The following is a 112368-nucleotide window of genomic DNA, read 5'->3' on the forward strand; positions in this document are numbered from 1 at the left end:
GTGGCGCGGCGCGACCGCGCGAGACGGCGAAGCCGGCCCGGCGCAGCCGCTCGAACAGCGCGAGGCAATGGGTGCGTTGCGCCGCGTCCACCGTGTCGTCCATGAAGTCGTCGAGCAGCACGATGCGCGGCGGGCCGATGTCCTCGTCCGGCCGTGCGCGAGCGGTGAGCACCGCGTCGACGCGCGCAATGTCCTCCACGCCGCGCGCGATCACGCCGAGGGTGTCGAGCAGCGGCGACAGGCCATGCAGGCTCGCCATCGGATAGCGGCCACGGCTCGCGCGGAATCCGCACAGGCCGGTGAAGGCGGCCGGCACGCGCACCGAGCCCGAGGTGTCGGTGCCCATGCCGATGGCGCACAGTCCCAGCGCGACCGAGGCCGCCGCGCCGCTCGAGGAGCCGCCGCACACGCGCGGTTCGGCTTCGCTGCCGAAAGGGTTGGCCGGCGTGCCGAAATGCGGGTTCAGGCCCAGGCCCGAGAAGGCGAACTCGCTGAGGTTGGTCTTGCCCACGCACACCGCGCCGGCCGCGCGCAGGCGGGCCACGGCCGCCGCGTCGGCCGCGCGCGGCGCCGACGGCAGCACGCGCGAACCGGCGGTGGTCGGCAGGCCCTCGAGGTCGAACAGGTCCTTCCACGACACGGGCATGCCATCGAGCGGGCCGAGGGCCTTGCCGCACGCCAGGCGCGCGTCGGCCGCGGCCGCCTCGGCGCGGGCGCGTTCGGCGGTCGTCGCGATGAAGACCGACTGCGCGCAGGGCAGCGCCGCGTGCGCGAGGCAGCCGTCGAGCACCTCCGACGGCTTGCGCGCGCCGCTTCGGAAATCCGCCGCAAGGCCCGCGACCGTCAGGCGCCGCATGCGATCCGTTCGCGCACGCGCCGGTCGATCTCGGCGAAGGTGCAGAAGCGCACGCCGGGCTTGCTCAGGAAGTAGTCGATCAGCCGCTCGTGCATGAGCACCGCCTGCGCGCGGCCCGACACGTCGGGATGGATGGTCATCGGGAACACCGCGAAGTCGTACTCGCGCCAGACGTAGTCGAACTGGTCGCGCCACTGCACCTCGAGGTTGCGCGCGCCCACGTAGCCCTGCGCATTGGCGAAGGACTTGATGTAGAGCAGTGCTTCCATGTCGTCGAGCTCCCAGTTGGCGGGGATCTCGAGCAGCGAAGTCTCGGTGCCGCGCTCCACCGGCTTCATCCAGCTCGCGGCGGGCTGGCCGTAGTCGATCGGCGTCCAGCGGTCGCCGCGGCGCAGGAAGTAGGCCTCGAAATCGCGGTGCATCAGGCTGTGGTCGTAGGCGATCCCGCGTTCGAGCAGAAGCTCGAGCGTGTCGGCGCTGAACTCCCACCACGGCGCGTTGTGGCCCACCGGTGCGCGGCCGGTGAGGTCGGTGATCAGCGCGATGCAGCGGTCGAGCACGTCGGCCTGCTGCTGGCGGCTCATCGCGGTGGGGTTCTCGTGGGTGTAGCCGTGCAGGCCGACCTCGTGGCCGGCCTCGACCACGGCGCGCGCCTGCGCGGGAAAGCTCTCGATCGAGTGCCCGGGCATGAACCAGGTGGTGGCGATGCCGCGGCTCGCGAACAGCTTCAGCAGGCGCGGCACGCCGACCTCGCCCGCGAAGAAGCCGCGCGACACATCGCTGGGCGAATCCTGGCCGCCGTAGGAACCGAGCCAGCCGGCCACCGCATCGAAGTCCACGCTGTAGGCGCAGAGGATCTCCTTGGTCGTCGAATTGCTCATGCGGCGGCCCCCGTCACGCAGAACTGCAGAGCCTTCGGCACGCAGTCGGCGCCGTTGACCGGCACCATGTCCTGCGGGCAGGCCGACAGCACGACGATGCAGTCGAGGCAGGCCTCGAACACCGTGCGGTCGCCGGGCCTGGACACCGGCGGCGCCCAGCCGATGGTGCCATCGGCGGCCACGGGGTTGTTCATCCATACGTTGAAGGGCGCCGGCACTTCGGTGGTGCGAAGGCCGATGGCGCGCAGTGCCAGGCGCAGGTTGTCGCTGCAGTTGTCGTGGTAGCCGTGCACGCCCAGCGCGCGGTAGCGCGGCAGGTCGCAGGCCGCGATCAGCGTGTCGTGCACGCCGGGCGAACTGTCCTCCACCAGCCGCAGGATCGCGCGGCGGCGGTTGGTGAGGAGTTCGTCGCCCACGCGCGGCGTGGTGCGGCCGAGGCCGGCGCGCAGGTGCTCCATCGACAGCGCCTCGTGCAGGCCGTCGCGGCAGAAGGCCCAGAGGTCGCAGACCTGGGTGCCGTGCGTGTTGACCAGCGCCAGCTGCTGGCCGCGCCGCAGCGCGACCGCGCGGCCCTGTCGCGCGGGCAGGGTGTAGAGCTGTCCGGGCTCGGGCGTGCCGTCGGGCGAGATCGGCGTGTGCAGCGTGTCGTTCTCGCCGTCGGCGTGGCCGTTGTCGGTGTAGTGGGGATTGATCCAGTCCATGCGCTTCGTCTCCGTGGTGCGTGGCGGCGAGTGTTCGCGCGGACCCCGATCGCGACAAACGGGAATTTCTCAGCCGGGGATGAGCCCCGCTCACCCATGGCCCGTGCGCAGGTGCCACGACGAACAAATCTCAGCCCGACGCCGAGAACTCATCAGTTGTCGCCGCGGCCCGCGGCCCCGAAGCTTCGACCCCGGCCGCATCCATCGCGGCCTTCGACGAACCGAACCCCCGGAGACAAGTCCATGAAGAATCCTCCTTTCGCCGTGTCCGACGCACCGGCTTCGCCCGACGACGCGAGCGCCGTGCAAACCGCGCGGCGTCGGCTGATCCGCGGCGCGGCCGCGGCCGGTGCCGCACTGGCATTGCCCGGCCTCGCGCAGCGTGCCTTCGCGCAGGCCAAGCCGACCGAACTCACCATGCTCGCGTGGTACGGCCATGCCGAGAAGGACGTGGTGGCCGAGTTCGAGGCGCAGCACAACGTGAAGATCCGCCCCAAGTACTACGTGGGCGGCGACAACATGCTCGCGCTGATCTCGCAGTCGCCGCCCGGCACCTACGACCTGATCCAGGCCGACGCCGAGTACGTGCAGCAGCTGGTGCGCGCGGGCCATGTCGAGCGGCTGCAGCCGGCCGACTATCCGTTCGACGACTTCTTTCCCGAGTTCCATCGCTTCCCCGGCCACTGGGACGGCGACAAGCTCTACGCGGTGATGATCCGCTTCGGCTTCCTCGGCGTGGCCTACAACACCACGACCGTGAGCGAGAAGGAGGCGCGCAGCTACAAGGTCTATGCCGACCCCAAGTACAAGGGCCGGGTCGGCCATTTCGACTGGCACCTGCCGAGCATCGGCCAGGCCAGCCTGCTCGACGGCCAGCGCAAGCCCTTCGACATCGATGCCGCCGCCTGGGGCCGCGTGCAGCAGCAGATGATGGGCATGCGCCGCAATGTCGGCGGCTTCTTCGACTACGGCGGCACTTTCGCCTCGCTGCGCAACGGCCAGATGGTGCTGATGGCCGGCATCGGCGACTGGATCACCGGCGTGCTCGAGAAGAACGGCGCCACCGTGCGCACCGTGCTGCCCGACGAAGGCGGGCTGCAGTGGACCGAGTCGTTCTCGATCGGCAAGGGCTCGAGGAAGGCCGAGCTGGCCCGCGCCTTCATCCAGTACATGGCCTCGCCGCCCGGGCAGGTGCGCTCGGCCACCATGCAGGCCTATCCCGCGCTGGTGCCCAACCGCAAGGGCTGGGAACTGCTCGCGCAGCAGCAGCCGCAGGAGGCGAAGCGCTCGCGCATGGAGCCCGGCAAGCGCAACGCGATGGACGACATCCGCGAAGGCCGCATCACCAACCGCGCGCTGCCGGTACGCCAGTCGCTCGAGGACTGGAGCGATTTCTGGTCGCGCTACAAGAACGCCTGAGCCGGGGAGCACGCCATGAACACCCTCACTTCCACGGCGGGCCCGCCGTTGCCGGCGACGACCCCGGTCGCCACCGACCGGGCGAAGGCCGCCCGGCACGAGCGCGCGCGCCGGCGCCGCTTCGCGCTGCTGCATGCGCTGCCGCTGCCCGCGTGGCAGCTGGCCTTCTTCCTCGGCCCGCTGCTGTTCCTGCTGGTGCTGAGCTTCTGGACGGTGCGCGACTTCCGCATCGAGCCTGCCTTCGCGTGGATCAACTGGGAGCGCATGCTGGGCCAGCCGCACGTGTGGCAGACCTATGTGCGCACCTTCGGCTACGCGCTGCTCGCCACCGTGCTGGCGTCGCTGATCGCGTTCCCGGCCTCGTTCGCGATCGCCTTCCAGCTTTCGGAACGCCGGCGGCGGCTGTGCATGTTCCTGCTGGTGATCCCGTTCTTCACCAGCTACCTGGTGCGCGTCTATGCCTGGCAGATCTTCCTGAGCGACGAGGGCGTGATCAACGCGCTGCTCGGCGCGCTGGGGCTCGGTCCGGCGCGCATGCTCAACACCGCGCTGGGCACGCAGATCGGCTACCTCACGCTCACGCTGCCGCTGGTGGTGCTGATCCAGACCATGAGCCTGCTGCTGGTCGACCGCAGCCAGATCGAGGCCGCGCGCAATCTCGGCTGCGCGCCATTGCGCAGCGTGTTCCAGGTCGTGATCCCGGCCGCGCGCGTGGGCCTGGTGGTGGCGGCGCTGTTCTGCTTCATCTTCGCCTTCGGCGATTTCGTCTCGCCGCTGTACCTCGGTGGCGGCACCGCGCCCACCATGAGCCTGCTGATCATCGACACCACCAAGGCCGGCCAGCAGTGGCCGCGCGCCGCGGTGCTGGCCGTGCTGATGATCGCCACGCTGATGGCGGTGGCGCTGGCGATGACCTCGTACGCCTACAGGGGGCGCAAATGAGCGCCGCGCGCTGTGTGCGGCCGCTGCTCGCGGCCTACGTGGTGGCGGTGCTCGCGTTCCTGTTCGCGCCCATCGGCGCCAGCTTCGTGTTCTCGTTCAACTCCGACCGCTTCCCGACCCTGCCGCTGGGATCGTTCACGCTCGAGTGGTATGAGGCCGTGTTCGGCGACGAGCTGGTGCGCGAGGCGCTGGTCAACAGCATCGTCGTGAGCCTGGCCTCGGCGACGCTGGCCACGCTGATCGGCTTCGCCGCGGCCTATACCGACTACCGCTACCGCTTCTTCGGCCAGCGGCTGTACCTGGCACTCGGGCTGCTGCCGCCGACCGTTCCCGCGATCATCCTCGGGCTCGCGATGCTGGCCTACCTCTCGCGCATCGGACTGGCCGGCGGCCGCTTCTCGATCGTGATCGCGCATGTCGTGATCTGCACGCCGTTCGCGGTGGCGCTGATCCGGCTGCGGCTGTCGCAGATCGATGCCTCGCTCGAGGCCGCGGCCTGGAACCTCGGCGCCGGCCCGGGCCGCGCGCTGTGGCACGTGGTGCTGCGCTTCGCCGCGCCGGCCATGCTCGGTGCCTGGCTGCTCACCATGGCCGTGTCCTTCGACGAGTTCGCCATCGCCTGGTTCGTGGGCGGGCTCGAGGAGACGCTGCCGGTGCGCGTGCTCGGCTTCCTCCAGGGTCAGGTGAGCCCGCGCATCAACGCCATCGGCACCCTGGTCTTCATCGTCAGCATCAGCCTCGTGGGCATCGCCCAGGTGCTGCTGAACCAGCGCATATCGCAGCGCATTCCATCGCGTCCACGCAAAGAGGGCACCACGCCATGACTTCCTCCCCCGTCCCCGAATCCGGCCGTGCACCGCTGGTGCAACTGAGCGGCGTTTCCAAGTCCTATGGCGGCGTGATGGCCGTGAGCGGCGTCGACCTCGAGATCGCGCGCGGCGAGTTCGTCGCGATCATGGGCCCGAGCGGCTGCGGCAAGACCACCACGCTGCGCATGCTCGCGGGCCTCGAGAACCCGAGCAGCGGCTCGATCCGGCTCAACGGCGAGGAGGTGCGCGACCTCGCGCCCTGGCAGCGCGACACGCCGATGGTGTGGCAGAGCCTCGCGCTGTTCCCGTTCCTCAGCGTGATCGAGAACGTGGAGTTCGGCCTGCGCATGCGCAAGGTGGGCCGCGCCGAGCGCCGCCGGCGCGCCACCGACTGGCTCGCGCGCCTGGGCCTGGCCGACTTCGCGCAGCGCCGCGTCGACGAACTCTCAGGCGGCCAGCGCCAGCGCCAGCGCGTCGCGCTCGCGCGCTCGCTGGTGACCGAGCCGCCGCTGCTGCTGCTCGACGAGCCGCTGAGCGCGCTCGACCATCACCTGTCGCTGAAGATGCAGGGCGAGCTGACCCGGCTGCAGCGCGAGCTGGGCATCGCCTTCGTCTACGTCACGCACAGCCATTCGGAGGCCTTCGCCATGGCCGACCGCGTGGTGATCATGGCCAACGGCGAGGTGGCGCAGTGCGGCGCGCCGATGGAGGTGTTCCACCGGCCGGCCTCGCGCTTCGTGGCCGAGTTCCTCGGCGGCAACAACATCTTCCAGGCCGACGTCGTCGCGCGCGACGGCTCGCGGCTCGAGCTGCGCACGCCCGAGGGCCGCTTCACCGCGGAGGCGGGCGCGCAGGGCGGCGCGGCGCTCGCGGCCGGCGCGGCGATCGACCTGGTGGTGCGCGCCGACCGCATCTCGCTGACCGCGCAACCGGGCTGGGCCACCAACGAGGTTGCCTGCACCCTGGTGGGCGAGGAGTTCATCGGCTCGACGGTCAACGGCCACCTCGAGACCTCGGGCGGCAAGCAGATCGTGGTGCAGCTCAACGCCAAGGACCTGGAGGAGATCGAGCTCGACGTGGGGCGCCAGTTCTACGCCTCGTGGCATCCCGAGGACTGCCACCTGGTGCAGCGGCCGCACGCGGCCCACTGAGCGAGGGCGCGCCTGCGGGACGCACCGGATGCGCCGCGGGCTCGCCGCCGATACGATGGGCCCGCATCGGCGCCGCCCCGGCCTCGGTTTTCTTCTCATCCAGTCCCAACGGCACCATGGCCACCCGCGGCAAGCTCCCACCGCTCAATGCGCTGCGCGCCTTCGAGGCGGCCGCGCGCCACCTGAGCTTCAAGGCCGCGGCCGAGGAGCTGTGCGTGACCTCGACCGCCATCAGCCACCAGATTCGGCACCTCGAGAGCCTGGTCGGCATGCGGCTGTTCGACCGCACGCCGCGCGCCATCAGCCTCACCGAGCCCGGCCGGCGCCTGTTCCCGGTGCTGCGCGACGGCTTCGACCGGCTCGCGCAGGCGGTCGGCGAACTCAGCGAGGTCAGCCATTCGATCTCGGTCAGCGTCACGCCCGCCTTCGCCTCGAAGATCCTGATCCCGTCGCTGGCCGGGCTGCACGACGCGCATCCCGAGATCCAGCTGACCGTGGATGCCACCGAGCGTCTGGCCGACGTCGCGCGCGGCGAGGTCGACCTGGCCGTGCGTTACGGACCGCCGGCCGATGCCGCGAGCCCCGCGCTCGCGCCCGGCCTGCGCGCCGTGCCGCTGTACACCGACCGCTACTTCGCCTGTGCCTCGCCGGCCTGGGTGGCCGGCCGCGCGCTGCCGATCGCGGCGGCGCAGCTGTCGAACGAGCGCCTGCTGAGCTATGCGTGGAAGAACCCCGCGCTGCGCGGCCCGACCTGGCCGCGCTGGATGCAGCATGCGGCCGTGGCCGGTTTCGACGAGGGCCGATGCGTGCTGTTCAGCGAGGAGAGCCATGCCCTGCAGGCCGCGATCGACGGCGCGGGCGTGGCGCTGGTCAGCAACCTGCTGGTGAGCCGGGACGAGGCCGCGGGCCGGCTGCTGCGGGTCTGCGCCGAATCGCTCGATGGGTTGCAGTACCAGTGCGTTTCGCGCGCCGACAACCCGAAGATCGAGACGCTGCGGCGGGTGGAGGGGTGGCTGGCGGGGTTGATGCCGGTTGCCGAGTGAAGCGCGCGGGCTCCATCAGGCGCGCGCCAGTGCCGATGGCAGGTTGAGCACGGCGAAGCCCAGCAGGCCCCAGCAGCCGAGCAGCAGCTGCGTGAGCAACAGCCCTTCCTGCCGGATCCAGGCCCCGAACCACAGCCCCGCGACGCACATCGCCGCCCAGCACAGCACGAAGGCGCCGAGCCCGAGGTTGAGGCAGGCGAGGGCGGAGGCCGAAGCGAAGCGCAGCGGCTCGCAGGCGATCAGCAGCGTGCCCGCCAGCAATGCCAGCGCGCTCGCCGCCTGCAGTGCGATCACGCCGAGCAGCGCGAGCCGGTGCACGGCCGACGATGCGATCGCGCGCCGCCGCAGCGGCAGCGTGTCGAACGGCGGCTCGCGCAGCAGCACCATGCCCATCGTGAGACCGATGGCGCCGGCCGAGGCCTGGAAGGCCTGCAGGTTGTTGAGGACCGCGACGCTCATCCACGCCGCCAGGCCGGCCGCGACCGCGAACTGGAACATCCACACCGAGATTTCTGGATCCACATGCACTCCTTGAAAGGGATGGCGAGAATGTAGAAGCCGCACCGTCGCGAAGGCGGCGCGCCCGCGCCAACACGATGTTGCTGGCCGCGCAACAGCCCACCCAGGTCACTCCATGCGTCCCCCTCTGGAAGAACTCGAAGCCTTCCTGCTCGTTGCCGAAACGGGAAGCTTCACCAAGGCCGCGCAGCGGCTCGGACTGTCGAAGTCGGTGCTGAGCCGCCGCGTCGGCGCGCTCGAGCGGCGGCTCGGCGTGCAGCTGGTGCATCGCACCACGCATGCCGTGACGCTCACGGAGCTGGGCACGGGCTTCCAGGAGCGCGCGCGCAAGGCGCTCGAGGACCTCGACGATGCGGTCGATGCGAGTTCGCGCGGCGCGGCCGCCGTGCGCGGGCTGGTGCGCATCACCGCGCCCACCAACCTCGGCGTGCTGCACGTGTTGCCGGCCATCGCCGAGCTGATGGCGCAGCACGAGGGGCTGGAGATCGACATCGAGCTCAGCGACCGCTATGCCGACATCGTCGGCGGCGGCTTCGACCTGGCGCTGCGCATCGGCGAGCTCAAGGACTCGACCCTGGTCTCGCGCCGGCTCGGCACCATCCACCGCGCGGTGGTGTGCAGCCCCGACTACCTCGCGCGGCGTGGACGTCCGTCGATGCCTTCCGACCTCGAGGCGCACGAGTGCCTGGCCTACGCCAACATGGGCGCGGCCGATCAATGGCGCTTCCTGGTCGACGGCGAATGGAAGGCCGTGCGCGCGGGCGGCCGGCTGCGCACCAACGATGGCGGCGCGTTGCGCGCGGCGGCGCTCGCGGGCCGCGGCCTGGTCGGGCTGCCGGCCTTCATCACGCAAGGCGATGTGCAGGCGGGCCGGCTCGTGCGCGTGCTCGAGGAATTCCGCATGCCCGAGGCCGGACTGTTCGCGCTGTTCCATTCGAGCGCGCGGCTGCCGGGCCGCGCCCGCGCGGTCGTCGAGCACCTCGGGGCTCATTTCCAGCGCATGGGTTTCTGATTGCCGTTGTGCCGCGAGCAACACGGTTGTGTGCCGTGCCGGGCTACCCGCGTCGCGGTCCTGTCGCTAACTTCGCGGCCTTCACTCCACTCACGAAGGCTGCTGCGATGCCCGCGAAGATCCTGGTTCTCTACTACTCCTCCTACGGCCACGTCGAGGCGATGGCCGACGCCGTGGCCGAGGGCGCGCGCGCGGCCGGCGCCGAGGTGCACGTCAAGCGCGTTCCCGAACTCGTGCCGGACGAGGTCGCGCGGGCCGCGGGCTACCGTCGCGACCCCGCCGTGCCCATCGCGACGGTGGACGAGCTGCCCGGCTACGACGCCATCCTCTTCGGCACGCCCACGCGCTACGGCGCGATGGCCGCGCAGATGAAGAACTTCATCGACCAGACCGGCGGCCTGTGGTCCGAGAACCGGCTGGTGGGCAAGGCCGCCGGCGTGTTCGTCTCGACCGGCTCGCAGCACGGCGGCCAGGAGTCGACGATCCTCGGCTTCCACACGGTGCTGCTGCACCTGGGCATGGTGGTCGTCGGGCTGCCGTACAGCTTCGCGGGACTGAACCGCATGGACGAGGTCGCGGGCGGTTCGCCCTATGGCGCGTCGACGCTCTCGGGCAGCGACGACGCGCGGCGGCCATCGGCGCTGGAACTCGACGGCGCGCGCTTCCAGGGGCGGCACGTGGCCACCATCGCCGGCAAGCTCGCCGCCTGAACGGCGCCGCGATGGTCGATGAAACGCATGCGCTGCCGCTGCATGGCGAGCTCGACGGGCTGCGGCTCTACGTCTCGCATGCGTGTCCCTTCGCGCACCGCGTGCTGATCGGGCTCGCGCTGACGGAGGCGGTCCATCGGCTGCCGGTCCGCGTGGTCGAGCCCGTGATGGGACCGCAAGGCTGGGTGCTCGATCCGCCGGACGATTGCACCGGCGCCGCCACCCTGCGCGAGGTCTGCGGCCGCGCACAGCCCGGCTTCGAAGGGCGCGCCACCGTGCCGATGCTCTACGACGCGCGGGCGAATCGCATCCTCAGCCGCGATTCGATGCGGATCCTGCGCTGGATCGACTGGCGCTTCGGCCGCGGCGCGGGCACGAGCCTCTTCGCCCCAACGCTGGAGCCCGAACTCGGCGCGCTGAGCCGCTTCATCGCCGAGGCGATCAACCATGGCGTCTACGACGCCGGCTTCGCGACCACCCAGCACGCGCACGACCGCGCCGTCGAGCGGTTGTTCTCGGCGCTCGCGTTGCTGGAGAAACGGCTGCCGCCGGGCCCATCGTGGCTGTTCGGCGACCGGCTCACGGTAGTGGACATCCAGCTCTTCACCACGCTGGTCCGCTTCGACCGGGTCTACCACACGCTCTTCAAGTGCAACTGGCGCCATGGCTTCGAGCATCCGAGGCTCTGGGCGCTCGCGCGGCGCCTGCATGGCCGGCCCGGCGTGGCGGACACCGTGCGGCTGGAGGACATCGCGCAGCACTACTACCGCAGCCTGCCGGCGCTCAATCCGTCGGGGATCGTGCCGCGTGGGCCGGAGGTGCTGTGGACGATGGATGGGCCGCCTTGAAGACGAGCCTGCGGTCCCGCATCAGCCCTGCCAGAGCCGAGCACGGCAGCTATCGACCGTTGCCTTCATCTGCCGCACCGTCGCTCGCCGGATTGGATGATCCGCCGTGCGTTGCGTGAAGGTCGCGGCTTGCGCCAGCATCCGGTCGATGGTTGCCTCGGCGGCGGCCACCGGCACGCCACCTTCCGACGCCAGGCGCATCAGATGACCCCGTTCCACGGCACGGGCTTCACCGCAGATGTCCATGTGGTGCTGTCCCATCGGGCCTTCGCTGAAACTCAGATCGAAGGCCGGCGCCAGTCGCCAGCGGCGATCGCGTTCGAGTCGCCATGCGAAATTCTTCGGATGGTCGTCGCGGTTGTGGAACAGCACGTTGAAGACGGCCCGCGCGTAGGCCTTCTCGACCTCGCGCTCGTCGCGGGTCAGGAAGCGCGTGGCGCGCAGGAAGGCGGTGTAGTCCGTGCTGCCCGGGATGCGGAAGTCCACGTGCAGCAGGCTCGCGAGGCTTTGCACCGGTGCGCGCAATCCCTGTTCGCGATCGAAGCGCGCCACGCCGAAGGCCGCCAGCGTGGGCGACAGGTCGAACCATGCACTGGTCGGCATGTCGAGACCGCAGTCGCGAGCAAGCCGTGCGTACATCTGCTCGATGGCACAGGCCTCCTTGTGCTCGCCCTGGGCAGGAAACTTCACCAACCAGGGCACCCCCGGGGCATCGCCGCGCGTGCTCACCTGGCCGGACGCCGCGTCGTACTGCACGAGGGCCTTGGGTCGCGCCCCTTGCGGCGAACCGCCGGCCAGCGCCAGTTCGCGCAAGGCGGCTCCCGCGTCCCCGGCCAGGGCGCGTTCGCTTTCCTTCGCCAGGGCCAGCAGATTCCAGTCCGGCTCTTCGGCATCGGGATGCATGGCTGGCACGAAGCGCAGGGCGCCCATGGCGCGATCGCCGATGAAGGCCAGGCGATCCAGCGGTCCGGGATGGCGCAGGCCCTGCTGGCGGAACAGCCGGTCCATCAGCAGCAAGCCCCAGCCGTCGGGCAGGCTGTCGGCGATCAGACCGGGCAGGCGGTGCAGATGCGCAGGAAAGCCGCCATGGGCCGTGGCCCGCAACGCAAGGTGCAGCGGCGAGAGCTCCAGCCCTTGCCCGAGGGCTTCGGGCGCGTACTCGAACAGCAGCGTGTGGCCGTCGTCGGCCAGCCGGCCCAGCGGCCAGTCCTCGCCCCAGCCGCAGTAGCGGACGGCCAGTTGCTTCATGAACTGCTGCCTCGTCGACGCGTTGCCCGCTGCCGTTGGCTCACGGCCTCTGCCTGCTCCATCTGGGCGATGGATTGGCGCTTGAGCACGAACAGGTCGTCCAGCTCATTCACCAGCCCGAGCGCCTGCACCGCGCGGACCAGGGTCTCCAGCGAGGACTGCCCGCTGCTCTCCAGCTTGCGCAACGCGCCCAGGGACAGACCGGCCATCTGCGCCAGCTCGCGTTGAGGCACCTGCTGAGCCAGCCGCTGCGCGCGCACGCGTTGTCCCAGGGTCTGCAGAACCTCGGTGGTGGGTGCCAAAGCAAATGCCATATTTATGGACTTTATCTAAGATTTTGTGCTGTAAATGCCATTTTAATGGTTGTTAGGTTCGCGATGAAACGACCATGCCGGCGAGGGTCCGGCATGCGGCTTTTGCCTACGCGAATGACGGGCGCTTGCCTTAGACCGTCGCGGTCTGGGTGGGAGAGGCTGGTACCCAACACATCAGCAAAGTGGAGCTTTCAATGACGATCCAGCCGAATACCCCCCAGTCCCTGTCCGAACCGAACGCAGAGGAGTTGACGCCGCTGGAGATTTCCCGGGCCGTTCTCGAAGGCGAGGAAAACCCCAACACCGCACGCGCCATCACCCCGCTGGAGCGCGCCGCCTCGGGCACGCCCGCGAAACCCGAACGCCAGCGCTCGGCCCTCGGCCGCGCGTTGCACAGCCCGGCCGTGGCCTGGGGTGGTGCGGCGCTCACGGGCCTGGGCCTGATCGCGGCGCTGGTTTATGCGCGCCGCTCGCCGCCTTCGCGCTGGCAGGCGCTGCAGGCTTTGCCTTCGAAGGTGCTGCCGTTCAAGGCGCGTGCCATGAAGGCCCTGCCGTCGAAGTCGCAGTCCTTGAAGGCGCTTCGCTCGTTCAAGATCTGACGGCAGCACCGCGCTGCTGCATCCGGCACAGGGCCGGCGCTCAGTGCGGGTATCGCGCCCGATAGTCCCGCGGCGCCATGCCATGGCGCCGCCGGAATGCGGCCGTGAAGCGGCCATGGCATTCCCATCCGGCCTCGGCCGCCACCGCCTGCACGCCGAGCTGCGTGTCGCGCAGCAGCCGCGCCGCGAGCGCGAGCCGCTCGTCGACCAGCAGGCCATGCACTGACAGCCCCGAAGCCGCGCGCACCTGCGCCTGGAGCCGCGCCGTGCGCAGGCCGACGCGCTGCGCGAGCTCGTCGACCGACCAGGCGCGTGCCGGCGCCTCGCCGACCAGCGCGCGCAGCCGGCGCACCGTGGCCTCGGCGTCATCGGCGCCTTCCTCGGCGCCCGAGCGCGCGGGGCGCAGCAACTGGTGCAGGTCGAGCAGTACGCAGGTCAGCAGCTCGGTCGCGCGTGCATGGAACAGCGGCACGAAGGCCGGCTGGTCGGCGGGCTCGTCGCGGATGCGCGCGAGGCAGTCGCGCACGCGCGGCGTGAGCGCGGCGTTGCACAGCACGCGGCCGTCGTCGCGCTCCACGAGTTCGGCCATCTGCCGCGCCGGCAGTTGCACGCCCAGCGCCTGCAGCCAGCGCGGCAGCAGCGCGCGCCGCAGCCGGAACTGCACGAAGTTGTTACGGCAGGCGCCGGGAATGTGGATCAGGTAGCCGCCGTCGCGGTTGGGCGTGCGCAGCAGCGCGCGGTCGACACGGAAATCGAGCGCACGGCCCTGCGCGCTGCCGATCTGGCCCGTGACGTGGCCGGCCAGGAAGAAGGTGACCAGCAGCTCGTCGCCGGGCGGCAGTTGCACGTGCAGGTCGTCGTTGAGGCGGAAGTCGAAGTACAGCGCGCTCGCGCCTTCCCAGGGCGTGGTGCGCAGCCGCAGGATGCGGCCGCCGTCGCGCGGCCAGCGCACCTCGCGGCTCGCGCCGTCGTGCAGGCCCGCGAGCGCCAGCGGCCGCTCGACCGGCAGCCGGATCAGGGCCGCGTTGAAGTCGTCCTCGGGCAGCGCGCCCGGGGGCATGGCCGGAAGCAGCGACGGGATCGGCACAGTCTGCGAGCGGATCGGCATAGAAAACCCTGCCCTGCGGCGTTAGCGTTGCAACACTTTGATCGAGCGCGGAGTTTAGGTATGAATGTGCGACGTGTCTGCCGGTTTCTGGGGCTTGCGGCGGCCTCCCTGGCGCTGGTGCTGCCGGCGTTGTCCGCGGCCCAGGCCGCCTGGCCCGCGCGGCCGATCCGGCTGGTGGTGCCCTTCGTGGCGGGCGGCGGCGCCGACGTGACGGCGCGGCTCATTGCAGCGAAGTTGCAGGAGCGGCTCGGCCAGCAGATCGTGGTCGACAACAAGCCCGGCGGCAACACGCTGATCGGCGCGCAGGAGCTGATGAAGGCGCAGCCCGACGGCTACACCTTGCTGTGGTCGATCGACCAGACCTTCGTGCTGAACCCCTCGCTCTACAACCGCCTGCCCTACGACCCGCGCAAGGACTTCGCGCCGGTGGCGCTCGCGATCACCTCGCCCAACGCGGTGATCGTGCGCGCCGGCGTGCCGGGCGCGGTGGCCGACGTGCACGAGCTCGTGAAGCGCGCCCGGGCCGAGCCCGGCAAGGTCAACATCGGCGCGGCGGCGATCCTGTCGCAGATGGCGCTCGAGGAGTTCAGCCGCAGCGCCGGCATCCAGAGCACGCGCGTGCCCTACAAGGGCAGCGCCGAGGTCGCCCAGGCCACGGTCGCGGGCGACATCGACGCCGCCTTCGACGGCATCGCGCCCTATGTGCAGTTCGCGAAGGCGGGCCGCGCGAAGATCCTGGCCTTCGCGTCGGCGCGGCGCTTCTCGGGCCAGCCCGAGGTGCCCACGCTCGAGGAGCTGGGCTACAAGGGCGTGGACTTCTCGGTCTGGTTCGGCATCGTCGGGCCCAGGGGCCTGCCGCCCGAGATCGTGGCGCGCGTGAGCGAAGGCGTGGACTGGGCGCTGCACCAGCCCGACGTGGTCGAGAAGCTGCTGGTGTTCGGCTTCGAACCGGCCGCCCAGACCGGGCCGCAGGCGCTCGCGACGCGCATCGACGCCGACCTGGCGCGCTATGCGCCGGTGATCCGCCGGCTCGGCTTCAAGCTCGACTGAGGGCCCTCTCATCATGAAAGTCGCGGGCCTGATCGGAGGCGTCGCGTGGCCCTCCACGCTCGGCTATTACAAGCTGCTCAACGAAGGCGTGCGGCGCGAACTCGGCGGCCTGCACTCGGCGCGCTGCGTGATCGTGAGCCTGGACTTCGCCTGCATCCATGCGGCCATGGCCGCGGGCCGGCCGGCCGACGCGCGCGCGCAGATGGAAACGGCCGCGCGACAGGCGCGCGCCGCGGGCGCCGAGTTGATCGCCATTCTTGCGAACACCGGTCATTTCGCGGCCGACGAGGTGCAGGCCGCGGCCGGCGTGCCGCTGGTGCACGTGGCGCGCGAGACCGGCGATGCCGTCGCCGCCGAGCAGCCGGGCCTGCGCCGGCTCGGCGTGCTGGCCACCAGCTTCGCGCTCGACGCGCCCTTCTTCGGCCGCCTGCTCGGCGAGGACGCGGGCTTCGAACTGGTGCTGCCCGACGCAGCCCAGCGCCGCACCCTCGATGCAGCGATCTTCGGGCCGCTGGCACGCGGCGAGGCCGGCCGCGACGAGGGCTTGATGGTCTCGACCTTGTGCAACGCGCTGGTGGCACGTGGCGCCGAGGGCGTGGTACTGGGCTGCTCCGAACTGAGCCACGCCAGGCCCTGGCTGCGCTGCCGCGCACCGATCTTCGATGCGACCGAGATCCATGCGCGCGCCATCGTGCGCGAGATGCTGCGCGCCTGATTTTTTTCCTTCCCTCCGTTCATCCCATCGCCAGAAAGAGAGACACCGCATGCAGACCGCCGAGTTCCCGCTGCCCTTCGTCAATGCACCCTACAGCCGCGCGATGTTCGACGACGACTGGATCTTCGTCTCGGGCACCATCGGCATGGACTACGACACCCAGCAGCTTGCCGAGAGCGCCGAGGACCAGACCCGGCTGATGATGCGCAACATCGAGCGCTACCTCGCGGCCTGCGGCGGACGGCTCGACCAGATCGTCAACTACACCTTGATCGTCGCGGGCGCCGAGCACCTGGGCGCGGTGGTGCGTACGTTGTCCGAAGTGCTGCCGAGCAAGCCCACCGGCACCGCGATGCTGGCCGGCATTGCAGTGCCCAAGGCCTGGGTCGAGATGCAGGTGATCGCGCGCAAGAGCCACGGTGCCGGCGGAGGGGCGCGATGAAGGCGCCGCTGCTGCGCGCGCTGGCGTGCGCAGCCGTGGTCGCGGGTGCGATTGCTGCGTGCGGCGGCGACGGAGGCGGCGGTGGTTTTCTGCCCGGCCCCGTCGGCGGCAATCCGCCCGCAACGCCGGACACCTACAGCGCGGAAGTTCGCTGGACGCAGTACGGCCTGCTGCATGTGAAGGCCGCCGACTACGCGGGCCTCGGCTATGGCTACGGCTATGCGGTGGCGCGCGACCACCTGTGCCTGCTGGCCGACCGCGTTGTCACCTTGCGTGGCGAGCGTTCCGAACGCTTCGGGCCCGACGGGGCATCGCTGGTGGCCTTCCTGCAGACCTCGAACCTGAACAGTGATCTGTTCTATCGCATGCAACTGTCCGACGAGGAGGTCGAGGCCGCATGGCGCGATCTCTCGGCCGATGCGCGTGGCCTGGCCGAGGGCTATGCGGCCGGCTTCAACCGCCGGCTGCGCGACATCGGCGTCGAAGCCGCCGCCACCGCCTGCCAGGGCGCGGCGCCACCGCGGATGCGCGCCAGCGACGTGGTGCGCGCCACGATGCAGGTCAACTCGCTGTGGAAGGCACTGGCCGTCGCGCCCTATGCCGCGGCCTCGACCTGGGGCCAGCTGGGCGCGCCGGCCGTCGCCAAGGCAGTCGAAGACCGTCCGCCCGCGCAGCGCATGGCGAGCAATGCCTGGGCCTACGGCTCCGAGGCCACGGGCACGGGCGCATCGATCATGGTCGCGAACCCGCACACGCTGTGGCAGGGCCACTGGCTGCTGATGCACCAGATGCACCTGAGCATCCCCGGCGAGATCGACGTGATGGGCGCCGATTTCCTCGGCCTGCCGCTGCCGCTCTCGGGCTTCACGCAGCACCTGGCGTGGAGCATCGAGGCGCCGTCGACCGTGACCTATCCGCTGCTGATCGCGCTCGACGTGCGCGCCGGCGACAAGCCCTCGTACACGGTCGACGGCCAGCGCCGCGACCTTGGCACGAAGCGCGTGGCGCTGCGCGTGCGCCAGGCCGATGGCAGCGTGGCCACGCAGCAGCACGAGCTGCCCGTGTCGCACCTCGGGCCGCTGTACCGGCTGCCGGCCGATGGCGACCGCGCCGCGGGCTGGTATGCGATCACCGATCCCAGCGTCGCGAACGCGCGCGCGCTCGACCAGATGCTCGCGGTCGCGAAGGCGCGCGACATCGCCGGCTTCGAGCAGGCGGTGGCCAGCAACCGCGGCATCACCGCGCACCTGATCGCGGGCGACAGCCAGGGCCGCGCGATGTACATCGAGTCGGGGCCGCTGCTGGACATCGCTGATGCCGCATTGCGCGACTGCGCCACCGTGCCGCCGCTCGACGTCATGACGGTGCCGGTCGCGCTCGATGGCCGCCGCGGCGCCTGCGCCGTGCGCGACGCGCAGGGCCGGCCGAAGCTCGCACCCGCCAGCCGCGTTCCGGCGCTCGCCACGCGCGGCATCGTGCAGAACGCGAACGACAGCTACAGCCTGTCGCTGGTGGGGCAGCAGCTCGACGGCTATTCGCTGCTGCTCGGCAGCCCGAAGGCACCGCCCGGCCTGCGCACGCTGATGTCGCAGCGCCAGATTCAGGACGGTATGCGTGATGGCCGCATCGACAGCGCCGAGGCGCTCGGCATGGTGTTCGACAACCGCAACTACCTGGCGGAAACCACGCTCGATGCGGTGCTCGCGGCCTGCGCGGGCGCGAAGGGCGATGCCCAGGTACAGGCGGCCTGCGCCATCCTCTCGGCCTGGGACCGGCGGCACGACGTGGACAGCCGCGGCACGCTGCTGTTCCATGAACTGGGCCCGCGGCTTGCATCGGTGCCCGGCCTCTACGCCGAGCCCTACGACAGTGCGCGCCCCTACCGCGTGCGCCCGGTCTCCACCGCGCCGGCCGTGAGCGCGGCCATCGTCGCCGCGGTGCGCGACACGGCGCAGGCGCTCGCGGCGCTGGGCCTGCGTGGGGACGAGCGCTGGGGCGACATGCTCGCGCGCACCACGCCGCAAGGCCGCGTGCCGCTGCACGGCGGTTCGGGCGAGCAGGGCGTGCTCAACGCGCTCGACGGCGCGCCGCTCGGTCGCGAGGGCTTCGGCGACATCATCGCGGGCACCTCGTACGTGCACCTCGTGACCTGGGACCAGGGCCGGCTGGTGGCCAGGCTGATGATGGCGGCCGGCCAGTCCACCGACCCGGCTTCGCCGCACCACGACGACCAGTTGCCGCTGTTCTCGCGCAAGCAGCTCGTGACGCCGCCGTTCACCGAGGCGGAGATCGCGGCCGATCCGAAGCTCGAGCGGCTGGTGTTGCGCGAGTGAGGCGTCGTTAGACTGGCGGGCCGTCGTCTCTTCGTTCCGATCGCCCAGCCCATGGCAGCCTCCCGCCCCGAGAACATCTTCGATCTGCTGCAGGTGGCGCAAGCCGGCCTCAAGGAAGCACGCGCCGACGACGGCGCGCTGCTGCTGATGCATTTCGCGTTCCGCGGCCTGGTCGCGAAGGCCGACCTGTTCCTGGCCGGCCATGGCCTGTCGCGCGTCCATCACCGCATGCTCTATGCGATCGCGCGCACCGACGGCATCGCGGTCGGCCAGCTGATCGCGCTGCTGGGCGTGTCGAAGCAGGCGATGCACCGGCCGCTCAAGCATCTGCAGGAACAGGGGCTGGTGCTGGCCGAGCGCAGCCCGCACGAGCATCGCAGCAAGCTGCTGCGGCTCACGCGCGAGGGTGCGCGCATCGAGCGGCAGGCCTCCGCGCACGAGGCGGCGGCGATGGAGCGCGCGCTGAAGTCGGTGGGCGAGAGCGAGCGCCAGGCCTGGCGCACGGTCATGCTCGAGCTGGCGCGGCAGATCTAGGCCGCCGAGATGCCCGCGCTCTCGAAGTAGGCGTCGCGTTGCTGGCGGAAACGCGCCGCCTCGTCGAGCAGCCAGGCCAGCACGGTCGGCGTGGCGGGATGGGAAGGGCTGCCGATGAAGCGGTACGTCGCGTTGGAAAGCACCCGCTGGCGGAATGCGAGCACCAGCCGTCCCGACGTGAGGTAGTGCAGCACGAGCGCCAGCCGCCCCATGGCGATGCCTTGGCCTCCCAGTGCCGCCTGCACCGCCAACAGCGACAGGTTGAACTGCGTCCCCTGCCGCAGCGCCGAGGGCGCCAGGTCCACGCCCACGGCGCCGAGCCACTGCGCCCACTCCTCCGTCGGCTCGCCGCCTTCCCCCGGGTCCGCGGCATGCAGCAGCTGCGAGCCCTTGAGCTTGCTCGCCTTGCGCAACTCGGGATGGGCCTGCATGAAGCTCGGCGCGGCGACCGGCACCAGCCATTCGTCGAGCAGGTCGACCGCTTTCGCATCCTCGCTGCCCGCGGCACCCAGCCGCACTGCCGCGGCGATGCCTTCGCGCGACATGCGCGAGGGATCGACGCGGTCGGACTCTCCGACCACCCGGAACGCCATGTCCGGATTGGCGCGGTAGAGGCTGCCCAGCCGCAGCGTGAGCCACAGCATGGCGAGCGACGGCGAGCAACTGATGTTGACCGGCTCGCCCACATGCGCGAGCTGCAGCCGGTGCACGGTGCTCGCCAGGTTGCGGAACGACTCGCGCGTTGCCGCGTAGAGCTGTTCCCCCTGCGGCGTCAGCGCCAGTCCCGCGGGCGTGCGCAGCAGCAGCACGTGTCCGAGCCGGTCCTCCAGTCGCTTGACCTGCTGGCTCACTGCGCCCTGCGAGACGTGCAGCTCCGCGGCCGCCTTGGTGAAGCTGCCACAGCGCGCGGCCGCGTCGAAGCAGCGCAGCCACGCCAGCAGCGAGGGGGACAGTGAGGGCGTGGTGCTCGGGCTCATTAGTTTCATTGAGGCAGGAGCACTATAAATCCATTGATGGTTGCTGGTTCGACGCGAAGAATCGCCTCAACAAAACTGATGTGGAGTCGATATGCGCGTACTGGTGGCCGGGTTCAAGCACGAGACGAACACCTTTGCCTCGAACCGCGCCGATTGGGCCGCCTTCGAGCGCGGCGAGAGCTTTCCGAAACCCACGCACGGCGACGCGATGCTGGCGATGATCTCGAAGGTGGACGTCTCCGCCAGCGGTTTCGCCAGCGTCGCGAAGCGCCATGGCTGGACGCTGGTTCCGAGCCTGTGGGCTGGGGCCGTTCCCTCGTCATACATCACCGACGATGCCTTCGAGCGCATCTGCGACACCATCCTGCGTGACGTGAAGACGCTTGCATACGACGCCATCTACCTCGAGCTGCACGGCGCCGCCATGAGCGAGTCGTTCGACGATGCCGAGGGCGAACTGCTCGCGCGCATCCGAAAGGCCGTCGGCAGGAACGTGCCGCTCGTGGCGAGCCTGGACCTGCATGCCAACGTCACCCGCGCGATGCTCGCGCATGCCGATGCGCTGGTGGCGTTCCGCACCTATCCGCACATCGACTACGTGAAGACGGGCGAGCGCACGGCGGACCTGCTCGCTCGATTGACGCGCCATGGCGGGCGCGAGCCTTCGCATTGCGAACGCCTTCCCTTCCTCATCTCGGTGAGCATGCAGAGCACATCGGCCGAACCTGCCCGAGGCTGCTATGAACTGCTCGAGGACATCGATCGACGGCTGGGCACGGTCTCCAGCTTCTGCATGGCTTTCCCGGCCTCGGACTTCGAGGAATGCGGGCCGACCGTCTGGTCCCATGGCGAGCGTGCGCGCGAGGCCGTGGCCCTGCTCCATGCGCATGTCGGCGAGCCCGGACAGTGGCGGTTGAAGGCGCTGGACGCCAACGAGGCCGTGAACGCCGCCTTGCAGCGCGCCGACCGGAGCTCGCGCACCGTAGTGGTCGCGGACCTGCAGGACAACCCCGGCGTCGGCGGCACCGCGTCCACTACCGGCATGCTGCATGCGCTGCTCGATGCCGGCGCGGGTCGCCGCTTTCCGGACCGGGTGGCGCTGGGCGTGCTCTACGACCCCGCGGCGGCAGCCTTGGCGCACCGTGCCGGCATCGGCCAGACGATCGACTGCGCCGTCGGAGAGTCGCTGGCCACGCCCATAGGCCAGAGCGAGCCGCCGTTGCAGGGCAGGTTCAGGGTCCGTTCGCTCTCCGATGGCATGGTCACCTTCAAGGGGCCGAAGATGACCGGGTTCCAGGCCGTGCTCGGTCCCACCGCCTGCCTGGAGATCGAGGGCGTGCTCATCGTGGTCTCCAGCGGACGTATCGGCACACAGGACCGCGAGCTCTTTCGCATGGTCGACATCGCGCCGGAGGCGATGAAGATCGTCGTCGTCAAGAGTTCGCACCACTTCCGCGCTGACTTCGAGCCGCTGACCGAGCAGCCCGAAACCGATGTCGTGATCGCGCACGCGAAGGGAATGTTCCCCTCCGATCCCGGGGCATTGACGTGGAAGAAGCTGTCCCCTGCCACGCGCACGCGGCCCTGAGGGAGCGTGGCCATGTTTCGCCTCGGCCTGCACCACCTCGAGACGCTGTTCTGGATCGATCGGCTCGGCTCCTTCGCGGCCGCGGCGGAACGCCTGAACACCACCCAGTCGGGCATCTCGAGCCGCGTGCGCGAGCTGGAAGCGCGGCTGAAGACGCGCGTCTTCCAGAAGGAAGGCCGTCGCATGCTGCTGACGCTGCGAGGCCGGGACCTGGTGCGGCGCTGCGAGCCCTTGCTGCAACAGGTGAATGGCGTGCTGCTGTCGGTGACCGACGAGGCCTACGCGACCGGCACCGTGCGACTCGGTCTCGACGAGATCGCCGCGGCGCCGCGCGTGTTCGGCTTCGTGCACGACGTCGGCTCGGACATGCCGCATCTGAACTGGGACCTGATCGTCGATGCCGGCACGGCGCTGCGACAGAAGATCGCCGATGGCGTGCTCGACATGGGCATCGTCAGCGGCCCCCTCGATGCGCAGGAACTGGTCGCCCAGCCGATCGGCCGGACCGGGCTGGCCTGGATGGCGAGCGCCACCTACTTCGCCGCAAGGCACGACCGGGTGTCGCTGCACGATGGCCCGATCTGGGCCTTGCCGCGTCCCTCGCACCACCATCTGTTGACGACGGGCATGCTGCGCGAGGCCGGCCTGCCTCCCTCGGGCATCAATGCCTGCAACCACATGCAGGCGATGATCGACATCGTTCGGGCGGGCGCCGGCATCGGCATGCTGCCCGAGCATCTGGTGGGTGAGGACCTGGCACATGGCGTGCTGCGGCGCCTGGACATCGAGGCCGCGCCTCACGCGCTGGAGCTCCACGCCGTGCGCCGCCGCGACGAGGCCGATCCCATCGTGCTGCGCGTGTTCGAACGCGCGTCTCGAAGGCTGCGCTCCGCCTCGCCGGAGGCTGTTGCGGTGGCAGCGAACGCGAGTCCGCGCGTGCACGTCCTCAGTCGACCTTGACGCCCACGCGCTGGATCACCTGCTCGTTGCGGACCACCTCGGCCTTCATGAATTCGACCATCTGCGCAGGCGTCATGCGCCGCAGCTGAATCCCCTGCATCTGCAGCGCCTTCTTCATCTCGGGCTGTGCCAGCGCGGCTTCGATCTCCCGGCGCCGCGCCGCCGCGCTGTCCGCCGGAATGCCTGCGGGGCTGACGATCGCGAGCCAGGCATCGACATCGAACTTGGGGAACCCGCTTTCCGCGAGCGTCGGCACCTGCGGCGCGATCTCCGTGCGCGTGGGCGTGTTCACCGCGATGGCCTTGAGCTTGCCCGCGGCGATGTGCGGCGCCGCGCCCTGCGCGGAGACGAACGCGATGTCCAGGATGCCGGCGAGCAGGTCGTTCGTGATCTGTGCCGAGCCCTTGTAGAAGATGCGGTTGGTCGCGATGCCCGCCTGTTCCTTGAAGACCTCGCTGGCGATCTGGTACACGCTGCCGGTCACCAGCCCCTCCGCCAGGGTTGTGGAGCGGGATTTCGCGAGCTTCACCAACTCCGCCGCCGTCGATGCCCCGACGTTGTTCGAGGCGACCAGCATCATCGGCAGGCTGCCGATCATCGCGATCGGCTCGAAGTCGGCGATCGCATCGAAAGGAGCGTTCTTGAAGATGCCGGGAATGATCGTGTGGTTGGAGCTGACCACCCCGAGCACCAGCCCGTCCTTCGGCGCGCGCGCAAGCTGCTGCGTGCCGACCAGCGAGCCCGCGCCGGCGATGTTCTCGACGACGACGCCACGGCCGCTCTGGCGCCCCAATGACACCGACAGCGCGCGTGCCAGCGCATCGGCCGCGGAGCCGGGGGGCGTGGGCACGATCAGCTTGAGGGGCGCGGAGGCGTCGGCGGCGAAGCCGTTGCCGGCAGCGCCGGCGAGCAGTGAAGTCAGACCGACCAGGAAACGGCGGCGGTGGGAGACGGACGGCATGGCACTGGGTTCCTTGACACGCGATGGCTGTTCGAAGCGATGGGATCTCTCCCATCGGCCAGGTCCAGCTTACAGCGGACCTCGCGCGGCGAACGCGCGAGTCTTCGATGCGATTGCATCGTGAATTCCGATGGATCGCGGTGCGCGTCGTGCCGCCTGTCCGTCGCGGTCAGCCCTTCACCATCAGCGTGGCCGAAGCCATCGCATGCAGCTTGCCGTCCGCGCCGCGCAGCTCCGCATTGCAGATGCCCAGCGAGCGCGTGCGCTCGACCAGCGTGGCGCTCGCCAGGTACTCGGTGTGCGGCGCCAGAGGTCGCAGGTACTTCACGCTGAGGTCGACGGTGGAGTAGGCCGTGCCCGCGTCGAGCGCCGAATACAGCGCGAGCGCCGCGGCGCCGTCGAGGCAGGTGGCCGCGAAGCCGCCGTGCACCATGCCCGCGGGATTGAGATGCCGCTCGTCGGGCGTGACGCGCATGCTGACCTTGCCGGCCTCGATCGCCGAGAGCTGCATCGGCATGGTGTGGGCGATGCCCGAGCGCTCGACGCGCCCGTCCATCATGGCTTGCAGGACGTCGAGGCCCGTGGCGGGCGAGGAGGAGGGCGATGGCTGGGAATTTGTCATGTCAACATTATTGACCTAAAGTCGCGGTTTCACGAACAAGCCCGGAGACGTTGCATTGCAATCCACGGTCTGGACAGTTCTTCTGCTGCTCAATGCCGCCTGGTTCGCGCTGGGCGCGCGCTTCTTCTGCCTCGACTCGATGCGTGCCGCGCGGCTGCTCGTGGCGAAGACGGAGCGTGCATCGTCGCTGCTGCCCGCGATCGCCGGCGCCGTGCGTTTTCTCGGCGCGATGAACCTGGCCTGGCTGGCGTTCTGCCTGATGCTGCTGGCGGGGCACCGGCTGTTCGAGACGCCGGCGCAATCGGCATCGATGGCCGCGGTGCTGGCGCTGGTGCATGCGGGGCAGTTCGCGGTCAATGCCCACATGGTGGGCCAGCATCGTCGCGGCAGGTCCGGCAGCTGGGTGGTGCTGCGCGGGCCGATGCGGCTCATCTTCTTCGTCGATCTGGCGTTCGCGCTGGCGGATGCGGTGTTCGTGGTCTGGGTGCTTGGCTGAGCGGACTGCGTGTGCGTCGGTTGTCGGGCATCGGCGCCATGCCGGGCATGGAGCGGCTGTGCATGTGGATTCGCCTCGTCTGTCCCGCGAGGTGCTGCCAATCCCTCACGCTTTTCGGATTTTTCTCTCTCATCGTGGCTTGAACATCGAACTTCGCCCGCCGATTCTTGCGGTGCGCCCGGGAATCGGGTTTTGTGGGAGGAACCATCATGGGAAGAATCAAGCGCATCGGGTCCACCCTGGACACGTCAGGACCATCCGCGCTGCTGGGCGACATCCGGACTCTGATCGAGATGGCGCGGCAACGCACCGTCTCGGCGGTGAACAGCGAGCTGACGACGCTTTATTGGCGCATCGGCCAGCGGATCCATACGCAGGTCCTGGAGGGGCGGCGAGCCGACTACGGCGAGGAGGTGCTGCCCAATCTGGCGGCGCAACTGGTGCGGGACTACGGCGGCAGTTTCTCGGTCAAGAACCTGCGCCGCATGGTGCAGTTTGCCGTCACGTTCCCGGACGAGCAGATTGTCGTATCGCTGATACGACAATTGAGCTGGACGCACTTCATCGCCCTGATCCCGCTGAAAGACCCGTTCCAGCGCGACTACTACGCGCAGATGGCCAGCGCCGAGTGCTGGAGCGTGCGGACGCTGCGCGAGCGCATCGACTCGATGCTGTACGAGCGGACGGCGCTGTCCAGGCAGCCGGAAGCGTTGATCGCACAGGACTTGGCGGCGCTGCAGGGCGCGGAGCGCATGTCGCCGGCGCTGGTCATGCGCGATCCTTACATCCTCGACTTCCTGGGGTTGCGCGACACCTGGCAGGAGAGCGATCTCGAGGCGGCCATCATTCGGGAAATGGAGTCCTTCCTGCTGGAATTGGGTGCGGGCTTCACCTTCGTCGCCCGGCAAAAGCGCATCCAGATCGATGGCGACGATTTCCATCTCGATCTGCTGTTCTACAACCGCAAGCTGCGGCGCCTGGTGGCGGTGGAGCTGAAAGTCGGCGAGTTCAAGGCGGCATACAAGGGGCAGATGGAGTTGTATCTGCGCTGGCTCGACAGATACGAGAGGGAGCCCGAGGAGGCTTCGCCACTGGGGATCATCCTCTGTACCGGCAAGAAATCCGAACAGATCGAACTGCTGGAGCTGAACAAGTCCGGTATCCATGTTGCCGAGTACCTCACCACCCTGCCTCCGCGCGCGGTGCTGATGGAGCGGCTGCACCAGGCGGCCCGGCGGGCGCAGTTGCAGATCGAACAACGCAAAGCGGATGGGGCTTCGGCCTGAGAGCGAGGAATGCGCTAGCCCCCCGCCCGACCCCAGCTTCACCCGCGCAAACCGATACACCGAACGTATCGCCTGACACAGACACGGTATTTCACGCCCGCCCTCCATCTCCCTAGCATCGTCCCAACGACGAAAAGGGGATTCCATGGAGACCAGCCCGGCGCCTGCGCGCCCCCGCGCTTCCTTGCGCACCGATGAACGAACGGCCCCGGAGGCCGGCCGATGAGCGGCCCGCTCGAGGGGGTGCGCATAGTCGACATGACGTCGGTGCTGATGGGACCGTACGCGACCCAGATCCTCGGCGACCTCGGCGCGGACGTGATCAAGATCGAGCCGCCCGGCGGCGACACGGTGCGCGGCATCGGCCCCGCGCGCCATGCGGGCATGGGCGGCATCTTCCTGCATGCCAACCGCAGCAAGCGCAGCGTGGTGCTCGACCTCAAGCAGCCCGCCGGGCGCGAGGCGCTGCTGCGGCTCGCGGCCGAGGCGGACGTGCTGATCTACAACGTGCGGCCGCAGGCCATGGCGCGGCTCGGGCTCGGCCATGCCGAGGTCGCGGCGGTCAACCCGCGCATCCTGTACGTCGGTGTCTACGGCTACGGGCAGGACGGGCCCTATGCGGCCAAGCCGGCCTACGACGACCTGATCCAGGGTGCGGTGGCGATCCCCACGCTGGGCGTGCGCGCGGGCGCGCCGGTGCCGCGCTACGTGCCGAGCGCGATGGTCGACCGCATCGTCGGCATGAGCGCCGCCAACGCGGTGTCGGCCGGGCTGTTCCATCGCGAGCGCACGGGCCGCGGGCAGGCCATCGACGTGCCGATGTTCGAGACCATGGCGCAGTTCGTGCTCGGCGACCACATGGGCGGCCAAACCTTCGAGCCGCCGCTGGGCCCGGCCGGCTATGCGCGCCTGCTCAACGAGCAGCGCCGGCCCTACGCCACGCGCGACGGCCACCTGTGCGTGCTGATCTACAACGACAAGCAGTGGAAGACCTTCTTCGGCCTGATCGGCCGCGCGCAGGCGATGGAGGACGACCCGCGCTTCAGCTCGATCGGCGCGCGCACCGAGCACATCGGCGAGCTCTACCAGCTCGTGGGCGAGGCGATGCGCACGCGCACCTCGGCCGAATGGACGGCGCTGCTCGAGGCCGCCGACATCCCGGTGATGCCGATGCACACGCTGGAATCGCTGCTGGACGACCCGCACCTGGCGGCCGTGGGTTTCTTCGAGACGGTGGAGCACCCGAGCGAGGGGCGCATGCGCTCGATGGCGATCCCGACGCGCTGGTCGGGCTCGCCGCCTTCGGTGTCGCGCCATGCGCCGCGGCTCGGCGAGCACAGCGCCGAGGTGCTGGCCGAGGCCGGCTACAGCGCGGCGCAGATCGCGGCGATGGCGGCGCAGGGCGCGACCCTGCTGCCGGCCGAAACCTGCACCGAGGCGGGCTGAGCCATGGCGCTGGAACTCTCCCCCGGGCATCGCGAGATCCGCGAGGCGATCCTCAAGACCTGCGCGCGCTTCGATGCCGACTACTGGCTCGAGAAGGACCGCGTGGGCGGCTTCCCCGTCGAGCTGCACCGCGCGCTCGCGCAGGAGGGCTGGCTGGGCATCTGCATTCCGCAGGCCTACGGCGGCTCGGGCCTGGGCATCGCGGAGGCCGCGGTGATGATGCAGGCGATCGCGGAGTCGGGCGCGGGCATGAGCGGCGCCTCGGCCGTGCACATGAACATCTTCGGACTGAACCCGGTGGTCGCCTTCGGCACCGAGGCGCAGAAGCAGCGCATGCTGCCGCCGCTGATCGCGGGCGAGGAGCGCGCCTGCTTCGCGGTGACCGAGCCCGACACCGGCCTCAACACCACGCAACTGAAGACGCGCGCGCAGCGCGAGGGCGACCACTACCGCGTGCACGGCACCAAGACCTTCATCTCCACCGCGAGCAGCGTCGAGAAGATGCTGCTGCTGGCGCGCACCACGCCGCTCGAGCAGGTCAAGAGCCGCAGCGAGGGCCTGAGCCTGTTCTACACCACCATCGACCGCGCCTGCGTCGAGACCCGCGAGATCGACAAGATGGGCCGCAAGGCGGTGGACACCAACCAGGTCTTCATCGACGGATTGCGGGTGCCGGTGGAGGACCGCATCGGCGAGGAGGGCCGTGGCTTCCACTACATCCTGCACGGCATGAATGCCGAGCGCATCCTGGTCGGCGCCGAAGCGGTGGGGCTGGGCCGCGCGGCGCTGGCGCGCGCCACGCAGTACGCGCGCGAGCGCATCGTGTTCGACCGCCCCATCGGCCAGAACCAGGCGATCCAGCATCCGCTGGCCGAGTGCTGGATGGCGCTGGAGGCGGCCAACCTCATGGTGTTCCATGCGGCCGAGCGCTTCGACCGCGGCGAGCCCTGCGGCGCCGAGGCCAACGCCGCCAAGTACCTGGCGGCCGAGGCCGGCTACAAGGCCTGCGAGACCGCGGTGATGACGCACGGCGGCTATGGCTACGCGAAGGAATACCACGTCGAACGCTACCTGCGCGAATCGCTGATCCCGCGCATCGCGCCGATCAGCCCGCAGCTGATCCTGTGCTTCATCGCCGAGAAGGTGCTCGGCCTGCCCAAATCGTACTGATCCTCGTACTGATCCGAACGGAGTGCTTCCTTGATCCAGCTGAACACCGGCTTTCATTTCGACGACCTGCCCGTCGGCACGCGCTTTCGCTCGCGCGCGCGCACCGTGACCGAGGCCGACCTCGTGAACTTCATCAACCTGAGCTGGCTCCACGAGGAACTGTTCACCGACACCAGCGACCGCACGCACATGGCGATCCCGGGCCGGGTGGTGCCGGGCGCGCTGGTCTATGCCTTCGCCGAGGGCCTGATCACGCCGTCGATGCAGGGCACGGGGCTCGCGTTCCTGCATGCCGAGCTCGACATCGCGGCGCCGACCTTCGTGGGCGACACCATTCATGTCGAATGCGAGGTGATCGAGCAGCGGGCCACCTCCAAGCCCGGCCGCGGCCTCGTGCGCACGCGCAACGTCGTGCACAACCAGCACGGCAAGGCCGTGCTGAGCTACACGCCGCTGCGCATGATGCGCATGCGCGACGGCGGGAAGGACTGAGATGCAGGACTTCCTCCAGATCGAACGCGAGGGCGCGATCGCCATCGTGACCATGAACCGGCCGCAGACCCGCAACGCGCTGTCCGACCCCGATGCCATCGAGGCCCTGCTCGCGCTGTGCGAGGCCGTGAACCGCGACCTGTCGGTGCGCGTGCTGGTGCTGACCGGCGCGGGCCCGGCCTTCTCGTCGGGCGGCAACCTGAAGACCCTGCGCGACAGCGTGGGCAGCGGCCTCGGCGAGCCGGCGCACAGCCGCTACGCCTACCGCGACGGCATCCAGCGCCTGCCGCTGGCGCTGTGCAATCTCGAGGTGCCGACCATCGCCGCCGTCAACGGCCCGGCCCATGGCGCGGGCAACGACCTGGCCTGCATGTGCGACATCCGCATCGCCTCGCGCCGTGCCGTGTTCGCCGAGAGCTTCGTCAAGCTCGGCCTGATCCCGGGCGATGGCGGCGCCTGGCTGCTGCCGCGCGCCATTGGCATGTCGCGCGCCTGCGAGATGGCCTTCACCGGCGAGGCCATCGATGCCGCGCAGGCGCTGCAATGGGGGCTGGTGTCCGAGGTGGTCGAGCCCGAGGCGCTGCTGCCCACGGCGCTCGGGCTCGCGCGCCGCATCGCCGCCAACCCGCCGCATGCCTTGCGCATGACCAAGCGGCTGCTGCGCGAGGCACAGCAGTCGCGGCTCGACACCGTGCTCGAGATGTCGGCCGGCTTCCAGGCCCTGGCCCATCACACGGCGGCGCACGAGTCCGCGCTCGACGCCTTCGTCGCCGCGGCCGAGGCCCGTTCCGCCGCGCGCGCATCCGCATCCATCGAACCGGGGAAATGACCATGCCTTTGCAACGACGCCACCTGCTGCACGCCGCCGGCGCGCTCGCCATCTCGCCGCTGATGCAGGCCGCGCGCGCGGCCGGCGAGCCCAACGCCTGGCCGCAGAAGCCGATCCGGCTCGTGCTGCCCTATGCGGCCGGCGGGCCCACCGACGTGGTGGCGCGCGCCATCGGCTTTCGGCTGGCGCAATTGCTCGGGCAGCCGGTGGTGGTCGACAACCGCACCGGCGCCAGCGGCAACATCGCGACCGAGTTCGTCGCGCGCTCGGCACCCGACGGCTATACCGTGCTCTATCACTCCTCGGGCCTGGCGATCAGTCCGGCGCTGCACCGGCGCCTGCCCTACGACACCTTGCGCGATCTCGTGCCGGTGGCGCTGCCGGCGCTGATCCCGACCGTGCTGATGGCCAGCCCGAAGCTGCCGGTCGGCAACGTCGAGGAGTTCGTGCGCTACATGCGCGCCAACCCGGGGCGGCTCAGCTATGGCTCGGGCGGGCAGGGCAATGTCACGCACCTGGGCGTGGCGCTGTTCCTGCAGGCGCTGCAGCTCGACGCGGTGCACGTGCCCTACAAGGGCACGGCGCCGGCCATGGCCGACCTGATGAGCGGGCAGACGCAGTTCCTGCTCGATGCGGTGAACTCGTCGCTGCCCTTCATCCGCGACGGCCGGGTGCGCGCGCTGGCGGTGGCCGGCAAGTCGCGCGTGGCGGTGCTGCCGGGCGTGCCCGCGCTCGGCGAATCGCTGATCCCGGGCTTCGATGCGCCGACCTGGCACGGCCTGCTGGTGCCGACGGGCACGCCGCCGGCCGTCGTGCAGGCGCTCAACGAGGCGGTCAACCGCGCGGTGGCCGATCCGGCGCTGCGCGGCCAGTTCGAACCGCAGGGCGTGCTGCTGCAGGCCTCCACGCCGGCCCAGTTCGGCAGCTATCTGCGCGCGGAACTGCAGCGCTGGGCCGGGGCCGTGCAGGCCGCGCGCATCGAGCCCGAGTGAACATGGGCACCATGCCCTGATACCCGCGACAACAACGACAAGGACACCGAGACATGACCATCCCCCGCTTCCTCCCGCGCTGGCTGCTGGCGCTGCTGCTCGGCTGCGCCGCCACCCTGGCCGCGGCCGACTATCCCGACAAGCCCGTGAAGCTGATCGTCTCGCTGCCGCCGGGCAGCGGCGCCGACACCACCGCGCGCTTTCTCGCCCGGCACCTGAGCGAGAAATTCGGCCAGCCCTTCCTGGTCGACAACCGCCCCGGTGCCGACAGCTTCATCGCCGCGCGCGCGGTGGCGGCCTCGCCGCCCGACGGCTACACCCTGTTCGTGGCCAGCAACTCGCCGATGGTGACCAACGTGGCCGTGTTCCGGCAACTGCCCTACGACGCGGTGAAGGACTTCCAGCCGCTCGCGCGCATCGCACGCTTCCCGATGGTGCTGGTGGTCCCGGCCAACTCGCCCTTCAAGACCCTGCAGGACCTGGTGGCCGCGGCGCGCCAGGCGCCGGGCAAGCTCAACTTCGGCAGCGGCACCGCCACCTACCGGGTCGCGCTCGAACTGCTGCACGAACGCAACCAGATCAAGGCCACGGCCGTGCCCTACAAGGGCACCTCGGCCGCCATGACCGACCTGGCCGGCGGCAACATCGACTACACGATGGCCGAGGTCAGCGCCGTGATGCCGCTGGTGCGCGGCGGCCGGGTGCGCGCGCTCGCGGTCGCGGCCGGCGAACGCATCAAGGAGCTGCCCGAGGTGCCGACCGTGAGCGAGAGCGGCACCGCCGGCTACGAGTCCTATGCCTGGACCGGGGTGTTCTTCCCGGCCAACGTGCCGCCGCCGGTGCTCGCGCGCATGTCGCAGGCGATCAAGGAACTGATGGAGGGCGACGACGCCAAGGCCTTCATCGCGGCGCAGGGCGGCACCGTGTTCTACGGCGCGCCGCAACCCTTCGCCGAGTTCCAGCGCGCCGAGATCGAGCGCGCCCGGCGCGTCGTGCGCAGCGCCAACATCGGCTACGAAGATTGAGCCATCGGCTGGACGGCAGCATGAGCGACCGCAATGAAATTGCGCGCGGCCGGCGTGAGCGCGTCGGCCAGCGTCGCCATCGCGATGCCCACGGTGTACTTCGAGGGCATGTCGGTCAGCGGCAGCAGTCGCACGCCGTTGCTGGCGTAGCGCTGCACCACGGCCGGCACCAGCGCCACGCCGAGCCCGCTTTCCACCAGGCCGAGGATGGTCTGGACCTGCACCGCCTCCTGCGCGATGCGCGGTCGCACGCCGGCATCCTGGAACACCTGCATCGTCAGCACGTGCATGGCGGGCACGAGGGTGCGCGAGTAGGCGATGAAGGGCTCGGCCGCGAGGTCGGCGATGGCGACCTTGCCGCGCTGCGCGAGCGCCGAGTCGGCGCTCACCGCGAGCACCAGGTGATCGAGCTGCAGCACCGTGAGCAGCGCGGTGGTGGGCGACAGCACCGGGTGGCGCACCAGCGCGATGTCGAGCGAATGGTCCTCGATGCGGCGCAGCAGTTCGGTGGTGGTCGACTCCTCGATCACCAGGTCGACGCGCGGGTACTGGCGATGGAAGCCGCGAACGATCTGCGGCATCAGCGAGTAGGTGGCCGAGCCGACGAAGCCGATGCGCAGCAGCCCCTGCTCGCCGGCCATGCCTTCGCGCGCGGCGCGGCGGATCTCGTCGGCATAGAACAGCGCGCGCTTGGCGTTCTGCAGCACGGCCTCGCCCGCGGGCGTGACTTGCAGCCCGGTCGACAGGCGCTCGAACAGCAGCACGCCGAGCTCTTCCTCGAGCTTCTTGATCGATGTCGACAGCGGCGGTTGCGCCATGTGCAGCCGTTCGGCCGCGCGATGGAAGTTGAGCGTTTCGGACAGGACGAGGACCTGCCGCAGCTGGCGAAGCTCCATGGATGTGAATGTCTCGGTGATGGCGGCAGCCTGCCGATTATGTCGACCGCGCGCGCTCCGCGCAGCGGGGCAAAACCCCATGCCATCTCGAGGAGGGCGTCCCGATGAACCCGTTGCAATCCTTCGCGCTCGCCGCGATCCCCGCGCAGGACGAGGCGCTGCGCGCACCGGTGCGCGACTTCCTGCGCTCGGCGCTGCAGGGCGTGCCCGACGCGGTGCGCGCGCGCTCGTGGATGGGCTTCGATGCCGACTTCAGCCGCGCCCTCGGCGCACGCGGCTGGATCGGCCTTACGCTGCCGACGGCCTATGGCGGCGGCGGGCGCAGCAGCTTCGCGCGCTTCGTGCTGCTCGAGGAACTGCTCGCGGCCGGCGCACCGGTCTCGGCCCACTGGATCGCCGACCGCCAGACCGCGCCGCTGATCCTGCGCTACGGCACGCCCGCGCAGCGCGCCTTCTTCATTCCGCGCATCGTGCGCGGCGAGCTATTCATCAGCATCGGCATGAGCGAGCCCGACACCGGCTCCGACCTCGCGGGCGTGCGTTCGCGCGCAGTGCCCACGGCCGGCGGCGGCTGGCGCCTGAACGGACGCAAGATCTGGACGACCAATGCGCACCGCGCCCACTACCTGTGCGCGCTGGTGCGAACCTCGGGCGCGCCCGAGGACCGGCACCGGGGCCTGTCGCAGCTGCTGGTCGACCTCTCGCTGCCGGGCATCACGGTACGGCCGATCCGCGACCTCAGTGGCGATGGCCATTTCTGCGAGGTGCTGTTCGAGGACGTCGAGCTGCCCGCCGATGCGCTGGTCGGCGAGGAAGGCGCGGGCTGGCAGCAGGTGACGGCCGAGCTGGCCTTCGAACGCAGCGGACCCGAGCGCATCCATTCGAGCCTGGTGCTGGCCGAGGCCTGGCTGGCGGAACTGCGGCGCGCGCCGCGGGTGCCGGACGGCGCGCTGGCCGTGGCCGGGCGCATCGCCGGGCGCATGGCGGTGCTGCGCGCGATGTCGCTGAGCGTGGCGCGGCAGCTGGGGCAGGGCCTCGACCCGGCCTTCGAGGCCGCGCTCGTGAAAGACCTGGGCACCGAGTTCGAGCAGGCCCTGCCGGGCTGGATCGAGGAGGCCTTCGATGCGCCCGGGCATCCCGCGCCCTCCGAGGGGCTGCGGCAGACCCTGGCCTACGTGACGCAACTGGCGCCGAGCTTCTCGCTGCGCGGCGGCACGCGCCAGATCATGCGCGGCATCATCGCGCGCGGCCTGGGCGTTCGGTAGGAGGAGAACGAGATGAACGACGACATGCTGCTCGACGACTTCGAGCGTCCGCTGGCCGACCTGTGCACCGACGACACGCTGCGCGCCATCGAGGCGGGGGCTTCCGCCGAGGCGCTGTGGCGAGCCATCGACGGCCTCGGCTTTACCGACGCACTGCTGCCCGAGGCGCGAGGCGGCGCGGGCCTGTCGCTGCGCGAGCTGTTCGCGCCGGCCTTCGCCGCGGGCCGCGCGGGGCTCGCGCTGCCGTTCGCCGAGACCGCCGTGGCGCGCGCCCTGCTGGTCGCGGCCGGCCAGCGCGAAGCGGGCGGCGACGGGCCGATCGCCATCGCACCGGCGGCGGCGCACGAAGGCGATGCCATCGTCTGCCGCGACGTGCCCGGCGGCGCACTGGCGCAATGGGTGCTGGTCGGCTCGCAAGGCCACTGGCTGCTGCTGCCGCGCGAATGCGCCGTGGCGCAGCCCGGTGCCTGGCGTCCGCGGGTTTCGGCCACCCTGCACTGGGACACGCCCGCGCTCGCCGTGGCGCGCTTCGAGAGGGGCGATGCCGATGCCACGGCGCTGTGCAATGCGCTGCATGCCGCGGGCATGGCGGGCGCGATGGCGCGCGTGCTGGAACTCACCACGGCCTATGCGCAGGACCGCCGGCAGTTCGGCCGCCCGATCGCGCAGTTCCAGGCCATCCAGCAGGAGCTCGCGGTGCTGGCCGAGCAGGCGCATTCGGCCACGCTGGCCGCGCGCCTGGGCTGCAGCGCCGAGGGCTGGCAGCCCGATGCGTTGCTGGCCGCCGTCGCCAAGCTGCGCGCCTGCGAGGCCGCGCGCGGTGTCGCGGCCATCTCCCACGCCGTGTTCGGCGCCATCGGCATCACCGAGGAGCATGTGCTGGGCCTCTACACGCGGCGCCTGCATGAATGGCGCCAGGCACCGGGCACCGAGGCGCAGTGCGCGCGCCTGCTCGGCGAAGCCGTGCTGGCACGGCCCGAGGGGCTGCTCGATGCCGTCCGGCTGAGGCTGGCGTCGGCGGTGCACGACTGAATCATCCAACGATCCGAAAGCGCGAATGACCGAACCGACTTCTCCCCCGACCCGCCAGGGTCCGCTCGCCGGCGTGAAGGTGATCGAACTCGCGGGCATCGGCCCGGGCCCGATGGGCGCGATGCTGCTGGCCGACATGGGCGCCGAGGTGCTGCGCATCGACCGGCAGACGCCGGCCGACCTCGGCGTCAAGCGGCCGCTGCAATACAACCTGCTGATGCGCAACCGCCGCTCGATCGCGCTCGACCTCAAGGACCCCGAGGCGGTGGCGCTGGTGCTCGAGCTGATCGAAGGCGCCGATGCGCTGATCGAGGGCTTCCGCCCCGGCGTCACCGAACGGCTGGGCCTCGGGCCCGAGACCTGCCTGGCGCGCAACCCGCGCCTGGTCTACGGCCGCATCACGGGCTGGGGCCAGGACGGGCCGCTGGCGCAGGCCGCGGGGCACGACCTCAACTACATCGCGCTGACCGGCGTGCTGCATGCCATCGGCCGCAAGGACCAGCCGGCGTCGATCCCGTTGGCGGTGGTCGGTGACTTCGGCGGCGGCGCGCTCTATCTGGCGATGGGCGTGCTGGCCGGCATCATCGAGGCGCGCGGCTCGGGCCGCGGCCAGGTGGTCGATGCCGCGGTGGTCGACGGCGTGTCCCACATGGCCACGGCCTTCTTCGGCATGCGCGCGGCCGGCCAGTGGCGCGACGAGCGCGGCAGCAACGTGCTCGATTCCGGCGCGCCCTTCTACGAGGTCTACGAATGCGCCGACGGCCTCTGGATCTCGATCGGCCCGATCGAGGCGCGCTTCCATGCCGAGCTGCTGCAGCGGCTGGGCATCGCGCCCGAGGCCGTCGGCACGCAGCTCGATCCGCGCGACTGGCCGCGCGCGCGCGCCGTCTTCGCCGCGGCCTTCCGCACGCGCACGCGCCAGGCCTGGTGCGAGCTGCTCGAGGGCAGCGACGTCTGCTTCGCGCCGGTGCTGTCCTTCGGCGAGGCGCCCGCGCATCCGCACCTGCAGGCGCGCGGCAGCTTCGTCGAGATCGAGGGCATGACGCAACCGGCACCGGCGCCGCGCTTCAGCCGCACGCCCTCGGGCCGGCCCACCGCGCCACAGGCACCGAGCGACGACGGCCTCGAAGGCTGGCTCGCGCCGGCGCGCATCGAGGACTGGCGCCGCGCGGGCGTGATGGGCGCCGCGCCCGCTCAGCCCCAGTCGTAGAGCGGCGGCTGGCGGTTCGCGAAGCGCGCCGCGGCCTCCGCATGGAAGGCCGTGGTCAGCGCCACCGCCTGCTGGTGGGCCTCGATCTCGCCCATGGTCTGGTAGTCGACATCGAAGCTGCGGTTGAGCGAGCTCTTGATCATGCCGAGCGCCTCGCGCGGACCCCGTGCCAGCCGCGCGGCCAGCGCATGCGCGGCCGGCAGCAGGTCTTCCGGCGCATGCACCGCGTGCACCATGCCCATGGCCCGGGCCTCCTCGGCGCCGAAGCGGCGCGCCGTCATCGCGAGCTCCTTCGCACGAGTCAGGCCGAGCAGCCGCGGCAGCATGTAGAAGGCGCCGAAGTCGGGCACCGCGCCGATGCGCGCGAAGGCGCAGCAGAAATCGGCGCGCGTGGAGGCGAGCACGAAGTCGGCCATCAGCGACAGCGACAGGCCCGCGCCGTAGGCGGCGCCGTCGACCGCCGCGATCACCGGCACGTCGAGCGAGCGCAGCCGGTCGAGCCAGCCGCGGTGCACCGCCAGCAGGCGCTGGCGCGTGGCGGCCGCCACGCCGGGTTCGCTGGCGCGCGACAGCATGGCCTTCACGTCGCCGCCGGCGCAGAAGCTGCCGCCCGAGCCGGTGAGGATCAGCACGCGTACTTCGGGCGTGCGCTCGACCAGCTCGAGCACCTCGATGTAGTCGGCGCGCAGTTCGAGCGACATCACGTTGCGCACCGCGGGCCGCTGGTGCGAGAGCTCGGCGATGCCGTCGCGCACGCGCAGGCACGATTCGCGCAGCGTGCGCTCCAGGGGCGCCGCGCCCTCGGGGGTGTCAGCGGATCTCATCGCCGACCAGCTTCGCGAGTTCGCGGTAGCGCACCGCCTCGTCGGCGATCAGCTGCGTGAATTCCTTGCGGCCGGTGCCCACCACCTCGCCGCCGCTCTGCTGCGCGAGCTGCGCGCGCACGGCCGGGTCGGCCATCACCTTGCGCATCATCTCCTCGAGCTTGCGCGCCACCGGCGCCGGCGTCTTGGCATGGATCGCGAAGCCGATGAAGGTGTAGAGCGTATAGCCCGGATAGCCGGCCTCCTGCACCGTGGCCACCTCGGGCAGCAGCGGATGGCGCGTGGCGCCCGCCACGGCCAGCGCGCGTACCTTGCCCGCGTTCACCAGCGGCGCGGCGCCCGCGATGTCCATCAGCGCGAGGTCGACCGCGCCGCCGACCACGTCGGTCACCGCCTGCGAGGCGCCCTTGTAGGGCACGTGGTTGAACGCGATGCCGGCGCGCTGGCCGAGGTCGAGCGCGCCCAGGCGGTAGGTGTTGCCATAGGTGCCGAGGCTGACGCCGCCCTTGTCGCGCCGCGCGGCGGCGACCACGTCGGCCAGGCTCTTGTAGCGCGAGTCGGGCGAGGTGATGAGCACGGCCACGTGGCGCGTCATGTTGAGCACCGGCAGCAGGTCCTCGGGGCGGTAGGGCAGGTTCTTCACGAACAGAGGATTGATCACGGTGGCGCTCGGGCTCACCAGCACCACCGTGTAGCCGTCGGCCGGCGCGCTCAGCGCGGCCTGCGTGCCGAGCGTGAGGTCGGCGCCGGGCTTGTTCTCCACCACCGCGGGCTGGCCCGCGACTTCGCGGAAGTGCTCGGCGAAGGTGCGGGTCATGGTGTCGCCGCTGCTGCCGGGCCCGATGGGCACGATGAAGCGGATCGGCCGCGACGGATAGTCGGCGGCCTGCGCGCGGGCCGGCGGCGTCGCCGTCAGCAGCGAGGCGCAGGCGAAGGCGGCCGCGATCCACGCGATCCTGGCGTTGGGCATGGTCTTGTCTCCTGTGGTTCCTGTCGCGTTCCACGATAGCGACAGGACCCCGCGCAAGCCATGCGGAAAGGGGCAATCAGCTATGCGCGATCCGGGCACCGGGCCGCGCCGGACGTACTCAGGCCGGCTGCGTCTCGCGCGCCTGCAGCAGCCGCAGCACGCGCTCGTGGTGGTCGCGCAGCACCGACACCACGCAGCGCTCGACCGCGAGGCTCGCGCGGTTGATGCGGTGCTTGGCGCCGGTGGCGCAGAAGGTGTGCAGCGTCAGCGCGGGGCTCACGATGCGTGCACTGGCGAGGTCGCGCTCGTCCTTCGACAGGTAGTCGACCACGCGGTGCACCTGGATGATGGCGTAGCGCCCGCTGTGGCGCACCACGTCGCGGATCATCGCGCCCGAGTTGATCTCGAGGTCGGCGCGCAGGTCGAGATCCATGCCCTTGGCCATCTCGCGCACCACGGCCTCGACCGGGTTCGGCGTGGGCGGTATGACGAGCGGAATGCCGCTGAGCGCCGACAGCGGCAGCGTGGGCTGGCGCATCAGCGGCGAGTCGCGGCGGCCCAGCAGCACCAGATCGGACGAGAACAGCAGCTGGGCCTGCGCGGGCGGCTCGGCATGGCAGCTGTTGAACACGCCCACGTCGAGCTTGCCGGCGGCCAGCCGGTCCATCACGTCGCGGCTGTAGCTCTCGTGGATCACCAGCCGGATCTTCGGGAACTGCTCGGTGATGTGGTTCACCAGCGTCGACACCGGCCCTTCGGCGGCCCAGCGCGGCAGCGCGATCTCGACCGTGCCCGAGGGCTGTTCGTTGGTAGAGGAGGCGAGCTCGAGGAAGCCGGTGGCGCCGTCGAGCAGGCCGTGCGCCACGGGCAGCAGCGAGGAGCCGAGCTCGGTCAGCAGCACGCCGCGGCCGGTGCGGTTGAAGAGCCGGCCGCCCACCAGCTCCTCGAGCTCGAGCACGCGCCGGCTCAGCATGGACTGCGAGCACCCGCGCAGCAGGGCGGCTTGCGAGAAGCTGCCCGACTCGGCCGTGGCGACGAAGGCCGAGACGTTTTCGATCTTCAGATCGTCGGCCGCGCGAACCAGCAACTTCACTTTCTGTCTCCTCCCGGCAGCAGGACTTGCGGCCTGCAATTTTCACATAGCAGGCATGCGCGGTGCAGGGCTGCGAGGCCGCTTCGCGGGTTCTAGAGTCCGGGTATTTACCCTAGAGCGGCGGTTCGCGTCGCATGCGCGATGACGACTTCCGACCCCTCCATCTCCTCGCCCGCGCGGCGTCTGCTCCACACGCGTGAAGTGCTCTGCCAGGGCTACGAGCGCGACGACGGCCTGTGGGACATCGAGGCGCGCATGAGCGACGTCAAGACCCACCCGATGCACCACGACGACGGCCGCGTGCGCCTGCCCGCGGGCCGCTTCATGCATCGCATGGGCCTGTGCCTCACGGTGGACGAGGGCCTGCGCATCGTCGCGGCGCGTGCCTGGACCGAGCATGCGCCCAATGCCGAGTGCATGGACATCGGGGCGTCCTACGAGGCGCTGGTCGGCCTGTCGATCGGGCCCGGCTTCACCTCGCGCGTGAAGGAGCGCTTCGGCGGCGCGGCCGGCTGCACGCACCTGACCGAGCTGCTCGGTCCCGTGGCCACCACTGCGTTCCAGACGCTGTTCCCGGTGTTCGAGCAGCGGCGCCGCGCGCGCTTGCTGAGCGACCCCGAAGGCGCGGCGCGCACGCGGCCGCCGCTGCTCGACAGCTGCTTCGCGCTGCGCGCCGAGGGCGAGGTCGCGCGCGGGCGCTGGCCGGCCTTCGCCAAACCTGCATAGCTGCCATCCGCATCGCGTGGGTACGCCGCGCGGCCTCGCTGCCTACATTGAACGCATCCCGTTCGTTGTTGAACCGGATCGAACATTCACAGGAGACGAAATGGCAGGAGTTCTGGAAGGAAAGGTCGTGCTCGTGACCGGCGCGGGCCGGGGCGTGGGACGCGAGATCGCGCTGCTGGCGGCGCGGCAGGGCGCGAGCGTGGTGGTCAACGACCTCGGCGGCGCATCCGACGGCGAAGGCGAGGGCACGATCGATCCCGCCTCGGAGGTGGTGAACCTGATCCGCGCCGAGGGCGGCAAGGCGGTGGCCAACGGCGACAGCGTGTCGAATGCCGACGCCGCGGCGCGCATGGTGCAGGCCGCGATCGACAACTTCGGCCGGCTCGACGGCGTGGTCAACAACGCGGGCATCCTGCGCGACCGCATGTTCCACAAGATGAGCACGCTCGACTGGCAGCAGGTGATCGACGTGCACCTGCAGGGCACCTACCACGTGAGCCGCGCGGCCGCGATGCTGTTCCGCGAGCAGCAGTCGGGCGCCTACGTGCACATGACCTCGGCCGCGGGGCTGGTCGGCAACATCGGCCAGGCCAACTACTCGGCCGCCAAGCTCGGCATCGTCGGCATCTCGCGCTCGATCGCGCTCGAGATGGCGCGCTGCCACGTGCGCTCCAACTGTGTCTCGCCCTGGGCCTGGAGCCGCCTGATCGGCACCCTGCCCGCGGAGACCGAGGAGCAGAAGCGCCGGCTCGAGCGCTTCAAGCAGATGACGGCCGACAAGATCGCGCCGATGGTCGTGTACCTGCTGTCGGACCTCGCCGCGGCGGTGAGCGGCCAGATCTTCGGCGTGCGCAAGAACGAGATCATGCTGTTCAGCCAGCCGCGGCCGCTGCGCACCGTGCACCGCTCGGAGGGCTGGACCGTCGAGAGCATCGCCGAGCACGCCATGCCCGCGATGCAATCCAGCCTGGTGCCGATGGAAAGCGCGCGCGAGGCCTTCGCATGGACGCCGGTGTGAGTCGCGCGATGGCCTTCGATCCCGACAAGCTGCTGCAGCGCCGCTTCGCGCCGGTGGCGCAGAGCTATACCGCCAAGGACTCGATCCTCTACGCGCTGGGCCTGGGCTTCGGCCGCGACCCGCTCGATGCGCGCGAGCTGCCCTTCGTCTACGAGGAACGGCAGCAGGCCGTGCCGACCCAGGCCGCCGTGCTCGGCTATCCGGGCTTCTGGATGAAGGAGCCCGACACCGGCATCGACTGGCGCAAGGTGCTGCATGCCAGCCAGTCGGTGCAGCTGCACCGGCCGCTCGCGCCGGCCGCCACCGTGATCGGGCGCACGCGCGTCAAGGCGATCCTCGACAAGGGGCCCGAGGTGGGCGCGCTGTTCTTCGTCGAGCGCACGCTCGAGGACGGCGACGGCGAATTGCTGGCCACGGTGGAGCAGGCGGTGATGGCGCGCGGCAACGGCGGCTTCGGCGGCGCGAGTGGCCCGTCGCCCGCGGCACCCAAGGTGCCCGACACGCCGCCCGACCACGTGTGTGACCTGCCGACCTCGCCCTCGCAGGCGCTGCTGTACCGGCTCTCGGGCGACCTGAATCCGCTGCATGCCGACCCCGAGGTGGCGCGCGTCGGCGGCTTCGAGCGGCCGATCCTGCATGGCCTGTGCACCTACGGCATCGCCTGCCATGCGCTGCTGCGCACGCTGTGCGGCTACGTGCCGCAGCGGCTGCGGCGCATCGACACGCGCTTCACCTCGCCGGTGTATCCGGGCGAGACGATTCGCGTCGAGATCTGGGGCTCGCAGGGCGAGGTGCGCTTTCGCGCGACCGCGCTCGAGCGCCAGGTCATGGTGCTGAACAACGGCCTGGCCGTGATCGACGCTGCCGCGGGAGGCCCGCGATGAACGGCATCGTGGCCTTCGGTGCCTACGTTCCGCGACTGCGTCTGCAGCGCGAGGCCGTGGTGCGCGCCAACGCCTGGTTCGACGGATCGCTGGCGGCGCACCGCGCGGGCGAACGCGCCATGTGCAACTTCGACGAGGACGCGGTCACGATGGCGGTGGAGGCCGCGCGCGACTGCCTCGGCGCGCTCGATGCGGCGAAGGTCGACGACCTGCAGCTGGCCTCGACCTCGCTGCCCTATGCGAGCCGCCTGAACGCGAGCATCGTCGCGCAGGCGCTGAACCTCGGCGAGGAGGTCGGCGCGATCGACGTCACCGGTTCGCAGCGCGGCGCCACCTCGGCGCTGATGCAGGCCCTGCGCGGCGGCGCGGGCCGCCGCACCCTGGTGGTCGCGAGCGACCGGCGCAAGGCCAAGGTGGCCAGCGCGCAGGAACTGCTCTACGGCGATGCGGCCGCGGCGGTGCTGGTCGGCGACGGCGAGGTCATCGCGCAGCCGCTGGCCCTGGTGAGCCGTACGGTCGACATGGCCGACCACTACCGCGGTGCCGGCGCCGCCACCGACACCTACTGGGAGGAGCGCTGGATCCGCGAGGAGGGCCATCTGCGGCAGGTGCCGCCGGCCATCGCGGATGCGCTCGCGCAGGCTGGGCTGACGGCGGCGCAGGTCGACCGGCTGTGCATCGCCCTGCCCCACAAGGGCGTGCCGCAGCGCCTGGCCAAGCTCGCGGGCATCGCCTCCGAACGCCTGCACGACACACTCGCCGCGAGCGTCGGCAATGCCGGCGCGGCCCATCCGCTGCTGATGCTCGCGCATGCGTTGGGCGAGGCGGCACCGGGCCAGGTGCTGGTGCTGGTGGCCTTCGGGCAGGGCGTGGACGTGCTGGTGCTGCGCACCACCGAGGCGCTGCGCGCGCGGCCGCCGCGCACCGGCGCGCAGGGCTGGCTGGCGCGCGGCAGCGCCGAGCACAACTACATGAAGTTCCTGGTCTTCAACGACCTGCTGCCGCTGGAGCGCGGCATGCGCGCGGACAACGACAAGCTCACGCCGCTGAGCGTGGAGTACCGCCACCGCAAGACGGTGCACGGCTTCGTCGGCGGCCGCTGCGGTGCCTGCGGCACCGCGCAGTGGCCGCGCACCGACATCTGCGTCAACCCGGCCTGCGGCGCCACCGGCACGCAGCAGGACCTGCCGTTCGCCGACACGCCGGCGCGCGTCATGACCTACACCGCCGACCGGCTGGCCTATTCGCCGAGCCCGCCGGCCTGCTACGGCATGGTGCAGTTCGAGGGCGGGGGCCGGCTGATGATGGATTTCACCGACGTAGACGAGCAGCAGCTCGCCGTCGGCCTGCCGATGCGCATGAGCTTCCGCATCAAGGCCGTCGACACCGCCCGCGGCTACGTCCGCTATTTCTGGAAGGCGGCCGTCGCAGGTCCGCAGGAGAACACGCATGGCAACGGGAATTCGTGACAAGGTCGTCATCCTCGGCATGGGCTGCTCGCGCTTCGGCGAGCGCTGGGACTGCAGCGCCGAGAACCTCGCGGTGGAGGCCTTCACCGAATGCCTGGCCGACGCGGGCATCGGCAAGGAGCAGCTGCAGGCCGCCTGGCTCGGCATGGGCATCGAGACCCAGCACCTGGGCAGCGGCGGCGTGCCGCTGGGCGTGACCTTGCGGCTGCCGAACATCCCGGTGTCGCGCGTGGAGAACTTCTGCGCCTCGGGCTCGGAGGCATTGCGCGGCGCGGCCTATGCGGTGGCGTCGGGCGCCTGCGACTTCGCGCTGGCCTTCGGCATCGAGAAGCTCAAGGACACCGGCTACGGCGGCCTGCCGCAGCGCCCGCGCGGCCCGTTCAACGACATGGTGTGGCCCAACATCAGCGCGCCGGGCTCGTTCGCGCAGCTGGCCAGCGCCTACCGCGCCAAGCACCGCATCGACGCGAAGGACCTCAAGCGCGCGATCGCCCACGTGTCGGTGAAGAGCCATGCCAACGCGGGCCGCAATCCCAAGGCCCACCTGCGCAACCCGATCACCATGGACGACGTCATCCACTCGCCGATGATCGCCGAGCCGCTGGGCCTGTACGACTGCTGCGGCGTGTCCGACGGCGCGGCCTGCGCCATCCTGACCACGCCCGACATCGCGCGCGGCCTGGGCAAGAAGGACCTGGTGGCGCTGAAGGCGCTGCAGCTCGCGGTCTCCAGCGGCAGCGAGGCCTCGTTCGACGACTGGGACGGCAGCTACTTCCAGACCACGCGCGTGGCCTCGGCGCGCGCCTACGAGGAGGCCGGCATCCGCCGCCCGCGCGAGCAGATCGACCTGCTCGAGGTGCACGACTGCTTCTCCATCACCGAGCTGGTGACCATGGAGGACATGCACATCTCGCCCGAGGGCCGCGCCTCGCACGACGTGCTCGACGGCTTCTACGACGCCGACGGCACCATGCCCTGCCAGATCGACGGCGGCCTCAAGTGCTTCGGCCATCCGATCGGCGCGACGGGCCTGCGCATGGCCTACGAGATGTACCTGCAGATGCAGGGCCGCGCCGGCGCCCGCCAGCGCAGCGACGACCCGTCCCTCGGCGTGATCCACAACCTGGGCGGCTTCCCCTGGCAGAACGTGTGCAGCGTGTCGGTGCTGGGCAAGTACGGCGCCTGAAGCGGCGCCGGACAAAAACACAAAGGAGACATACCGTGCTGATGGACGAATACCGATCGCCCTGGCGAACGCCCGAGGTCGAGCAGTTCCAGGAAACCGCGCGCCGCTTCTGGACGGCCGAACTGATCCCCCACGTGGAACGCTGGGAGGCCCAGGGCCACATCGACCGCGGCGTGTGGAGGCGGCTGGGCGAGATGGGCTTCCTGCTGGCCGACCTGCCCTCCGGCTACGGCGGCGGCGATGGCGACTACGCGCACCTGGCCGCGCTGGTGGAGACCAGCGCCGCGTGCGGCTTCGGGCCGGGCTTCGGCCCGCACTACATCGTGGGCCACTACCTGCACCACTACGGCAGCGAGGCGCAGAAGCGGCGCTGGCTGCCGGGCATGGCCAGCGGCGACATCGTGGCCTCGATCGGCATGTCCGAGCCCGGCGCGGGCTCCGACCTGCAGGGCATCCGCACGCGGGCGCGGCGCGATGGCGAGCACTACGTCATCGACGGCTCGAAGACCTTCAACACCAACGGCCACCATGCCGACCTGGTGATGCTGGCGGTGAAGACCGACGCGGCGCTGGGCGCGAAGGGCGTGTCGCTGCTGATGGTCGAGACGCGCGATCTCGCGGGCTTTCGCCGCGGTGCGCCGCTCGACAAGATCGGCCTGAAGGCGCAGGACACGGTGGAGCTGTTCTTCGACCAGGTGCGGGTGCCGGTGTCGAGCCTGCTGGGCACGGGCGAGGGGCAGGGCTTCGCGCAGATGATGTCGCAGCTGCCCTACGAGCGCATGCTGATCGGCATCCGGGCCGTCTGCAACATGGAGCGCGCGCTCGAGCTCACGCTGGCGCACGTGCACCAGCGCCAGGCCTTCGGGCAGCCGCTGTTCAAGCTGCAGAACACGCGCTTCGAGCTGGCCGAGATGAAGACCGAGGCCACGCTGGCGCGGCTGTTCGTCGACCAGTGCATCGGCTGGCAGCAGGAGGGGCGGCTCGATGCGGCCACCGCCGCGATGGCCAAGTGGTGGGGCACGCAGAAGGAGTGCGAGACCATCGACCGCTGCCTGCAGCTGTTCGGCGGCTACGGCTTCATGCGCGAGTACCCGATCGGGCGCATGTTCGTCGACTCGCGCGGCCAGAAGATCTACGGCGGCGCCAACGAGGTGATGAAGGAGATCATCGCCCGCCAGCTGGTGCCCCGATGAGCGCCGAGAACCACACCGGGAGCGGCCCGCTCGCGGGCCTGCGGGTGCTCGACATCGCGACCGTGCTGGCCGGCCCCTTCGCCGCCACCCTGCTGGCGGACTACGGCGCCGACGTGCTCAAGCTCGAGCTGCCCGGCAAGGGCGACGGCATGCGCGCCTTCCCGCCCTTCAAGGACGGCAAGAGCATCTGGTGGAAGGCGGCGCAGCGCGGCAAGCGCTTCGGCACGCTCGACCTGCGCCGGCCCCAGGGGCTCGCGCTCTTCAAGCAGCTGCTGCCGCAGTTCGACGTGCTGATCGAGAACTTCCGACCCGGCACGCTCGACCGCTGGGGCCTGGGCAAGGAGGTGCTGTGGGCGCTGAAGCCCAACCTCGTGATCCTGCGCGTCACCGGCTTCGGCCAGACCGGGCCCTATTCGGAGCGGCCCGGCTTCGCGCGCATCTTCGAGGCCATGGGCGGGCTGACCACGGTCACCGGCCACGCGGACGGCGAGCCGATGCACGCGGGCGTGCCGCTCGGCGACTCGATCGGCGGGCTGTTCGGCGCCATCGGCATCCTGACCGCGCTGTGGCCGCGCGCGCGCGATCCCTCGCTGCCGGGCGAGGAGATCGACCTCTCGCTGACCGAGTGCATCACTCGGCTGCTGGACTTCATGCCCGGCGTCTACGAGCAGCTCGGCACCGTGCCCACGCGCAGCGGTAACCGCAGCCCGTATTCGGCGCCCTCGGCCGTCTATCGCACGCGCGACGACCGCTGGGTGTCGATGGCGGGATCGATCAACTCGATGTTCGCGAACAACTGCTGCGCCATCGGCCGGCCCGAGCTCATCGACGACCCGCGCTTCGCCGACAACGCGAGCCGCGTGGTGCACGAGCAGGAGCTCAACCGCATCTTCATCGACTGGTGCGCGGCGCGCGATCTGGAGGAGGTCCTGGCCGCCTTCGCGCAGGCCGGCGGCACGCTGGCGCCGATCTACGGCATCGACCAGGTGGTGAGCGATCCGCAGGTGCGCGCGCGGCGCTCGATCGTGCCGGTGCCCGACCGCGACTTCGGCAGCCTCCAGATGCCGGCGGTGGTGCCGCGCTTCGCCGGCAGCCCGAGCGTGCCGCGCCACGCGGGCGCGGCGCTCGGGCAGGACAACGCGCAGGTGTACCGCGAGCTGCTCGGCCTGCCCGACGACACGCTCGCGCAGTTGCGCGCCGACGGCGTGATCTGACCCCCTCACGAGGACGAACGGAGACAGGACATGAAATCACTCGCGCGCCTGCGGGCGCTGCTCGGAGGGTTGCTGGCCGCGCTGTGCGCCGGCACCGCGGCCTGGGCCGCCCCCTACCCGGAACACCCCGTGCGCCTCGTCGTGCCGTACCCGGCGGGCGGCGCCACCGACGGCGCGATCCGGGTGCTGGCCGAGCGGCTCGGTGCCGCCTGGGGCCAGCCCGTCATCGTGGACAACCGGGCCGGCGCCTCGGGCCGGCTGGGCCTCGCGCTGGTGGCCAAGAGCCCGCACAGCTACAACTTCGTGGCCGCCACCAACTCGACCATCAGCGACGAGCTGACGCGCGGCGGCGATGGTTCCTTCCTGCTGGCGCGCGACCTGGTGCCCGTGGTCACCATCTTCACGACGCCGGTCGCGCTGCTGGTGCACACCGGCACGGGCGTCGACAGCATGGCGCAGTACATCGCGCTGGCGCAGCGGCGCCCGGGCGCCGTGAGCTTCGGCTCCAGCGGCGAGGGCACCAGCACCCACTTCTACGGCGAGCTGCTCAAGCGCGAGAGCCGCATCGACATCACGCACATTCCGTTCGCGGGAGAGGGGCCCAACCTCACGGAGCTGCTCGGCGGGCACATCCAGAGCGCCTTCCTCAGCGCCTCGGGCGCGAAGAAGGCGCAGCAGACCGGCAAGACCAGGATCCTCGCGATCTCCACGCCCGGCGGCTCGATGCTGCTGCCCGGCGTTCCCAGCTTCACGCAGCTGGGCATCGCGGGGCTCGACCGCGATTCGTGGGTCGGCCTGTTCGCGCCGCTGGGCACGTCGCAGGCGGTGCGCGACGAGGTGGCGCGCGAGGTCCGCAAGGCCTTCGCCGTGCCCGAGGTGCGCGAGCGCTACGTGCAGCTCGGCCTGATCGCCGAGGGCGGAACGCCGCAGGAGCTCGAGCAGCGCGTGCAGGCCGACCGGGCCTACTGGACGCGCGTGGTGCAGGAGACGGGCATCAAGCTCAAGTAGCGCCGCGCCCGCCTGGCCTACCAGCGGTAGGTCGCCGTCGCCAGCACCTTGCGCGGCTCCCCGTAGTAGCAGCTGCCCGAGCTGCAGTTCGCCACGTAGTTGCGGTTGCCCAGGTTGCGAAGGTTCAGCGCGAGGCTCCAGCGCTCGAAGTCGTAGCCCAGCAACGCGTCGAACACGGTGTACGAGGGCACGGGCACCGGCGTGCTCTGCTGGTAGCCGCGGTTCGAGCCCATGAAGCGCGCGCCCAGGCCGAGCTTCACGCCGTTGGCGAAGCGGTAGTCGGCCCACACCGAGAGCTGGTTGCGCGATACGGCCTGCATCTGCTTGCCGATCTCGCTGGGCGTGCTGCTGGCCGTGACCTCGGCCTTGGGCGTGTAGGTGTAGGCGGCCGTCACGTTCATGCGCGGCATGGGTTCGAACGAGGCCTCGAGCTCGAGGCCGCGCACCAGGATCTCGCCGGTCTGGCGCGGCGTGTAGTCGGCGTCGTAGGTGATGTAGTTCTGGCGCCGCAGGTCGAACACGGCGGCGCTGTACTTGTCCTTGCGGCCCACCGGCTGGTAGCGCACGCCCACCTCGTACTGGCGGCCGGTCTCGGGCTTCAGGGGCTGGTTGGTCTGCGGGTCGACCGTGACCGTGGGCGAGAACGACTCCGAGTAGCTGAAGTAGGGCGCCCAGCCGCTCGGATGCAGGTAGACCAGGCCCGCGCGGCTGGTGAACTTGTGGTCGTCGATGCGCGTGGTCGAGCCGTCGATGTGGCTGAAGGACACGGCGCGCGCGCTGTCGTAGCGGCCGCCCAGCGTGGCGACCCAGTCGCCCCACTTGATCTGGTCCTGCAGGTAGAAGCCGGTCTGCGACAGCGTGGTGCGCGCATCGAACCACGGGTCGGCGGTGGTGGTGAGGCCGGTGCTCACCGGCAGGTAGCCGTCGATGTCGCTCACGGTGCCGCTGTTGGAGGTGCGCTGGTCGTTGCGCGAGCGCTGGTAGTCGAGGCCGACCAGCAGCGTGTGCTGCCAGTCGCCCCAGCGCAGCTTCGCCTGCAGCTGGTTGTCGATCGAGGCGATGCGCGCGGCCTCCTTGCTCGCGAACGGGAAGCGGCTCAGCACGCGGTAGTTGGCGGGGCTGGCCGGGTTGTCGGCATCCACGGTCACGAAGCTGGGCTGGTTGTAGACCTGCCCGTAGTCGACCTTGATCGAGCCGTAGCGCGCGTTCTGGCGAAAGCTCAGCGTGTCGTTCAGGCGATGCTCGAACAGGTAGCCGACCATCCATTGGTCCTGGTTGAAGCGGTCGAAGTTCGGGTCGCCGACGTAGGTCTTGCGCGAGAACTGGCCGTTGGGGTTGGGCAGCAGGGTGCCGACCTCGGGGAAGCTGCCGTAGGAGCTGCCGTCGCGGATGCGCAGGTAGTGCGACAGCAGGGTCAGCGAGGTGTCGCCCGAAGGCTTCCAGGTCAGCGAGGGCGCGATGAAGCTGCGGTCGTTCGGCAGGCCGCTGGCCGGCAGGCTGGCATCGCGCAGCAGGCCCGTGAGGCGGTAGAGCAGCTTGCCCTCGGCATCGAGCGGGCCCGAGAAATCGCCCGCGATCTGGCGCCGCGCGTTGTCGCCGAACTGCAGCTGCAGTTCGCGCAGCGGCTGCGCGGTGGGGCGCTTGCTGACCACGTTGATCATGCCGCCCGGACCGTTCTGGCCGTAGAGCACCGAGCTCGGGCCGCGCAGCACCTCCACGCGCTCGGTACCGTAGCTCTCGGTCTGCCAGATGGCCCAGCCGTTGTTGTTGCGCAGCTGCAGGCCGTCGAGGTAGTAGCCGGGCGCCTGCGCGTCGAAGCCGCGCAGGATGGTCCAGTCGAAGCGCGAGTCGGCGCCCCAGGGCGAAACGTTGATGCCCGGCGTGTAGGCCAGCGACTCCTTGAGCCGGGTGGCGCCCGTGGCCTCGATGAAGTCGGCGGTGACCACCGAGATCGATTGCGGCGTCTCGATGATCGGCGTGTCGGTCTTGCTGCCGGCGGTGGCGCGCCGCGCGATGTAGCCGGGAACATGGCCGGTGGCGGTCTCCTCGGTGCCGGCCGTGACCACGATCGGCGGCAGCGCGCCGGTGTCGCCGGCCGAGGCGCGCACCACGGTGAAGGCCGCGTCGCCGTTGCGCACGTAGCCCAGGCCGCTGCCCGCGAGCACGCGCTCGAGCGCCTGCTGCAGCGTGACGGCGCCGCGCACCGCGGGTGCGGTGCGGCCCTCGAGCAGCGAGCTCTCGCCGCCGATGGCGATGCCGTACTGGCGCGACAGCACGCCCAGGCTCTGGGCCAGCGGCTGGGCCGGCAGCGCGAGCTGCAACGTGGTCGACGGGGCCGCCGGCGCGCCTTGCGCACGCGCGGGGCCGCCCATTGCGAGCAGCGCCGAGGCGATGGCGCAGGCGAGGGCCGCGGCCTGGAGGGAATCGATGCGGGGGCGCCGCGGGGTCTGCTGGTTCATGTCCGAAGGTCCTGGAGCTGGTTTGCTACAGAAGACCAGCGAGACGCCGCGTACCCCCCAAAAATAATCAAAACTTTTTTCAGGGCCGCCGCGCCGTGCCGGCGGCATGGCCGACGATTCGCGTGCCGCCGTCGGCCAGGCGCTGCGTGCGCACCGGCAGCATCACCGGCAGCGCGCCCACGAAGGCCTGCGGATCGCGCAGCCGGTAGCTGCCGGTCACGCGCAGCTCGCGCAGCGCGGGGTCGTCGGCCAGCTGCAGCGGCTGGCGCAGGTAGTCGTTCCAGCGCGCCACGGCCTCGGGCAGGCGCGTGTTGCGGAACACCAGCCAGCCCTGTTGCCAGTCGGCCACCTCGCCGACGTCGACGCTGCTGCGCGGGCCCAGCCCGCGCGCATCGGCCTCGATGGCCTCGCCGGCCTGCAGCACGGTGCTGGGGGCGGCCGCCTCGTCCTGCCCTGCGGCCCAGACCGCGACCCGGCCCTCGGCCACAGCGAGGCGCATGCGGCCCTCGCGCACCGACACCGTGAACACCGTGCCGAGCACGCGCACGCGGCCCCAGTCGGTCGTCACGGTGAAGGGGCGCTCGGCATCGCGCGCGACCGCAAAGCGCGCCTCGCCGCGCGCCAGGTGCACCGTGCGGCGGTCGCGGTAGAGCAGAACATGCAGCGCCGTGTTGGCTGCCAGGTCGAGCGTGCTGCCGTCGGGCAGCGCATGGGCCAGGGTCTGCGCCTGGCCGGTGCTCGGCATCGCCTCGTAGACCGGCTGCTGCCAGTACCAGCGTCCGCCGGCACCGGTCAGCGCGGCCAGGCCGGTCACGCCCAGCAGGCCGATCGTGCGGCGCCGCGCGCGCCGTTCCTGCGCGGCGCTCGGCGGCATCGGCAACTGGCCGCGCAGCGCGCCGTCGTCGACCGCGTTCCAGATCCGGTGCGCGGTCGCCGCGGCATCGGCGTTGGCGGGCGACAGCGCGCGCCAGCGGCCCAGCTCGGCCTGCGCGGCGTCGGCGGCCTCGGGGCTGCCGCGGTGGATGCGGCCGATCAGCGTCAGCGCATGCTCGACCAGCGCGCGCGGCGCGCGCCGTTCGTCGGCGCCGAGCAGGGGTTGTGCGCGCGCGGCCATGGTCAGTCGGTTCCCCCGCCGTAGCCCGCGCAGTCGAGCAGGGCGCGCGTCATGTGGTGCTCGACCGCCTTCTCGCTGATCTCCATGTGGGCCGCGGTCTGCGCATAGCTGAGGCCGTGGATGCGCACGAGCAGGAAGGCATGGCGGCGCTTGCGCGGCATGGCCTCGAGCAGCGCGACCAGCCGCTGCAGTTGCTGCCGGGCCGCCACGTGGCGTTCCACCGAGGGCGCGCTGTCGGGCGCGACCAGCGCCAGCGTGTCGAGCATGCGCAGCTCGGCGGCGCGCCGCGTGGCCTGGGTGGCGAGCAGGTTGCGGCCGGTCTGGTAGAGCAGCGCGCGCGGTTCGAGCACCAGGCCGCCCGCGTCCTGGTGGCCGAGCACGCGCGCATAGGCTTCCTGCACGAGGTCGGCGGCGGTGTCGCCATCGCCGGCCTTGCGGGTGAAATAGCGCAGCAATTCTCTGTGGTAGCGCTCGAGCACGGTACACCTCAGCCGGTGTGGAAACAGGGAACTCCCGTCTTGGCTGAGATGTGGCGGCGGCTGATCCGTGGCGCGGGAGAGGGAGCGGAAATTATAGGGAGCGGCCGTGTCAGCCCGCCTTGCGCTGCATCTTGCGCGCCGTCTCCACCACCACCGCGCGCAGCGACTGCACCATCGGCTGCCCCTCCAGTTCCTTCAGCGTGAAGAAGCTCACCGGCGGCAGGTTCCAGCTCAGGCGATAGGGAAGCGCGGCCCAGTGGCCGGCCTGTTCCATCTCGGCCACCACGTCGCGCGCGAGGATGGCGATGGCGTTGGGCTCGGTGCGCAGCACGGTTTCCATGCTGCGGATGGCGGTGGTCTCGAGCATCGGCACCGGCGGCTGCACGCCGGCGCCGACGAAGATCGCGTTGTAGGTGCGGCGCATCGGCGTGTTCGGCGGCGGCAGGATCCAGTCGAGCTGCGCGAGCCGGGCCCAGTCGAGCGGCCCGCGCGAGAGCCGCTTCGCGCTCTTGGCCGACACCACCAGGCAGGGCTCCTGTTGGTGGATCGCCTCCTGCACCAGGCCGGTGGCGTCGCCGTCGTACGAGCGGCCGATCGCGCAGTCGAGCTCGCGCGCGAGCAGGCCGGCCACCAGTTCGTCGGTGGTGCCCTCGCGCGTCATCACCGCCATGCGCGGCGTGCGGTCGAGCAGATGCGCGAGCGCGGCCGACAGCAATTGCTGCGGCACCTGCTGCGTGAGCCCCAGGCGCAGGCGGCCGCCGCGGCCCGCCTCGAGCGAGGTCAGCACGCGCGTGGTGGCCTCGAGCTCGGCGAGCCAGCGCCGCGCGTAATGCAGCACCGCCTCGCCGGCCGCGGTGGGCACCAGGCCGCGGCTGCTGCGCTCGAACAGGCGGTTGCCGAAGATGTCCTCGGTCTCGCGCAGCGCCTTGGTGATCGCGGGCTGGCTCAGCCGCATCTCGGCCGCCACGCGGCCCAGCGTGCGGTGCCGGTCGATGGCCTGCAGCAGCGAGAGCTGGCGCAGCTTGAGGCGCGAGAGCAGCGCGTGCTGCAGGTCGGCGGCGGGGTCGCGGGCGGTCGGAGAGGCCATAACCGTCAGGTTATCGCCCGATCAGAATTTAGTCCACTTTGGTGAATCGCGAGGCCTAGACTTTTCTCCATGCCCACAGCCACCGCCACGACGCTCATGGCCACCTTGGCCGATCTCCTCGACGCGCTCGACGCAGCGCGCGACGCCGACGAGGCGCTGCGGCGGATCGATCGCTGCCGGCGCGAGCTCGTGCCCGGCAGCATCTTCAGCATCCAGCAGAACGTGACGACCAAAGACGATCCGGCCGGCGAGATCCGGCTGCGCCGCTTCTATTCGTCGGAGGCGCACCGCTACCCGGTCAATGGCGCCAAGCGCAAGACGCACACGAGCTGGACCGACCGCCTGTTCCGCCAGGGCCGCGTGTTCGTGGGCGAGGGCGCCCAGGTGCTGGCGCGCCACTTCGACGACTTCGAGCAGATGCGGCCCGCGGGCCTGTGCAGCGTGGTCAACGTGCCGCTGCTGCGGGGCGCGCTGTGTTTCGCCACCTTCAACGTGTTCGGCATCCGCGAGCGCTGGCAGCCCGAGGAGGTGCTCGGCATCCGCATGCTGGCGCTGGCCGCCGCGCGCTGGGTGCCGGTCGCGCCCGGCCTCGCCTACCGCTTCGCCGCCGACGCGGTGCCGATCGACTTCCCCGCTCTCTCTCCTGAAGTGAAGGCCTGACCATGCAATCCAAGAACCTCGTCGTGATCGTTGGTGGCGGGCCCGTGGGCCTCTCGATGGCGATCCTGCTGCAGCGCTTCGGCGTCGACTTCGTGCTGCTCGAGCGCAGCCCGACCACCACCGACCATCCGAAGGCGCGCGGCACCTACACGCGCACGATGGAGATCTTTCGCCAGTGGGGCATCGACGGCCTGATGAAGCGCCATGCGCTGCCCGACGGCGCCGACTTCTTCGCCTTCTGCGAATCGATGACCGGCCACGAATGGGGTCGCACCAACCCTGAGCCGAACCTGGGCCATTCGCCGTGCTGGAAGATCATCCAGTCGCAGGACACGGTGGAGCAGGAGCTGCTGGCCCATGCCAAGAAGAGCGAGGTCGGCCGCTTCCTGTTCGGCCACGAGTTCCTGCACTACGCCGAGAGCGCCGACGGCATCGCCGTGACCGGCCGCCGGCTCGACACCGGCGAGACGCTGACCTGGCAGGCGCAATACCTGATCGCGGCCGACGGCGCCGCGAGCTCGGTGCGGCGCCAGGCCGACATCGAGATGCGCGGGCCGGCCACGCTGGCCGTGATGGCCAACGAGTTCTGGCAGGCCGACCTCTCGCAGGTGCGCGATTCGGCCACCTGCGCCGGCTGGCGCGTCTACGCCAAGGAGTCGCCGTACCCGATCACCACCGTGCTCAACACCAACGGAAAGGACCGCTGGCTCAACCTGCTGCCGGTGGGCCGCGAGACCGACGAGCGCACCGGCGCGCGCAGCGACGCCGAGGTGGTGCAGCTCGCTCGCACCGTCTCGGGCGTGCCCAACCTCGAGGTGAAGGTCATCAACCGCTCGGTGTGGCGCATGAGCCGCCAGGTGGCCGCGAACTTCCGGCGCGGCCGCGTGCTGCTGGTCGGCGATTCGGCGCACCGCTTTCCGCCCAATGGCGGCTACGGCATGAACTCCGGTATCCAGGACGCGCACAACCTGGCCTGGAAGCTGGCCTTCGTGCTCAGCGGGCGTGCCAGCGCACGGCTGCTCGACAGCTACGAGAGCGAGCGCCGGCCGATCGCCGAATCGAACGCCGACTTCAGCCTGCACAACGCGATGCGCTTCAACCACTGCGACGAGGCGCTGCGCTCGGGCAACCGCGAGCGCATCGAGTTCTGGATCCGCGACAGCGACAACCACATCCACAGCATCGGCCAGTCGCTGGGCTTCTGCTACGAGGACGGCGCCGTGATCCCCGACGGCACCGGCCGCCACGTGATGCGCGCGCGCTGGTACGAGCCGGCCGACAAGCCCGGCATGCGCTTTCCGCATCTGTGGCTGGACCTCGCGCGGCGCCACACCACGCTCGACTGGTTCGACCGCGAGTTCGTGCTCGTGGCCGGCCCGCGCGCCGATGCCTGGATGGAGGCGGCGCGGCAGGTGTCGGGCCGCAACGGCCGCGTGGTGCAAGCGCGCCAGCTCGAGGACGCGCACGAGAAGGACGGCCTGCTGCTGGGCCAGCACGGCGCGGTGCTGGTGCGGCCCGACGGCCACGTCGCCTTCCGCATGCCGTGGACGCCGACGGACCCGGCCGCCGAGCTGTCGGCCGTGCTGTCGAAGCTGCTGGACTGACGCCATGCCCGTCACCGCGCTGCACCACTTCACGATCCGCTGCACGCCAGCGGAGCTGCCGCCGCTGCTGGACTTCTACACGCGCGTGTTGCGCCTGGAAGCCGGCGCGCGGCCCGAGATTCCCGCGCCCGGCGCCTGGCTCTATGCCGAGGGCCAGCCCATCGTGCACCTGTTCGCCCACCTCGCGACGGCCGATGCGCCGCCGCACCCGCCCACGGGCCACGTCGACCACATCTCGTTCCGCGCCCACGGGCTGCGCGAGATGCGCGTCCACCTGCGCGCGCTCGACGTGCCCTTCGCCGAGGCGCCGATCCCGGGCTGGGACATCCACCAGCTCTTTCTGCACGACCCGCGCGGACTGAAGATCGAGATGACCTTCTGGCTGGACCGCGAGGAAGAACCGTGGGAGGAAGCGGCATGACCGAGTTCGTGCAGGCCGGCGAGGTCCGCATCGCCTTCGACCGCGCGGGCCAGGGCCCGGCGCTGCTGCTGATGCATGGCGCGGAAGCCTCGCGCCAGACGTTCGCCGCGCTGGTGCCGCATCTGGCGAAGCAGTTCACCGTGATCGCCTACGACCAGCGCGACTGCGGCGACACGGAAGCGCCCGAGCGCGCGGCCACGTTGGCGGACCTCGCAAACGACGCGCAGCAGCTCGTGAAGGCGCTGGGCCTCAAGCGCGCGCATGTGTTCGGCTCCTCTTTCGGCGGCCGCGTTGCGCAGGCGCTCGCGCTGCTGCATCCGCGCGCGGTCGACCGGCTCGTGCTCGGCAGCACCTGGCCGCTACCGCGCCCCTATGAAGAGCTGTGCCCCGATGCGCACCGCCTGGCCGAGCTGCGCCGCGGCCTGCCGGGCACGGCAGAGGAACTCGCGACCTGGTTCTTTCCCGAGGCCTTTCTCGCGCAGCGCCCCGAGCTGCGGTGCGTGTTCGCCGCCGCGCGGCCCGAGACCGCGCGCTCGGCGCGGCGCATGGCGACCGTCGCCACCACCTTGCCGCAGGGCGTGGCCGACATCGTCGCGCCGACCCTGGTGCTCGCCGGCGAGCTCGACCGCGTGGTGCCTCCGACCGTGACGCTCGCGATGGCCGGCCGCATCCGCGGCGCCGATGCCGTGCTGCTGCCCGCCATCGGCCACGTGACCGCGATGCAGGCGCCCGAGGTGCTCGCGCGCCACATGGTCCGTTTTCTGAACCCCGAAGGAGTCCACGCATGAATGCCGTCCTGGAACCCGAGATTGCCTCCGCCGCACCCGTCGTACCCGCCGGCAAGGAGGACTACATCCGCGTCGAGGGCCTGTCGAAGACCTTCGGCGGCGGCAGCGAGGGCGTGCTCGCACTGAAGCAGATCGACTTCGGCATCCGCCAGGGCTCCTTCGTCACCATCGTCGGCCCGAGCGGCTGCGGCAAGAGCACGCTGCTGCGCATCCTGGCCGGCCTGCTCGACTACGAGGTCGGCACCGTGCTGCTCGACGGCCAGCCGATCCGCGGCACGCGGCGCGACGTGGGCGTGGTGTTCCAGAGCTCGATCCTGCTGCCCTGGCGCAGCATCCTCGAGAACGTGATGCTGCCGGCCGAGGTGCTGGGCCTCGACAAGGCGAAGGCGCGCGAGCGCGCGATGCAGCTGCTCGCGATGGTGCGGCTCGAGGGCTTCGAGCACAAGCTGCCGCGCCAGCTCAGCGGCGGCATGCAGCAGCGTGCCTCGATCGCGCGGGCGCTACTGCACGACCCCAAGATCCTGCTGATGGACGAGCCCTTCGGCGCGCTCGACGCGATGACGCGCGAGCGCATGAACCTCGAGCTGCAGCGCATCTGGATGGAGAGCGGCAAGACCGTGGTGCTGATCACGCACTCCATTCCCGAGGCCGTGTTCCTCGGCGACCGCGTGTTCGTGATGTCGCCGCGCCCCGGCATGCTCGAGCGCGTGCTGCCCATCGACCTGCCGCGCCCGCGCGGCATGGAGGCGATGTCGCATCCGGCCTTCGCGGCCGCGGCCGCCTCGATCCGCGAGCGCTTCTCGCATGCCGCTTCCTTCGATTGAGAGAAAGGCCGACGCCATGACCACCGCCCTGTTGAGTTCCGAGGCCGCACCGCTAAAGGCGAAGCCACCGCGCCCGCGCCGCACCAACCCGCTGGCCTCGCCGCGCGTGCAGTCGATCCTGCTGCTGATCACGCTGCTCGGTTCGTGGGAAGGCGCCGTGCGGCTGTTCAAGGTGCCCAGGCACCTGGTGCCGCCGGTCAGCGACATCGCGATCGCGCTGTGGCGCGGCCTCGCCACCGGGCCGTTTGCGAAGGACGGCTTCTGGTACCACGGCGGCATCACGCTGGCCGAGATCCTGCTGGGCTTCTTCGTCGGCGGCGGCATCGGTCTCGCGATCGGCATCGTGGTCTCGCAGATGCCGCGGCTCGAGCGCCTGCTCGAGCCCTACGTGGCCGCGCTGCAGAGCGTGCCCAAGGTGGCGGTGGCGCCGATCATCGTGGTCTGGCTGGGCTTCGGCATCAGCTCCAAGGTGATGATCATCTGCCTCTTGACCTTCTTCCCGGTGCTGGTGACCAGCATCGCTGGCTTCAAGGCCGTGGACCCGGACCGCATCGACCTGCTGCGTTCGCTGTCGGCCACGCCGTGGCAGATCTTCCGCAAGGCCAAGTTCCCGAGCGCGCTGCCCTACATCTTCGCGGGCCTCAACATGGCCGCGGCCTTCAGCGTGGTCGGCGCCGTGGTGGGCGAGTTCGTCGGTGCCCAGGCCGGGCTCGGCGTGCTGATCCTGCAGATGGAAGCCCAGGCCGACAGCGGCGGCAGCTTCGCCGTCTGCGTGGTGCTCTCTGTGATCGGCATCGCGCTGACCAGTGCACTGCGCCGCGTGCAGCAGCGCGTGCTGCACTGGATGCCGGCCGATGCCTCGCAGCGCACGGTCAACGTCTGATCCCTTCCTTCCCCTTTTTTCTCTTTCCATCTAGCAACGTCCGGCGCGACGCCGGTGAGGAGCGAACCATGTGGACACGACGCGATTTCAGCCAGGGCCTCGGCGCCCTGGGATTGACGGGCAGCCTGCCGGCCCTGGCGCAGAAGCTGCGCGTGATGAAGGTGGCGAACACCGCCGGCGTCAACGACCCGCAGCAGTGCTTCGTGACCGCGGGCCAGCATCCGCGCCTGAACTTCTACAAGCCCGAGGGCGTGGACGTCGAGTACGTCAACATGTCGAGCATGACGCAGGCGCTGCAGAGCCTGCGCGCCGGCCACGTCGACTACGGGCCGGCCGTGCCCGGCATCCTGCTGCCCGCGATGGCCAAGGACCCGGGGCTCGACCTCGTGAGCGTCTACAAGTGGCTGCCGCGCAATGCCAATGTCGTCGTCGTCAAGCCCGGCAGCCCGATCCGCTCGGTGGCCGATCTCGCGGGCAAGCGCATCGGCGTGCGCAGCCAGGGCGACACCGGCATCGTCGTCACCCGCACCATGCTGGCCGAACTGGGCCTGAAGGACGACCGATGCGAATACATCGCCATCGGCGACGGCGCGCCGGCCGGCGCGGCGATCGACAACGACCGCGTCGACGCGATGGTGGCCTTCGACACCGCGGCCGCGCGCGTCGAACTCGTCGGCACCAAGCTGCGCTATGTGCCGCTCACACCGAAGTTCGCGCAGTTCGGCTCGGGCTGGCTGTGCGTGCCGCGCGAGCTGCTGAAGAAGGAGCGCAAGGCCCTGGTGGGCCTGTTCCGCGGCATGGCCAAGTCCACCCTGTTCGCACACCACAACCTCGAGGCCGGCATCGACCTGCACTGGGCCGTGTATCCCGAGAGCCGGCCCAAGGGCCGCAGCGAGGACGAGGCACGCAAGGAGCTGGCCTTCATCCTCAAGGACCGCCGCAACAGCTGGATGCGCCGGCCCGACGATCCCGATCAGCGCATCGGCGCCTCGTCGCTGGCCGAGTGGAAGTCCAACATCGAGATGGCCGTGGACGGCAGCAGGAACCCGAAGCTGGCCGACGAACTCGGCGATCCGAACCGGCTGTTCACCAACGAGCTGATCGACGAGGTCAACGCCTTCGACAGGCAGGCGGTGGTGGAGATGGCGAAGTCGTTCAGGTTGTAGCCGACCCGGCTCAAGCCACGTAGCCGAGGTCGCGGATGTCGGCGCGCACCGACTCGCGGTCGGAGCCGTACAGCGGCAGGCTGGCCAGCAGCTCGAGGCGCCGCCGCAGCGAATAGAGGATCTGCAGCGCCTTGTGCGCCGCTTCTTCGGGATCGTCGATGACGGCCGTGTCGGGATAGGCCCACAGCGCGGTGTGCGGCTGGCCGGGCCAGGCCGGCTGCAGGCGATCGATGTCGGCATCGAGCGCGATCACGAACTCGGCCTCGAAGCCGCGCGCGGGCACGAACTCGTTCCAGCCGCGCGGCTTGATGTCGGGTAAGGGAATACCCGCGGTGCGCAGCGCGGACACGGCCGCGGGATCCACCGCCGTGCCGACGCGCAGCGGCAGGCCGCAGGAGCGGGCGTGAAAGCGTTTCTCGGCGATGTGGGTGAGACAGGCCTGCGCCATGATGCTGCGCAGCGTGTTTCGTCGGGAGACGAAGAGCACGTTGATTTTTCTGTGCATGACTGCGGAATGTAGCGCGGGCTTGGCGGGCGTGCTGCGGCGAGCTCGGTCGACGGACCGCGCGACAGATCGGTGGGCTTGTGTTGCAACACGAGCGCCGTAGTGGCCGAGGCATCGACCCAGCGATGCAGCTGCGCGGGTGGACGGATCCCGCGCACCGGCCTCGCCATGCCCACTAACCCCGCAGCGCCAGATTGTTCAGTTTGTCCAGGCGCTCCGGCAAGGTGCCCTCGTTCGCCGACTGCAGCAGGATGCGCGTCCACGCCACCCAGGCTTCCCATTGCACGCGCTTGTCCCAGGCATTGCCCCACTGGCTGAAGAGTTGCAGCGCGCTTTCGGCGGCCGCGCGCGCCTCATCGCGCCTGCCGGCCGACAGATACAGCTGGGCCAGCACCATCTGCGGTTCGCCCACCCATGGGTTGTGGCGCACCGCCTGCTCCAGCACGGCGATGGCGGCGTCGGCTTGCACCAGCGGCTGGTCCTGCTGGATCACTGACCAGTACAGCGATGTGGCCGCGGCTTCGTCGGCGGCGGTCAACGCTCGCGTGCAACCGGCGAACATTGGCGGCAGCGGCAACAGGGCGCTCAGCGCGGGATGTCGCAGTGCCTCGCCCAGCCGGGAGATCCGATGAACCATGCGCGCGCTCGGCCGCATGGGGCCGGGCCACAGCGATGCCATCCAGTGCACGGACTGCGGCCGGTGCGCCACCTGCGGAAAGCCCGAGAAGATGTCGTCCTGCCAGCTGAACCATTGCTCCATGAAGTCGGCCATGCTGACGACGAGGAAGGCCGCCACTTCGTACGCGCCGAGGCGCACGGTGCCTTGCGCCTGGCCGATGCGCTCGACCGAGACGCTGCCGTCCGCCTCGACCTCGCCGGCCAGCAAGCGCTGGGTGAACTGCGCGCGGTTGACGGTGCAGAACAGGTAGACCAGCTGCTCGGCCGTGTCACCGACCAGATCGCGCAGCCGACCGCGCTCGTGGCCGGCGTCGAACTTGACCAGGTCCACGAACGCATTGCCGTATACGCTGTGCAGGAGCCCCAGCAGGCGCACGTCGCGCGGCTGCTGCCATTGCGCGAGCGAACGTGCAACGCCCACCAGGTGATGGCGGAAGGTGCCGGCCTTGTGCCAGTCATGCCCGACACCACGCGCCAGCACCACGGGAAGCACGGGCGCCAGATCGGCGTCCTTCGCGAGCCAGTCCTCGTCGAGCAGGGATCGGGCGCGCCCGAACAGCGACGGTTCTAGCGCGTGCAATGGAAGAGGTGTCGTCATGCTGAATTTCTCGGGAGACTTTCCGAGGCGCAAGCGGATTCCGGGGCGCCCGAGTCACTGAGGTTCAATCTTCCGTCTCCGAAGCCGTGATCGCGCTGACCGATCCCGCCCGGGTGCGGAGATCGAATTTTTGAATCTTGCCCGTGGACGTCTTGGGCAGTTCGCCGAAGATCACGGTGCGCGGCACCTTGAAAGCTGCCAGATGCCTGCGGCAGTGCTCCACGATGTCGGAGGGCGTCGTCCGAGCACCGGCCTTGAGCTCGACGAAGGCGCATGGCGTCTCCCCCCACTTCCTGTCGGGCATCGCAACGACTGCTGCCGCCAACACGTCGGCATGCTGATAGAGAACGTCTTCCACCTCGATGGACGAGATGTTTTCTCCCCCGGAAATGATGACGTCCTTGCTCCTGTCCTTGATCCGGATGTATCCATCGGGATACTGAACGGCGAGGTCTCCGGTGTGGAACCAACCGCCGGCAAATGCTTCCTGCGTGGCCGCTGCGTTCTTGAGGTAGCCTTTCATTGCGATGTTGCCGCGAAACATGACTTCACCGATGGTGTGGCCATCCGTCGGAACGGGGCTCATGGTGAGAGGGTCGATGACCGTTGCAGCCTGCTGCAAGTGATAGCGGACGCCTTGTCTACCGTTCAGCCGAGCGCGTTCGGCAATGTCCGTCTCGTCCCAGCTTTCGTGCTTCGCGCATACGGTCGCGGGACCGTACACCTCGGTCAACCCGTAGACATGAGTCAGATCGAAACCGAGGCGCTCCATGCCCTCGATCATCGAAGCCGGGGGCGACGCACCAGCCACCATGGCCTTGACGCCGCGCGGCAGATCGTTCTTGAGTTCCTGGGGGGCGTTCATCAACAGGTTGTGAACCACCGGAGCGCCGCAGTAGTGAGTGACGCCGTGGCGCGCGATGGACTCGACGATGGCTCGGGCATCGACTCGGCGCATGCAAACGTTCACGCCCGCGCGCGCTGCCAGCGTCCAGGGAAAGCACCATCCGTTGCAATGGAACATGGGCAGCGTCCACAGATAGACCGGGTGCTTGGGCATGTCCCATTCGAGAATGTTGGAGATCGCGTTCACGGCGGCGCCACGGTGGTGATACACCACGCCTTTGGGATTGCCCGTGGTTCCGCTCGTGTAGTTGAGCGCGATGGCGTCCCATTCGTCTTCCGGCGGCTGCCAGGCGTAAGAGGGGTCGCCTTCGGACAACAAGTCTTCGTAGCTCAGATCGCCGATGCGTTGTCCGGCGCCAGCGAAAAGCGAATCCTCCGCGTCGATCACGAGCAGCGGTTCCCGGCTCTTGCGAAGTCGGACAGCGTCGTCGATCACCGCGGCGAATTCCGGATCGACGATGACGACCTTCGCTTCGCCGTGATCGAGCATGAAGGCAATGGTCGCCGCGTCGAGTCGTGTGTTCAGCGTGTTGAGCACGGCACCGGCCATCGGCACGAAGAAGTGCGCCTCGACCATCGCGGGCGTGTTCGGCAGCATGACCGCCACCGTGTCGTTGCGCCCGATCCCCCGTGCTCGCAGTGCGCTGGCAAGGCGCCTGCATCGTTCGTAGGTCTGGGCCCATGTTTGCCGCATCGCGCCGTGGACGACGGCTGGATGGTGCGGATATACCTGCGCCGAACGTTCGAGAAATGCGATCGGGGTCAGTGGCGTGTGATTGGCGGGGGTTCGCGGGAGGTCGGTGTCGAAGATGGATTTCATGGGCTGCTCTCACGCGCTTGCAAGTTCGAGTGCCGGCAACACTTCGCCACGACATTCGCCGAAGCCGATGCGTGCGGCGCCTGGTTTTTCGCACCAGCCCTTGATCGTGACGCTGTCGCCATCTTCGAGGAAATGCCGCGTTTCTCCGGTCCCGGGAAGCAACACCGGCCGCGTGCCACCCCTGCTCAGTTCGACCAGCGCGCCAGCTTCGTCTGGCGCGGGACCGGAGATCGTGCCGGTGCCCATGAGGTCGCCGCTGCGCAGGTTGCAGCCGCCAATGGTGTGCTGAACGAGCATTTGCGCGATGGTCCAATACTGGTGGCGAAAGCTCGTGGCCGTGATGCGGTCGCCAGCAAGATGCTGTGCGCGATGCAGCCGCGACTGCACCGACACCTCGAGATGCACGTCGAAGCTTCCGCTGGCGCGCTCTGTGGCATCGTCGAGATAGGGCAAAGGCTGCGGCTCGGTTGCAGGGCGATCAAAGGCGACGCGATACGGCTCCAGCGCCTCCATGGAAACGATCCAGGGCGAAATGCTGGTGCAGAAGTTCTTGCCCAGGAATGGTCCGAGCGGATCCATTTCCCAGAACTGGTGGTCGCGCGCCGACCAGTCGTTCAGCAAGCACATGCCGAAGATGCGATCGCGCGCTTGCGAGAGCGACAAGGGCTCGCCGAGCGTGGTTTCCTGTCCGACGAAGAAACCCATTTCAAGCTCGAAATCGAGTCGTCGACAGGGACCGAACGCAGGAGCGCGGTTGTCGGTCGGTCTCGATTGGCCGTTGGGCCGGCGGAATCCCGTGCCGCTGAGCACCACGCTCGATGCTCGGCCGTGATAGGCAATCGGCAGCCACTGAAAATTGGGAGTCAGCGGATTCTCGGGGCGCATCACGCGACCCACATTGATCGCGTGGTGCAGGGAAGTGTAGAAGTCCGTGTAGTTGCGCACCTCTACCGGCATCTTCATGGTGGCGTCGCTCATCGGCAGCATGCATGCGCGCACTTTTTGCTGCGTCGTTGCATCCATTTCCGACGACAGCAGCTTGAACAGAGCATGCCTCAACGGTTGCCAACGCTCGCGACCCATTGCCATGAAGGCGTTGAGTGTCGAGTCTGCGGCGACGCAGCAGGCTGCCCTTGCCGGCTCCATCAGCAGACCGCTGACGGCCAAGTGAGCGAGGTCCAGAACCTGGTCACCGATGGCAATCCCGCCGCGGGGGGCTTTGTCGCTCCCTTCGCGCACGAAGATGCCGAACGGCAGATTCTGCAGTGTGAAGTCACAGCCGGGCGCCTGTGCCGAGTCGACCCAGCTTCGAGCGGCCGGGTCATGGGTGAAGTTAAGCATGTGGAAGCGATCGGTTGTCGGGCTGCAAGGCATCGTCGAAGATGGCGACGGCTCGCGTCCATCCGGCAGAAGCGCCGCGTATCTTGTGTGGAAAGCAGCTGATGAAGAATCCGTTCGCGGGCAGCACCTCGAGGTTGTGCAGTTTTTCGAGATGGCAATAGCCGATGTCTCGTCCCGCTTTGTGACCTTCCCAGATCAGCGATGCATCGCGCGTGGCCTCGTATCTCTTTGCCGTGTGCACGAAGGGTGCGTCCCAGCTCCAGGCGTCCGTGCCGGTCAGCCGCACGCCGCGCTCCAGCAAGTACATCGTTGCTTCATAGCCCATGCCACAGCCGGACGAGACGTAGTCCGGCTGGCCATACCTGCTGCCGGCGCGCGTGTTGACCACCACGATCTCCAGTGGCTGGAGCGTGTGATCGATGCGCCCGAGTTCTTCTTCGACTTCCCTCGCGGTGACGACGTGGCCATCGGGAAGGTGCCGAAAGTCCAGCTTGACGCCGGGCTGGAAGCACCACGCGAGCGGAACTTCGTCGATGGTGGTCGAGCGCTGTGCGTTGCCCAGCGCCTTGTTCATCGTGCTGTGGAAGTGATACGGCGCATCGAGATGCGTGCCGTTGTGCGTCGACAGCCGCACGGTTTCCGCCGCCCAGCCTTCGCCATCCGGCAGATCGCCTTTGCGAAGCCCGGGGAAGAAGGCGGCAATCTGCTCCGGAGAGTCCTCGTGCGTCACGTAGTCGATGTGCGGCGCGAACGCGGGAGGGTCGCTCAGGACGTCGTTTTCCAGATAGATGGACAGGTCAACAAAGCTGCGCGGCATGTCAATCGATGGTGATTTTTCGGGCCTTGACCAGGTCGCCCCAGGTCCGCTTCTCCTGGCTCAGCAGGGTCGACATGGCATCGATGCTTGCACTCATGGGCTCGCTGCCCGTCTCGGCGATCTGCTTTTGCACATCGGGTGTCTGGGTGATGCGCGTGAGCGCCGCATTGAGTTTCTGGACCACATCGCTAGGCACCCCTGTCGGCGCCCAAATGCCATGCCAGCCGACAACGGCAACGGCCGGGTATGTTTCGGAGATCGTCGGTACATGGGGAAGCTGAGCGTGGCGATGACTGCCGCTGTAGGCAATCGCGCGCACCTTCCCCGCGTTGATCATGGGAATGGCCGAAGCAGCGGGCTCGACGCACAGCGGAATCTGTCCCGACACGACGTCTATCAGTGGAGGGCCTTTGTACGGCACGTGCAGCATCTGCACCTTGGCGCTCTGGTTGAACAGCTCCATGATCAGGTGGAGGAAGCTTCCGACGCCGTTGGTGCCGTAGGCCAGCTTGTCGGGGTGCGCGGTGGCGTAGTCGACAAGCTCCTTCACCGTCTTGAAGGGCATGTCGTTGTTGGCGACCAGGAAGGCGCCCTGCGACAGCAGCGGCGAAACGGGTCGCAGCTCTTTCTCGGGGTCGAACTTCAGCTTGGAGTAGAGCCAGGGATTGACCGTGAAAGAGCTCGACACGGTGTACAGCAGCGTGTAGCCGTCCGCGGGAGCCTTGGCCACGTAATCCGATGCGATGTTTCCCGCCACGCCCGGCCGGTTCTCGATGATCACCGGGACGTTCAATGCCCTGGACAGCCTCTCCGCGTAGATCCGGTTGTAGGTATCGGGCGCGGTGCCGGGCGGCCCCATGTTCACGAACCGGATGGTGCGCGATGGCCACGCCTGCTGCGCAGACGCAGCCTGCCAGGGTCGAAGGGTTGCAACCGCGCATGCGGCGGCTGCGCGGGCGATGATCGCGCGGCGTTTGATGGCCATGGGGATTCCTTTACGGCTTGGCCGGCACGACAGGTAGCAGCAGGAACGATGGATGCGCGCCACCGGTGTGGATCGTGATCTCTCCTCCGAAGCGCTCCGGCGTCCGGTCTTCAGGGTGGTCGTGCAGCAGAACGGAAGAGCCTCGCAATGGCTTGCCGTAGATTTCGGGCCAGGGTCCCGGGAGGTCATGCTGGAAGTCGGTGCTGCCAACCGTCAGGACCAATCGCCAGCCCTTGGGGAACACGAAGGACATCGGCCAGATTTCGACCTGCAGTTCATAGATCACCCCGGGTTCGAGAAACTGGAGTTCGTCGTGGACGAGCACGGGCTGCCACGGTCGCGACTTCACGGGATCGAGCTTGCGGTGGGAGGCACGCAACCAGCCTTGCGCCATCGGCGCGTTGAACTCGGAAGCCGCGACGATCAGATGCTCCTTGCCGGCCGTGTCGTAGGCGCGGACCGTCAAGAACAGATCGGCGTCCTTTGCCGTCGTCGATACATGGAGCGTGGCCGCGATCGGACCCGTCACTTCCGTCTCTTGCTCGAAGGGAGCGGTGCTGAAACTTGCCTTGCCGTCCAAGCCGTCGAATCGCGCTTGCGCATCCACGCCGGAGGGCTCGCTCGTCAGGCGGAATTTGCTGGCGTCCAGATAGCTTCGTGTCCACAGCGTACGGGCCAATGGCCACTCCTGCTCCGCCCTTTCGACGAAGCCATCGACGTGCCGCACCAGCATGCTGATCGGCGCCTTCTTGTCCCAGCCGTTGTCCTCGCCCTTCAGGAAATGATCGAAGAACTGCTTCTGAAGGGCGACGCCGTAGTCCGTGTAGAACTCGGTCCAATGCTCACGGCCGTGGAACTCCATCCACTTCTGCCTGGATCCCGCACCCAGCCAGCCCTGGATGTTGCCGCGCAGGTGGACACCGTGGCCGCCCCAGTTGCCGCAAGAGAGCACCGGCACCTCGATCGCCGCCAGGTCCGGCGTGCGTTCCTTGTAGTAGCTGTCGTCCAGGAGTTCCGCCGACAGCAATTTGCCCGGGATGTCCCTGCGGTTGGCGCGCAATGCTTCGTCGCTCAGTTCGTCGGGCCCGGCGATCGAGACCCCGGTGTTCGGATTGACGCGTGCGCGCGAGCCCAGGCCGTTCTGGACGTTGGCGATCTGATTCGGATACCAGTTCATCAGGAAGGTGTTCAGTATTCCCCCGTGCCGGCACGCGTCGCGGTAGATGTCCGTGTAGCCCTCGAACGGGCAGATGGCGGCCAGATGCCGGGGGCGCCTGGCGGCCACTTGCCACTGGGTGCTGGCGTAGTACGAGACACCCGCCAAGCCGACCTTCCCGTTGCTCCAGGGTTGCGTGCCGGCCCATTCGATGCAATCGCTGAAGTCATCGATCTCGCGGGGCGACCAGCAGTCGATGAACCCGGGCGAACGACCGGCTCCACGCGAATCGACGCGGATGCAGACATAGCCGAAGGGCACCCACCGTTCGGGGTCGACAGTCTCCCAGTTGGCATAGCGGCCTGTGCTTCCACGCAAGACCTCGGGATAGTCGGATGTCAGGCCCTTCCACTGCATCGGAAAGCCTTCGCCGAAGTGCAGGCCCTTGGCATAGGGACCGCATGACATCAACACCGGGAAGGGGCCTTCGCCGTCCGGACGAAAGATGTCGGCACGGACGACCGACCCATCGCTGGTGGCGATCTCGATATCCCAATCGATCTGCATTCGGGCACTCCAATCAGTTGTATGAAACAAGCGTTTAATTTAACAAGACCTCGCGCCGCGGGTACTGGTACAAACCCAAATCCGATGTTTCAAACAGCGGTTTAAAATACCGCGAATGAAGTCTCGATCGACACCAGCAGCAGGACAAGGTGCGAGCGATGTGCGCGAGCGCATCCTTGTCACCGCGGAACTTCTTTTCGCACGGCAGGGGGTCGACAAGACCTCGACGCGCGACATCACGACGGAGGCGGGCGTGAATGTCGCTTCGGTCAACTACTACTTCCGGTCCAAGGAGGCCCTGGCCGAAGAAATCTTCATGCGCCTTGCTCAACGAGTCACGGTGCTCAGGCTTGCCGACCTCTCGAGGGTCATGGACGCTTCGCGTGAGAACAGGACCGCGCTGCGGCTGGAAGATCTTGTCGACTGCTTCATCAGGCCCTATTTCGAGCCTGGGGTCCACGGCGCCTTGCTGGCACGATTCATCCTCCAGCACAGGTTGGATCCGAGCGAGATGACTCACCGGGTTTTCGAGCAGTATCTGAACCCCTTCGCCATGGAGTTCATCGAAGCGCTCTGCCTGACGGACAAACGGATCAGCAGGGTTGACTGGCTGTGGCGCTACACCTTGCTGACTGGCACCGTGATGCTTGCCATGACGGATGTCGGCCCGAAGAACCGCATGTCCGCCTTGTCGGATGGGCAAGCGGATGCCTCGCGCACCGAAGATCTAAAGCATCAGTTGGCGGACTATCTTTGCCGTGCGCTGAGAAGCGGCTAGGCAGCAGCAGGCGATTCGGCACGTGCCGAGCGCGCCGACACGATCGCATGCTCATCGGCCCGCAAGACCGAGCCCGGCGTCGCCGACTCGGCACGGCGCGCGCGCCGGCATCGACCGCTTCCTCGTGCCCGCCACCTGCGTCGGCGTGCGGCCGGGCGAGCTCCATGCGCCGCATGGGCTGGAACTGCTGTACGAGGGCGTGCTCACGATGAATCCGCTGACGCCGCACCGCGAACTGTTCGAGCGCAAGGCGGCCTCGTACCGCGCGCGCTGGCCGTGGTTGCGCATCGAAGCCTGAGCGATGCGCTAACATCCGGCCCGCGGTTGCAAGCCGCGCCCGGGCCCGCGGGAAGGGTTGAACCCACTTGCCTTCGCACGCTGAGCAACCAGCCGTCCTTTGTGCAGCCGAATTTGCGGGTCTTCGGCGTCGATGCACGGAGGTTCCTGTGAAGCGCATCCCCCCTCGGCCCGACCTGGGCCATCTCAAGAAGCAAGCCAAGACGCTGCTGTCGTCCTACCGCCAGGGCGACGCGGCGGCCATCGCCCGGTTTCGCGCGCACCTGCCGGCCGCGGCCGCCAAGAGCGACGCGGCCATCGCCGCCATGGCCTTTCGATTGCACGACGCGCAGTCGTGCATCGCGCGCGAATACGGCTTCGTCTCCTGGACCGACCTGCAGGGCTTCGTGCTCGCGCGCCAGGCGGCCGTGGCCGATCCCGCGAAGGCGTTGCGGCATTGGCTCGGCCTGGTCTATGCAGGCGACGTGGCCGGCGGCACGAATCGCGCGCGGCCCGCGGTGGCCGAGCGATTGCTCGCCGAAACGCCGCAACTGCTGGGCGACGATCCCTGGCTGGCCTGCGCCATCGGCGACGAGCCCACGCTGCGCGCCGCGATCGCGCGCGATCCCGCGTGGGTGCATCGCGCGGGCGGACCGCTGAAGCTGCCGCCGCTGGTGGCCGTCACGCACTCGGCCTTCCTGCAGTTGCCGGCCTACCGCGAGCGCATGCGCGCATGCGTGCGCCTGTTGCTCGAGGCCGGCGCGCAGGCCAACCAGTCCATCGGCAACCGCTGGCCGCCTGCGTCGCTGGCCACACCGAACGAGGACGAGCGGCTGACCGCGCTGTACGGCGCGGCCGGCCAGCAGCGTGACCCCGAGACCACGCGGCTGCTGCTCGATGCCGGCGCCGATCCCGACGACAACGAGTCGCTGTACCACTCGCTCGAGAACCGCGCCTGCACCGCGCTGCTGCTGGCCGCGGGTGCGCGCGTGACGGGCACCAACGCGCTCTACCGCGTGCTCGACCTCGACGATGTCGAAGCGCTGAAGCTGCTGCTCGCCCATGGCGGCGATGCCAACGAGGGCGCCGGCAGCGCACCGACCAACGAGTGGGGCACGCCGCTGTTGTGGGCGATTCGCCGCCGCCGTTCGCCGGCCCACATCGAAGCCCTGCTGGCCGCGGGGGCCGATGCGTCGGTGCGCACGCGCGAAGGCATCGATGCGCGCACGCTGGCGCTGCGCTTCGGGCTGGTCGAGGTCGCGCGCCTGCTGGCAGGTGCCGGCGTCGACGCGCAAGGCTCGCCGCAGGAGGCCTTCATCGCGGCCTGCGCGCGCGCCGACGAGCCGGCGGCCCGCGCGCTGCAGGCCGCGCATCCCGGCCTGATCGACACGCTCTCCGCATCGCAGCTGCGCCTGCTGTCCGAACTCGCGGCGCAGGAAGGCTGCGGCGACGCGGTGCGCACCATGGTGCACTGCGGCTGGCCGATCGCCGCGCGTGGCGGCGACTGGGATGCCTCGGCCCTCAACCAGGCCGTGTTCCGCGGCGACGCCGCGATCGCGCGCTTCCTGCTCGAGCACGGCGCGAGTTGGACCGAGAAGCATGGCTATGGCGACAACGCGATCGGCTCGTTGTCGTGGGCTTCGTACAACGAGCCTGTCGAAGGCGGCGACTGGCTCGGCTGCGCCGAGGCACTGGTCGCGCACGGCATGCCGACCGCGCAGCCCGATCCGGCGAGTGCCGATACCGTGCTGATCGATGGGCAGCGCAAGGCGTTCTCGGAGGAGGTGACGGAGTTTCTGCTGGCTGCGTCGTTGCCCGGAACGCCGCCAGAAGGCTGAGCCGCGCGCGCGACCTTCGTGGCCACGGCGGCGCGCTGAACGCCGCCCGTGGCCTCAACTTTCCAATACCTCCCGCACCTTCACCGCCAGCGCCTCCAGCGTATAGGGCTTCCCGATCAGTTCCACCCCCGCATCGAGCACCCCGTTGTGCACCACCGCATTGCGCGTGTAGCCCGTGGTGAACAGGATCTTCACCGCGGGCCAGCGGCGCCGCACTTCCTCGGCGAGCTTGGCGCCGTTGACCTCGGGCATGACGACGTCGGTGAACAGCAGCGCGATCTCGGGATGGGCCTCGAGCTGGCGCAGGGCGGCGGCGGCGCCGTCGGCCTCGAGCACGCGGTAGCCAAGCTCGGTCAGCGCGTCGACGCTGAACTGACGCACGGCCGGCTCGTCCTCCACCACCAGCACCACCTCCTGCATCTCGCCGAGCGGCACCTCGTCGGCGCGCTCGGCATCGGGATCTTCCGCACCGGTGCCGGCGAAGCGCGGCAGGTAGACCTTGACGGTGGTGCCGTGGCCGACCTCCGAATAGATCTTCACGTGGCCGCCGGTCTGCTTGACGAAGCCGTAGACCTGGCTCAGGCCCAGGCCGGTGCCCTTGCCGACGCCCTTGGTGGTGAAGAAGGGGTCGAAGGCCTTGGCGATGACCTCCTCGCTCATGCCCATGCCGGTGTCGGTCACGGCGATCATCACGTACTGCCCCGAGGGCACGCCCAGGTGGGTGCTGGCGTAGTGGCCGTCGAGGTGGGCGTTCTGGGTCTCGATGGTGAGGCGGCCGCCCTCGGGCATGGCGTCGCGCGCGTTCACCGCGAGGTTGAGGATGACGTTCTCGAGCTGGTTCGGGTCGGCGTGCGCGCGCCACAGGCCGCCGGCCAGCACGGTCTCGAGTTGCACCTCGGCGCCGAGCGCGCGGCGCAGCAGGTCCGACATGCCGGCCACCAGCTTGTTGGCGTCGATGGCCTCGGGCCGCAGCGGCTGCTGGCGCGAGAAGGCGAGCAGCCGCTGGGTCAGCACGGCGGCGCGGCGCGCGCCGTCCATGGCCGATTCGGTGTAGCGCTGGGCGCGCGGGTCGCTGTCGCCCATGCGGCGCTTGAGCAGCTCGAGCGAGCCCATGACCACCGCCAGCATGTTGTTGAAGTCGTGCGCGATGCCGCCGGTGAGCTGGCCCACGGCCTCCATCTTCTGCGATTGGTGCAGCCGCTCGTGCGCGAGTTCGAGCTCGGCGGTGCGCGCCTTCACGCGCTCCTCGAGCTGGGTGTTGGCATGCTGCACGGCATCGAACAGCCGCGCGTTGTCGATCGCGATCGCGGCCTGCGCGGCCAGGCCGACCATCACGCGTTCCGAGCGCTCGCTGAACATGCCGGTCTGCACATGGCCGAAGAACAGCCCGCCGATGACCTCGCCCGAGCGCGAGACCACGGGCACGGCGAGGTAGCTGCGCACCGGCAGATGCCCCTTGGGCATGCCCTTGTTGGGCGGGTTCTGCGCATAGCGCGGGTCCTGCAGGATGTCGTCCGAGCGGATCACGCCCTCGCCGCGGAAGGTGGGCGCGAACACGGGCGTGGCGCGCGGCATGCCGAAGTTCTCGAAGGCGGCGCGGTCGGCGCCCGAGAGCGAATAGAGCATGTAGCGCTCGCCGGCATCGTCGAGCACGTTGTAGAAGAAGGCGCCGAAGCTCGCGCCCGTGAGTTCCACGCCGGCATCGACCACGTGCTGCACCAGCTTCTGCAGGTCGAGCTCGGCGGCGATCTGCGCGCCGGTGCCGTTGATGATCTCCAGCGTCTGCGTCTCCATCGCGAGCCGGTCGCGGCTGTCGCGCAGCCGCGCCTCGACGCGCGCGCGCTCGGCCGCGTCCCAGGTGCGCTCGGCGGTCAGCTCGGCCAGTTCGATCTCGTGCGACGTCCACGGCCTGGGCGCGGCTTCGTGCAGATAGAACACGGCCCGCAGCGCGCCCGCGCGCAGCAGCGGCACTACGACCAGCGCGCGCGTGCCGATGCTCTCCCAGGTGTCGGCATATGCGCCGCCCGCGCGCGCATCGGCGCGGAAGTCCGCGATGACGAGCGTGCGGCCGGCCTTGAGCTCGGCCACCACCTCGGGGCCGAAGCCGTCGAGCACGCGCGACTCGCCCGCGAGGCTGGGCAGGTCGCCGGCACTCCAGTCGCGCGCCACGGTCACGTGCTTCTGCGTGGCGTCGACCACGCCATAGCCCGCGCGCCCCACTGCGAGATGGCGGCCCAGCAGTTCGGCGGCGGCGCGGGTCACGGCCACCGGGTCGGCCAGGTCGCGCACCGTGTCGCTGAGCTTGAGCAGGAAGCGCTCGCGCTCCTCCACGGCCTTTCGCTCCGAGATGTCGCGGTAGAAGATCGCGAGCCCGTCGGCCGAGGGATAGGCGCGCATCTCGATCCAGGCGCTGCGCCCGCTGGGCCAGGTGTAGAAGTGCTCGATCTCGACGCGCCGGCGCTCGCTCATCGCCTGGCGGTAGAGCCGGCCGAAGGCGCTGTCGATCGTGCCCGGCCAGGCCTCCCACAGGGTGCGGCCGAGGATCTCCTCGCGCGAGCGCGTCTCCAGCCGCATGCCCTCGGCGTTGATGGCCAGCACGCGGTACTCGGCATCGACCAGCACGAAGCCCTCGGCCATGCCCTCGAGCACGCCGTTGGCGCGCGCCTCGCTCTCGCGCAGCGCGGCCTCGGCATGCACGCGCTCGGTGGTCTCGATGACGATCGCCAGCACGCCGGCCGGGCGGCCGCTCTCGTCGAGCACCGGGGAGTAGTCGAGGTTCATCCACACCGGCTCGGGTTTGCCGTGGCGGTGCAGCACCAGCTCCTGGTCCTTGAAGGCCAGGGTGCCGCCGGCCAGGCCGACCTTCATCACGTGGTCGTTGAAGTCGGCCACCTCGGGCCAGCCCTGGCGCACCTCGGAGCCCAGCAACTGCGGATGGCGTCCGCCCGCGAACACCGAGTAGGCGTCGTTGTAGATCATGAAGCCAAGCTCGCCCCACAGCATCACGATCGGCACCGGCGAGCGCAGCAGCAGGCTGGTCGCGGTCCGCAGGCTCTGCGGCCAGGTGGCGATCGGGCCGAGCGAGGTGCGCTCCCAAGGGAAGTCGCGCACCAGGCGGCCCAGTTCGCCGCCGCCTTCCAGGAAGGCCAGGTGCGTGCGTTCTCCTTCGTCGTCCGTTCGCTGCGTGTTGCCGGAACCGTCCATCATTGCCTGTGCCTTTCGTGGGCGAGCCGCAGCCTCGCCGTCGCCATCGCCTCGCCGGGCGGAAATGCCGGCAAATATAGAGGGGCGCGGTGCCAGCGGGAAGTCAGAGGGGTTCAGCGCGTGCCGAGGGGCAGCCGCTGACAGGGCGGAAGGACCGGGGCTGTCCGCCCGGGCCTCGTTCAACGCCGCGACTTGCGCAGCCGATGGATCAGGAAGGCCTCGAGCAGTTCGGTCGCCTTGCGCCCCGGCAGCGGCGCGGTGGCGAGCCAGGCCTCGGACTCGGGCAAGGCGGGCAGGCCTTCCTTGGCCCCGAGGATGCGCAGCCGCTTGGAGATCGTGGCCTCGCGGAACACGCCCACCGCGATGCCGGCACGCACCGCCGCTTCGAGCCCGGTGACGGTGGTGCTGGTGTAGGCGATGCGCCAGGCGATGCCGGCACGGTCGAGCGCATGGGTGGCCCAGTCGCGCAGCATCGCGCCCTCGGGATTGAGCGCCAGCGGCAGCGGCCGCTGCAGATGCGTCGACGAGCCCGGCGCGGCGGCCCAGACGATGCGCGACTTCGACAGCGGCAGCCCCTCGCCCGAACCGACCGGGCCGATGCCGATGACCAGGTCGTAGCGCGCGCCCAGCTCCGCATGCATCAGCGACGACACGCCGTGCTGCAGCTCCACGTGAATGCGCGGGTGCAGCCGGCAGAACTCGGCGATCAGCGCCGGCAGCACGCGCGTGGCGTAGTGCTCGATCGAGCCCAGGCGCACGCTGCCCGAGACCTCCTGCGCATCGACGTCGCGAAACAGCTGGTCGTTGAGCCGCAGCATCTGGCGCGCCAGCGGCAGCAGCTGCAGCCCCTCGGCCGTGGGCACCAGCTTGCGGCTGCCGCGCTCCACCAGCTGCACGCCGAGCTGCTCCTCGAGCCGGCGCATCTGCATGCTGACCGCCGACTGCGTGCGCGACAGCGCCTTGGCCGCGGTGGTGAAGCTGCCGATGCGCACCAGCGTGTCGAACACGCGCAGCAGGTCGATGTCGGCCGTGTGGCTGCGCGGGGCGGGGGTGTTCGGGGTGGGCATGGGGCCTCGATTCAATCACGGAACGTGATGGAAGCGATCATCAAACATCAAGTTCCGAGCTGGATCGCGGGTCAAGAATGAAGCCTCACGGGACCCACGAGCCCGAACAGGAGACCGCATCCATGCATCACCCCTCGTTCTTCTCGCCGCCGCGGCGGCGCCTGCTGCAGGGCGCGCTCGCCGCCTCGGTCGTGTCCGCCTGGGTGCGGCCGGCGCGGGCCGCGGCGCCCTGGCCGCAGAAGCCCGTGCGCCTGGTCGTCGGCTTTCCGCCGGGCTCCTCGCCCGACGCGCTGGCGCGCACCGTCGCCGATCCGCTGGCGCAGGCGCTGGGCCAGGCGGTGATCGTCGAGAACAAGGTCGGCGCCGCCGGCACCATCGGCGTGACCGCGGTGGCCCGGGCCACCGATGGCCACACCATCGGCCTGACCGGCAACGGCCCGCTGACCACCGCCAAGCTGCTCAACCCCGCCGTGCCTTACGACGTGGCGCGCGACCTGCGGCCGATCTCGCTGGTGGGCAGCAGCCCCTTCGTGCTGGCCGGCAGCACCGACATGCCCGCCACCGACCTGCGCGGCCTGCTGGCCCATGCCCGCTCGCGCGGCGACCGGCTCAGCTACGGCTCGGTCGGGCCGGGTTCGGGCTCGCACCTGGCGATGGAGCTGCTCAAGACGCTGAGCGGCATCCAGGCGGTGCACGTGCCGTTTCCGGGCTTCCCGCAGGTGGCGACCGCGCTGATGGGCCAGCAGATCGACCTGTCGTTCATGATCCCGTCGATCGCCGTGCCGCAGGCGCGCAACGGGCGGCTGCGGCTCTATGGCGTCAGCACCGCGGCGCCGTTCCCGGCCTTCGCGGACCTGCCGTCGCTGCAGTCGGCGCTGGCGGCCGGCCAGTCCTTCGACGTGGCTTCGTGGAACGCGATCTTCGGCCCCGCGAGCCTGCCGGCGCCGGTGGCGCAGCGGCTGTCGGAAGAGATCGCGCGCATCCTCAAGGCGCCCGAGGTGCGGCAGCGGCTGTTCGACCAGGGCTGGCAGGCGCTGGGCACCGCGCCCGAGGCGCTGACGCGCACCATCGCCCAGGACACGGCGATGTGGGGCGGCGTGATCCAGCGCACCGGCGTGCGCGGCGAATGAGGGGCCGCGCATGAAACGCCGACACCTCCTCTCGGGCGCGGCCGGCATCGCCGGTGCCAGCATTGCATCCGCCGCCATCGCGCAGCCGACGCGCACCGCACAACCCTCGACCTTCGTGCTCGTGCACGGCGCCTGGCATGGCGGCTGGTGCTGGTCGCGCGTGGCGGCACGTCTGCGCGAACGTGGCGACGCGGTGTACACGCCCACGCTCACCGGCCTCGGTGAGCGGCGCCACCTGATCTCGCCGCAGGTCAACCTCGACACGCATGTGGAAGACGTCGTCAACCTGCTGCAGTTCGAGGAGCTCGAGCGCGTGGTGCTGGTGGGCCACAGCTACGCGGGCATCGTGATCTCGGGCGTGGCCGACCGCGTGCCGCAGCGGCTGCGCCAGCTCGTCTACCTCGATGCCTTGCTGCTCGAGCCCGGCAAGAGCCTGTTCTCGGACTTCCCGCCGGCCGTGGTCGAGCAACGCCTGAAGGCCATCCGCGAGACGGGCGGCGGCGTGGGCGCGGCCGCCGCGCTGCCGCCCGCGGCCTTCGGCGTGAAGGACCCGGCCGACGCGGCCTGGGTCGCGCGCCACCTCACGCCGCAGCCCGTGGGCACCTACCTGCAGCCGCTGCTGCTGAAGGCGCCGCTGGGCAACGGCCTGTCCAAGACCTACATCGAGTGCACGGGCGACCCGATCGCCACGCTCGAACCCACCAAGGCGCGCGTGCGCGCCGATGCCGGCTGGCGGCTGCGCACGCTGGCCACCGGGCACGACGCCATGGTCACCGCGCCCGCCGCGCTGACCGAACTGCTGACCGATCTCGCGGCCTCAGCCGCTTCTACCTCCTGAATGAAAGCCTCGCGATGGGAACCCTGACCCCCGAAGAACGCCATTTTTTCCGCTCCGACGTGCACGCACGCCAGGGCGAGCGCCGCACCCGCCAGCCGCATGGCCACATCACCGAGCCGGCGCGCCAGGTGCCGGTGCACGAGCGCTGCGACGTGCTGGTGCTCGGCGGCGGTCCGTCGGGCGTGGCGGCGGCCGTGGCGGCGGCGCGCAGCGGTGCGCGCACGGTGCTGCTCGAGCGCTACAACCACCTGGGCGGTCTGTCGACCGGCGGCCTCGTGATCTGGATCGACCGCATGAGCGACTGGTCGGGCCGGCACGTGATCCAGGGCCTGGCGGCCGAGTTCATGGACCGCCTGGGCCGCGACGCGGTCGCGGGCCCGCCGCGCGAGGACTGGGGTTCGCGCGACGCCGCCAAGGCCGAGCACTGGTCGCTGCGCACCGCGGCCTTCCACGGCGTGGTAACCCATTCGCCGACCATCGATCCCGAGATGCTCAAGGGCGTGTATCACCAGATGGTGCGCGAGGCCGGCGTCGACCTGATCCTGCACGGCTGGATGGTCGCGCCGATCGCCGAGGCCGGGCGCGTGACCGGCGCCGTGTTCGAGAGCAAGCAGGGCCGGCGCGCCATCCTCGCGCGCGTGGTGGTCGACACCACGGGCGAGGGCGACCTCTACGCCGCCGCGGGCGCGGCCTTCTCGTCCGACATCGACGCGCACGACATCCATCACTGCATCAACACCTCGTGGCTGTTCGCGGGCGTCGACATGCGGCGCTGGCTCGACTTCCGCGCGCACCAGCCGCAGGCCTATTCGGCGCTGCTGGCGCGGGGGCGCGAGACGCTGGGCAGCTTCGAGAAGCCCATCGTCTCCTGGCGCGACGACGTCGCCACCTTCCTCGGTCCGCGCAAGTCGGGCTTCAGCGCGCTCGACGTCGACGAGATGACGCAGGTCGAATGGGAGTCGCGCCGCAGCATGGCCGAGCACCTGGCCTTCTACCGCGCGCATGCGCCGGGCTTCGAGCAGGCCTGGCCGATGCTGATGGCGCCGCAGATCGGCACCCGGCATGGCCGGCGGCTCGCGGGCGTCAAGAGCGTGCGGCGCGCGGACTGGGACGCGGGCGCGGTCGAGGCCGACGAGATCGGCATCAGCCCCAGTCCTTCGCCGAAGTTTCCGAACATCTCGGTGCCCTATGGCGCGCTGGTGCCCGAGCGGCTCGACGGCGTGCTCGCCGCGGGCAAGCACATCTCGTGCGACACCAACTCGCACGGCTTCATGCGCGAGATCCCGCAATGCTGGCTCACGGGCCAGGCGGCCGGCACCGCGGCCGCACTCGCCGCCGATGCGGGCGTTCTGCCGCGTGAGGTCGATGTGGGCCGGCTGCAGGCGCTGTTGATGGCGCAGGGTGTGCCGCTGCGCCAGACCGCGCCGGTGGCAACGGAAGCGCAGGCGACCGCATGAGCTTCCGGCTCGCACTGGCCCATCTCGGCATGCTCGATGCGACGCCGCCGCGGCTGGTCGAGGCCGCGCATGCGGCGGGCTTCGCGGGTGTCGGCATCCGCTTGCTGCCCGCGCGCCTCGGCGAGGCGCCGTTCCCGATGGCCGTGGGCGGCACGATGCTGCGCGAAACGCTGGCGCGGCTGGGCGACCTGGGCATGGCGGTGCACGACATCGAGATCGCGCGCATCAAGCCGGACTTCGATGCCACGGCACTGGCCGGCGTGCTCGAGTCGGCGCAGGCATTGGGCGCGCGCTGCCTCATGGTCAATGTCGACGATGCCGACCTCGCGCGCGCCGCCGACGGCATTGCCGCGCTGGCCGAACGCGCGCGGCCGCATGGGCTGTCGCTCGGCGTCGAGTTCATGGTCTACACCGCCGCGCGCAGCCTGGCCGATGCGCAGCGGTTGGTGGCCGCGGTGCCGGGGTCCGATGCGCGCATCGTGGTCGACGCCTTGCATTTCTGCCGCGCCGGCTGCGAGCCTGCGCAGATGCATGCCGAGCGCATCGACCACGGCTTCATGCAGATCAACGACGCGCCCCCGCAGCGCCACCCGGGCCTCTCGCCTGCCGAGGAAGGCCGGGCCCACCGGCTGTTTCCGGGCGAGGGCGCGCTGCCGCTGGCCGCGCTGCTCGCCTCCCTGGCCGGCGATGCGCTGCTGTCGGTCGAGGCACCCAGCGCCATCCGCATGGCCACGATGGATCCACAGGCGCGCGCCGCGGCCGCCCATCGCGCCACCACTTCCTTCCTGCAACGAAACGGCTACGCCCATGCCTGACACCCCCCTCGACTGGAACGGCCTCAAGCTCGACGGCGGCACCGCCGTGCTCGGCATCATCGGCGACCCGATCGCGCAGGTGAAGGCGCCGTTGCCGCTGACGCAGCGCCTGCAGCGGCGCGGCCTCAACGCCGTGCTGGTGCCACTGCATGTGCACGCCGACGACGTGGCGCCGCTGCTGCAGAGCCTGCATGCGGTGCGCAACCTCGCGGGCATCGTCGTCACCGTGCCGCACAAGCAGCAGGTGGCGTCATTGCCGATCGAACTGATGCGCGCGGCGCGTGAAGCCCGCGCCGTGAACGTGCTGCGCCGCCATGGCCAGGGCTGGCAGGGCGAGCTGCTCGATGGCGCCGGCTTTCTCGCGGGCCTGGTGCGCAATGACTTCGAGGTGCGGGGCCGCAGCGTCGGTCTCGCGGGCGCCGGTGGCGCGGGCAATGCGATCGCCTTCGCGCTGGCCGCCGCGGGGGCCGCCTCCATCGACATCCGCGATGCCGACGACGCGAAGCGCGCCGATCTCGTCGCGCGGTTGCGTGCATCGGGCTGCAACGCCGGCGCATGGGATGGCGAGAGCCCGCGCGACCTGCTCGTCAACGCCACGCCCGCCGGCATGCGCGCGGACGACCCGCTGCCGATCGCGCCCTCCGCGATCCGCGCGGGCCAGACGGTGGCCGACGTGATCATGGAGCCGCCCACCACCGCGCTGCTCGCGCTCGCCGAATCCATGGGCGCGCGCATCGTGCATGGCCGCCACATGATGGACGAGCAGCTCGAGGCCATGGCCGACTTCTTCGCCGAGGTGCTGCGATGAGCACGCCTTTCTTTCCTGGTTTCGAGGCGCGCAGCATCGAACTCGGCGATGCGCGGATCCACGTCGAAGTCGGCGGCAGCGGACCGCCCTTGTTGCTTCTGCATGGCTACCCGCAGACGCATGTGGCCTGGCACCGCGTCGCACCCGTGCTCGCACGGCATTTCACGGTGGTCGCGCCGGACCTGCGCGGCTATGGCGACAGCACCGGGCCCGCCGGCGATCCGTTGCACCTCAACCACTGCAAGCGCACGCTGGCCGCCGACAAGCTCGCGCTGATGCGCGCGCTGGGCTTCGAGCGTTTCGCCGTCATGGCCCACGACCGCGGCGCGCGCGTGGGCTACCGCCTGGCGCTCGACACGCCCGAGGCCGTGCGCTGCTTCGTCTCGCTCACCGTGATTCCCACCGAGGAGATGTGGAAGCGCGCGGGCATGGCCTTCGGGCTCAAGGCCTTCCACTGGTACCTGTTCGCGCAGCCCTTCGACCTGCCCGAGCGCATGCTGCGCGCCGACCCCGCCTACTACCTCGACTGGACCCTGCGCAACATGGTGCAGAAGGTCGATGCCGTCACGCCCGAGGCGCTGGCCGAGTACCACCGCGCCTTCGCGAAGGAATCGGTGCGCCACGCGATGCTCGAGGACTACCGCGCCGCCTCCTCGATCGACCTGCAACACGACCGCGAGGACCTCGCGGCCGGCCGTCGCCTGGCCTGCCCGGTGCAGGTGCTGTGGAGCGCGTCGAACGCCGCGCGGCCCGACCTCGCCGAAGTCTGGAAGACCTGGGCCGATACCGTGGAGGGCGGCACCGTCGACTGCGGCCACCTGATGGCCGAGGAGGCGCCCGACGAGGTGCTGGCACAGGTGCTGCCGTTCCTGCGGCGCCACGCCTGAATGCCGCACCCGGATTCACGAAGGAGAAGAAGACCATGAGAGACAAGACCTTGCGTTCGCGCCTGCTGGCGCCCCTGTGCATCGCGCTGGCGCTGTTGCAATCCACCGTGGCGCACGCGCAGTCCCAGCCACCCGTGCGCCTGAGCGGCCTGCAGGATGCGGCGCTCGCGCGCCAGCAGGAGTTCTTTCCATCGACCGCGTTCGAGACCGTGCATGCGGGCGGCTGCGGCGTGATGGAGGGCATCGCCACCGCATCGGACGGCAGCGTCTATTTCACCGAGATCACGCGCTCGGTCGGCTGCAGCGATGCCAGGGGCGTGCAGGGCGGCCGCATCTGGGTGATTCCACCGGGCGGGCGGCCGCGCGTGTTCCGCGAGCCCAGCAACATGGCGGCGGGCCTGGCCATCGATGCGCAGGACCGCCTGGTGGTGGCCGAGGGCGCCGACTTCGGCGGCCGTCGCGTGTCGGTGACCGACCTGCGCAGCGGCGACTACCGCGTGGTCGCCTACTTCCACGACAACCGGCAGCTCAATGCGCCCAACGACGTGGCCATCGACCGCGCGGGCCGCATCTATTTCTCCGACCTGCGGCTGTTCGGCCCCGAGACCATCGAGCAGCGCATCCATGCCGTCTACCGGCTCGACCCGCCGGCCGCGGGCAGCAGCGCCAAGGGCCTGTGGCCCATCGTCCGCATCCTCGGCGACAACGCCAAGGTCAACGGCGTCGAACTCTCGCCCGACGGGCGCACGCTCTACGCGGGCCTGTGCGACCCCGGCACCAACGCGCTCGGCGAGCAAGGCCCGGCCCCGCTCGACCGCACGGGTTCGGGCGGCCTGCTGGCCTATGCGCTCGATGCCGCGGGCCAGCCCGGTGCGCCGCGCGTGCTGCTCGACCTCGAGAAGGCCGGCTGCGTCGACGGCATGGCCACCGACGCCGAGGGCAACGTCTACCTCGCGCTGCCGTCCTCGCCCGGCGGGCCGGGCCTCTACGTGCTCACGCCCGCGGGCCAACTCGTGGCGCGGCTGGTGCTGCCGAATCGCGAGAGCCCGGTGAACGTGGGCTTCGGACGCGGCGCCGAGGCGAACATGCTGTACGTGGCGACGGTGGGCGTGGGCAAGGTCTACCGGCTGCGCGTGGGCAAGAGCGGGTCGGCACCCGCGCCCTGAGACCGCGAAGCCCTCGTCAGGACTGCGCCTGGCCGCGCGGCCGCATGCCGGTGGCGCGCTTGAACGAGCGCGAGAGCGCAAGCCCGTTCGAGTAGCCCACCTGCTGCGCCACCTGGTCGAGCGTGAGCCGCTGTTCCTTCAGCAGCCGCGCGGCGATGCGCATGCGCGTGCGGAAGAGATAGCGCAGCGGCGGCAGGCCGAACTGCTGGCTGAAGCGCGAAGCGAAGGCGCTGCGGCTCAGGTGGCACAGCGCCGCCAGCGCATCGACGGTCCAGTTGCGCGCCGGATGTTCGTGCATCGCGAGCACGGCCGACGAGAGCTGGCGATCGCGGCGTCCGGGCGGGGCCTCGAGTGCCACCGCATGGGCCGGGTCGGCGAAGTGGCGCGACAGCAGCATGCGCAGGATGGCGTTGATCGAAGGCCCCATCGCCATCGCATTGCCCGTGTCGAGGTCGGAGATCCAGCGCACCCAGTCGACCACGCGCGCATCCCCGGCGCCTTCGCCGGCCTTGCAGTGCACCAGCTCGGGCAACAGCGCCATCAGCGGGTGTTCCATCAGGGCACTGGTCTCGAAGAAGCTGCCCGCAACGAGCGCGTCGTGCTCGGAGCCGACCGCATAGACGCCGTGGCGGTTGCGAAAGCCCGCGCGAACCAGGTCCTCGATGCCGCGCGGCACGACCTGTTCGTCGCGAAACACCAGATGCGCGCCGCCGCGCGGCAGGAACAGGATGTCGCCCTTGTTCGCGAGATGAACCCCGTCGGCCGTCCGCACGCGCCAGCCGTCGTCGCAGAACACGTACAGCGGCGCATGCGAGCGACTGCGGACCTCGACCGCGTCGCTTCTCGCGCAGCGGTACTGGAAGCTCAGCATCGGCTCGAACCACAGGCGTGCGATGAGCCGTTCGGTGTCGGGCGCGGTCTCGTGCGGGTTCGCGTGGCGGTGCCCGCGCTTGAAGGTCTTCGACATGCCAGGGAGAAATCGGAAAACAGCGCATGCTAGTGATCGCACGCCGCTTTGACACTCCGCCGGAGGTCCTAAGGCGCCCCTTGCCGCGTTGGCCATTGGCGATAGGCCTTAGGGTGCGAGGATCAGCACCAGCGTCTGGCTCGGCGCGATGCGCGCGCCCATGGCGTTGGTGCTGTTCTGCATGGTGGTGCTGGTGAGGCGGGTGGCGGGCATGCCGTGGTAGAGAACGGTGGTGGACCCGGTCGTATGGCGGCTCGGCCCCATCACCGTGCCCGAGGCCACGCCGAGCAACACGCCCGCGTTGTCGCCGTTGGTCATGGGGATGGTGGTGGCCATGTTGTGGACCGGGCCGCCCATGATCAGCACGGTCGGGCAGTTCGGTATGGCCATCGGTCCCATCGCGATGTTGGGGTAGGGCACCGGGATCGGCGACGGCGCGGCCGGCGTCATGCAGACGTCGGGAAAGGCCATGTCGGTGCCCATGAGCTGGCAGTTCGAGAACATCGCGGCCTCACCCGAAGTGGATCTGGCCGCCGCGCGCCTTGACCAGCTTCTCGCCGTCGATCAGCGTGTGTTCCGAGCTGATGCGCAGCAAGGTGTCGGCCTCCTGCTCGAGGTGTTCCGCATGGACGCGGTCCAGTCCCTCGGTGCGCCGCAGGTAGCTGCGGCTGAAATGGCTGACCCGGTCGAACACGCTGTGGAGCATGGCGCCGACGAACCGCACCTGTCGGCTCATGAGGCTCACGCGCTCGCCGACGAAAAGCGTCTCGTCGGCCGTGAACTCGACGCTGCGCGAGCGGACCGCGAAGCGCGGGCTGTCGATGCGCACATCCGCGCCCGCGATCGCGAGTCCGCCGCCGACTTCGAGCCGCGCCGGCCCGTCGCAATGCCAGGTCTGCGGCGTGCCCTCCGCGCGGTCGAGCACCGCGGTGATCCACCATTCGCCGATCGCCACGCGCATGCAGGCGACGCTGTCGCCGACCTCGGGCCGCAGCAGGCAGCTGGCGGCGCGGCGCGCCCGATGGCTCGCACCGGCATCGGCCACGGTCCAGCCGTCGGGCAGCGCGGCGGTGACGATCGCCACGAAGGCCTCGGCGCGGGTGGAAGGGGCGAGGCGCTCGAGCGCCGGGAGGTTCGACATGGTGTCCGTGCTTTCGTCTTCTTCTTGGCGGTGGGGAGGGTGCATTCAGGCCGCGACCGGCCGCCAGGCATCGGCCCGCGCGCGGTCTTCGTCGATCTCGATGGCGCGCGCCCGGTCGGGCAGTTGCGCATCGTCGGTGCGGGCGCCATGCAGCATCGCGCGCACGAGCGTCGCGCCGCGTGCATCCACGCCGCAGAGGTCGGCGCCGCTGAAGTCGGCATGGCTCAGGTCGGCATCGCGCAGCGACGCGCGCTGCAGTTGCGCGTCGGCGAAATGGCACTGGTGCAGGTTGGCGGCATCGAAGCGCGCGCCCGGCAGCGTGGCACCGGTGAACAGGGCCTGCGACAGATGGGCCCCGGCGAAAAGGACGCCGCTGCCGGAAGCGCCGCAGAAGATCGCCTGGGGCGCGCGGGCGCGCGTGAAGTCGGCGTCGTCGAGTTGCGCGCGCATGAAGTTGCACTGCGCGAGCGCGACCTCGCGGAAGTCGGCACCCGAGAGGCGTGCCTCGTTGAACTGGCAGGCCTCGAGCGCGAGGCCGCGGAACGACTTGCGCTCCAGGCCCGTCTTGTGGAAGGTGACCCGCCGCAGCGTCGCGCGCTCCCAGGTCAGCCGCGACGCGTCGCATTCGATCATCGCCGCATGCTCCCAGTGCGTGTCGTCGGCGTTCACGTCGACCAGGCTGCAGCTGCTGAAGCTGCTCGACTGCAGTCCCGCGCCCGCCATGCCCGCATGGTCGAGCGTGCAGCGCGTGAAGGTGGCCATCGCGAGCGCGGCACCCGAGAGCTGGGCATGCGTCGCGCGGCATTCGGAGAACACGGCGCCCTGCAGGTTGGCGTCGCGAAAGTCCGCATGGTCGATCTCGCACTGGTTGAAGACCGTGCGGCGCAGGTTGGCGCCGCCGAACAGCACGCCGCGCAGGTCGCAGCGATCGAACACGCATTCGCGTGCATCGGCGCCACGCAGGTCCGCCTCGTTCAGCTGGCTGCGCGAGAAGACGCCGCCCGCCACGCGGGCGCCCGCATAGGCGCCCTTGCGGAAGTCCTTGCCCTCCAGGGTCTCGCCGAACAGGATCGCGATGCCCAGCAGCGTGGCGTTCATGCGGGCTGCTCCAGGGCCTGTGCGCGTGCGTGCGCCTGGCGCGCGGCCGCCGCCTGCTGCTCGGGCGTCAGTCGCGGATAGGTTCGTGCGCGCGTCAACAAGGCCCCGTCGAAGCGGGCGTCGGCGTCGAGCTGAATGCGCGACAGGTCGGCCCCGAACAGGTTGGCGTTGCGCAGGTCGCAGCCGCGCAGGTCGGCATGCTGCAGGATCGCCTCGCGCAGGTTCGCGCCCGAGAGCCTGGCACCGGCCCAGCGCGAACGCGAGAGCATCGCGCCGCGCGCGCTGAGGAGTTCGGCATCGCAGTGCTCGAAGCAGGCGCCCGCGAGGTGGGCGCCGTCGAGCACGGCGCTCGTGAGCCGGGCCGCGCCCAGATCGCAGTCCGCCAGATTGGCGCCGTCGAGCCGGGCGTCCGACAGGTCCGCGCCGCGCAGCACGCAGGACTGCACGAAGGTGGCTCCGGACAGGTTCGCACCCGCGAGGCGGGCGTCGTCGAGGCGGCATCCGACGAAGGTGCTGCCCGTGAAGACCGCATCGCGCGCGCTCAGGCCCTCGAGGCGGCATTCGAGAAACTGGCAGCCGGTCAGCCGCGCGCCATCGAGCACCAGGCCCCGCAGGTCGAGCTTGTGGAACAGCAGGCCGGCACCGCGCGCGCCGCTCCAGTCGGCCGGTCCCCAGCTGGTGTCCATCGATTGCAGGTTGTCGATGACGGCCTCGCGCAACTGCGTGGCGGCAAGCGCCGTGCCGCCGAGCTGCGCGCCCGTGAGGTCGGCGCGGTCGAACACCGCGTTCGCGAGCCGCGCGCCGCCGAGGTTGCTGCCCTGGAGCTGCGCCTCGATGGCCACCGCACCTTCGAGGCAGGCGTGCGAGAGGACGCACAGGCGCAGCACCGCGCCCGTCAGGTTGGCGTTCGTGAGGTTCGCGCTCTCGAGCCAGGAACCCGTCATGTCGACGCCGCGCAGGTCGAGGTTCGACAGGTCGACGCCGGTCAGGTCGAAGCCCAGCCAGCGCCGGAAGCCGTGCGCCAGCATCCATTGCAGCTCGCGCCGGCGTTCGGCCGCCTGCTCCGCCGGCAGCGGATCCATTGGCGGCTGGTGATGCGCCGATTGCAGGTAGTTCGAACGCGCAACGGCTTCCGCCTGCTGCAGCCGGGGCACGAAGGCATTGCGGTCGAAGGCCTTGCCGGCGCCGGCATGGGCCGATTCGAGGCGCGCGAGTTCGTCACGCGCGCTGAACCGCGGCGGCCCGCGGTGCTGCGCCTGCTTCAGGTCGACCCGGTGTTTCTGCGCGAATTCCCTGGCGTTCTCGAGCAACGTGACCGTGTCCTCCAGGGCGGCCCACTCCTGGGCCTCCATGTCCTTGATCGTGCGTTCGATGAAGGCGGGCATCTCCTCGGGTTTGGGCGGCTGCTGGCGCGGCGGCAGCCGAAGTCCCAGCGCATCGGGATCCTTGCCCTGGGTGCGCACCTGGTCCCGTGCCATCTCGACGTCGATCGCGGCGCGGCGGTACTGCGCGTCCTCCTGAAGCCCGTCGGGGCGCAGCGCGGCCTGCGCGGCTTCGGTGGCAGGGTCGGCGGTGTCGATGCCCGGCGGCAGCAGCGCGCTGTCGTCGAGCGCATGGAGCGCGGCATGCCTGCCGGTGGCGCGCTTGTTCAGCGTGTCGAGGTAGTGCTGCGGATCGCGCGGCTCGTCGATGCGCTCGACCGCGCCGAGCAGGCGCGTGATGTCGCAGGCATCGTCGCGCGTGGTCTGCGCCAGCCCGTGAAAGACCAGCACCAGCCGCTCGGCATGCGGAAAGCACCAGACGGTGGTGAGCTGCATCGGGATCTCGTCGAGCGTCGCGGGCTCGCCGCTTCCCTGGTCCGGCGCGCGGCCCGCGAACACACGCACGCGCAGGCCCGGCAGGCGGCCCGCGACGTACGGCCGGTCGGGATGCATGTGATCGAAGGCGAAGTCCTCGTCGCCCTTCAGCGGCGCATCGAACCATTGATCCTGGCTAGCGAGATTGAAGAAGCGCCAATCGGTATCGGGCGCGAACCCGGGCGCATGCCGCGTGAGCCAGTCCTCGTCGTAGGTGCCGCGCCAGGCCGCGCGCTGCGGATGCGTCAGATCGAGCGGACCGAAAGCCGCCGGCGCGATGGCCTGGTCGATCTCGAGCAGGCGATCGTGCGGCAGTTCGAGGTGGGGCAGGGCGCGAATGCCTTCGAGCACCACGCGGCCCTTGCCCTGCGGATTCGCCGGGTGATCGGGGCCGCCGTAGGCATGGGCCCAGTCGAGCGGGATCTTGGAGAACGGCAACGGTGCCGTGGGGTCGCGCCCTTCCCATCGACGCTCGCCGAAGACCAGCACGGTCTTCTCCCGCTGGCCGATGCGTGCGCGCACCGCGACGGCGCGCGTGTCCACCGCGGGTGCGTAGGCATGGCCATGGACCAGGAATTCGGGATGCAGCTTGGCGATGCCTTCGTCGATGACGGGCGACGCCATCTCCTTGGCCAGGAAGTCCCACATCGATTGCTCGGCCCAGAGCGTACCGCGCTCGGCCTGGGCGAAGGGGACATGGAGGTAGCCGGAGACGCTGAGGCCGAAGCGGTGGCGGAACTCCATGGGGCGGAAGGACAGGCCCAGGGATTGGGGCTTGATGATGTGCATAAGACTTTCGGCGATCGAGTCCGAGTGCGCTTCGTTAGAGCGGCTTGTCCTTGTCCGGCTCCGTGGTGCCATCCTTGCTTCCCGCATCGGGCTTCGGTTCGTCGAGAAACTTGGGGCGCTTGGGACCATAGGCGCCGCCAAAATCCTTTTCCGGGTTGAAGACGAACATGCGGGAATTCGCGCGCGTGTCGTACTGCGAGTAATCGAGGTCGCCAGGTTTCGGTATCCGTCCAGGCGTCTGGGGATCCACGGAATAGTCGTAGTAGTCTTTGGTGAACTCGTCGCCCTTGGTCGATCTCGTATTGGTCGGCGCGTCCTTGGCCATCGAGCCAGAACCATCGTCGATCAGGCGACGCAGACGCGCAGCCAATCCGTGGTGACCGGCGTTGGCTGCGGCGTGCGCCGCTTCCCTCAACTCCTTCTCTGCGCCGCTGCCCTGTTCTCCCCATTCGACAAGCCCTGCCAGTCCAGAGAGAAAGCCGACACTGACGGACCCCGCAATCGCATTCCACGTGGCAGATTCGCTCAATACGATGGGAGCCGCTGCAGGGCCGCCACCGGGAGGCGCAAAGATCTTCATCGGCGTCGTCTCGATGCTGGACACGCTGCTCACGCTCAGTTCATACCCGGCCGTCATCTCGACGTCGAACCCGAATGCGGTACGCAACGATCCCCCAATTGCCGAATCCATGGAGAGTGCGATGGAGGTACTGCGAGCGAGTCCCAGGGTAACGTCGCTCGATAGTCCGAAGTAGGCGCCGTTGTTGTTGCCGTAGGCGGTGGTGTTGTTCTCGATGGAGATCTGGTTGATGTCGCCGACGGCGATGATGGATGCGTCGGTGTTGCTCGTCAGCGTGAACTTGTTGGCAATGATCGAGTAAGGACCGTCTGGAGACTCCAGAACCATCGAATTCGCACCTGTCACTTTGAAATCGATGTGCTCCGCCTCGAAGGTCATGTTGGTGGCCTTGTAGCCGAGGTCTCCCTCGACGATGAAGGTCTGGTTGCCCTTCACCAGGCGCCGCTCCTCGCCGTCCGTCATGTCTTGCCGCGATGCTTGCGTATGGGTGAACAAATTGCCCTTGACCGTTGTCGACTGAACGCCATCCACCTGCGTGACCTGGTTCGACACAACATGGGTGTGCTGCTCTTCGCCGACCTTCGTGCGCTGCGTCAGGTCGACCTGATGCGATTCATTCTTGCGAATGTGCAGCTTGCGCTCATGGTCCACCAGCAAGGTCTGGTCGCGGTGCACATGCGTGTGCTGGTCGCGATCCACGCGCAGCCACTGATCGCGGCCGATGCCGGTCGTGTCGTCGCGCTCCACGCTGCGCCGCATGTCCCGCTCCGCATGCACCGACAACAGCTCCTCCCCCTTGCGATCCTCGAACTGGATCTCGTTGTAGTTGCTCGCATCGCCGCCGGGCGTGGAGCGCGTGCGGAAGCCGCTCTGCGTGGGCGACTTGTAGGGGATGGGCTGGTCGTCGTTGTAGACCCGCCCCACGATCACGGGCCGGTCGGGGTCGCCGTTGAGGAAGTCGACGATCACCTCCTGCCCGATGCGCGGCGCGAAGTAGCCACCCCAGCCCTTGCCGGCCCAGGGTTGCGACACGCGCACCCAGCAGGTCGACTTCTCGTTGCGCTCGTCGTAGCGGTCCCAGTGGAAGTGCACCTTCACGCGGCCATGCTCGTCCACGTGCAGCTCGTCGCCTTCGGGGCCGACCACGATCGCGGTCTGCGGGCCGGGCATGGTCACGCGCGGCGTGAGACGCGGCGGGCGGAACGGCAGCTGCATCGGCAGCACGGTGAGGAAGAACACGCAGACGCCGCGCTGGGCATCGTGCAGCGTGCGTTCGGTGCGGATCAGTTCGTCGAGCACCCCGTCCATGCCGTCGTTGACCGGGTCGTCCGCGATCAGGCCGCACAGCCGCTCGGCATGCCATTTGCGCGTGCGCTCGTCGTCGGCGCCTTCGTAGCCCGGATGGGTGACGACGAAGCTGCAGGCACCGATCAGGTGTTCGCCGCGCGCCAGTTCGGGCGCATCGCCCTCGAGCACGAAGCTGCGGCCCACGCCCACGTCGGGCCAGGTCGTCACGGCCCAGTGGCGGTCGCGGCGCGCGATCAATTCCTCGCCGCGGATCCTGGCCGTGGCCTCGGCCTTCTCCACGTCGAAGTAGTCGCCCGGGTATTCGAAGTCCTCGAAGTCCGCGAGCTCGTGCTCGTCGGCGGTGTCGATGGTGGCACCGATGTTCTTGCGGATCGCCTTGAAGTCGCTGTCGCGCGCCGCATGCTTGCCGGTGTCCAGCCGCTGCGTGGAGATCCAGCGCGTGATCTCGTTGAAGCGCGCCTCGCCCGCGACGCCGGTGTAGTGCAGCACCGGCGTGGCCGGCAGGCGCTCGTGCGCGACGAAGCTGGTGTCGGCGAGCTGCAGCCGACCCGGCTCGTCGTGCGCGTCGAACCAGTAATAGATGCCCTCGGCCTCGAGCAGCCGCGAGAGGAAATCGTGGTCGCTCTCCTGGAACTGCACGCAGTAGCGGTGCGGTTCGTGCGCGCCGATCACGCCGTCGGCAGTGGTCTTGCGGATGCGCCGCGCCGGGCTGTCCTCGAACACCGCGTTGAGCACGTCGAGCACCGGCTTGTCCTGGAAGATGCGCGAGTTGCGCCGCTTGGTCAGCAGCCAGAACCAGGAGCGCAGCGTGATGCGGTAGCGGTGGTAGCGCCCGGTGCGGCCTTCGCGCAGGAAGCGCACGGCATGCCCGTGGCAGTGGCGGGTATGGGGGAGTTCATGGGCGTCGATGAAGTCGATGCCGATGTCGAAGGCGCGGCCCAGGATGTCCCTGGGTTGCACATGCCCGTTCTTCGACAGCACCGTGAGCTCATAGGCCGCGGCGCGCGAAAGGCCCTCGTGGCCGACGAGGCTCCAGAACATGAGGTCGTTGGCGACGGGGGAGTCGGTGTCGATGCGGATGTCGTGCGTGTGCATGGGACATCCATTGTTCGAAATCGGCGAGCGTGGCGCGATGGTCGTGCCACTCGAATGGATGGCCGTGCGTCCTGCGATGGCCGCGAATTCCGCGGCCGTTCGCTTCAAGGGCCCATGCCCACCAGCCGCAGCAGATTGCCGCGCGCCACCAGCGCACGCGCATCGGGACTGAGCTGGACCAGGAAGTTCTGCACGCTCGCGAACTTCATCGTCTCGGTGTCGGCCGAGCGGTGGCTCGCGTCGGTGCCGATCAGAAAGCGGTGCGGTTGCGCCTCGATCAGCGCGAGCCATTCGGGCCAGACGTTCTGGCCGTCGCGCAGCACGGTGTAGTCGGGCGAGCGCGGATGGCGCGGCCAGGTGCGCGCGCTGAGCTCGTAGTGCAGGTTCGGATGTCGCTCGAGCAACCGCCGCGCGAGAAACAGCGGCGTGTAGCCGCCATGGGCCCAGATCACCGGCACGTCGGGAAAGCGCTCGAGCATCTGCTGCAGCTCGGCCATGCGCATGATTTCCACATGCACCATCACCGGCAGCCGGTACTTGCGCGCGAGCACCATGATGCCGGTCATGATCGCGCCGGTCGGGCTGTAGTCGGTTTCCGCGAAGCCCGACGCGGCGAAATGCGCAATCGAGATCTCGCCGATGCCCTTGTAGAGCCCGGTGGCCAGCAGTGCGTCGAGCTGCGCGAGCAGTACCGGATCGTCGGCGTTCCAGGCGGGACGATAGATGCTGCGCTCGGGCGAGATCGATGCGAAGGGGATCAGCCGGTCGGGATGGCGCCGCGCGGCCTCGGCCACCGATTCGTTGCTGCTGCGCGCGCCCCAGGACACCACGGCATGCGTCGCGCCCCAGCGGTCCATCAGCACGAGCTGCATCGCGAGGTCGTTGAGGTGCACGTGCGCGTCGGCGAAGGGGATCAACGTCGCGGGCGGCGATGGCGGGATCTGCGGCCAGGCGGGCAGGGTCGCGGCCCACAGCAGGATGGCGTGCAGCCAGAGCATGCGGGCGCGGCGGGGCAGTCGTTGTCGATCGGTCCGATCCATGGGGTTTCCTCGTGCGGCAAGGAGGAATTTCCCCAGGGAAGATGTTCCTCGACTCGAAGTTCTTCAAGACGAACGAGGCCCGGCGTTTTTCAACCCGCGGATCCCGGGGTGCGCCAGAATCCCGGACCGATCCCGTCCGATTCCTCCGCTGCCATGCACCGCACCGTCGCCCTGCTCGTTTTCTCCGGCGTCCAGTCGCTCGACGTCAGCGGCCCGATGGACGTGTTCTCGGAAGCCAACCGCTTCCTGCCGGACGAGGACCACTACCGGCTCGAGACCATCGGCGTGGAGCACGGCACCATGCCGTGCTCGAACGGCCTTTCGTTGCAGGCGCACCGCCACTATGCCGAGGTCGACGATGCCTTCGACCTGCTGCTGGTGGCCGGCGGACCGGCGCTGGTGCGGCAGCATTTCGATCCGGCGCTGTACCGCTGGCTCGAGGCCGCGAGCGCGCGGGCCGCGAGCTTCGGTTCGATCTGCAGCGGCGCCTTCATCCTCGCGCGCGCCGGCCTGCTGAATGGCCGCACCGTCACCACGCACTGGAACGACGCGGCGGCGCTGGCCAGCCTGTGCCCGAGCGCGCGCGTCGAATCGAACCGGCTCTTCAACCAGGACGGCAAGCTCTACACCTCGGCCGGCGTCACGGCGGGCATCGACCTGTCGCTGCATCTGCTCGCGCAGCACCACGGCAGCGAGGTGGCGCTGCACGTGGCCCGCCGGCTCGTGGTGTTCACGCAGCGCGCGGGCGGGCAGTCGCAGTTCAGTCCCTTCCTCACGCCGCAGCTGGAGCCGGCCTCGCCGGTCGCGCAGGTGCAGCAGTACGTGATGGCGCACCTCGGCGACGAACTCACGGTGGCGGTGCTGGCGCGGGTCGCGCACATGAGCGAGCGCAGCTTCGCGCGCACCTTCGCGCGCGACGCGAAGCTCACGCCGGCCGAGTTCGTCGAGAGCGCGCGGCTCGACGCGGCGCGCGTGATGCTCGAGAGCGGCCAGGCACCGATGAAGACCGTGGCCTTCGCCTGCGGCTTCCACGACGCGCACCGCATGCGCGCGGTGTTCCTGCGCCGCCTGGGCGTCACGCCGCAGCAGTACCGCGCGAACTTCGGCACCACGCGGCTCGCGTCGTCGCCCGGGGGTTGACGGCGGCGCGCCGGCGCGTCGACAATCCGGCCCGCAGTCGCCTTCGCGGCGCGCTGCCGTAGGCGTTACCGTCATCCAACGCGTCCTTTGTCGAGTGGTTCCCAGCAGGGAGATCTCGATGCAAAGACGCCACGGTATGCCCTCCCTCTTCCTTTCGTTCGTCCTGTTCGCCTTCCTGCGCTGCATCGCATCGCAGGGCCGGCGCAGGGTCTTTTCGCGTCCGTTCGCGAAGAGCGTCGCGAGGGTTGCCATGGCTTTCTCCATGACCCCAACCCATCGAAAGACAGCCATCATGAAAACCACCGGCAACACCATCCTCGTGACGGGCGGCACCAGCGGCATCGGCCGCGCGCTCTCCGAGGCCCTGCATCGGCGCGGCAACCGCGTCATCGTCACCGGCAGGCGCCAGGCCCTGCTTGACGAGGTCACGGCCGGCAGAGCCGGCCTTTTCGGCCTGCGGCTCGACCTCGACGATCCCGCTTCGTTGTCACGCGTCGCGCAGGAGGTGCGCGAACGCTTTCCCGAGCTCAACGTGCTGATCGCCAATGCCGGGATCTCGCGCGCGGAGGACATGCGCGCCGACACCTGGGCCGCCACCGATGCCGAAGCGATGGTGCAGACCAACATCCTCGGCGTGCTGCGCACCGCGGCCGCATTCCTCCCGCTGTTGAAGGCCCAGGCCAACGCGAGCTTCATCGCGACCGGCTCGGCCCTGGCCTTCGTGCCGCGCGCCGACTTCCCGGTCTACTGCGCGAGCAAGGCCTTCCTGCACTCGTGGCTGCAGTCGCTGCGCCACCAACTGCGCGCGGTGCCGGTCGAGGTGCTCGAACTCGCACCGCCCTACGTGCAGACCGAACTCACGGGCAGCGCGCAGGCCTCGGACCCGCGCGCCATGCCCGTGGGCGCCTACGTGGCGGAGGTGATGCGACAGCTGGAGCGCGGCGACCATCCGCACGGCGAGCTGATGCTCGAGCGCGACCACGCGCGCCGCTGGGCCGAGCGCGATGGCCGCTACGAGGCCGTCTTCGCGTCGCTGAACCCCTGCTGAAGCGCGCGCCAGGGCGCCATGCCATCATCGTTGGATGAACTCTCACAGTGCATTCAACAGCGCCGACGCGGTCGCCAGGTACGCCGAAGGTCCGAAGCGCAACGTGCCCGGCCACAGCGGCCTGCTGCCGATGACGCGCATCCTGCTGGCCGAGCGCGTGCCTGCGGAAGGCCGCGTGCTGGTGGTCGGCGCCGGTGGCGGCCTCGAGCTAGAGGACCTCGCGCTCGCCAACCCCGGTTGGCGCATCGACGGCGTCGACCCCAGCGCGCCGATGCTCGATCTCGCGGCCCAGCGGCTCGGCCCTTTGAAGTCGCGCGTGGCCCTGCACGAAGGCTATGTGCAGGACGCGCCCGAAGGCCCCTTCGACGGCGCCACCTGCCTGCTGACCTTCCATTTCGTGCCGCACGACCAGCGCCTGCCGACGGCGCGCGAGATCCATCGCCGCCTGAAGCCGGGCGCGCCCTTCGTGGTTGCACACCTCAGCGTGGAGGATGGCGAGGGCCAGCGCGAGACGTGGATGAAACGCTACGCGGCCTTTCTCGTGTCATCGGGGTCCGACCCGAAGCAGGCGGCGGCCACGAGCGAGAAGGTGCAGAAGGAACTGGCGATCCTGTCGCCGGCGCAGGACGAGGCGATCCTGCGCGAGGCGGGGTTCAGCGGGGTGCAGCTCTTCTATGTGGGGTTCACGTTCAGGGGGTGGGTCGCCTACGCCTGACGGCGACGGGCCGCTCACTCCGGTTTCTTCACACCTTGTCAGGCGATCGTTCGCGAATCCAGCTCCCTGAGCAAACGCTGCAGCTGCGCGACCGAAGCCTCGTCGAGCCCTTGCAGAGGCAACCTCGGCACCCCCGCCTCGAAACCCCGCAGCCGCAGCCCCGCCTTCACGGTCGTCGGCAGCCCGCCCTTGAGGATGAACTGCAGCACGTCGAGCTGCCCGTAGAAGATCGTGCGCGCCGCTTCCATGTCGCCCGAGAGGCAGGCCTCGTAAAGCGCGACGGGCCAGGCCGGAACGATGTTGGGCGCCGCCGTGCACCAGCCCAAGGCACCGGCCGCGAAGGCTTCGAGCGCCAGCGGATTGCTGCCGTTGAAGAACGGGATCTCGCCGTTCGACAGTTGCCGGATCCGGTGCATGCGCTGGATGTCGCCCGTGCTCTCCTTGACCATGGTCACGTTCGCGATGTCCCGCACGATCCGTACGATCAGCTCGGGCTGCATGTCGACGCCGCTGGTCGCGGGGTTGTTGTAGAGCATGACCGGCAGGCCGATCGCGTCGGCGATGCTCTGGTAGTGGCGAAAGATCTCGGCCTCGCCGAGCTTCCAGTAGGACACGGGCAGCACCATGACCGCGTCGGCGCCGGCCGCTTCGGCGAACCTGGCCTTGCGCACCGCGTTGCGGGTCGTGAGGTCCGAGATGCCGACGATCACCGGCAGGCGCTTCGCGACCTGGGCGATCGACGCCTCGGCCACGGCATCCCACTCCTCGTCGGACAGGTAGGCGCTCTCGCCGGTGCTGCCCAGCGGCGCGATGGCATGGGAGCCCGACAGCACCAGCCGCTCGACCACCCGGCGGCTGGTCTCGAGGTCGACGGCGCCGCTGCGCTCGTCGAAGGCGGTGATGGGATAGGAAACGATGCCGAGGATTTTGTTGTTCATGAGATTGAATGAGCAAAGGGTGGATGGAAGAAAGCGATAGGTGTCAGGCCGCAGCCGCCGGCTGCTGGGCCGCGAGCTTCTCGGCCATGAGCTGCGCGAGCAGGTCGAAGACGGCCCGGATGTGGGGCAGGTACTGCAGGTCGTACTGCACGCTGATGAACAGCGGCACGCGCGCGAAGCGATCGGGCAGCAGCCGGATCAGCCCGAAGGACTCGGCCTCGGCATAAGAAGGCAGCAGTACCACGCCCAGGCCCTCCTGCGCCGCGAACAGCTGCGAGAACATGCTGGTCGCGCGGAAGCCGATGCGCGGCGCATCGACGAACTCCTCGAGCCAGCGCGCCGAGGGCAGGTAGATGGGGTCGTCGATGTAGCCGATGAAGAAGTCCTGCGCCAGGTCCTCGGGCCGCGCGATCTCGCGGCCCGCCAGATAGGAGGCGCTGGCATAGAGATGGAAATGCACGTCGGCCACCTTCTGCGTGTGCAGCGACTTCGGCGGCGGCTCGAAGAAGCTCACGAAGATGTCGGACTCGCGGCGCGCGATGTCCACGTAGTTCGAGGTGGTCGCGAGCTGGATCTCGATCGCCGCGAAGCGCTCGTGCAGCTTCCTGACCGCGCGCGAGATCAGCATCGCGCCCACGCCTTCCATCGTTGCGATGGAGACGGTGCCGGCGTTCTGCCCGAAGCGGTCGGCGGTCAGTCCCTGGATCTCGTGCAAGGCCGTTTCCATCTTCTCCACCCTCGTGAAAACTTCCCGTCCGAACGGGGTCAGGACGATGCCCTTGCGGTCGCGCCGGAACAGCGTGCCGCCCGAGCTGTACTCCACCTGCGCGAGGCGGCGGCTGATGGTCGACTGGTCGACGCCGAGCTTGCGCGCGGCGGGCGCGAGCGCACCGCCGCGCGCGACTTCGAGCAATGCGCGCAGGTGGTCCCATCCGAGTTGATCCAGGGGCAGGTGCTTGGTGGCCATGGCGTTGAAGGCTGAGCGAAGGAGCGAAGACATTAGTCCAGCGTGGGCCCGGGCGCCATCGGTGCAAGCTTGCGGTTCAGGCCGCGGCCCGGGTCTCCTTGGTGTCGCGCAGCCAGATCGCGCCGATCACAAAGGTCATGAGCGCGCCCGCGATCGGATAGGCGAGGCCGGCATAGATGTTCCCGTGCTCGGCCACGAGCGCGAACGAGATGGTCGGCAGCAGCCCGCCGAACCAGCCGGCGCCGATGTGATAGGGCAGCGACATCGAGGTGTAGCGGATGCGCGCGGGGAACATCTCCACCAGCAGCGCCGCGAGCGGCCCGTAGGTGATGGCGACGAAGCCCATGAAGACCAGCAGGATCAGCACCACCATCGGCGAGTCGATGCCCGCGCGGTCGGCGGTCATGGGATAGCCGGCACCCTGGAGCGCGGCGCCGATCCGCGCGCGGAAGCCGTCGATCTCGGCCTTGCTGGCGGGCTCGAAGGCATTGCCGTTCGCGACCAGCCGTCCCTGCACCGAGGCGATGGCCCGGTCGCCGATGGTCACGGTCGCCAGCTCGCCGGCCGCCGCGTCCTTGACCTCGTAGCTGGCCGCGCTCTGCGCCAGCACGCGCTTGGCGATGTCGCAGGAGGTCCGAAAGTCGACATCGCGCGCGATCGGGTTGCCCTGGAACGAGCATTCGCGCGGGTCGGCCGTCAGCACGATCGAGGCGCTCTGCTGGGCCCGTTCCAGCGCCGGGTTCGCGTAGTGCGTGAGCGCCTTGAACAGCGGGCCGTAGGACAGCGCGGCCACCAGGATGCCGATCATGATCAGCCACTTGCGGCCGATGCGGTCCGACAGCGCGCCGAAGAAGATGAACAGCGGCATGCTCAGCACCAGCGAGGTCGCGAACAGCGTGTTCGCGTAGATCGGATCGACCTTGAGGATCTGCGTGAGGAAGAACAGCGCGTAGAACTGCGAGGTGTACCAGACGATCGACTGCCCGGCGCACAGGCCGAACAGGCAGATCAGCACGATGCGCAGGTTCTTCCATTCGCCGAAGGCCTCGCGCACCGGCGCCTTGCTGATGCCGTTGCCGGCCTTGAGCTTGAGGAACACCGGCGACTCCTTCATCGAGACCCGGATGTAGACCGAGAGCACGAGCAGGCCCAGCGAGATGATGAAGGGGATGCGCCAGCCCCAGGCATCGAACTGCTCGGGCGACATGGTGCTGCGCACGCCGAGGATCACGACCAGCGACAGCAGGAAGCCCAGCGTCGCGGTGGTCTGGATCCACGCCGTGCTGGCCCCGCGCTTGTGCGGCGGCGAATGCTCGGCCACGTAGGTGGCGGCACCGCCGTACTCGCCGCCGAGCGCCAGGCCCTGGCACAGCCGCAGCACGATCAGGATGATCGGCGCGGCCACGCCGATGGTCGCGTAGTTCGGCAGGAAGCCGACCGAGAAGGTCGAGATGCCGATCAGCAGCAGCGTGATCATGAAGGTGTACTTGCGCCCGATCATGTCGCCCAGGCGCCCGAACAGCACGGCGCCGAGCGGTCGCACGATGAAGCCCGCGGCGAAGGCGAGCAGCGCGAAGATGAAGGCGGCCGACGGGTCGAGCGCCGAGAAGAACCGCTTCGCGATGATGGTCGCGAGCGAGCCGTAGAGGAAGAAGTCGTAGTACTCGATGACGGCGCCCACGGAAGAGGCCACGATGACCTTCCTGCCTTCCGCGCGATGCGTCGCACCCGTCAGGGTTGCGGGGATGTCCATGCTTGTCTCCTGTCTTGTGGTTCTGGAGGGAGGAGGCCGCCCGGTGGAACTCCTCCCTGGCCGGCTACGTGGCGTGGCCGGCGGTGGGCGTGTCAGGCCTGGCGGCGTGCCCGGATGTCGGCCACCACCTTGGCGACCTGCTCGGCGCTGGCGCCCTTCACGCGCGCATTGATGCGCACGGTGCCGAAGCCGACGAACAGCACCAGCTCGTCGGGGCCGGGCGCGCCGGGAATCGCGAGGGTGATGCCGTCCATGGCGTCGTAGTCCCAGGCGTCGTCGGCGCCGCCGAACAGCAGGTCGACCGAGCCGCCGGCCGTCGACACCTTGGCATTGCCCGGAATCAGCGCGGGGCCCGCGCCCAGGCCGGTGCGCATGGCCAGGCCCAGGCGCGGATGGATCAGCGCCGCGCCGTGTTCCGACTCGCCGGCCGTGCCCACCAGCGCGGCCTTGCCGTAGGCGCGGGGCTTCTCCTCGCCCGCGAAGTGCGAGAGCGCGCGTTCGGTCAGCAGCGTGCCGATCTCGACCGAGCGCTGCGCGAGGTCGGCCAGTTCGGCGTCGGTCGCGGCGCCGCGGCCGGCGCAGGGGTTCTTGAAGATCGCGGCGGCGACCACGTGGCGCGAAGTCGCGGCGGCGGCGCGGCCGCCCTCGGCGAGCGTGTTCCTCTCGAACACGAAGATCTGCCGAATGGTCTCGAGCGTTGATGGGCTCATGGGGGTCTCCGTCCTGTGGATGTGGCTGAATCGCCTGGTCCCTGCATCGCAGGGGCTGAAGTGGCGGACGGAGATTAGGTTCGCGAGGCGCTTCTGTCAGTTTGCAAGAACGCAAGCGGGCTTGCGTTTTTGGGTCTGGCGGTGGGCGCCGACGCGCGTTGGCAGGAAGCGCACCCGATCTGGCAGTCCATGCCACCTCGGGCATGCGCACGGGGCGTCGGCGCGCCGGACACTGGGTTCGCACTTTCGCCAACCCTCATCCCCGGAGAACCCATGAACGAATCCATTGCCGGCATCCGCATCCCCGACAGCCAGATGGCGCGCGAGGCCACCGAGCTGGTGCGCGACACCGAGACCGCGCTGCTGTTCAACCACTCGCGGCGCGTGTTCCTGTTCGGCGCGCTGACCGGCGAGCGCCGCGGCCTGGCCTACGACCCCGAGCTGCTCTACATCGGCGCGATGTTCCACGACATGGGGCTGGTCGCGCCCTACAGCAGCAGGACCGAGCGCTTCGAGGTCGACGGCGCCAATGCCGCGCGCGATTTCCTCGTGCGCCATGGCATCGCCGAGCCCGAGGTCGAGCAGGTGTGGGATGCGATCGCGCTGCACACCACGCCGGGCATTCCGCAGCACAAGAAGCCGGTCGTGGCGCTGGTCACCGCGGGCGTCGAGATGGACGTGCTGGGCCTGGCCTATGACGCCTTTCCCACCGAGCAGCGCGAGGCGGTGGTGCGCGCGCATCCGCGCGAGGCCGACTTCAAGGAAGGCATCATCGACGCCTTCGCCAAGGGCACGCGCTTCAAGCCCGAGACCACCTTCGGCAACGTCAAGGCCGACGTGCTCGCGCTCAAGGACCCCACGTACAAGCGGCTCAACTTCTGCGGGATGATCCTCGGCTCGTCGTGGAACGACGGCGCCTGCGGCGTGCCGGGCTGCCGGCACTGAGCTGGTTTTCTAGCTCGCCGTGGCCACGTGCACGCCGGGCCGGCGGCCATCGTTCCAGCGGCCGCCGATCGCGCGCTCGATCTGCGCGCTGAGCTGCAGCAGCAGGCCGTCGTCGGCCTGCTTCGCCTGCAGCTGCATGCCCAGCGGCAGGCCGTGCTCGTTGAAGGCCAGCGGCAGCGAGATGCCCGGAATGCCGCACAGGTTGGCCAGCGGCGTGTAGGCGAAGTTCTGCCAGAGGTTGTCGAACCAGTCGAGCACCGAGGGGTTGTCGCTGAGCGTGAGGTATTCGGTGGTGCCCACGCGCGGCGTGGGCAGTGCGGTGATCGGGGTGAGGATGATGTCCCACTCCTCGAAGAAGGCGCCGAAGCCGCGCGCGGTGGTGTTGAACACCGTCTGCATCCTGAAGCGCTCGGCATAGGAGATGTCGCGCCCGGCCTCCCAGATCTTGACGTTGATCGGCTCGATCAGGTCGGCCGGCGGCTGCTCGAGGCCGAAGCGCGCGAGGAAGCCCTCGATGGTCTGCGCGAAGTTGCTGATGTAGCACGTGGTCTGGGCCGCGAAGGCGGCGCGGATGTCGACCGCGGGCAACGCCCATTCGACATGGTGGCCCAGGCCCTCGAAAAAGCGCCCCACGCGCTCGAGCTCCGCTGCGATGTGCGGCGTGGCGCGGAAGTCGCCCCACTCGTGCGACATCGCGATGCGCAGCGGCTTCGGGTCGCGTTCGATCAGCTGCGTGTAGGGCTCGTCGGCCTTCCAGTAGGGCATGAACTCGCCGGGCGCGCCGCCGCGGCAGTGGTCGACGAAGGCCGCGGTGTCGCGCACCGTGCGGCTGTGGCAGCCCTGGATCGACACCAGGCCCGTGAGGTCCGACAGCGCCGGCGCGATCGAGAACACGCCGCGCGAGGGCTTGAGGCCGATGTTGCCGTTCACGCCCGCGGGAATGCGGATCGAGCCGCCGCCGTCGGTGGCGTGCGACAGCGGCAGCACGCCGGCCGCCACCGCCGCGCCCGTGCCGGCCGAGGAGCCGCAGGTCGTGTAGTCGAGGTTCCAGGGATTGCGCGTGACGTAGACGGCCGGGTTCTCGGCCGAGCTGCAGACGCCGAACTCGGGCGTGGTGGTGCGCCCGATGATGTTGAGCCCGGCCTTGCGGATCTGCTGCGTCAGGTGGGTGTCGGCGGCGGCGCGCTGGCCCTTCATCAGCAGCGAGCCCATCTCCTGCAGGCGGCCCTTCATGGTCGGGCCCAGGTCCTTCATCAGGTAGGGCACGCCCGCGAACGCGCCCGCGGGGTTCATGCCGTCGGCCAGCGGATCGGCCACCACGTCGTCGAAGACCTCGACCACCGCGCTCAGCGCGGGGTTGGTGAGCGCGATGGCGGCGCTGGCCTGGGCCGCGAGCTCGGCCGGCGTGACCTGCCCGCTGCGCACCAGCGCGGCGAGCCCCACGCCGTCCTGTTCGCTCCATGCCTGCCAGCTCATTGCCAAAGTCATCCGTCGCTCCTGTCGAGAAAAGAAAACGGGGGCGTGGGCCCCGTGTGCGCCCACTCTAGCGAAGACGCGGTGTGCCCGCGCGCCAGTCGTGTATTGGGCCGCGCATGCAACGTAGTGTGTGGATTTTTCGCGCGGATACACGGGCATACGCGATCCGCGGCGACGCGGCGTGGCGCTCGAAGAATGCGCTCCAGCCCCGGGACAGGGGCCACGCGACTTCATCCAATCCAGAGGAACATCCCATGCACAAGACCACCGACAAGACCGCGAGCCGGGCCACCCGCCGCGGCTTCTTCGCCACCTCCGCCGTGGCCGGCGCCGCAGGCTTCAGCCTGCTCTCGGGCACAGAGCTGGCACGGGCGGCCGGCAGTCCCGAGGCCGATGCGCAAGCGGCCGCGGCCTATCCGCCGACGCCGCGCGCGCCCACGGGCGACACGGCCGTACGCCCGTTCCGCGTCCACGTGCCCGAGGCCGTGCTGGCCGACCTGCGTCGCCGCGTGAAGGCCACGCGCTGGCCCGACCGCGAGACCGTGACGGACCTGTCGCAAGGCGTGCGGCTCGAGAAGCTGCAGCCGCTGGTGCAGTACTGGGGCAGCGGCTACGACTGGCGCAAGGCCGAGGCGCGGCTCAATGCCCTGCCGCAGTTCATCACCGAGATCGACGGCCTCGACATCCACTTCATCCACGTGAAGTCGCGCCATCCCGATGCGCTGCCGCTGGTCATGACCCATGGCTGGCCCGGCTCGGTGATGGAGCTGCTCAAGACCATCGACCCGCTCGTCAACCCCACCGCCCATGGCGGCCGCGCCGAGGATGCCTTCCACCTCGTGCTGCCCTCGATGCCCGGCTATGGCTTCTCGGCCAAGCCGCGCAGCACCGGCTGGGGCCCCGACCGCATCGGCCGCGCCTGGGACGTGCTGATGAAGCGGCTGGGCTACCCGCGCTACGTGTCGCAGGGCGGCGACTGGGGCTCGGTCATCTCGGACAGCATGGCGCGCCAGAAGCTGCCGGGCCTGCTCGGCATCCACGTCAACATGCCGGCCAGCGTGCCGCCGCGGGTGGCGAAGGCGCTCAACAATGGCGACCCCGCGCCCGCCGGTCTCGACGACAAGGAGAAGGCCGCCTTCGATGCGCTGAACTTCCTCTACAAAAAGGGCGGCGGCTATGCCGCGCTGATGGTGACGCGGCCCCAGACCCTGGGCTATGCGCTCGAGGACTCGCCCGCGGGCCTGGCCGCCTTCTTCTACGACAAGTTCACCGAGTGGACTACAGCGGCGGCGACGCCGAGAAGTCGCTCACGCGCGACGAGATGCTCGACGACATCACGCTCTACTGGGTGACCAAGACCGCCACTTCGGGCGCGCAGCTCTACTGGGAGAACAACGCCAACAACTTCAACGCCGTCGACATCTCGATCCCGGCCGCGGTGACCGTGTTCCCTGGCGAGATCTACCGCGCGCCGCGCCAGTGGGTCGAGGCGGCGTACCACAACCTCATCTATTTCAACGAGGTCGACAAGGGCGGGCACTTCGCCGCCTGGGAGCAGCCGGCGCTGTTCAGCGCGGAGTTGCGCGCGGCGTTCAGGTCGCTGCGCGGCTGACGGGGAGCCGGCCGCTCAAAGCTGCGGCGACAGCACCGCCGCCAGATGCTCCCACGCCTTCTCGAGCAGCGGCCGCTCCTTCCAGGCCTCGTAGCTCAACCGCTTCGACTGCGCGAGGTCGGCCTCGAACTGCACGGTCTGCGCCGCGGCGAAGGCCTCGTCGTAGATGTTGAGGTTGGCCTCGTCGTTGAGTCGGAACGATCGGTTGTCGAAGTTGGTCGAGCCCACCGACACCAGCAGGCCGTCGACCAGGAACACCTTGCAGTGGTACATGGTCGGCTGGTACTCGCTGATCTGGGCGCCGGCCTCGAGCAGCGGGCCCCAGGCGGCGCGCGAGGCGCGGCGCACGGTCTGCGAATCGATGATCGGCCCCGGCGTGACGATGCGCACCCGCACGCCGCGATGCAGGGCCGCGACCAGCGCGCCCACGGTGAGATCGTCGGGCACGAAGTAGGCGCTCGAGAGGTCGATGGTCTTCGTGGCCGCGGCGATCGAGAGCAGGTACATCAGGTGCATGCTCTCGCTGCCGCCCGAAGGCGAGCTGCTGAATATCTGCGCGCGGCCGTTGCCCACGGGCGGCAGCGGCGGGAAGTAGCGCTCGCCATGGAACACGTCGCCCGAGACCTTGATCCAGTTGTCCATGAAGACGGCCTGCATCTGCGCCACCACCGGGCCCTCGACCTTGTAGTGCGAGTCGCGCCAGTGCGCGGGGTCCTGCGCGTCGCCGGTCCATTCGGGCGCGATGCCGACACCGCCCGTGAAGCCGATGCGCCCGTCGACCACCAGCAGCTTGCGGTGGGTGCGGTTGTTCATGCGCGCGATGTCGTACCAGCTCGGCTTGTGGAACTTGCGGATCTCCACGCCCGATGTCTCCATCTCGCGGATGAAGTCCGCATCGACCTTCGCGCTGCCGACCCAGTCGAGCAGCACATGCACCTTGACGCCGGCACGCGCGCGCTCCGACAGCGCATCGGCAAACGCGCGCCCGATGTCGCCCGACCAGTAGATGTAGGTCTCGAAGGTGATGCTTTGCTTCGCGGCGCGGATCGCCGCGAGCATCGGCGGAAAGATCTTGTCGCCGTTCTGGAAGGCCTCGAAGCGGTTGCCGTCGGCGATCGGCGGGCCGAGCAGGGCGCCGAGCGCGCGCTGGTACTGGGGATCGTGCAGCGCGTATTCGCGGCGCACCTGTTCGTCGAGCTTCTTCTCGCCGCTCGTGAGGTTGAGCACGAGCAGGGTGGCGGCCAGCGTCAGGACGAAGGTCCAGGCGATGGCTTTCCAGGGCTTGCGGGGGGCGGGTACGGGCATGCCTTATCGTGCCGGCCTTTGCCCGCGCCGAATCGAGTTCGCGCCCTTGTCCTGCAAGGCGCCGCTGCGATGTCTGCCATCAATATCGGCCTGCGGCGCCAGCCACTGCGAACACCATGCCCCAACAACCCAGACCTCCGGCCGATCCGGCCTCCCACCGCTTCGTCAGCGTGCGCGGCGCGCGCGAGCACAACCTGCGCAACGTCGACGTCGACATCCCGCGCGATGCCCTCGTGGTCTTCAGCGGCATCTCTGGTTCCGGCAAGTCCTCGCTGGCCTTCGGCACGCTGTATGCCGAGGCGCAGCGGCGCTACCTCGAATCGGTGGCGCCCTATGCGCGGCGGCTGATCGACCAGGTCGGCGTGCCGGCGGTCGATTCGATCGACGGGCTGCCGCCGGCCGTGGCGCTGCAGCAGCAGCGCGGCACGCCGGGCGCGCGCTCCTCGGTGGGCAGCGTGACCACGCTGTCGAACCTGCTGCGCATGCTCTATTCGCGCGCGGGCGACTACCCGGCGCGCCAGGCCATGCTGCACGCGGAGGACTTCTCGCCCAACACGCCGCAGGGTGCCTGTCCCGTTTGCCACGGGCTGGGCCGGGTGTTCGAGGTGACCGAGCGCGCGATGGTGCCCGACGACAGCCTCACGATCCGCGAGCGCGCGGTGGCCGCCTGGCCCTCGGCCTGGCAGGGGCAGAACCTGCGCGACATCCTCGTCACGCTGGGCATCGACGTCGACACGCCGTGGCGCGCGTTGCCGAAGAAGACGCGCGACTGGATCCTGTTCACCGAGGAGCAGCCGACGGTGCCGGTCTATGCCGGCTTCACGCCGGCCGAGACGCGCGCCGCGCTGCGCCGCAAGCTCGAGCCCAGCTACCAGGGCACCTTCATGGGCGCGCGCAAGTACGTGCTCCACACCTTCGCCACCACGCAGAGCGCGCTGATGAAGAACCGCGTCTCGCGCTTCATGTCGGGCGCGTCGTGCCCGGCCTGCCAGGGCAAGCGGCTCAAGGCCGAGGCATTGTCGGTGCGTTTCGCGGGGCTCGACATCGGGCAGATCTCGCACCTGACGCTGGGCGCGCTGGCGCAGGTGCTGCGGCCGGCGGCGCGCGGCGAGGCGCATGGCAAGACCGTGCCGTCGGCCGAAAAACGCATCGTGGCGCAGCGCATCGCGCAGGACGCGCTGGCGCGGCTCGAGACGCTGCTGGGCCTCGGGCTCGGCTATCTCTCGCTCGATCGCGCAACGCCCACGCTGTCGCCGGGCGAGCTGCAGCGGCTGCGGCTCGCGACGCAGATCCGTTCCAAGCTGTTCGGCGTGGTCTACGTGCTCGACGAGCCGTCGGCCGGCCTGCATCCGGCCGACGCCGAGGCACTGGTCGACGCGCTCGATGCGCTCAAGCGCGCGGGCAACTCGCTGTTCGTGGTCGAGCACGACCTGGACCTGATGCGCCGCGCCGACTGGCTGGTCGACGTCGGGCCCGGCGCCGGCGAGAACGGCGGCGAGGTGCTCTACAGCGGGCCGCCGGCCGGGCTGCGCGACGTGGCGGCTTCCCGCACGGCTGCCTACCTGTTCGCGCCCGAGGCGGCCGGCGATGCGGGCCGGCCGCCGCGTTCGGCGCAGGGCTGGCTGCGGCTCGCAGGCATCACGCGCAACAACCTCGAGGCGGTCGATGCGGCTTTTCCGATCGGCGCGATGACCGCGGTCACCGGCGTCTCGGGGTCGGGCAAGTCCAGCCTCGTGAGCCAGGCGCTGGTGCAGCTGGTGGCGGCGCACCTGGGTCACGAGGCGCCGGCCGACGAAGAGCCGGGCGAAGGCGAGCCCTCGCTTGCCCAGGAGACGCAGGGCCGCATCGTCGAGGGCCTGGACCGGATCCGGCGGCTGGTGCGGGTCGACCAGAAGCCGATCGGCCGCACGCCGCGTTCGAACCTCGCGACCTACACCGGGCTGTTCGACCACGTGCGCAAGCTGTTCGCGCAGACCCGCGCCGCGAAGGCGCGCCGCTTCGATGCCGGCCAGTTCTCGTTCAACGTCGCCAAGGGCCGCTGCCCGACCTGCGAGGGCGAGGGCTTCGTCAGCGTCGAGCTGCTGTTCATGCCCAGCGTCTACGCGCCGTGCCCGACATGCGGCGGCTCGCGCTTCGACGCGGCGACGCTGAAGGTGCGGCTGCGCGACAAGAGCATCGCCGACGTGCTCGCGATGACGGTGGACGAGGCGCATGCCTTCTTCGTGGACGACGCCCCGATCGAGCGGCCGCTGCGCCTGCTCGCGGCGATCGGCCTGGGCTACCTGCGCCTGGGGCAGCCGGCCACCGAGCTGTCGGGCGGCGAGGCCCAGCGCATCAAGCTCGCGACCGAGCTGCAGCGTGCGCAGCGCGGCGACGCGCTCTACGTGCTCGACGAGCCGACCACCGGGCTGCATCCGTCGGACGTGGACCGGCTGATGGCGCAGCTCGACGAGCTCGTCGACGCGGGCAACACGGTGGTGCTGGTCGAGCACGAGATGCGCGTGGTGGCGCGCTGCGACTGGGTCATCGACATGGGCCCGGGCGCGGGCGGCGAGGGCGGGCGCGTGGTGGCGGCGGGCACGCCGCGCGAGCTCGCGAAGGCCGGCACGCCCACGGCGAAGTACCTCGCGCGCCAGTGGGGCTGAGCCGGGCGCGGCCCGGGTGCACAATCTGGGCCCCCGATCCGCGCCGCCGCGCGAGCCCGCCTTCCCGTTCCAGCCCCCATGCGAATCCACGACATCCGACGCCGACTGCGCGAAGCAGGCGCGGGCCCCAGCCATGAGCAGCGCGTGCTGCGGCTGTGGTCCCATGCGCTGCCGCGCGACAGCGGCCGGCGGTTGCCGCACAGCTTCTTCCCGGCCGGATTGATGGCCGAGCTGCCGGCCATCGAGGCCGAGCTCGCGGGCCTTGCGCGCGTGCATGCGGTGCATCCCGGCGCCGATGGTTCGGAGCGGCTGCTGGTGGCGCTTGCCGACGGCCAGACCGTAGAGAGCGTGCTGCTGCCGCGCGACGGCCTGTGCGTGTCCTCGCAGGTGGGCTGCGCGGTCGGCTGCCAGTTCTGCATGACCGGGCGCGAGGGGCTGCTGCGCCAGGTCGGCAGCGCCGAGATCATTGCCCAGGTGGCGCTCGCGCGCCTGCGCCGGCCGGTGCGCAAGGTGGTGTTCATGGGCATGGGCGAGCCGGCCCATAACCTCGACAACGTGATGGAGGCGATCGAGCTGCTCGGCACGGTCGGCAACATCGGCCACAAGAACCTGGTGTTCTCCACCGTCGGCGATCCGCGCGTGTTCGAGCGGCTGCTGCAGGAGCGCGTGCGGCCCGCGCTCGCGCTGTCGCTGCACACCACGCGCGACGAACTGCGCCGCAAGCTGCTGCCGCGCGCGCCGCGGCTCACGCCCGAGGAACTGGTCGCGGCCGGCGAGCGCTATGCGCGCACCACCGGCTATCCGATCCAGTACCAGTGGACGCTGCTCGAAGGCATCAACGACAGCGAGGAAGAGATCGAGGGGCTGGTGCGGCTGCTGTCGGGCAAGTACGGCGTGCTCAACATGATCCCGTTCAACGCGGTCGACGGCGTGGACTTCCAGCGCCCGGCCTGGGCGCGCTGCCAGCAGATCGCGCGTACCCTGCACGAGCGCGGCATCCTGACCAAGCTGCGGAATTCGGCGGGGCAGGATGTCGATGGGGGGTGTGGGCAGTTGCGGGCGCGGGCAACGGGCGCCGGCGTGGCGGGGCAGGCCCGGCCCGTGACCGTGGATGCGGCGTCCATCGTGCGCCGGGCTTCGGGTCGCCCGGAAGATTAGGCGCGGCGCGCGCGAGCTCGTCGCGCGCGGTCGGCGCTCACATGCGCTCGCGAAGCATGCCCTTGAGCCAGCGGCAGAAGTCGCCCGCGCTCTGGGCATGCGCGCTGTGCGTGCTGACGTAGGCCAGGTAGCTCGCACCCGAGCCGATGCTCTGGCCGTCGGCCAGCACCAGCGTGCCGTCGCGCAGCGGATCCAGCACCAGCAGCTTCGGCACCACCAGGAAGCCCGTGCCGCCGATGGCCGCGGTGATGGCCAGGAAGAGATGGTCGTAGGTGGCGACCACATAGAGGCTCTCGGTCGCGATGCCCGCGGCGATGGCCCAGGTCGCGATGACGTCGGGCCGTGAGCGCGCCGCCACCAGGGGCCAACCGCTCTTCGATCGCGCGCGGTGCTTCTCCAGCAGGGACGGCGAGGCGACGCAGACCAGTTCCTCGCGCATCAGCTCCCAGCTCTCCGTTCCCGGCACGCTCAGGTCGCGGGTGATGAGCACGTCGAAATCGTCGGACGGCTCGGGCGGCGCCAGCGAGGTGATCAGGTCGATCTGCACGCCGTGCTGCGCCGTGTAGGCGCCGAGCGCGGGCACCACCACCGTCATCGCGAAGCTCGGCATCGAGGTGCGCACCTTCAGCCGGTCGTGCTTGCGGCCACGTTGCGCCAGCAGTTGCATCGTCATCTCGATGGTCGACATGGCGTCCTTGACCGCCTCGAAGAGCTGCAGGCCGCTGGGCGTGAATTCGACGGTCGAGCCCCGGCGGTGGAACAGCCGTCCGCCCGCGAATGCTTCGAGCGAGGCGATGTGGCGGCTCACCGCGCCCTGGGTGACGCCCAATGCCGCGCCGGCCCGCGTGAAGTTGCCATGCCGGCCGACCGCCACGAAGGCGCGCAGCGGTGTCAGCGGTACTTCGGCTGCTCGTTCATGATCAAAACTCATTGTGAAACCACGGCGGGGAATACTGTCACAGAACCTCGGTTGATCGAAATTTGGCGGTCGATAGCATTCATTCTGTCACCAACAGTGCCTCGAAAGGGCGGAATTAGATGCTTCGCTTGCTGCCAAAACTATGTCTTTTCCTCATTTTCGCAGGACGGCTGGCGCAGGCCTGCGCGGGCGAGGTCGTGCTGTATTCCTCCAACAACGTGGAGACGGTGAACCAGGTCGTCGACCAGTTCACCAAGCAGAACCCCGACATCAAGGTGTCCGTGGTGCGCGCCGGCACCGGGGCGCTGATGCAGCGCATCAAGGCCGAGGCCGCCAACCCGCTGGGCGACATCTTCTGGTCGGGCGGCCTGTCGACCATCGGCGAATTCCGTGACCAGTTCCAGCCTCACGAATCCGCGCAGGCCGCGGCCATACCGCCGGCCTACCGCGGACCGAACGGCCTCTGGCTGGGCACCAACGTCCACGTGACCGTGCTGATGGCGAACCTGCGGCAGACGCCGGGCGGCCAGCCGCCGCGGGGTTGGGCCGACCTGGCCGATCCGAAGTGGAAGGGCAGGATCGTCATTCCCGATCCGGAGCGCAGCAGCGCCTCGTTCGTCGCGCTGTATGGATTGCAGCAGTTGCTGGGCAACGAGGTCCTCGCCAAGGTCGCGCGCAATGCCGTGATCGTCGGCACCACCTCCGCCGCCTACGAAGGCGTTGCCAAGGGCGAGTTCGCGGTCGCGGTGACGATGGAGTACGCCGCCTACGAGTACGTGGCCGGCGGACTCAAGGAGATCAAGCTGGTCTATCCGGCCGAGGGCACCTTTCTCTCGCCCGAAGGCATGGCCCTGATCAAGGGCGCGAAGCATCCGCAGGAGGCCCGCCGGCTCTACGAATTCCTGGCCGCCGGCAAGACGCAGACCGAGGTCTTCAAGAGCGCCTACCGCCGTCCGCTGCGCACCGACATCGACGTGAGCAGGCTGGCGGAATTGCCCGCGCTGTCGGGCATCAAGGTCGTGGCGCTCGACGATGCCCGGATGGGCACGGAGCGCGCGGCATTCATCGCGCAGTGGCGCCAGAGCGTCAACGCGCGCTGACCGGCACCGCAGGCCAACGGAAAGCCACCGATGCAAGTCTCATTCGAAGCCATCGCCCAGAGCTATGGCGGCCAGGCCCTGTTCGACGGGCTCGATCTCGCCATCCCGAGCGGGTCGTTCTTCACGCTGCTGGGGCCGTCGGGCTGCGGCAAGACCACGCTGTTGCGCATGCTGGGCGGGTTCGTGCGGCCGGACGCCGGGCGCATCCGGTTCGGCGATGAGGACGTGACCCACGTGCCGGTGCATCGCCGCGGGGTTGGCATGGTGTTCCAGGACTACGCGCTGTTCCCCGACCGCTCGGTCCTCGCCAACGTCGTCTACGGACTCGCCGCGCGCGGCGTCGACCGCGCCGCCGCGGAGCAACGCGCGCTGGCCATGCTCGAACGCGTGGGACTGAAGGCGCTGGCCGACCGCTCGCCCGCGGCCCTGTCCGGCGGCCAGCGGCAGCGCGTCGCGATGGCGCGCGCGCTGGTGATCGAGCCCCGGCTGCTGCTGCTGGACGAACCGCTGTCGGCGCTGGACGTCAAGCTGCGCGTCGAGCTGCGCAGCCTGGTGCGCGAGCTGCAGACCGAGGCGGGCATCACGACCGTGTTCGTCACACACGACCAGGAAGAAGCGCTGGCGCTGTCCGACCTGATCGCCGTGATGGACCGCGGGCGCATCGTCCAGATCGGTCCGCCGCGCGAGATCTACGCCCGGCCCGGCACCGCCTTCGCCGCCGACTTCGTCGGGGGAGCCAACCTCATCGCCATCGACGAGGAACTGCCCGCGGCCGCCAACGGGCTGCGCCGCCTGGGCACGCCGGCCGGCGTCATCCTGACCGACAGCGGGGTGCCGTTGCGCCCCGGCGCGGTGCTGGCGGTGCGCAGCGAGGAGCTGGTCTTCGCCGACGCCGATGCGACGGCCGACGGCCATCTGCGCGGCGTGATCGAGCATGTCGAATTCCGCGGCGGCCTCACGGGCTACCGGGTGCGCACCAGCGCCGGCGTGCTCCGGGTCGAGGTGCGCACGCGCCAGCAGGACCAGAGCCGCTCGCGCGACGACACCGTCGTGCTGGCACTGCCCGTCGACGCGCACATCGTGCAGGCCGCATGATGTCCCGCGCGCTGCGACGCGATCCGGCCTGGCTGGTGCTGGCGCTGTGCGCCATCGGAGTGCTGGGCGTGTTCCTGGTCCTGCCGCTGGCGGGGATGATCGGCAAGTCCTTCGTGGGCCCCGATGGCCAGCCGAGCTTCGGCGGCTACCTGCGCTTCTTCGCCGAGGCCTCGTACCGCGAGGTCTTCTTCAACACGCTGATCCTCGGGCTGGCGGTCACGATCACCTCGATGCTCGTGGGCGGCGGCCTGGCCGTGGTCGTCGCGCGCTGCAGGTTTCCGCTGGCCGGCATCGTCACCGCGTTGCCGCTGGTGACGCTGGTGGTCCCCGACGTCGTCGTGGCCGCGGCCTGGGTGCTGATCCTGGGCAAGCAGGGCCTTGTCAACATGGCGCTGGCACCCTGGGGCATCGAGTTGCCGTCGCTCTATTCGTGGTGGGGCATGGTCTACGTGATGACCCTCAACAACTACGTGTACGCCTTCGTCGCCGTCCTGGTCGGCCTGAAGTCGATGGACCGCAACCTGGAGGAGGCCGCGCTGAGCCTGGGCCGGCCGATCGGCCGCGTGCTCGGTGGCGTGACCCTGCCGCTGCTGCTGCCCTCGCTGTTCGCCGGCGCGCTCATCGTGTTCACCCACGTGATCGGCAGCTTCGGCGTGCCGGCCATCCTGGGCGCGCGCACGCCGGTGCTGGCGGTGAAGGCCTACAACGAGTTCGTCAGCGAGATGGGCGGCAATCCGCAGATGCAGACCACGATGGCATCGCTGCTGGTGCTGCTGGGCG

At 69.9% G+C, this 112368-nt stretch carries 101 protein-coding genes and 2 pseudogenes (2 of these 103 cut by a window edge); 62 read left to right on the top strand and 41 right to left on the bottom strand.

Annotation, left to right across the window (positions count from 1 at the left end; translation table 11 throughout):
• The 3 genes in view from INQ48_37855 to INQ48_37865 are tightly spaced (each overlapping or abutting the next) and all read right to left on the bottom strand, a layout consistent with a single transcriptional unit that may run on beyond the window.
• A protein-coding gene (locus INQ48_37855; GenBank protein QRF61168.1) for an amidase crosses the window boundary here: on the bottom strand, window positions 1-856 show its 5' portion. 491 nt of this gene lie to the left of the window's left edge; only the first 856 of its 1347 coding nucleotides appear in the window; its start codon is at window positions 854-856; the stop codon falls past the left edge of the window.
• Window positions 844-1737 (bottom strand): polysaccharide deacetylase, encoded by an 894-nt coding sequence (locus INQ48_37860; GenBank protein QRF61169.1) that lies wholly within the window; start codon window positions 1735-1737, stop codon window positions 844-846. Before INQ48_37860 ends, INQ48_37855 begins: the two co-directional genes overlap by 13 nt.
• Window positions 1734-2438 (bottom strand): urea carboxylase-associated family protein, encoded by a 705-nt coding sequence (locus INQ48_37865; protein ID QRF61170.1) that lies wholly within the window; start codon window positions 2436-2438, stop codon window positions 1734-1736. The genes INQ48_37860 and INQ48_37865 overlap by 4 nt, the downstream gene beginning before the upstream one ends.
• A gap of 243 nt (window positions 2439-2681) precedes the next feature.
• Here INQ48_37865 and INQ48_37870 point away from each other — a divergent pair, with 243 nt between their 5' ends.
• The 5 genes from INQ48_37870 (at window position 2682) to INQ48_37890 (ending at window position 7802) form a co-directional block, all read left to right on the top strand.
• Entirely contained in the window at window positions 2682-3857 is a 1176-nt protein-coding gene (locus INQ48_37870; protein QRF61171.1) for a spermidine/putrescine ABC transporter substrate-binding protein, read from the top strand.
• Window positions 3858-3872: 15 nt separating this feature from the next.
• A complete protein-coding gene (locus INQ48_37875) occupies window positions 3873-4799 on the top strand; it encodes an ABC transporter permease (GenBank protein ID QRF61172.1) in 927 nt (308 codons plus the stop codon).
• The gene (locus tag INQ48_37880; protein ID QRF61173.1) at window positions 4796-5623 is read left to right on the top strand and encodes an ABC transporter permease; all 828 of its coding nucleotides are present in this window, start codon (window positions 4796-4798) and stop codon (window positions 5621-5623) included. The genes INQ48_37875 and INQ48_37880 overlap by 4 nt, the downstream gene beginning before the upstream one ends.
• Window positions 5620-6759, top strand: coding sequence for an ABC transporter ATP-binding protein (locus INQ48_37885; protein QRF61174.1), 1140 nt, complete (start codon window positions 5620-5622; stop codon window positions 6757-6759). The genes INQ48_37880 and INQ48_37885 overlap by 4 nt, the downstream gene beginning before the upstream one ends.
• A gap of 116 nt (window positions 6760-6875) precedes the next feature.
• Window positions 6876-7802: a LysR family transcriptional regulator gene (locus INQ48_37890; protein ID QRF61175.1), complete on the top strand. Its 927-nt coding sequence runs from the start codon at window positions 6876-6878 to the stop codon at window positions 7800-7802.
• A gap of 15 nt (window positions 7803-7817) precedes the next feature.
• Here INQ48_37890 and INQ48_37895 read toward each other — a convergent pair whose 3' ends face one another.
• Window positions 7818-8300 carry a DUF2165 family protein gene (locus tag INQ48_37895; GenBank protein QRF63143.1) on the bottom strand — a complete coding sequence of 161 codons (483 nt, stop codon included), beginning with the start codon at window positions 8298-8300 and terminating at the stop codon, window positions 7818-7820.
• Window positions 8301-8436: 136 nt separating this feature from the next.
• Between INQ48_37895 and INQ48_37900 the strand changes: the two genes are divergently transcribed.
• The 3 genes from INQ48_37900 to INQ48_37910 all read left to right on the top strand — a co-directional run bounded on the left by INQ48_37900 (window position 8437) and on the right by INQ48_37910 (window position 10891).
• The gene (locus INQ48_37900) at window positions 8437-9333 is read left to right on the top strand and encodes a LysR family transcriptional regulator (GenBank protein QRF61176.1); all 897 of its coding nucleotides are present in this window, start codon (window positions 8437-8439) and stop codon (window positions 9331-9333) included.
• A gap of 107 nt (window positions 9334-9440) precedes the next feature.
• Window positions 9441-10043, top strand: a complete 603-nt coding sequence (wrbA, locus tag INQ48_37905) for an NAD(P)H:quinone oxidoreductase (GenBank protein QRF61177.1) — start codon at window positions 9441-9443, stop codon at window positions 10041-10043.
• An 11-nt stretch (window positions 10044-10054) separates the two neighbouring features.
• Window positions 10055-10891, top strand: a complete 837-nt coding sequence (locus tag INQ48_37910; GenBank protein ID QRF61178.1) for a glutathione S-transferase C-terminal domain-containing protein — start codon at window positions 10055-10057, stop codon at window positions 10889-10891.
• A gap of 21 nt (window positions 10892-10912) precedes the next feature.
• On the opposite strand, the gene INQ48_37915 is transcribed toward INQ48_37910, so the two are convergent.
• Together INQ48_37915 and INQ48_37920 are read right to left on the bottom strand one after the other, a co-directional pair.
• Entirely contained in the window at window positions 10913-12139 is a 1227-nt protein-coding gene (locus tag INQ48_37915) for a type II toxin-antitoxin system HipA family toxin (protein QRF61179.1), read from the bottom strand.
• Window positions 12136-12453: a helix-turn-helix transcriptional regulator gene (locus INQ48_37920; GenBank protein ID QRF61180.1), complete on the bottom strand. Its 318-nt coding sequence runs from the start codon at window positions 12451-12453 to the stop codon at window positions 12136-12138. The genes INQ48_37915 and INQ48_37920 overlap by 4 nt, the downstream gene beginning before the upstream one ends.
• A gap of 194 nt (window positions 12454-12647) precedes the next feature.
• On the opposite strand from INQ48_37920, the pseudogene INQ48_37925 reads away from it, so the two are divergent.
• Window positions 12648-12929, top strand: a pseudogene (locus INQ48_37925) (hypothetical protein).
• A 163-nt stretch (window positions 12930-13092) separates the two neighbouring features.
• On the opposite strand, the gene INQ48_37930 reads toward INQ48_37925, so the two are convergent.
• A complete protein-coding gene (locus tag INQ48_37930) occupies window positions 13093-14160 on the bottom strand; it encodes a helix-turn-helix transcriptional regulator (GenBank protein ID QRF61181.1) in 1068 nt (355 codons plus the stop codon).
• A gap of 60 nt (window positions 14161-14220) precedes the next feature.
• Between INQ48_37930 and INQ48_37935 the strand changes: the two genes are divergently transcribed.
• From INQ48_37935 to INQ48_37955, 5 genes are read left to right on the top strand one after another with little or no spacing between them, the layout of a single operon-like run.
• Complete coding sequence (locus tag INQ48_37935; protein ID QRF61182.1) at window positions 14221-15210, top strand: tripartite tricarboxylate transporter substrate binding protein; 990 nt, start codon at window positions 14221-14223, stop codon at window positions 15208-15210.
• Between the two features lie 13 nt (window positions 15211-15223).
• Window positions 15224-15925: an amino acid racemase gene (locus tag INQ48_37940; GenBank protein QRF61183.1), complete on the top strand. Its 702-nt coding sequence runs from the start codon at window positions 15224-15226 to the stop codon at window positions 15923-15925.
• A 49-nt stretch (window positions 15926-15974) separates the two neighbouring features.
• Window positions 15975-16367 (top strand): hypothetical protein, encoded by a 393-nt coding sequence (locus INQ48_37945; protein QRF61184.1) that lies wholly within the window; start codon window positions 15975-15977, stop codon window positions 16365-16367.
• Window positions 16364-18700, top strand: coding sequence for a penicillin acylase family protein (locus INQ48_37950; GenBank protein ID QRF61185.1), 2337 nt, complete (start codon window positions 16364-16366; stop codon window positions 18698-18700). Before INQ48_37945 ends, INQ48_37950 begins: the two co-directional genes overlap by 4 nt.
• Before the next feature lie 51 nt (window positions 18701-18751).
• On the top strand, window positions 18752-19234 hold the full coding sequence (locus tag INQ48_37955) for a MarR family transcriptional regulator (protein QRF61186.1): 483 nt from the start codon (window positions 18752-18754) through the stop codon (window positions 19232-19234).
• On the opposite strand, the gene INQ48_37960 is transcribed toward INQ48_37955, so the two are convergent.
• Window positions 19231-20211, bottom strand: a complete 981-nt coding sequence (locus tag INQ48_37960; GenBank protein ID QRF61187.1) for a LysR family transcriptional regulator — start codon at window positions 20209-20211, stop codon at window positions 19231-19233. The genes INQ48_37955 and INQ48_37960 overlap by 4 nt on opposite strands.
• Before the next feature lie 91 nt (window positions 20212-20302).
• Between INQ48_37960 and INQ48_37965 the strand changes: the two genes are divergently transcribed.
• Both INQ48_37965 and INQ48_37970 read left to right on the top strand, forming a co-directional pair.
• Window positions 20303-21799, top strand: coding sequence for a M81 family metallopeptidase (locus INQ48_37965; protein ID QRF61188.1), 1497 nt, complete (start codon window positions 20303-20305; stop codon window positions 21797-21799).
• 12 nt (window positions 21800-21811) lie between these two features.
• Entirely contained in the window at window positions 21812-22759 is a 948-nt protein-coding gene (locus INQ48_37970) for a LysR family transcriptional regulator (GenBank protein ID QRF61189.1), read from the top strand.
• On the opposite strand, the gene INQ48_37975 is transcribed toward INQ48_37970, so the two are convergent.
• Together INQ48_37975 and INQ48_37980 are read right to left on the bottom strand one after the other, a co-directional pair.
• Window positions 22746-23720 (bottom strand): tripartite tricarboxylate transporter substrate binding protein, encoded by a 975-nt coding sequence (locus INQ48_37975; GenBank protein ID QRF61190.1) that lies wholly within the window; start codon window positions 23718-23720, stop codon window positions 22746-22748. The two genes, INQ48_37970 and INQ48_37975, sit on opposite strands and share 14 nt — an antisense overlap.
• A 169-nt stretch (window positions 23721-23889) precedes the next feature.
• On the bottom strand, window positions 23890-24342 hold the full coding sequence (locus tag INQ48_37980) for a PaaI family thioesterase (protein ID QRF61191.1): 453 nt from the start codon (window positions 24340-24342) through the stop codon (window positions 23890-23892).
• 55 nt (window positions 24343-24397) lie between these two features.
• Between INQ48_37980 and INQ48_37985 the strand changes: the two genes are divergently transcribed.
• From INQ48_37985 to INQ48_38020, 8 genes are all read left to right on the top strand, one after another.
• Entirely contained in the window at window positions 24398-24838 is a 441-nt protein-coding gene (locus INQ48_37985; GenBank protein QRF61192.1) for a hypothetical protein, read from the top strand.
• 209 nt (window positions 24839-25047) lie between these two features.
• Window positions 25048-26124: a DUF1016 family protein gene (locus INQ48_37990; GenBank protein ID QRF61193.1), complete on the top strand. Its 1077-nt coding sequence runs from the start codon at window positions 25048-25050 to the stop codon at window positions 26122-26124.
• 222 nt (window positions 26125-26346) lie between these two features.
• A complete protein-coding gene (locus tag INQ48_37995) occupies window positions 26347-27570 on the top strand; it encodes a CoA transferase (protein ID QRF61194.1) in 1224 nt (407 codons plus the stop codon).
• Between the two features lie 3 nt (window positions 27571-27573).
• Entirely contained in the window at window positions 27574-28740 is a 1167-nt protein-coding gene (locus INQ48_38000; protein QRF61195.1) for an acyl-CoA/acyl-ACP dehydrogenase, read from the top strand.
• Window positions 28741-28770: 30 nt separating this feature from the next.
• Window positions 28771-29232: a MaoC family dehydratase N-terminal domain-containing protein gene (locus tag INQ48_38005; protein QRF61196.1), complete on the top strand. Its 462-nt coding sequence runs from the start codon at window positions 28771-28773 to the stop codon at window positions 29230-29232.
• Window position 29233: 1 nt separating this feature from the next.
• Window positions 29234-30061, top strand: coding sequence for a crotonase/enoyl-CoA hydratase family protein (locus INQ48_38010; protein QRF61197.1), 828 nt, complete (start codon window positions 29234-29236; stop codon window positions 30059-30061).
• A 2-nt stretch (window positions 30062-30063) separates the two neighbouring features.
• Entirely contained in the window at window positions 30064-31053 is a 990-nt protein-coding gene (locus tag INQ48_38015; GenBank protein ID QRF61198.1) for a tripartite tricarboxylate transporter substrate binding protein, read from the top strand.
• 53 nt (window positions 31054-31106) lie between these two features.
• Window positions 31107-32078, top strand: a complete 972-nt coding sequence (locus INQ48_38020) for a tripartite tricarboxylate transporter substrate binding protein (protein QRF61199.1) — start codon at window positions 31107-31109, stop codon at window positions 32076-32078.
• Here the strand turns inward: INQ48_38020 and INQ48_38025 are convergent.
• The gene (locus tag INQ48_38025) at window positions 32066-32974 is read right to left on the bottom strand and encodes a LysR family transcriptional regulator (GenBank protein QRF61200.1); all 909 of its coding nucleotides are present in this window, start codon (window positions 32972-32974) and stop codon (window positions 32066-32068) included. The genes INQ48_38020 and INQ48_38025 overlap by 13 nt on opposite strands.
• 104 nt (window positions 32975-33078) lie before the next feature.
• On the opposite strand from INQ48_38025, the gene INQ48_38030 reads away from it, so the two are divergent.
• Genes INQ48_38030 through INQ48_38040 form a run of 3 tightly spaced genes read left to right on the top strand, consistent with a single transcriptional unit; the run spans window position 33079 to window position 36481 of the window.
• Window positions 33079-34239, top strand: coding sequence for an acyl-CoA dehydrogenase family protein (locus INQ48_38030; protein ID QRF61201.1), 1161 nt, complete (start codon window positions 33079-33081; stop codon window positions 34237-34239).
• A gap of 12 nt (window positions 34240-34251) precedes the next feature.
• Window positions 34252-35271: an acyl-CoA dehydrogenase gene (locus INQ48_38035; protein QRF61202.1), complete on the top strand. Its 1020-nt coding sequence runs from the start codon at window positions 34252-34254 to the stop codon at window positions 35269-35271.
• Between the two features lie 25 nt (window positions 35272-35296).
• Entirely contained in the window at window positions 35297-36481 is a 1185-nt protein-coding gene (locus INQ48_38040; GenBank protein ID QRF61203.1) for a CoA transferase, read from the top strand.
• Here the strand turns inward: INQ48_38040 and INQ48_38045 are convergent.
• The 3 genes from INQ48_38045 to INQ48_38055 form a co-directional block, all read right to left on the bottom strand.
• A complete protein-coding gene (locus tag INQ48_38045) occupies window positions 36466-37305 on the bottom strand; it encodes an enoyl-CoA hydratase/isomerase family protein (GenBank protein ID QRF61204.1) in 840 nt (279 codons plus the stop codon). The genes INQ48_38040 and INQ48_38045 overlap by 16 nt on opposite strands.
• Entirely contained in the window at window positions 37292-38275 is a 984-nt protein-coding gene (locus INQ48_38050; GenBank protein QRF61205.1) for a tripartite tricarboxylate transporter substrate binding protein, read from the bottom strand. The genes INQ48_38045 and INQ48_38050 overlap by 14 nt, the downstream gene beginning before the upstream one ends.
• A 118-nt stretch (window positions 38276-38393) precedes the next feature.
• Window positions 38394-39368, bottom strand: a complete 975-nt coding sequence (locus tag INQ48_38055) for a LysR family transcriptional regulator (protein ID QRF61206.1) — start codon at window positions 39366-39368, stop codon at window positions 38394-38396.
• A 141-nt stretch (window positions 39369-39509) separates the two neighbouring features.
• Between INQ48_38055 and INQ48_38060 the strand changes: the two genes are divergently transcribed.
• The 8 genes from INQ48_38060 (at window position 39510) to INQ48_38095 (ending at window position 48066) form a co-directional block, all read left to right on the top strand.
• A complete protein-coding gene (locus tag INQ48_38060) occupies window positions 39510-40094 on the top strand; it encodes a DUF2889 domain-containing protein (protein QRF61207.1) in 585 nt (194 codons plus the stop codon).
• A 100-nt stretch (window positions 40095-40194) separates the two neighbouring features.
• Window positions 40195-41112 carry an SDR family oxidoreductase gene (locus tag INQ48_38065; GenBank protein QRF61208.1) on the top strand — a complete coding sequence of 306 codons (918 nt, stop codon included), beginning with the start codon at window positions 40195-40197 and terminating at the stop codon, window positions 41110-41112.
• An 8-nt stretch (window positions 41113-41120) separates the two neighbouring features.
• Complete coding sequence (locus INQ48_38070) at window positions 41121-41996, top strand: MaoC family dehydratase N-terminal domain-containing protein (protein ID QRF63144.1); 876 nt, start codon at window positions 41121-41123, stop codon at window positions 41994-41996.
• Window positions 41993-43465 (top strand): OB-fold domain-containing protein, encoded by a 1473-nt coding sequence (locus INQ48_38075; GenBank protein QRF61209.1) that lies wholly within the window; start codon window positions 41993-41995, stop codon window positions 43463-43465. Before INQ48_38070 ends, INQ48_38075 begins: the two co-directional genes overlap by 4 nt.
• Window positions 43446-44651 (top strand): acetyl-CoA acetyltransferase, encoded by a 1206-nt coding sequence (locus INQ48_38080; protein ID QRF61210.1) that lies wholly within the window; start codon window positions 43446-43448, stop codon window positions 44649-44651. The genes INQ48_38075 and INQ48_38080 overlap by 20 nt, the downstream gene beginning before the upstream one ends.
• A gap of 41 nt (window positions 44652-44692) precedes the next feature.
• Window positions 44693-45844: an acyl-CoA dehydrogenase family protein gene (locus tag INQ48_38085; protein ID QRF63145.1), complete on the top strand. Its 1152-nt coding sequence runs from the start codon at window positions 44693-44695 to the stop codon at window positions 45842-45844.
• Window positions 45841-47058: a CoA transferase gene (locus tag INQ48_38090; GenBank protein ID QRF61211.1), complete on the top strand. Its 1218-nt coding sequence runs from the start codon at window positions 45841-45843 to the stop codon at window positions 47056-47058. The genes INQ48_38085 and INQ48_38090 overlap by 4 nt, the downstream gene beginning before the upstream one ends.
• 30 nt (window positions 47059-47088) lie before the next feature.
• Window positions 47089-48066, top strand: coding sequence for a tripartite tricarboxylate transporter substrate binding protein (locus INQ48_38095; protein ID QRF61212.1), 978 nt, complete (start codon window positions 47089-47091; stop codon window positions 48064-48066).
• Window positions 48067-48083: 17 nt separating this feature from the next.
• Here INQ48_38095 and INQ48_38100 read toward each other — a convergent pair whose 3' ends face one another.
• The 4 genes from INQ48_38100 to INQ48_38115 form a co-directional block, all read right to left on the bottom strand.
• The gene (locus tag INQ48_38100; protein ID QRF61213.1) at window positions 48084-50525 is read right to left on the bottom strand and encodes a TonB-dependent siderophore receptor; all 2442 of its coding nucleotides are present in this window, start codon (window positions 50523-50525) and stop codon (window positions 48084-48086) included.
• A gap of 79 nt (window positions 50526-50604) precedes the next feature.
• Window positions 50605-51639: a FecR domain-containing protein gene (locus INQ48_38105; GenBank protein ID QRF61214.1), complete on the bottom strand. Its 1035-nt coding sequence runs from the start codon at window positions 51637-51639 to the stop codon at window positions 50605-50607.
• A 2-nt stretch (window positions 51640-51641) separates the two neighbouring features.
• Window positions 51642-52118, bottom strand: coding sequence for an RNA polymerase sigma factor (locus tag INQ48_38110; protein ID QRF61215.1), 477 nt, complete (start codon window positions 52116-52118; stop codon window positions 51642-51644).
• Window positions 52119-52227: 109 nt separating this feature from the next.
• Window positions 52228-53205, bottom strand: coding sequence for a LysR family transcriptional regulator (locus INQ48_38115; GenBank protein ID QRF61216.1), 978 nt, complete (start codon window positions 53203-53205; stop codon window positions 52228-52230).
• A gap of 69 nt (window positions 53206-53274) precedes the next feature.
• Here INQ48_38115 and INQ48_38120 point away from each other — a divergent pair, with 69 nt between their 5' ends.
• The 7 genes from INQ48_38120 to INQ48_38150 all read left to right on the top strand — a co-directional run bounded on the left by INQ48_38120 (window position 53275) and on the right by INQ48_38150 (window position 59551).
• Window positions 53275-53865 (top strand): GAF domain-containing protein, encoded by a 591-nt coding sequence (locus tag INQ48_38120; protein ID QRF61217.1) that lies wholly within the window; start codon window positions 53275-53277, stop codon window positions 53863-53865.
• Window positions 53866-53867: 2 nt separating this feature from the next.
• Window positions 53868-55469: an FAD-dependent monooxygenase gene (locus tag INQ48_38125; GenBank protein QRF61218.1), complete on the top strand. Its 1602-nt coding sequence runs from the start codon at window positions 53868-53870 to the stop codon at window positions 55467-55469.
• A 4-nt stretch (window positions 55470-55473) separates the two neighbouring features.
• Window positions 55474-55890: a hypothetical protein gene (locus tag INQ48_38130; protein ID QRF61219.1), complete on the top strand. Its 417-nt coding sequence runs from the start codon at window positions 55474-55476 to the stop codon at window positions 55888-55890.
• Complete coding sequence (locus INQ48_38135) at window positions 55887-56678, top strand: alpha/beta hydrolase (protein QRF61220.1); 792 nt, start codon at window positions 55887-55889, stop codon at window positions 56676-56678. The genes INQ48_38130 and INQ48_38135 overlap by 4 nt, the downstream gene beginning before the upstream one ends.
• A complete protein-coding gene (locus INQ48_38140; protein ID QRF61221.1) occupies window positions 56675-57502 on the top strand; it encodes an ABC transporter ATP-binding protein in 828 nt (275 codons plus the stop codon). The genes INQ48_38135 and INQ48_38140 overlap by 4 nt, the downstream gene beginning before the upstream one ends.
• 16 nt (window positions 57503-57518) lie before the next feature.
• On the top strand, window positions 57519-58385 hold the full coding sequence (locus INQ48_38145) for an ABC transporter permease (protein QRF61222.1): 867 nt from the start codon (window positions 57519-57521) through the stop codon (window positions 58383-58385).
• A 68-nt stretch (window positions 58386-58453) separates the two neighbouring features.
• Window positions 58454-59551, top strand: coding sequence for an ABC transporter substrate-binding protein (locus INQ48_38150; protein ID QRF61223.1), 1098 nt, complete (start codon window positions 58454-58456; stop codon window positions 59549-59551).
• A 10-nt stretch (window positions 59552-59561) separates the two neighbouring features.
• Here INQ48_38150 and INQ48_38155 read toward each other — a convergent pair whose 3' ends face one another.
• The 7 genes from INQ48_38155 to INQ48_38185 form a co-directional block, all read right to left on the bottom strand.
• Window positions 59562-60056 carry a protein tyrosine phosphatase gene (locus tag INQ48_38155; GenBank protein QRF61224.1) on the bottom strand — a complete coding sequence of 165 codons (495 nt, stop codon included), beginning with the start codon at window positions 60054-60056 and terminating at the stop codon, window positions 59562-59564.
• Window positions 60057-60231: 175 nt separating this feature from the next.
• Window positions 60232-61332 (bottom strand): tetratricopeptide repeat protein, encoded by a 1101-nt coding sequence (locus INQ48_38160; GenBank protein ID QRF61225.1) that lies wholly within the window; start codon window positions 61330-61332, stop codon window positions 60232-60234.
• A 64-nt stretch (window positions 61333-61396) separates the two neighbouring features.
• Window positions 61397-63058, bottom strand: coding sequence for an acyl-CoA synthetase (locus tag INQ48_38165; GenBank protein ID QRF61226.1), 1662 nt, complete (start codon window positions 63056-63058; stop codon window positions 61397-61399).
• Window positions 63059-63067: 9 nt separating this feature from the next.
• Window positions 63068-64399, bottom strand: a complete 1332-nt coding sequence (gene fahA, locus INQ48_38170; GenBank protein QRF61227.1) for a fumarylacetoacetase — start codon at window positions 64397-64399, stop codon at window positions 63068-63070.
• Window positions 64392-65216, bottom strand: a complete 825-nt coding sequence (locus INQ48_38175; protein ID QRF61228.1) for a cyclase family protein — start codon at window positions 65214-65216, stop codon at window positions 64392-64394. The genes fahA and INQ48_38175 overlap by 8 nt, the downstream gene beginning before the upstream one ends.
• Before the next feature lies 1 nt (window position 65217).
• The gene (locus INQ48_38180; GenBank protein QRF63146.1) at window positions 65218-66075 is read right to left on the bottom strand and encodes a tripartite tricarboxylate transporter substrate binding protein; all 858 of its coding nucleotides are present in this window, start codon (window positions 66073-66075) and stop codon (window positions 65218-65220) included.
• A 136-nt stretch (window positions 66076-66211) separates the two neighbouring features.
• Window positions 66212-67924 carry a CocE/NonD family hydrolase gene (locus INQ48_38185; protein ID QRF61229.1) on the bottom strand — a complete coding sequence of 571 codons (1713 nt, stop codon included), beginning with the start codon at window positions 67922-67924 and terminating at the stop codon, window positions 66212-66214.
• Window positions 67925-68039: 115 nt separating this feature from the next.
• Here INQ48_38185 and INQ48_38190 point away from each other — a divergent pair, with 115 nt between their 5' ends.
• From INQ48_38190 to INQ48_38200, 3 genes are all read left to right on the top strand, one after another.
• Window positions 68040-68702 (top strand): TetR/AcrR family transcriptional regulator, encoded by a 663-nt coding sequence (locus INQ48_38190; protein ID QRF61230.1) that lies wholly within the window; start codon window positions 68040-68042, stop codon window positions 68700-68702.
• 109 nt (window positions 68703-68811) lie between these two features.
• Window positions 68812-69000, top strand: a complete 189-nt coding sequence (locus tag INQ48_38195) for a nucleotidyltransferase family protein (GenBank protein QRF63147.1) — start codon at window positions 68812-68814, stop codon at window positions 68998-69000.
• A 148-nt stretch (window positions 69001-69148) separates the two neighbouring features.
• The gene (locus INQ48_38200) at window positions 69149-70816 is read left to right on the top strand and encodes a hypothetical protein (protein QRF61231.1); all 1668 of its coding nucleotides are present in this window, start codon (window positions 69149-69151) and stop codon (window positions 70814-70816) included.
• 54 nt (window positions 70817-70870) lie between these two features.
• Here the strand turns inward: INQ48_38200 and INQ48_38205 are convergent, their stop codons facing one another.
• Together INQ48_38205 and INQ48_38210 are read right to left on the bottom strand one after the other, a co-directional pair.
• On the bottom strand, window positions 70871-73213 hold the full coding sequence (locus tag INQ48_38205) for a GAF domain-containing protein (protein ID QRF63148.1): 2343 nt from the start codon (window positions 73211-73213) through the stop codon (window positions 70871-70873).
• 986 nt (window positions 73214-74199) lie between these two features.
• Window positions 74200-75087 (bottom strand): LysR family transcriptional regulator, encoded by an 888-nt coding sequence (locus INQ48_38210; GenBank protein QRF61232.1) that lies wholly within the window; start codon window positions 75085-75087, stop codon window positions 74200-74202.
• A gap of 122 nt (window positions 75088-75209) precedes the next feature.
• Here INQ48_38210 and INQ48_38215 point away from each other — a divergent pair, with 122 nt between their 5' ends.
• Genes INQ48_38215 through INQ48_38245 form a run of 7 tightly spaced genes read left to right on the top strand, consistent with a single transcriptional unit; the run spans window position 75210 to window position 82188 of the window.
• A complete protein-coding gene (locus tag INQ48_38215; GenBank protein QRF61233.1) occupies window positions 75210-76217 on the top strand; it encodes a tripartite tricarboxylate transporter substrate binding protein in 1008 nt (335 codons plus the stop codon).
• A gap of 10 nt (window positions 76218-76227) precedes the next feature.
• Complete coding sequence (locus INQ48_38220) at window positions 76228-77055, top strand: alpha/beta hydrolase (protein QRF61234.1); 828 nt, start codon at window positions 76228-76230, stop codon at window positions 77053-77055.
• A 14-nt stretch (window positions 77056-77069) separates the two neighbouring features.
• Window positions 77070-78512: an FAD-dependent oxidoreductase gene (locus INQ48_38225; protein ID QRF61235.1), complete on the top strand. Its 1443-nt coding sequence runs from the start codon at window positions 77070-77072 to the stop codon at window positions 78510-78512.
• The gene (locus INQ48_38230) at window positions 78509-79327 is read left to right on the top strand and encodes a TIM barrel protein (GenBank protein QRF61236.1); all 819 of its coding nucleotides are present in this window, start codon (window positions 78509-78511) and stop codon (window positions 79325-79327) included. Before INQ48_38225 ends, INQ48_38230 begins: the two co-directional genes overlap by 4 nt.
• Window positions 79320-80135 (top strand): shikimate dehydrogenase, encoded by an 816-nt coding sequence (locus tag INQ48_38235; GenBank protein ID QRF61237.1) that lies wholly within the window; start codon window positions 79320-79322, stop codon window positions 80133-80135. The genes INQ48_38230 and INQ48_38235 overlap by 8 nt, the downstream gene beginning before the upstream one ends.
• Window positions 80132-81022: an alpha/beta hydrolase gene (locus tag INQ48_38240; protein ID QRF61238.1), complete on the top strand. Its 891-nt coding sequence runs from the start codon at window positions 80132-80134 to the stop codon at window positions 81020-81022. The genes INQ48_38235 and INQ48_38240 overlap by 4 nt, the downstream gene beginning before the upstream one ends.
• A 35-nt stretch (window positions 81023-81057) precedes the next feature.
• Entirely contained in the window at window positions 81058-82188 is a 1131-nt protein-coding gene (locus INQ48_38245) for an SMP-30/gluconolactonase/LRE family protein (protein QRF61239.1), read from the top strand.
• Window positions 82189-82204: 16 nt separating this feature from the next.
• Here INQ48_38245 and INQ48_38250 read toward each other — a convergent pair whose 3' ends face one another.
• From INQ48_38250 to INQ48_38280, 7 genes are all read right to left on the bottom strand, one after another.
• Window positions 82205-83155 carry a helix-turn-helix transcriptional regulator gene (locus INQ48_38250; protein QRF61240.1) on the bottom strand — a complete coding sequence of 317 codons (951 nt, stop codon included), beginning with the start codon at window positions 83153-83155 and terminating at the stop codon, window positions 82205-82207.
• 108 nt (window positions 83156-83263) lie between these two features.
• On the bottom strand, window positions 83264-83659 hold the full coding sequence (locus INQ48_38255; protein ID QRF61241.1) for a DUF4150 domain-containing protein: 396 nt from the start codon (window positions 83657-83659) through the stop codon (window positions 83264-83266).
• 7 nt (window positions 83660-83666) lie between these two features.
• Window positions 83667-84296 (bottom strand): DUF3540 domain-containing protein, encoded by a 630-nt coding sequence (locus tag INQ48_38260; GenBank protein ID QRF61242.1) that lies wholly within the window; start codon window positions 84294-84296, stop codon window positions 83667-83669.
• A 45-nt stretch (window positions 84297-84341) separates the two neighbouring features.
• Entirely contained in the window at window positions 84342-85394 is a 1053-nt protein-coding gene (locus INQ48_38265; GenBank protein QRF61243.1) for a pentapeptide repeat-containing protein, read from the bottom strand.
• A complete protein-coding gene (locus INQ48_38270) occupies window positions 85391-88039 on the bottom strand; it encodes a DUF2169 domain-containing protein (GenBank protein QRF61244.1) in 2649 nt (882 codons plus the stop codon). Before INQ48_38270 ends, INQ48_38265 begins: the two co-directional genes overlap by 4 nt.
• A 34-nt stretch (window positions 88040-88073) precedes the next feature.
• Window positions 88074-91022: a type VI secretion system tip protein VgrG gene (gene tssI, locus INQ48_38275; protein ID QRF63149.1), complete on the bottom strand. Its 2949-nt coding sequence runs from the start codon at window positions 91020-91022 to the stop codon at window positions 88074-88076.
• Between the two features lie 104 nt (window positions 91023-91126).
• Entirely contained in the window at window positions 91127-92020 is an 894-nt protein-coding gene (locus INQ48_38280; protein ID QRF61245.1) for an amidohydrolase family protein, read from the bottom strand.
• 195 nt (window positions 92021-92215) lie between these two features.
• Between INQ48_38280 and INQ48_38285 the strand changes: the two genes are divergently transcribed.
• The 3 genes from INQ48_38285 to INQ48_38295 all read left to right on the top strand — a co-directional run bounded on the left by INQ48_38285 (window position 92216) and on the right by INQ48_38295 (window position 94965).
• The gene (locus INQ48_38285) at window positions 92216-93202 is read left to right on the top strand and encodes a DJ-1/PfpI family protein (GenBank protein QRF61246.1); all 987 of its coding nucleotides are present in this window, start codon (window positions 92216-92218) and stop codon (window positions 93200-93202) included.
• A 292-nt stretch (window positions 93203-93494) separates the two neighbouring features.
• Window positions 93495-94250, top strand: a complete 756-nt coding sequence (locus INQ48_38290; GenBank protein ID QRF61247.1) for an SDR family NAD(P)-dependent oxidoreductase — start codon at window positions 93495-93497, stop codon at window positions 94248-94250.
• A 34-nt stretch (window positions 94251-94284) separates the two neighbouring features.
• A complete protein-coding gene (locus tag INQ48_38295) occupies window positions 94285-94965 on the top strand; it encodes a class I SAM-dependent methyltransferase (protein ID QRF61248.1) in 681 nt (226 codons plus the stop codon).
• A 38-nt stretch (window positions 94966-95003) separates the two neighbouring features.
• On the opposite strand, the gene INQ48_38300 is transcribed toward INQ48_38295, so the two are convergent.
• The 4 genes from INQ48_38300 to INQ48_38315 all read right to left on the bottom strand — a co-directional run bounded on the left by INQ48_38300 (window position 95004) and on the right by INQ48_38315 (window position 99333).
• The gene (locus INQ48_38300; GenBank protein ID QRF61249.1) at window positions 95004-95903 is read right to left on the bottom strand and encodes a dihydrodipicolinate synthase family protein; all 900 of its coding nucleotides are present in this window, start codon (window positions 95901-95903) and stop codon (window positions 95004-95006) included.
• 43 nt (window positions 95904-95946) lie between these two features.
• Window positions 95947-96870, bottom strand: a complete 924-nt coding sequence (locus INQ48_38305) for a LysR family transcriptional regulator (protein ID QRF61250.1) — start codon at window positions 96868-96870, stop codon at window positions 95947-95949.
• 76 nt (window positions 96871-96946) lie between these two features.
• Entirely contained in the window at window positions 96947-98623 is a 1677-nt protein-coding gene (locus tag INQ48_38310; GenBank protein QRF61251.1) for an MFS transporter, read from the bottom strand.
• 92 nt (window positions 98624-98715) lie between these two features.
• A complete protein-coding gene (locus tag INQ48_38315) occupies window positions 98716-99333 on the bottom strand; it encodes an amino acid synthesis family protein (GenBank protein QRF61252.1) in 618 nt (205 codons plus the stop codon).
• A 273-nt stretch (window positions 99334-99606) separates the two neighbouring features.
• Between INQ48_38315 and INQ48_38320 the strand changes: the two genes are divergently transcribed.
• Window positions 99607-100278 carry an HD domain-containing protein gene (locus INQ48_38320; protein QRF61253.1) on the top strand — a complete coding sequence of 224 codons (672 nt, stop codon included), beginning with the start codon at window positions 99607-99609 and terminating at the stop codon, window positions 100276-100278.
• A gap of 9 nt (window positions 100279-100287) precedes the next feature.
• Here the strand turns inward: INQ48_38320 and INQ48_38325 are convergent, their stop codons facing one another.
• Complete coding sequence (locus tag INQ48_38325) at window positions 100288-101766, bottom strand: amidase (protein QRF61254.1); 1479 nt, start codon at window positions 101764-101766, stop codon at window positions 100288-100290.
• 242 nt (window positions 101767-102008) lie between these two features.
• Between INQ48_38325 and INQ48_38330 the strand changes: the two are divergent.
• Window positions 102009-103366 (top strand): annotated as a pseudogene (locus INQ48_38330) (epoxide hydrolase).
• A 15-nt stretch (window positions 103367-103381) separates the two neighbouring features.
• Here INQ48_38330 and INQ48_38335 read toward each other — a convergent pair.
• The gene (locus INQ48_38335) at window positions 103382-104671 is read right to left on the bottom strand and encodes a cardiolipin synthase B (GenBank protein ID QRF61255.1); all 1290 of its coding nucleotides are present in this window, start codon (window positions 104669-104671) and stop codon (window positions 103382-103384) included.
• Between the two features lie 116 nt (window positions 104672-104787).
• Between INQ48_38335 and INQ48_38340 the strand changes: the two genes are divergently transcribed.
• Together INQ48_38340 and INQ48_38345 are read left to right on the top strand one after the other, a co-directional pair.
• Entirely contained in the window at window positions 104788-107316 is a 2529-nt protein-coding gene (locus tag INQ48_38340; protein QRF61256.1) for an excinuclease ABC subunit UvrA, read from the top strand.
• Window positions 107317-107394: 78 nt separating this feature from the next.
• The gene (locus INQ48_38345; protein ID QRF61257.1) at window positions 107395-108474 is read left to right on the top strand and encodes an RNA methyltransferase; all 1080 of its coding nucleotides are present in this window, start codon (window positions 107395-107397) and stop codon (window positions 108472-108474) included.
• 37 nt (window positions 108475-108511) lie between these two features.
• On the opposite strand, the gene INQ48_38350 is transcribed toward INQ48_38345, so the two are convergent.
• Window positions 108512-109405, bottom strand: coding sequence for a LysR family transcriptional regulator (locus tag INQ48_38350; protein QRF61258.1), 894 nt, complete (start codon window positions 109403-109405; stop codon window positions 108512-108514).
• Between the two features lie 107 nt (window positions 109406-109512).
• On the opposite strand from INQ48_38350, the gene INQ48_38355 reads away from it, so the two are divergent.
• The 3 genes in view from INQ48_38355 to INQ48_38365 are tightly spaced (at most 30 nt apart) and all read left to right on the top strand, a layout consistent with a single transcriptional unit that may run on beyond the window.
• Window positions 109513-110493, top strand: coding sequence for an extracellular solute-binding protein (locus INQ48_38355; protein QRF61259.1), 981 nt, complete (start codon window positions 109513-109515; stop codon window positions 110491-110493).
• 30 nt (window positions 110494-110523) lie between these two features.
• A complete protein-coding gene (locus INQ48_38360) occupies window positions 110524-111588 on the top strand; it encodes an ABC transporter ATP-binding protein (protein QRF61260.1) in 1065 nt (354 codons plus the stop codon).
• Window positions 111585-112368: the beginning of an iron ABC transporter permease gene (locus INQ48_38365; GenBank protein QRF61261.1), read on the top strand. Its footprint extends 875 nt past the window's final position; only the first 784 of its 1659 coding nucleotides appear in the window; its start codon is at window positions 111585-111587; its stop codon lies beyond the right edge, outside the window. Before INQ48_38360 ends, INQ48_38365 begins: the two co-directional genes overlap by 4 nt.

Source organism: Variovorax paradoxus (genome assembly GCA_016806145.1).
Classification (GTDB): domain Bacteria; phylum Pseudomonadota; class Gammaproteobacteria; order Burkholderiales; family Burkholderiaceae_C; genus Variovorax.

What these genes read in the sequence shown, in the direction of transcription:
- INQ48_38280 (QRF61245.1), bottom strand. Translation starts at nt 92,020, where the DNA reads ATGCTCTGGCTGCACGCCATCCTGCTGTGGGCCGCGACCCTGCCCGCC.
- INQ48_38175 (QRF61228.1), bottom strand. Translation starts at nt 65,216, where the DNA reads ATGCCGCGCAGCTTTGTTGACCTGTCCATCTATCTGGAAAACGACGTC.
- INQ48_38085 (QRF63145.1), top strand. Translation starts at nt 44,693, where the DNA reads ATGGACGAATACCGATCGCCCTGGCGAACGCCCGAGGTCGAGCAGTTC.
- INQ48_38305 (QRF61250.1), bottom strand. Translation starts at nt 96,870, where the DNA reads ATGGCCACCAAGCACCTGCCCCTGGATCAACTCGGATGGGACCACCTG.
- INQ48_37895 (QRF63143.1), bottom strand. Translation starts at nt 8,300, where the DNA reads ATGTTCCAGTTCGCGGTCGCGGCCGGCCTGGCGGCGTGGATGAGCGTC.
- INQ48_38135 (QRF61220.1), top strand. Translation starts at nt 55,887, where the DNA reads ATGACCGAGTTCGTGCAGGCCGGCGAGGTCCGCATCGCCTTCGACCGC.
- INQ48_37860 (QRF61169.1), bottom strand. Translation starts at nt 1,737, where the DNA reads ATGAGCAATTCGACGACCAAGGAGATCCTCTGCGCCTACAGCGTGGAC.
- INQ48_38235 (QRF61237.1), top strand. Translation starts at nt 79,320, where the DNA reads ATGCCTGACACCCCCCTCGACTGGAACGGCCTCAAGCTCGACGGCGGC.
- INQ48_38010 (QRF61197.1), top strand. Translation starts at nt 29,234, where the DNA reads ATGCAGGACTTCCTCCAGATCGAACGCGAGGGCGCGATCGCCATCGTG.
- INQ48_37960 (QRF61187.1), bottom strand. Translation starts at nt 20,211, where the DNA reads ATGAGCCCGAGCACCACGCCCTCACTGTCCCCCTCGCTGCTGGCGTGG.
- INQ48_38160 (QRF61225.1), bottom strand. Translation starts at nt 61,332, where the DNA reads ATGACGACACCTCTTCCATTGCACGCGCTAGAACCGTCGCTGTTCGGG.
- INQ48_37995 (QRF61194.1), top strand. Translation starts at nt 26,347, where the DNA reads ATGAGCGGCCCGCTCGAGGGGGTGCGCATAGTCGACATGACGTCGGTG.
- INQ48_38125 (QRF61218.1), top strand. Translation starts at nt 53,868, where the DNA reads ATGCAATCCAAGAACCTCGTCGTGATCGTTGGTGGCGGGCCCGTGGGC.
- INQ48_37930 (QRF61181.1), bottom strand. Translation starts at nt 14,160, where the DNA reads ATGCCGATCCGCTCGCAGACTGTGCCGATCCCGTCGCTGCTTCCGGCC.
- INQ48_37965 (QRF61188.1), top strand. Translation starts at nt 20,303, where the DNA reads ATGCGCGTACTGGTGGCCGGGTTCAAGCACGAGACGAACACCTTTGCC.
- INQ48_38345 (QRF61257.1), top strand. Translation starts at nt 107,395, where the DNA reads ATGCGAATCCACGACATCCGACGCCGACTGCGCGAAGCAGGCGCGGGC.
- wrbA (QRF61177.1), top strand. Translation starts at nt 9,441, where the DNA reads ATGCCCGCGAAGATCCTGGTTCTCTACTACTCCTCCTACGGCCACGTC.
- INQ48_38210 (QRF61232.1), bottom strand. Translation starts at nt 75,087, where the DNA reads ATGCCCACCCCGAACACCCCCGCCCCGCGCAGCCACACGGCCGACATC.
- INQ48_38225 (QRF61235.1), top strand. Translation starts at nt 77,070, where the DNA reads ATGGGAACCCTGACCCCCGAAGAACGCCATTTTTTCCGCTCCGACGTG.
- INQ48_38315 (QRF61252.1), bottom strand. Translation starts at nt 99,333, where the DNA reads ATGAGCCCATCAACGCTCGAGACCATTCGGCAGATCTTCGTGTTCGAG.
- INQ48_38340 (QRF61256.1), top strand. Translation starts at nt 104,788, where the DNA reads ATGCCCCAACAACCCAGACCTCCGGCCGATCCGGCCTCCCACCGCTTC.
- INQ48_37915 (QRF61179.1), bottom strand. Translation starts at nt 12,139, where the DNA reads ATGAAGCAACTGGCCGTCCGCTACTGCGGCTGGGGCGAGGACTGGCCG.
- INQ48_38285 (QRF61246.1), top strand. Translation starts at nt 92,216, where the DNA reads ATGCACCGCACCGTCGCCCTGCTCGTTTTCTCCGGCGTCCAGTCGCTC.
- INQ48_38060 (QRF61207.1), top strand. Translation starts at nt 39,510, where the DNA reads ATGACGACTTCCGACCCCTCCATCTCCTCGCCCGCGCGGCGTCTGCTC.
- INQ48_38155 (QRF61224.1), bottom strand. Translation starts at nt 60,056, where the DNA reads ATGCACAGAAAAATCAACGTGCTCTTCGTCTCCCGACGAAACACGCTG.
- INQ48_38150 (QRF61223.1), top strand. Translation starts at nt 58,454, where the DNA reads ATGTGGACACGACGCGATTTCAGCCAGGGCCTCGGCGCCCTGGGATTG.
- fahA (QRF61227.1), bottom strand. Translation starts at nt 64,399, where the DNA reads ATGCTTAACTTCACCCATGACCCGGCCGCTCGAAGCTGGGTCGACTCG.
- INQ48_37890 (QRF61175.1), top strand. Translation starts at nt 6,876, where the DNA reads ATGGCCACCCGCGGCAAGCTCCCACCGCTCAATGCGCTGCGCGCCTTC.
- INQ48_38265 (QRF61243.1), bottom strand. Translation starts at nt 85,394, where the DNA reads ATGAACGCCACGCTGCTGGGCATCGCGATCCTGTTCGGCGAGACCCTG.
- INQ48_37910 (QRF61178.1), top strand. Translation starts at nt 10,055, where the DNA reads ATGGTCGATGAAACGCATGCGCTGCCGCTGCATGGCGAGCTCGACGGG.
- INQ48_37945 (QRF61184.1), top strand. Translation starts at nt 15,975, where the DNA reads ATGCAGACCGCCGAGTTCCCGCTGCCCTTCGTCAATGCACCCTACAGC.
- tssI (QRF63149.1), bottom strand. Translation starts at nt 91,022, where the DNA reads ATGCACACGCACGACATCCGCATCGACACCGACTCCCCCGTCGCCAAC.
- INQ48_38015 (QRF61198.1), top strand. Translation starts at nt 30,064, where the DNA reads ATGCCTTTGCAACGACGCCACCTGCTGCACGCCGCCGGCGCGCTCGCC.
- INQ48_38120 (QRF61217.1), top strand. Translation starts at nt 53,275, where the DNA reads ATGCCCACAGCCACCGCCACGACGCTCATGGCCACCTTGGCCGATCTC.
- INQ48_38035 (QRF61202.1), top strand. Translation starts at nt 34,252, where the DNA reads ATGAACGACGACATGCTGCTCGACGACTTCGAGCGTCCGCTGGCCGAC.
- INQ48_38090 (QRF61211.1), top strand. Translation starts at nt 45,841, where the DNA reads ATGAGCGCCGAGAACCACACCGGGAGCGGCCCGCTCGCGGGCCTGCGG.
- INQ48_37870 (QRF61171.1), top strand. Translation starts at nt 2,682, where the DNA reads ATGAAGAATCCTCCTTTCGCCGTGTCCGACGCACCGGCTTCGCCCGAC.
- INQ48_38180 (QRF63146.1), bottom strand. Translation starts at nt 66,075, where the DNA reads ATGGGGCCGCCCGGCACCGCGCCCGATACCTACAACCGGATCTACGCG.
- INQ48_37865 (QRF61170.1), bottom strand. Translation starts at nt 2,438, where the DNA reads ATGGACTGGATCAATCCCCACTACACCGACAACGGCCACGCCGACGGC.
- INQ48_38185 (QRF61229.1), bottom strand. Translation starts at nt 67,924, where the DNA reads ATGCAGATCGATTGGGATATCGAGATCGCCACCAGCGATGGGTCGGTC.
- INQ48_38220 (QRF61234.1), top strand. Translation starts at nt 76,228, where the DNA reads ATGAAACGCCGACACCTCCTCTCGGGCGCGGCCGGCATCGCCGGTGCC.
- INQ48_38245 (QRF61239.1), top strand. Translation starts at nt 81,058, where the DNA reads ATGAGAGACAAGACCTTGCGTTCGCGCCTGCTGGCGCCCCTGTGCATC.
- INQ48_37885 (QRF61174.1), top strand. Translation starts at nt 5,620, where the DNA reads ATGACTTCCTCCCCCGTCCCCGAATCCGGCCGTGCACCGCTGGTGCAA.
- INQ48_38205 (QRF63148.1), bottom strand. Translation starts at nt 73,213, where the DNA reads ATGCGCGCCTATCCCTCGGCCGACGGGCTCGCGATCTTCTACCGCGAC.
- INQ48_38105 (QRF61214.1), bottom strand. Translation starts at nt 51,639, where the DNA reads ATGGCCGCGCGCGCACAACCCCTGCTCGGCGCCGACGAACGGCGCGCG.
- INQ48_38250 (QRF61240.1), bottom strand. Translation starts at nt 83,155, where the DNA reads ATGTCGAAGACCTTCAAGCGCGGGCACCGCCACGCGAACCCGCACGAG.
- INQ48_38075 (QRF61209.1), top strand. Translation starts at nt 41,993, where the DNA reads ATGAACGGCATCGTGGCCTTCGGTGCCTACGTTCCGCGACTGCGTCTG.
- INQ48_38255 (QRF61241.1), bottom strand. Translation starts at nt 83,659, where the DNA reads ATGTTCTCGAACTGCCAGCTCATGGGCACCGACATGGCCTTTCCCGAC.
- INQ48_38190 (QRF61230.1), top strand. Translation starts at nt 68,040, where the DNA reads ATGAAGTCTCGATCGACACCAGCAGCAGGACAAGGTGCGAGCGATGTG.
- INQ48_37975 (QRF61190.1), bottom strand. Translation starts at nt 23,720, where the DNA reads ATGCCGTCCGTCTCCCACCGCCGCCGTTTCCTGGTCGGTCTGACTTCA.
- INQ48_38000 (QRF61195.1), top strand. Translation starts at nt 27,574, where the DNA reads ATGGCGCTGGAACTCTCCCCCGGGCATCGCGAGATCCGCGAGGCGATC.
- INQ48_38360 (QRF61260.1), top strand. Translation starts at nt 110,524, where the DNA reads ATGCAAGTCTCATTCGAAGCCATCGCCCAGAGCTATGGCGGCCAGGCC.
- INQ48_38100 (QRF61213.1), bottom strand. Translation starts at nt 50,525, where the DNA reads ATGAACCAGCAGACCCCGCGGCGCCCCCGCATCGATTCCCTCCAGGCC.
- INQ48_38240 (QRF61238.1), top strand. Translation starts at nt 80,132, where the DNA reads ATGAGCACGCCTTTCTTTCCTGGTTTCGAGGCGCGCAGCATCGAACTC.
- INQ48_38320 (QRF61253.1), top strand. Translation starts at nt 99,607, where the DNA reads ATGAACGAATCCATTGCCGGCATCCGCATCCCCGACAGCCAGATGGCG.
- INQ48_38310 (QRF61251.1), bottom strand. Translation starts at nt 98,623, where the DNA reads ATGGACATCCCCGCAACCCTGACGGGTGCGACGCATCGCGCGGAAGGC.
- INQ48_38080 (QRF61210.1), top strand. Translation starts at nt 43,446, where the DNA reads ATGGCAACGGGAATTCGTGACAAGGTCGTCATCCTCGGCATGGGCTGC.
- INQ48_37940 (QRF61183.1), top strand. Translation starts at nt 15,224, where the DNA reads ATGAAAGTCGCGGGCCTGATCGGAGGCGTCGCGTGGCCCTCCACGCTC.
- INQ48_37970 (QRF61189.1), top strand. Translation starts at nt 21,812, where the DNA reads ATGTTTCGCCTCGGCCTGCACCACCTCGAGACGCTGTTCTGGATCGAT.
- INQ48_37980 (QRF61191.1), bottom strand. Translation starts at nt 24,342, where the DNA reads ATGACAAATTCCCAGCCATCGCCCTCCTCCTCGCCCGCCACGGGCCTC.
- INQ48_38295 (QRF61248.1), top strand. Translation starts at nt 94,285, where the DNA reads ATGAACTCTCACAGTGCATTCAACAGCGCCGACGCGGTCGCCAGGTAC.
- INQ48_37900 (QRF61176.1), top strand. Translation starts at nt 8,437, where the DNA reads ATGCGTCCCCCTCTGGAAGAACTCGAAGCCTTCCTGCTCGTTGCCGAA.
- INQ48_38215 (QRF61233.1), top strand. Translation starts at nt 75,210, where the DNA reads ATGCATCACCCCTCGTTCTTCTCGCCGCCGCGGCGGCGCCTGCTGCAG.
- INQ48_38095 (QRF61212.1), top strand. Translation starts at nt 47,089, where the DNA reads ATGAAATCACTCGCGCGCCTGCGGGCGCTGCTCGGAGGGTTGCTGGCC.
- INQ48_38140 (QRF61221.1), top strand. Translation starts at nt 56,675, where the DNA reads ATGAATGCCGTCCTGGAACCCGAGATTGCCTCCGCCGCACCCGTCGTA.
- INQ48_38335 (QRF61255.1), bottom strand. Translation starts at nt 104,671, where the DNA reads ATGCCCGTACCCGCCCCCCGCAAGCCCTGGAAAGCCATCGCCTGGACC.
- INQ48_38040 (QRF61203.1), top strand. Translation starts at nt 35,297, where the DNA reads ATGACCGAACCGACTTCTCCCCCGACCCGCCAGGGTCCGCTCGCCGGC.
- INQ48_38165 (QRF61226.1), bottom strand. Translation starts at nt 63,058, where the DNA reads ATGAAATCCATCTTCGACACCGACCTCCCGCGAACCCCCGCCAATCAC.
- INQ48_38355 (QRF61259.1), top strand. Translation starts at nt 109,513, where the DNA reads ATGCTTCGCTTGCTGCCAAAACTATGTCTTTTCCTCATTTTCGCAGGA.
- INQ48_37875 (QRF61172.1), top strand. Translation starts at nt 3,873, where the DNA reads ATGAACACCCTCACTTCCACGGCGGGCCCGCCGTTGCCGGCGACGACC.
- INQ48_38045 (QRF61204.1), bottom strand. Translation starts at nt 37,305, where the DNA reads ATGAGATCCGCTGACACCCCCGAGGGCGCGGCGCCCCTGGAGCGCACG.
- INQ48_37955 (QRF61186.1), top strand. Translation starts at nt 18,752, where the DNA reads ATGGCAGCCTCCCGCCCCGAGAACATCTTCGATCTGCTGCAGGTGGCG.
- INQ48_38020 (QRF61199.1), top strand. Translation starts at nt 31,107, where the DNA reads ATGACCATCCCCCGCTTCCTCCCGCGCTGGCTGCTGGCGCTGCTGCTC.
- INQ48_37950 (QRF61185.1), top strand. Translation starts at nt 16,364, where the DNA reads ATGAAGGCGCCGCTGCTGCGCGCGCTGGCGTGCGCAGCCGTGGTCGCG.
- INQ48_38290 (QRF61247.1), top strand. Translation starts at nt 93,495, where the DNA reads ATGAAAACCACCGGCAACACCATCCTCGTGACGGGCGGCACCAGCGGC.
- INQ48_38115 (QRF61216.1), bottom strand. Translation starts at nt 53,205, where the DNA reads ATGGCCTCTCCGACCGCCCGCGACCCCGCCGCCGACCTGCAGCACGCG.
- INQ48_37880 (QRF61173.1), top strand. Translation starts at nt 4,796, where the DNA reads ATGAGCGCCGCGCGCTGTGTGCGGCCGCTGCTCGCGGCCTACGTGGTG.
- INQ48_38065 (QRF61208.1), top strand. Translation starts at nt 40,195, where the DNA reads ATGGCAGGAGTTCTGGAAGGAAAGGTCGTGCTCGTGACCGGCGCGGGC.
- INQ48_38270 (QRF61244.1), bottom strand. Translation starts at nt 88,039, where the DNA reads ATGCACATCATCAAGCCCCAATCCCTGGGCCTGTCCTTCCGCCCCATG.
- INQ48_38325 (QRF61254.1), bottom strand. Translation starts at nt 101,766, where the DNA reads ATGACTTTGGCAATGAGCTGGCAGGCATGGAGCGAACAGGACGGCGTG.
- INQ48_37935 (QRF61182.1), top strand. Translation starts at nt 14,221, where the DNA reads ATGAATGTGCGACGTGTCTGCCGGTTTCTGGGGCTTGCGGCGGCCTCC.
- INQ48_38350 (QRF61258.1), bottom strand. Translation starts at nt 109,405, where the DNA reads ATGAGTTTTGATCATGAACGAGCAGCCGAAGTACCGCTGACACCGCTG.
- INQ48_38025 (QRF61200.1), bottom strand. Translation starts at nt 32,974, where the DNA reads ATGGAGCTTCGCCAGCTGCGGCAGGTCCTCGTCCTGTCCGAAACGCTC.
- INQ48_38300 (QRF61249.1), bottom strand. Translation starts at nt 95,903, where the DNA reads ATGAACAACAAAATCCTCGGCATCGTTTCCTATCCCATCACCGCCTTC.
- INQ48_38030 (QRF61201.1), top strand. Translation starts at nt 33,079, where the DNA reads ATGAACCCGTTGCAATCCTTCGCGCTCGCCGCGATCCCCGCGCAGGAC.
- INQ48_37990 (QRF61193.1), top strand. Translation starts at nt 25,048, where the DNA reads ATGGGAAGAATCAAGCGCATCGGGTCCACCCTGGACACGTCAGGACCA.
- INQ48_38050 (QRF61205.1), bottom strand. Translation starts at nt 38,275, where the DNA reads ATGCCCAACGCCAGGATCGCGTGGATCGCGGCCGCCTTCGCCTGCGCC.
- INQ48_38070 (QRF63144.1), top strand. Translation starts at nt 41,121, where the DNA reads ATGGCCTTCGATCCCGACAAGCTGCTGCAGCGCCGCTTCGCGCCGGTG.
- INQ48_37920 (QRF61180.1), bottom strand. Translation starts at nt 12,453, where the DNA reads ATGGCATTTGCTTTGGCACCCACCACCGAGGTTCTGCAGACCCTGGGA.
- INQ48_38130 (QRF61219.1), top strand. Translation starts at nt 55,474, where the DNA reads ATGCCCGTCACCGCGCTGCACCACTTCACGATCCGCTGCACGCCAGCG.
- INQ48_38230 (QRF61236.1), top strand. Translation starts at nt 78,509, where the DNA reads ATGAGCTTCCGGCTCGCACTGGCCCATCTCGGCATGCTCGATGCGACG.
- INQ48_38260 (QRF61242.1), bottom strand. Translation starts at nt 84,296, where the DNA reads ATGTCGAACCTCCCGGCGCTCGAGCGCCTCGCCCCTTCCACCCGCGCC.
- INQ48_38145 (QRF61222.1), top strand. Translation starts at nt 57,519, where the DNA reads ATGACCACCGCCCTGTTGAGTTCCGAGGCCGCACCGCTAAAGGCGAAG.